This window comes from Bizionia paragorgiae (assembly GCF_900107625.1).
GTDB classification, from domain to species: domain Bacteria; phylum Bacteroidota; class Bacteroidia; order Flavobacteriales; family Flavobacteriaceae; genus Bizionia; species Bizionia paragorgiae.
In genome coordinates this window covers 1-115,343 of the sequence record NZ_FNQK01000002.1, presented here as the reverse complement: position 1 = coordinate 115,343, position 115,343 = coordinate 1, and the positions used below count along the sequence as shown (strand labels likewise).

The window sequence follows — 115,343 nt, the reverse complement described above, 5'->3', positions numbered from 1 at the left end:
CTCCGCATCTGCTTTTTTGTAACTTAAGCCAATGGCGTAGAAGTATGTGTTTTTTTGTTGCATGTTTTCGTGTAAACAGACTTCGGGGTTTGTTAACGGCAAATGTAGTAGGACATTTTTGAAAAAAGTAACGCTAAAAGAACTTTAAGTATCGTTTGTGGTTTTTTAGCCTTCTTTTTTCATAAAATATGATAAATGTCATACTTTTGTACTAAATTCAAGTACTAAGGAGGTCTTTGTTTAGAATGAATCTAAATAAAATAATAAAATTTAATAAATGAATAATCAAAAAAATGTCGCTACAAGGTCATACAACGAAACAAAAGTAGACGATGATGTTTTTGTGTTAACATTTCACAATGAGACTACCGATTCTCAGCAGGTAACACGAGAAATAGGTAGTAATTTTATACAGTTTCATTTTAGTATTAAAGGCTCAAGTACTTTTAATTTTAATGAGGGGCGCTACAGTTTAGAGGTTTTAGAAGAAAATTCCTTATTACTCTATAATCCGCAGCGCGAATTACCAATTGATTTAGAGGTTAAGCCCAATTCGTGGTTGATTACCGTGCTTATTTCTATTAAAAAATTTCACGGTTTGTTTTCTCAAGAAGCCGATTATATTACTTTTTTAAGTGATGATAACCGCGATAAGAAATATTATAAAGACGGAAAGATATCGCCGTCTATGGCTATTGTCTTAAATCAGTTAATTCACTTTAACCTCAATCAATCTATAAAGCACATTTATTTTAAAGGTAAAACTCTAGAATTGCTAAGCTTGTATTTTAATAGAAATGAAGAAGCCGATATTGAGCAATGTCCGTTTTTAGTCGATGAGACTAATGTTATTAAAATACGTAAGGCAAAAGATATTATAATAAGCCGAATGGCAGAGCCACCAAGTTTACAGGAATTGAGTGACGAAATAGGATTGAGTTTAAAAAAATTAAAGGAAGGGTTTAAACAAATTTATGGAGACACCGTTTTTAGCTTTTTATTAGATTATAAGATGGAAGTGGCGCGTAAACTCTTAGAGTCTGGAGACCATAATGTTAATGAGGTAGGGTTAAAAGTTGGCTATAGTACATCCAGTCATTTTATTGCCGCTTTTAAAAAGAAATATGGTACAACACCAAAAAAATACTTGCAGTCTTTAGGCTAGCGGGTAGTTAATAGTATAACGCAAAACAATTTCCAGAAGTTGTTAAATAACCATTGGGAATCTGTCTCACGATAAGAATAATAGTAATTAGAATTGTATTTTTGCAATTCGAAAAAACACAGTAAAACCAGAACAGCGTTTGGCGTGTTGGGGTTTTTATTAAGATATAAGAATGAAGAAAAAAGGAGTCTTACTCGTAAATCTAGGATCACCAGAAAGTCCGGAGCCTAAACATGTAAAAAAGTATTTAGGAGAGTTTTTAATGGACGAGCGTGTTATTGATGTCCCGCTATGGGCAAGAACACTGCTGGTTAAAGGTATTATTTTAAATACCAGGCCTAAAGCCTCGGCAGCCGCCTATAAAAAAATATGGTGGGAAAACGGGTCGCCACTAATTGTACTTTCAGAACAGTTACAAGAAAAAGTACAAGAGCAAACCGAGTATCCTATTGCCTTAGCTATGCGTTATGGGAGTATGACTATTAAAAAAGGGTTGCAAGAGCTAGTCGATAAAGGTGTGGACGAGGTGTTTTTAATTCCTCTTTATCCGCAATTTGCTATGGCAACTACCGAAACTATTTTGGTTTTAGCCGAATCCTTAAGAAAAGAACATTTTCCAAATTTAAAAATCGATTCGCTACCGGCATTTTATAATAACCCCGATTATATTACGGTGCTCGCTAATTCGATACAAGACGATTTAAAAGATAAAAATTACGACCACCTATTATTTTCTTACCACGGTGTCCCAGAGCGACATATTCGCAAGAGTGATATTACAAAATCACATTGTACTATCGACGGGTCGTGTTGTAAAACACCTTCTCCGGCACACGAATTTTGCTACAGACACCAGTGTTTTGAAGTTACCCGTTTAATAGCAGAGAAATTAAACTTACCAGACGATTCGTATTCTACATCGTTTCAATCGCGATTAGGTTTCGATCCTTGGTTGTTGCCTTATACCGATAGAACAATAGAGCGCCTAGGAAAAAGTGGCGTTAAAAATATGGCCATTGTTACCCCAGCATTTGTTAGTGATTGTTTAGAGACTCTAGAAGAAATTGCTATGGAAGGCGAAGAGCTTTTTCATGAAGTAGGCGGTAAGGAGTTTAGTACTGTACCTTGTTTAAATACTAATGAAGATTGGGTAGCACTTTTAGCACAGTGGATTAACGCGTGGGCTTTAGAGCCAACAGAAGCTTAAATGCAAAAAGAAAGTCATTCGACATATTTAGGAACAGAAACAATAAGTAAATTATTAGTTAAGCAGGCCGTACCAGCGTCTATAGGGATTCTGGTAATGTCTCTTAATATTCTAGTCGATACTATTTTTGTTGGACAATGGATTGGTTCTACCGCTATTGCTGCGATAAATGTGGTTTTACCGGTGTCTTTCTTTATTGCCGCTTTAGGAATGTCTATTGGTGTTGGTGGATCCTCGATAATTTCTCGTGCTTTAGGAGCTAATAATCACCCAAAAGCACTTAAGGTTTTTGGAAATCAAATCACCCTAACCCTTATTCTTACTATCGCTTTTGTAACTGCGGGATTGTGGTATATAGATGCAATCATTCCCGCCTTTGGGGGTAAAGGGGCTATTTTTGAGCCCGCCAAAACATATTATACTATCGTGTTGTATGGTGTGCCCTTTTTGGCTTTATGTATGATGGGGAATACCGTAATTCGTGCCGAAGGGAAACCAAAATTCGCCATGTATGCCATGCTATTCCCGTCGGTAGGGAATTTAATTTTAGACTACCTTTTTATTAATGTTATGGATTTTGGTATGGCCGGTGCAGCGTGGGCTACGACCGGATCGTATCTGTTGTGTTTCCTTTTTATTCTGTGGTATTTTATATCTAAAAACTCGGAGCTAAAAATTAATATGTCGCACTTCGGACTCGATAAAACCATTGTTTCCGAGATTTCTAGTTTAGGATTTGTAACACTAGCCCGCCAAGCGGTAGTGAGCATCACCTATTTGTTAATGAATAACATTTTGTATAACCTCGGTGGCGAAACCTCGGTGACGGCCTATGCTATCGTTGGCCGTATGCTAATGTTTGCCTTGTTTCCTGTATATGGTATTACCCAAGGGTTTTTACCAATTGCCGGTTATAATTACGGAGCACACCACTATGGTCGGGTTAAAGAGAGCATCGCAACGGCCTTAAAGTATGCTATAGGTTTAGCTATTATCGTTTTTATTATTTTAATGGTGTTTCCAGAAGCTATTACCCGATTGTTTACCTCTAACCCCGAAGTAATTAAAGAAACGCCAAGCGCCATGCGATGGGTGTTTGCAGTGACGCCTATTGTGGCCATTCAGCTTATCGGAGCGGCCTATTTTCAGGCTATAGGTAAAGCCGTGCCCGCCTTACTACTCACCTTAACACGACAAGGGTTTATATTTATTCCCCTTATCTTTATACTGCCTCAGTTTTTTGGCGAACTAGGCGTATGGATGTCATTCCCGATTTCCGATGTGTTGGCAACCCTAATCACCGCTTATTTTTTAAACCGCGAAGTAAAAACGAATTTAACACCTTCAAAAACAGTCTAATGGAATATTATAACTACATCAAAGCGCTGCATCTTATTTTTGTTATTACTTGGTTTGCCGGTTTGTTTTATATTCCGCGCTTGTTTGTGTATCAAATAGAAGCTTTTCATAGACCATCACCAGATAAGGAAATTTTAGGTGAGCAGCTTAAGTTAATGGCGAAGCGCTTATGGTATATTATCACCTGGCCATCGGCAATATTAGCGACTATTTTCGCCCTTTGGTTGTTGGTTTTAATGCCTTCTTGGTTGGAGCAACCGTGGATGCATGTTAAACTAACCTTTGTGATTTTACTTTTTCTCTACCACCTAAAAACGCATATCTATTTTATACAATTGCAAAATGACGTGGTGAAAAAAACATCAAATTTTATGCGTTTATGGAACGAAGGCGCGACCTTTATACTGTTTGCTGTGGTGTTTTTAGTAATTTTAAAAAGTGCTATCAATTGGGTCTTTGGTGTGGTAGGCATCCTTGTTCTCGGTATATTACTCATGCTCGGTTTTAAAGTCTATAAGCGTATTCGAGAAAAAAACGGCGATACATTTTAATTGTTTTGGCGGTTTAGGGCGTCGCAAAAAAAAAGCTTTGCCCTACCGCGCTATCCACTATATCTTTTGCCTAAAAAGCAAAAGGATGCCGTTTCTATCGCTAACGCGGTAAATTGGTTCGATTATTGCTATATTTAAAGCTTTAAAATAAGTAATGAAAATAAACAAGCTCTCCCTACGTGTACGCATATTTTTAGCCATGATTTTATTGGTTATCGTGTCTTCATTACTAATTGCAACCGTATATATCTATCAGTATAACGAGGAAACTCAAGACTACCATAAGCAACGATTAGAGCGTAAAGAAAGCGCTATTATTAATAGCTTGAAATTTGTAATTCGCGAGACTTCGTACCCTGTAACAACCGAAAATATTCCTCTTATTTTTAAAACGAAAATTTTCGAGGTTGCCGATGTGCACAACCTGCAAATCAACTTATACAATTTTGAAGGCGAACTGCTTATTTCGTCTAAAGCCGACCTGGTGCCAGAGCGTTCCAGTCAGTGTATCGATACAGAGATTCTAAACCAACTTCTAAATACTGCCGAGCACCGTTTTGAGAAAAAGGAGGTTAAAGCACAAGAAAATTTCAGGTCGAGTTACCAGTATATTTACGATCAAAAATTTAAACCCTTAGCTATTATTAATCTGCCGTATTTGGAAAATGATGATTTCTTAGCCAAGGAACTTAATGAGTTTTTAACCCGGTTAAGTTATACCACTTTATTAATTCTTGCTATAGCGGTAATGTTTGCTTTTTTCTTGTCTAAGTACATCACCAAATCACTAAAAAAGATTAGTGATAAGATGCGAACTACCCGATTAGAAAAGCGAAATGAGAAAATAGACATCGCACATACGAGTGAGGAAATTTCAGAACTTATAAAATCGTATAATAATATGATCGATGAGTTGGAGGAAAGTGTTGTTATATTAGCAACAAACGAGAGGGAGCGCGCATGGCGAGAGATGGCAAAGCAGGTGGCGCATGAAATTAAAAATCCCTTAACCCCCATGCGTTTGAGTGTGCAGAATTTTCAAAGAAAATTCGATCCTAACGATCCTGAAATATTTACTAAGGTAAATGAATATACTGATACTTTAATTCAGCAAATAGATACGATGAGTTCTATTGCGAGTGCGTTTTCAAATTTCGCAAAAATGCCTGTGCAGCAAAACGAACAGCTAAATGTGGTAAAAATTGTACACTTAGCATTGGATATTTTTGTAGAAAGCGACATTGAATTTCATTCTGAAAAAGAAGAAATAATCGCTAAATTTGATCGCTCACAGCTTATTCGGATTGTAACTAATCTAATTAAAAACAGTATTCAAGCCGTTCCAGAAGGGCGCGAACCAAAAATTAACGTGAGTGTTTTAGACGACGCCAAAAGCGTCACTATTCAAGTAACCGATAATGGTATCGGGATTTCTGAAGAAAATAGAATCAGAGTTTTTGAACCTAAATTTACGACCAAATCCAGTGGTATGGGATTAGGTTTAGGAATGATTAAAAATATGTTAGAAGCCTATAACGGAAGCATTACCTTTGTAACACAGAAAAACATAGGAACCACCTTTACGGTAAGCTTTCCTAAGGAATAATTAGAAATTTAAAATTTATAGATATGGATTATCAAAACATACTTACCGCATTTAATAACGGTATAACAACAATTACAATTAACAGGCCAACTAAATTAAATGCGTTAAACAAGGCAACTATCGAAGAGCTGCATAAGGCATTCGACGCAGCAGATAAAGATGCCGATACCAAAGTTATTTTTATAACGGGTAGTGGAGAAAAGGCGTTTGTGGCTGGTGCTGATATAAGTGAGTTTGCTAATTTTGATGTGTCTAATGGCGGTCAGTTAGCAGCAAAAGGACAAGAATTATTGTTCGATTTTGTCGAGAATTTAAGTACGCCAGTAATTGCAGTAGTTAATGGTTTTGCATTGGGTGGCGGATTAGAATTAGCTATGGCTTCGCACTTTAGAATAGCGAGTACTAATGCTAAAATGGGACTGCCGGAAGTGTCCCTGGGTGTGATTCCTGGTTACGGTGGTACACAGCGTTTGCCTCAATTAGTAGGTAAAGGTCGTGCTATGGAAATGGTGATGACTGCGGGTATGATAGATGCCAATACAGCAAAAGATTACGGTTTAGTAAACCACGTGGTAGAACTTGAAGAACTCATGCCATTGGCCGAAAAAATAGCAGGGAAAATAATGCGTAACTCATCAGTAGCGATTAGTAAAGCAATTACTGCTGTAAATGCTAATTTTAAAGATGGTGTAAATGGTTATGAAACTGAAATTAAAGAGTTTGGAAACTGTTTTGGTACTGAAGATTTTAAAGAAGGAACAACAGCGTTTTTAGAAAAAAGAAAAGCTAATTTCCCAGGGAAATAGGAGCTTAATGTGGGTAATTAGGAAGTAGCTTTTATTACTAGGTCGCAATAAATACTAGCCTTATGGTAATAGGGTAATCCTAGGATGCGGTAGCTAGAAAATTCGCTTTCTAAGTCCTGTTCTTAGTTAAAGTACCTGATATATAATACAAAAAAAGACGACTGCTATAGTCGTCTTTTTTTTTGGTGTTATTGTGTTATTTTATACCATCCCATTCATCGTAAAATTGATCTAAAAAGAGCAGCATAAAATCGTGTCTTTTTTCGGCAATTTGTTTACCTGTTTTGGTGTTCATTCTATCTTTTAAAAGTAACAACTTTTCATAGAAGTGATTAATTGTTGGTGCTTTCGAGTTTTTATAGTCTTCTTTAGACATGTTAAGCTGAGGTTTAATTGCGGGATTAAATAGCGGTCTATTTTTAAATCCGCCGTAATTAAAACAACGCGCAATTCCAATAGCCCCAATGGCATCTAATCTGTCCGCATCCTGCACCACGTCCAATTCTAAAGACTTAAACTGCTGTGAGGTATTGCCGCCTTTAAAACTAATATTTTCAATTATTTTTATAACGTGCTCAATTATATGGGAATCCACATTTTGTGCAAACAAAAACTCACGGGCTACTTTAGGACCTACGGTTTCATCACCATTGTGAAATTTGCTGTCCGCTATATCATGTAATAGCGCACCAAGGGCAACAACAAGTGAGTCTACAGCTTCGTTTTTAGCAATAAGTAGAGCGTTTTTGTAAACCCGTTCAATATGAAACCAATCGTGGCCTCCTTCGGCGTCTTTAAGCTCTTGCTTAACGAATGCAATGGTGTTGTTAATTAAAAGATCTTGGGACATGGTTATAATTTAGCAGGTTCTACCCATTTAAATTGGTATGAGTTTTCAGGTATTTTAATACGGTCTGCTAAACGTAACATGCGTCCTGGGAGTTTCATTAAATAGTCTCTTGCTTTTTCAGCTTCATCATTAAGATCGGTAATCTTATCAATTTCCCAACGTTTAATCAGTTTTTCTAAGATTTCTACGTAATCTAAAGAGGTGTATACCCCAATGCGTTGCGCTGTATTCGAAAACTCTTCGAAAGCTGTACTAACTTTTCCTCCAGACTCTCTTAAAAAATGTGCTGGCATTGTAATCTTTTGCTTCATCATGTATTGAAAAGCAAGCATCATTTGGCTAGGGTCTACAGCAAAAATACGCTCTACAAATTCGCTGTATGCGTGGTGATGTCTCATTTCGTCTCCAGAAATAATCTTACACATTTTAGACAGCTGTTTGTTGCCTTTTTCTTTTGCTAATTTCGCGACGCGGTTATGAGAGACATACGTTGCTAGCTCTTGAAAACTAGTATAGATAAAGTTTTTATACGGATCTCTATCGGTACCAATATCAAAACCATCGGCAATAAGATGCTGTGTTGTTTTTTCTATTTCGCGCATGTTAACACGTCCAGAGAGGTAGAGGTATTTGTTTAATACATCGCCATGTCTGTTTTCTTCGGCCGTCCAATGTCTAACCCATTTAGACCAACCGTTGCGTTCTACTTGATCGACGCCTTCTACTTCCATTAACCATGACTCGTAGGTGGGTAGAGCTTCTTCGGTAATCATATCTCCAACAAGAACAACCCAAAAGTCGTAAGGTAATTCTTTAGAGAGTTCTCTAATTTCTTTAACCTCTTCAAAAAAAGTGTCACTTTCAGAGTTAGGTAGGAAATCTGAGGGTTGCCAAATGGTGTCGATTGGAATTAAGTATTTTTGGATTAATGCATCAACATCTTTTTCCAAAAATTGCATCACTTCTAATCTTACGTTTTTTAATGACATAACATATCGTGTTTAATTAATTATGTGTTCTTTTATAACAGATTCTACCTGTTCTAAAAGATCGTGTATTTCAAATTCGCTAGCTTTTAGCGGCTTGTGTACTTCAAATGTAATATGAGCTCCTATGCCCATAGGGAAATTCCCATAACGCATAGTTTTCCATGAATTGTTAATACTAATAGGAACAATTATCGCGCTTGGTACGTATTTAATTAAGGTTTCTAAGCCTTTAGTTCGAAAAGGTTTAGGCGTTCCGTTTTTACTTCGTGTGCCTTCAGGGAATATAACCGCAGCTCTATTAGTCTCTTCAATATAAGTTGCAAAACGCCTGATTTCTAAAATGGCTTGCCTTGGGTTTTTTCTGTCTATTAGGGCCGAACCACCATGTCGTAAATTGTAAGAAACTGAAGGGATGCCTTTTCCAAGTTCCTTTTTGCTAACAAATTTAACGTGGTGTTTTCTTAAATGCCACATGATAGGAGAAATGTCGTACATGCTTTGATGATTCGACACGATTATTATGGGTAAATCGGTTGGGAGTTCGTAGTCGTTTTTAAATAAAAAGGTGGTGCCTAAAATATTTAGACATCGCATGAGTAAAAACTGTAAAATATCTACCGATTTTTTGTGTGCTTGGTAGCCAAAAACGTTAAGACACACCCACTGTATCGGATGAAATACCACTAAGGTCAATCCGAAAAAAAGGTAGTAAATCACGGTTAAAGGATAGGCTAATAACTTTTGCATCACTTGAATATTGTTTTTATTAAACAAAGTAACTATAAAAACAACAGTAAGCATAAAAAAACCACGACTAAATCGTGGTTTTTTTTTGTTAAAATATAAGCTGTTAATTTAAAATTAACTTAGCATTTCTCGTTGTAAGCATCAATAAGATTTGCTGCAATTATTTCTGCTGGGCGACCTTCAATATGGTGACGCTCTAACATGTGTACTAATTCACCGTCTTTAAACAAAGCGATACATGGCGAACTTGGAGGAAAAGGAATCATATGTTCTCTTGCCTTATCCGTTGCTTCTTTATCTACTCCTGCGAAAACAGTGACTAATTGATCTGGACGTTTGTCATTTTGTAAACTCATACTAGCACCTGGTCTAGCATTTGCAGCTGCACAACCACAAACCGAGTTAACAACCACTAAAGTTGTTCCTTGTTTTGCTAGAGCAGCATCAACATCGTTTGCTGTGTGTAATTCTTGAAAACCAACCTTAGTTAAGTCCTCGCGCATTGGTTTTACTAATTCTGCTGGATACATATCTTTTAAATTTTATCTATTAATATTCTATAAGTACAAAGTTAATCAAAAACTATGCAAAAAAAGATATTCCCTGCTCAGATAACAGTTATGGTGTCATAAGGTCAGCCTATCGCTTTATAAAGGCCTTTTTAGAAATAAAAATGAAGTTACAGTACCAAAAATGCGTGGGTTTTTGAGTCCGCCAATAAAAATAAGCCTGTATTCAAGTGATTTTGCCTTGGTGGTATGGGGGATTTATTTGTGAATCTACTGAGTTGTCAAACTGTGGTTAGAGCCAGTAGTTTAGTGGTAAAAAGAGTAAACCAATTGAGTGTTAATTGATTAATGTTTATTTTAATTGTCTATAATCTTTTAAAAAGGGATTATTTATTAATTTTTTACTGTAACTTAGGGTAACACGAAATAGTAACAATTACCAAATTGATTTGTATGCCTAGGATTTTTAAGCCCATAGTATTTTTTATTACAAAATAGAGTACAGGTCCTAAGTGTAAGTCAATACCTAGCGGCTTTGCCAAGATAGTATTGTAAACTAAAAATATGACGAACACACCAATATATGCTGTTAAAACGGATAGGATGGATATTACGGTAGACCTAGGGAGCAGTGTTGTGTTTATTCAGCAAAAGTGGAAATATAATTGGAAAACTTCTCCAAAAGTGACTGCATGGAGTTATGTGGAAAAAAAAGAATTTCATAATAAAGCAGATAAGCTTTTATGGAGCGGCTGGAGTAATCGCTATACCCTAAAAGTATCAGGGAGTTCTAATATAGCTAAAAAATATAACCGGAAGGAACTACAAGTGAATTTTGATATAAAATGGGTGCTTAACTCAGAACATTGGACAGTTCAGGTTAAAAAAATAGAAACGGGAAAGTTTAATACGAGCTCGGTAAATTGGACTTCTAGGCTAATCAATTTAGATACCGAAGACCTAAAAGTTGTAACGCGAACTAAGAATAAAAAGGCGTATAAGCAGTATCCTATTTCTCACGAATTTGGCCACGCCATTGGTAACACCTCGCATATAAAAGGAATGCATAGTGACGAGTATAAGACTACAAGTAGTTTTAATATTGATTTACAAAGTAGAATGAATATTGGCGATACATTAAGACGGCGACATATTGATTATATAATTACAGAACTAAATAAGATGATTCCTAATACTGTTTTTAGTATACATCAGCTTTTATAAAACAATAATAATTATGAAATGTAATTTTAAATATGTTTTAATTTTCTTTTTAGCATTCGGTTGTAAACCTAATACTGAGGGTGCGTTAAATGTTTTAGACCCTGCCGAAAAAACAATGAATCAACCACTTCAAACCAAGAAAATGAATGTAAAGGGATTAACACTAAAAGAGGCTGTTACTAAATATGGTAAGCCAGATTACGCTACCGAATTTAAATTAGAGGGCGTTAATTTAAACGAATTTAGAATAGAACTCAGGAATTTTTTTGATGCTAATCAGATAGCATCAGAAATTGAAATTAAAGAAATAACCTGGGAAAACAAATCAGATTCTTTGCTAACAGCATGGTATAAAGAATTAGATAAAGAATGGGTTTATATTCATTCCTTAGAATATCACAAAAACGATGAATTTTAAAACCTAAAACTATGGCGCTTCAGAGTGAAACAACTATTTATATTGACGGTACAGAAATTTCTTCCTATAAACACCTGGAGTTGCAGCAGTCTATAGACAATCACCATTGTTTAGAGCTCATATGCCGAATGGATGTGTTAGACGATATTTCTGGAGCCTTAGGAGAATCCAGTAAAAACTTTTTAGGACAAACAATTACAGTGCAAACAACGGCAGTAGATACTCTTAGCGGGTATCAGAATCTAGAGTTTAAAGGGATTGTAACCCAGGTAAAAACAATAAAAGGTCACGAGGCCAGTTCTGGAGATAAAATTGTTATAAAAGCACAAAGTCCAACTTACCTTGCAGACGATGGTCCGCACTACGCCTCCTATAACGACGTTACTCTATCCGATATTATAACACAGACTTTTAAGGATTATGACGCGTCTAAATTAGAGGTGTTAATTCAGCCTAATAACAAGTCTACCCTGCATTACTCGGTACAACACAACGAGAGCGCTTATAATTATGCAAGCCGTTTGGCAGCGCAATATGGTGAGTGGTTTTATTACAATGGGGCCCAGCTTATTTTCGGACATCCAGAAACTAATGAAATAGAGCTTAGCTATGGTTTTGATCTTAAAGAATACCATTTGGATTTAATCCCGCAGTCTCATAATTACAAATATTATGCAAACGATTACCTATTAAACGAAACCCATGAAAAAGATGCTGCCGACATAAGTTCTAGTGTTAATGGTTACAGTGGTTTTGTGTCTAATAAATCTCAAACTATTTATAATAAGCAAAGCCAAGTATGGCATAGTTTATACAACGATTCAACGGCTAAAAAACGTTTGGATAACAGTATAGAGTTGCAAAAAAAGGCGGTCGAAATACGACAGGTTATTTTTAGTGGTGTAAGTGATAATCCCGGAGTTAAATTAGGGAATGTTGTCGTTGTAGATGGAGCGCGTTACCGGGTAACCAGTATTATCCATAGCAATAGTGAGAATGGTGATTATGAAAATAATTTTGAGGCAGTTACGGCGGATTTTGATGCTTATCCAAACACTAATATTAATGCTTTTCCTAGGAGTGAAAGTCAAACAGCAGTGGTCATGGAAAATGCCGACCCCGAGGGCTTAGGTAGGATTCGCGTGCAATTCCCTTGGCAAAAAATAATGGGTGAAATGACGCCGTGGATTCGTATAGTAACCCCTCATGCTGGTAGTGAAAAAGGCTTCCATTTTATACCAGAAATTAACGAAGAAGTCTTAATTGGTTTTGAAGGCGGTAATGCAGAGCATCCTTATATGTTAGGGAGTTTGTATAATGGATCTGGTAAAGCAGGCGCTTTTAAAAGTGATGCAAATGCTATAAAGGCTATAAGAACTAGGAGCGGACATACTATTGCGTTAAATGATACTGATGGCGAAGAGAAGATAGAGATTTATGATAATGATGGAAGCATTATAATCTTCGATACTCAGAAAAAGTCATTAACTATCAATGCTTCTGAAACTATAAATATTGGTGCTAAAAATATCCATTTGGTTGCTGAAAAAAATATCACATTAAAAGCTAAAGGTAATATTGAAACAGCTTCTGAAGTTGATACCAACATTTTGTCTACAGGCAACACGGTTATACAATCTTCTAGAGATATAGAGGTTAATAGTGATGGCGCTGTGGCTATCGAAGCGACTTCTGATGCAGAATTGAAAGGTCAACGGGTATCAGTTGAAGGGAAAACGGAAGCTAAACTTAAAGGTGTACAAACCAGTGTAGAAGGACAAATCACAGCGGTACAAGGCGCTTCTGGGAAAATAGATGTCATGTAGTTAGTATGATATATAAAAATAGAACATTTAAAATAGTAAGGCGAGTCTTTTATTTAAGTTGCTTTTATATCTGTATGTCATGTGATTTTTCATCAAATATAAGCACTACAGGCACTATAAAAGAACAAGACGGCTACATTTGCTAAATAAGAATACCGTTTTGAAATAGACCGCTGTGAGTTTAAATACAATGGAAAATCTTTTTTTATAGGATTCTTATGATAAAATAATAGAAATTTTTGGAGAACTCGATAAGGAACCTGTTTTAACTTTAGATCAATTATCTTCAAGCATTAGATATAAAGAAATGGGTATTACATTTTGGCTAATCGAACCAGGGAAAAAAATAGATGGAATAAATTTAGATTTTTCTCATCCTACCAAAGGTTTATTAGTGCCATATAAAATAATTAAATTCAGAAAAGCCCCTTATTCTTTAGATTCAGATTTAAATGAATTTATAAAATTTTGCGATTTGCGACATGGAGATAATTTAATTCATGATTTATCTTTTTTTTATATCAAAGATGAAAAAAAATGTAAAATCTTAATAAAAACATTAATTGGGTCTAGACCTAGTTATTATACTACAGATCTTGGAGGGCATATCACTACGAGAGGTTCATTTAATTCAAAATCGACAGGTTCTATAGAAGTACTTGATGTATCCCTTTTAAACAATTAAATTATGGCAGGAAAACCAATAGGAACCATCGGGAGTATACATGTATGCCCAATGGGCTAAGGTGCTTCATAACGTAACCACGGCTTCAAGAAGAGTTGAGGTAACCCCAAAAAACTAAAAAGTACCTTACCAGTATTAAAACATAGAATGATTACTAGTTTATCTTTTAATTTCGAAGCTCTTAAACGAGATAAAACAAGCGAAGTCTTACCGAGGTTGACTATAATTACTATATTTGGCGTTCAACTTTTAAGATTAAAAAATGAGTGGATTTAAGTGGATAGGTGCAACCATAGGCTGGGCTTTAGGAGGCCCAATTGGAGCTATAATAGGCTTGGCATTAGGGAGTGCTGGTGATGCGTTTTCTTCAGGAAAATTAGGATCGTTTTTAAATGAAGGAGAGTCTACAGGACGAAGAACAAGATACGGAACGGGAGGATATAACCAACAACAGCGTCCGCAAACGCACTCGGGGGATTTTGAAGTGAGCTTGCTTATTTTAGCTTCAGTAGTGATTAAAGCCGATGGCGTAACCGATCCTAAGGAACTAGAGTATGTGCGTTCACAATTTGTAAGTATGTATGGAAAAGAGCGTGCTAATAAAGCGTTTAGATTGTTTAAGGAAATTAATAAACAAACTATAAACACCAGACAAGTTTCTTTGCAAATCCAACGTATGATGGATCACCCATCGCGTTTACAGTTATTACACTTTTTATTTAATATCGCCAAGTCCGATGGCATGGTTGTGGACGAGGAAGAGCGTCAAATTGCAAGTATTGCTGGGTATTTAAATATTAATTCTAGAGATTATAATAGTATTAAAGCCATGTTTTATAACAGTAGCGATAATGCCTATAAAATTCTGGAAATTACCAAAGCGGCTTCCAATGATGAGGTAAAACGCGCCTATAGAAAAATGGTGAAAAAATACCATCCGGATAAGGTGGAGCATTTGGGAGAGGAGCATAAAAAAGGTGCTGAAACTAAATTTAAAGAGGTGCAAAAAGCATACGAATACATTCAAAAAGAACGCGGAATGTAACTGTTTTTATGTCTTATAAAGTAAGCTCTTACCTATTATAAAGACCTTATTTTAAATCCTGTTTGGGCCATTAAAATTAATTATTTTAAATTTAGTGGGAGACCTTTTCATAAAATGACCATTAATAAGTAAAATACTTTTATGAGCGATCAAAAAATAGTTCAGCTTTTTAAAAATGGTCAGCGTAGCAAAGCGTTTAAAGAGTTGTATAAACTCTATCCTCGGATTGAAAAATTAATCCTATCCAAAGGTGGGACCAAGGCCGATGCTAGCGATGTGTTTCAGGAATCTCTAATTATTCTCAATCGAAATCTTGAAAAATCAGATTTTAAATTAACATCTTCATTTTATACGTACCTCTATTCAGTCTCTAGATTTGTGTGGAAGGACAGTCAGAAACAATTTTCAAAACAAGAGCTTCATGATTTTAATACAGATCAAGTGTCTGTGTTTCATAGTGTTTTAGAAGAACAGAAATACCTTTTTGCGGAAAACGCTTTTCGGAAATTAGGAGAACGGTGTCAAGACTTACTACAACGGTTTTACCTTCAAAAAATGTCGTTTAAAGACATTGCCGAGGTGATGCAATTTAAAAGTGAAAAAATCGCAAAAAACCAGAAGTATAAGTGCTTAAAAAAAGCAAAAGACATTTACAGAACTACTTTTAATACCGTTCAATCTTAATTTATAACTCTTATGGAAAATCATACAGATCTAATAGACGCCTATATTAATAACTCATTGTCAGAATCTGAGCGCTTAGCTTTTGAAAACAAACTAAAACGCGATCCTGAATTCTACCAACAGTATCAAGAGCAACTAATACTATTAGAAGGCATAAAAAGAGTAGGTCTAAAAACTGAAATTAATTCAGCAAAAAAAAGTTATTTACTCAGAAAATGGTTGAGGTATTTTGGTGTTTCACTTGGACTTTTACTCAGTGTGTTAGCCTTGTTTTATGTTGTATATAAAACCGCCATCCCAACACAGATACCTGATAATAGTAAGATGCAATCTTTAGAAAAGGAACACCTTTCGACTCGCGATTCTGTTCTAAAAAAATATACTGTGGTGGTTAAAAAAGATACGGCCATTCGCAATCAAGAAAAAACCAAGCTTTTTAAGGTGCCTTATTATGAGGAACGGCTTGTTATAACCTATTCTGCTAAACTAACATTAAGAGAATTTAAACAGAAATATCCTGCTTATAAACAAGTGGAGCCTAGAAATGACTCCATCATTATACATGAGCCGATTTTAAATAATTCAATAGAGATAGAGTCGTATCCAACGGTTACTACGGCTCGAAATCGAGTTGAGAATAAAGATAGCCTAACCGTTAAAAATGATGTAGAGGCTAATAATGTCCAAAAGCATTCTAGTGAAAATGGTTTAAAAGCGTTCTATAAGGTCGTTAAAAAACTGCCGGAAACTATAGAATTCAATACCGAAAAGGACTTTTCAATTACCCTTAAAGAAGGAACCTCTTTAAACATCCCAGCAAAATCGTTTATAGGGGCGAAAACCGGCCGATTAGCACGGGGAGTGGTGAGCTTAGAAGTGACAGAGTTTTATAAACTGTCGGATATGCTTTTGGCTAATTTGTCGACAACCTCTAATGGGGAGCTTTTAGAAACGGGAGGTATGCTATATATTGATGCTAACAAAAAGGGGGAGCAACTTACTTTAAAGCCGGGAAAAACTATGGAAGTGGTGTTTAATAAATCGGGGAAGAAAAACATGCAGTTGTTTTCCGGAACGATGCATACTACCGGAATAAACTGGAATCTACAAAATACAGAAGGGGATTCCGTAAATAGAACTATTGTGAACTCTCAAATGGAAATAATAGAAGAACATGTAGTTGTAGACTTTAGAGTTATGGATGAGCCACCTCGTTTTTCTGGATGTGAAAATCAACCTATAAAGGAGAGTCGCGATTGTACAATTAGAGCTATCGAAGCGCAGTTTCAAAGGGAGTATAATCTTTCTGTTGCCGACGGTCTAGGGCTAACAGGGAAACAAAAGATGAGATGTTTTTTTAAAATTGATAGTCAAGGGCGTATTGGAGAACTATCGGTAAGGGCTTCCAATAGAGTATTGGGCTTAGAGGCCATTCGAGTCTTAGAAGCACTGCCTAAATTTATTCCTGGAAAACAACGCGGAAAACTAGTAAGTACGCATCTCTATTTGCCTCTTGAAATTGTTTTTCCGGGTAAAACGGTGCCTGCAGACAGTAGCGTGGTGGTTAAAAGTGATAGTAAATTTGTCGCAACCCTAGAAGCCCGTATAGATTCCATGGCAGTTGTTAAAGGGGCGCTTTCAGAAGTCAGCCATCGCGATATAGAGCGTTATGCCTTTGCAACGTCAACCTTGGGCTGGTTAAACAGTGATAAATTTGTTAGCTCTAAAAAACCTCGGGTGAAATTTAAATTTAAATTAAATGATGCTGAAGGGACGCAAATGAAAATGGTTTTTAAAAGTATGAGTTCTATTTTATCAGGGAAAAAGCAAGGAGAAATATTTGATTTTGGACAGGTTCCAGAAGATGAGGCTATTATATTAATTGCAATTAAAAAGACTAAGGATAAGCTTTACCTGGCGATAAAGGAAACCAAAACACGTGCTAATCCGAATGTGAATTTAGAGTTTGTCGAGTTTAGTATGCACGAGTTAAAAGAGGCTTTGAAAGCGTTAGATGCGGACTTCCATTAAAGTAAAAAATTAAATGGTGATTTTCGTTTTAAGGTGTTGAATAAAAAAATAATAGGTGGTGAACGTGAATTCGCTAACCTCTAAACAAAAAGAAATCATCCTTCATATCTTCAATTTGAGCATCCTCGTTGGTTATAATATAATCGATAGCCTGGGTGGTAAAGGCATCTCCTTTATCGGTTAAAGAAACAATGTTATTATCGATGATTATCATATTGTTTTGCTGGGCTAAATCTAATACGGTTTTGGCACGAACTTTTTGCCAATTAATATGTTCGCATAAATGGTTTACGTGGCGCTCACTCTTTTCAGAATGGTTTTTTAAGTGCAATAAAAAGGTGATTAAAGAGACTTCTGTGCGTTGTTGTTTTTCTCTGTAAATTACAGCAATAACACCTTTGCTAGGAGCAAATAGGTAAGCCATTAAGAATATAAATCCTAACATTGTCGTAATGGAGCCTGCAATAGAGGCGTCGAGAATATGAGCCATCCAATAGCCTGAAATGGCACTAAGCACACCAAAAAAGACAGCTAATAGTAACATCTTTTTTAAATCGGTGGTAAGCAGGTATGCTGTTGCTGCCGGTGCAATCATTAAAGCAACGACCAATATAGCACCTACGGCATCGAATGCTCCTACCGTGGTTATCGAGGCCACCGACATCAATCCGTAATGAATAATCACTGGAGAAAAGCCTAGTGATGCCGATAATCCCGCATCAAAAGTGCTTACTTTTAGCTCTTTGAAAAATGCGAATAGCAATCCCAAGGTCACCGTTAGTATGCTTCCAATTACCCATAGGGATTTTGGCCCCACATCGGTTCCAGAAATAATAAGTCGGTCGAAAGGTGCAAAAGCCAATTCACCGAGTAAAACGGCATCGACATCCAAATGAACATCGTTGGCATTTTTTGCAATTAATATCACTCCAATACTAAACAGTGCGGGAAATACTAAGCCTATTGCCGTGTCTTCCTTGACCAAGCCCGTTTGTTGAATCTGCTCCACCAAAACAACTGTAATTAATCCGCTAAGCGCAGCAAGTAAAATGAGTAAGGGTGAGTTAAGATCTTGAGTAATAAAAAATCCTATAACTAGTCCCGGTAGTATGGCGTGACTAATCGCGTCGCTAATCATTGCCATTTTTCTAAGTACCAAAAATGTTCCTGGAATAGCACAGGCGATAGCTACCAAGCTAGCGATAAGTTGTATTTCTATCTGTGCGCTATTCATTGTTTTGTTGATTGTATAAGTTAGAAGCGGTTTTGAATCCCTCTTCAGTTAAGCTCCACATGTTTCCATCGAGTTCTACATAATTTTTTTTGACTAACTTTTGAAGTGTTCCTCGGGTAAAACCTTGAAAGTTGTTCAGTATTTTAATGGTGTGAGGGTGAGAAATCGTATCGTGAGTTTTAGCAATATGATACATAAAAGCTAGGGTTTTGTGCTGTTCTAAATCGCGTCTGTTTTTTATAAATCTGATGTGTCTAAAAAGTAACCCGCGACTTGGAGAAAAAATAAAGGAAAATAGTACAAAAACTGAAGCGACGAGCACGATAACTGGTCCTGTAGATAAGTTATTCTGACTCGCACTAATTGCGGTGCCAAAAACGCCTGAGAACGCACTAAAAAAAGCAGCTAAAATAACCATAGTCCCTAAGCTGTTCGTCCATTGCCTTGCAGCAGCAGCCGGTGCTAAAAGCATAGCGCTCATTAAAACAACCCCTACGGTTTGTAAGCCTAAAACTATGGCTAACACAATAAAGGAAGTGATTAAAATATCGATTATTCGGGTGTTAAAACCTAGGGTTTTCGTGTAGTCGGGGTCAAAGAGAAGCATTTTAAACTCTTTCCAAAACAGTAAGATCACAACTAAACACAGGCCAGTTACTATAGCCATTAGCCAAACATCGCTTTCCACTAATGTTGCAGCTTGACCAAACAAATACTTATCTAGACCTGCCTGATTGGCGTTGGGTTGCTTTTGAATAAAAGTAAGTAATAACATACCGAAACCAAAAAACAGGGATAAGATAAGACCTAAGGCGGTATCCGATTTTAAATGTGTTTTTGTAGTAATCCCTTTAATCCAAAAAGTGCCTATGAGTCCGCTAACCAAAGCGCCAATTAATAAGGTGTTACTGTCTTTAGCACCCGTAATTAAGAAGGCAATGGCAATTCCTGGTAATGCGGCATGAGATATGGCATCGCCTAAAAGGCTTTGTTTTCTAAGGACTGCAAAACTTCCGAGCATACCACAAACAGCGCCTAAAATAGCGGTTCCTAAAGTTATGGTTCTTAGTGTGTAATCTGAAAACACTAAAGAAAAGTACTCGTTTAAATTCATCGTGCTTTACTAGTTGTTATTAAATGCCGTTTAAAATAGCTTATTCTTGAATACTAACTTTGTAGTTAATTCCGTAGGTTTTTGTTAGGTTATCATCATTAAAAATATCTTTTACGGGGCCGGTAGCTATTTTCTTTACGTTTAAAAAAGTAACCCAATCAAAATACTCCGGAACCGTTTGTAAATCGTGATGTACTACAATTACGGTTTTTCCTGCTTTTCGCAACTCTTTTAAAATGTTAATAATAGCAATCTCTGTGGTGGCATCTACGCCTTGAAAAGGTTCATCCATAAAATAAATGGAAGCATTTTGTACCAAAGCGCGGGCTAAAAAAATGCGCTGCTGTTGTCCGCCAGAAAGCTGACTTATTTGTCGGTTTTTAAAGGCAAGCATGCCTACTTTTTCTAAGGCTTCTAAAGCGGCTTTTTTCTCTTTTTGTCGCGGACGCTTTATCCAACCTAAGCTACCGTAAGTACCCATCATCACCACATCTAAAGCGGTGGTAGGGAAGTCCCAGTCTACACTTCCTTTTTGTGGTACATAAGCGACTAATGCGCGTTGTTTTTTATAGGGCTTACCGTAAATAGTAACACTGCCGGCAATGGGAGGTAAGATTCCAAGAATCGCTTTTATAAGTGTCGATTTTCCAGCGCCGTTTGGTCCCACTATGGCCATTAAAACACCTTCCGGAATTTCTAAATCGATATCCCATAATACCGGTTTGTAGTTATACGCAACCGTTAAATCGTCGACTTTTACTGCAATATTTTGTGCCATTATTAAAGTGCGTTTTACGGGTTATTTTAAAGCGTTGACTATGGTGTTTACATTGTATTCAAACATACCTATATAAGTGCCTTCCATGCTGCCCTTGTTTCCTAATGCATCAGAATATAGGGTGCCTCCAATTGTAATGGCGTGCCCTTTAGAATTTACGGCTGCTTGTAAAGCTTCAATGGTTCGCTTGGGTACCGAACTTTCAATAAAAACAGCTTTAACTTCTTTTTCAATTATAAATGCCGATAGTTTTTGAACATCTTGAACACCAGCCTCGGTAGCTGTAGACAGCCCTTGAAGCCCCACAACATCAAAATCGTAATTTTTTCCAAAGTAATTAAAAGCATCATGTGCCGTAACTAAAATGCGTTTTTCTCTAGGCAAGGTAGCAATGGTAGTTTTAATTTTAGTTTCTAATTGGTCTAATTGCTCTAGGTATTTTGTTTCGTTAGCTTTGTAACTCTCGGCATTTTTCGGATCTTTTTCTGATAGGATGCTAGTCACTTTTTGAGCAAATAATTTGAAATAAGCGATATTAAACCAAACGTGAGGATCATAATTTGAAGCAAAATAATCCGAGCCTATAAGCGTGCTTTTATCAAGCGCATCAGAAAGAGCTATTGGTGTTTTATGGGCGCTTTCCATTTTCTCGAAAACCTCTACTAGTTTCCCCTCTAAATGCAATCCGTTATAAAAAATTATATCGGCATGAACTAGTTTGTTGACATCCCCTTCACTGGCTTTATACAAATGCGGGTCGACACCACTTCCCATTAAACCTTCAACATTAATATGGTCACCGCCTATGTTTTGCACTAGGTCGGTAATCATGGTGGTGGTGGTAACAATATTCAATTTTCCGTTATCCGGTTTGTTGGTGCAACCAAAGACCATGATAATGGAGAGTATAATTATATTTTTTTTCATTCGTCTAAATTATTATTGCGAAGGTACTAAATATTGAAAGATATTTCTATACGTCTTAGCGTGTTTACATTACAGGTTGGATATTACTTTTAAAAACTGTCTCGTATTTAAATACTGAAAATAGCGTGCTCTGGCTTTAAAGTTTTCATCTAAAAAAACCATTGCGGGTACAGAGAATGGTTTATTCTTTTGCTGTGCCATTAATAAAGGGATTTGATGAATGGGATTTCTACGATTAGTACGTTCGTTTATAAATAGGCGATTGCCAAAATAAATAGAGTCTGTGGTTTCCACATTCATTTTAACCGCATAATAATTTTTATTAAGTTCTTGAATTACCGCTTTATTAGTAAATACTTCCTTTTGCATTAATAAACAAGGACTGCACCAGTCGGCATAAAAGGCGATAAATACTTTTTTAGGTTCTTCTAGAAGTGCTGCGTTAAGCTGCTCAAAACTCAACCAATTAACGGCCTCTTCCTGTTGTGAAAACGCAAAATTTGTAAATGCTAATAGTGAAATACACATCGTAAATGGTCTTGTATATTTCATGCTACAGTGATTTAATTTTTAATCCAGCAAAAACAGATCGTGGTGCTCCGGGACCATAGATATAATTACTGTCTCGGTTTTTTCCAAAATCAAAATCGTTTTGATAACTATTAGTGATGTTTTTTATACCGCCAAAGAGTTCTAAACTCGTGTTTATTTTATTTAGGTTAAAGGTGTAGCTAGAGCGTAAACTCAGCTCGATGAAAGCAGGTGTTTTAAAATAGGTGTTTGACTCCTGACCTGTAGATTCCCCGGCAAAATGTGCGATATCCATGGGGCCTGTGTACACTAAATTGGCACTCGTGTTAAACGTTTTAGTTGGGGTGTAAGAAAAAGTCGCGTAGCCATAATGGTTAGGAGTTCTTAAAAACTCTTTCTTAGCTTCTAAACCTTCAATAGTTTCTACAGCATCGCTAAAGGCGCTAGATTGTACTGTAAACCCCGCCTCGATTTCAAAAAGATAATCCATATTCGCACGTCCTTCTAAAGTGATACCTTTTACGGTTGCACCGCTACCATTCCTTTTTTCAAAACGGTCGCCAAAGGTATCCGTCCCAATTGGAGCTAGATAGAAGGCGTCGTGGAGACGTGTGTAAAAGCCTTCAAGGGTAAATCCGGCGATAAAGTGAGTGGTTGCTTTGTCATAATTTACTGAAGCGGTATAACTATTTGAACGTTCTTCGGTTAAGTTTTTGTCTAAACTAATTCTTGAAATTCCTCCGCCGGCGAAAGCAATATGTAAATCCGTATCAAAGGCTTGTGGTGCACGAAACCCTGTTCCCCAGCCGATACGAAATTGCGTCGTTTCTTGTAATTTGTAAAGTAGAGAGACTCGCGGACTAAATACAGTGTGGTCTACTAGATTGTGCTTGTCAAGTCTGAAGCCAGATAAAACATTTAGGTTTTTGGTAACATTCCAATCATTTTGTAAAAATAGCCCTGTGTTTCTAGTGGTTTGGTCTATTAAATAATTATAAGTTGCAATCTCGTCGTAAACACCATCATAAACAAATTCAAGACCTCCTGTTAACACAGTACTCCCTCCTAGAAATTCGTTGAACCGATGATTGTACTGTGTGCCTCCTTGATGTGTTAATACCTCTGAAATTCCATAGGGTGGGTTGGCAAAAAAGGCTTGCTTATCATTCGCTTCATCAGGAATAATCCCCGTGTAATGATCACGGTCGGTTTTTTGTCCGCCATAATAGACTATTAAAGCGCTTTTGTCATTGTTAAAATTAATTTGATAGTCTAAACTAGCCATTAAAATGTGGTGGTCGCGTTCTTCTGATTGTTGGGCCAAAAACGCAGGTTGGTCTACTATTTCTCCGCCATAACGGTATTCGTAAAGGCTGCTCAGACTTAGTTCCAATTTTGAATTTGCTGTAGGTAAATAAAAACCATTCATACCAAAAGAATTCCCCTTTAACTCTGGTAATTCAGAAAAATTATCTCCGTTAGCATCATAGGCTGTGCGATTTCTATGGCTTACAAAAAAGTTTACTCCTGCATTAAAATCATCATTTACAACGGTAGCATTCCCAGTAATAACATTTTGGGTGGCTTTAGCGTTTATACTTTCGTAGTTGTAGTTTACACTGTAGTTATTAGATTTGGGTATTTTGGTGATAATGTTAATGGTGCCGCCAATAGCACTCGAGCCGTATAACGCAGAAACCCCGCCGCGGACTACCTCTATGCGCTCAATCATATTCACGGGGATTTGCTCTAAGCCGTAAAGACCTGTTAACGGACTAAATATTGGACGCCCGTTGATTAAAATTTGCGAATAGCCACCTTGTAGTCCATTCATTCTAATTTGGGTGTAATTACATGTTTGGCAATCGGTTTCAACGCGCAAGCCCGGTTGGAAACGAAGCCCTTGAGACAAATCGGTTGCTGTAACTTGCTCAAGCGTTTTACTATTAATTAAATTTACAATGACTGGGGAGTTGGTTTTGCGTTTTGGGGTACGCGTTCCTGTTACAACCACTTCGTCCAATTCATTATCTTCTAATAAATCAAAGCTGATGTCAATAGATTTATCAGTGATTTTAATTTGTTTTTTCTCCGTCTTATAGCCTAAAAAGGATGCTGTTAAGGTATAGGTGCCAGGGAGTATTCCGTGTAAACTAAACTCACCTTTGTGGTTTGTGGTACTCCCTTTATTGCTGTCTTCTAAAAATACGTTCGCATACTCTAAGGGACGCGCGTTAGAAGAAATACTACCGGTAATAGAATAGCGGTCTTGCGCACCTAATGTAAATGAAGTACATACTAGTAGTAAGTAAAAAATTAGTTTCATGGTAAAATTATTTTGTGTAAAGGTAAAATATTATTTAGACTAGTCTAAAATTAAATAAAGATTTATATATGTGTATATTTGTAATACAGACCTGATATATGATTACACTTACAGAAGAAAACTACATTAAAGCTATTTATCACTTAGGTAAATATGGTAAGGAGATGGTAAATACCAATGCTATTGCTGAAGCGTTAGATACGAAAGCATCTTCGGTGACGGATATGGTTAAGAAATTATCTGAGAAAGGCTATCTCAACTATAAAAAGTACCAAGGTGTAATTTTAACCGAAAAAGGTAAAGATGTAGCAGTAAATATTGTGAGAAAACATCGCTTGTGGGAGGTGTTTTTAGTGGAGAAACTAAATTTTACCTGGGATGAGGTTCATGAAGTTGCCGAGCATTTAGAGCATATCCGATCCGAAAAATTGATAAATGAGTTAGAAGCCTTTTTAGAATTCCCGATGTATGATCCTCATGGTGATCCTATCCCGGACAGACATGGAAATTTTAAAAATATTGATAAAGTCGCATTGGCTCAATCTGAAGTTGGAAAAGTCTATACCTGTGTAGGGGTAAAGGATACCTCGTCTAAATTTTTAAAGTATCTAGACAGTAATAACATTGGGTTAGGCACTATTATTGAAGTGTTATATAAAGAACCTTTTGATAATTCGGTAAAAATTAAGTTGAATGCTGCTGAAATGGTGGTGTCACAAAATGTTGCTAAGAATTTATTTTTAAAAGAGGTTTAAAAACATACCGCTTATGAAACCACTATATTTAATTGTCGCACTTTTATTTTCTATAGGTAGTTTTGCTCAGGACTCTAGTAATACCTCTGTGAAAGCGCCAAAAATAATTACGAAATTACCCATTCATAAAACGGCATTCGTTAATGATGTTGAGTTCACTTTTCTTAAGCTTGTGTCCGATTCGCGCTGTCCCAAAGGTGTAAATTGTATTTGGGCGGGAGAAGTTGAGCTTTTGGTTAAGGTGAAACACGGGGACCGTGAAGCCGAAGAGAAACTGATAACTATAGGTTTTAAAAGACAACCTACAGGGGATGAAACCTCTATTATTTTTAAAAATGATGCCTTTACTATTAAAGCGCTAACCGTATCGCCCTATCCGGAACATGGAGTTGCAATAGAGCCGTCGGCTTATAAATTACATTTTGACGTTATAAAACTATAGATATTTAGGGAAGTGAAACACATTTTTCTACAACTGTATACGCGTTAAGGCGTATTGAATGTTAATGGCATCCACAGTCGTTTGTTCCACAGGCTTTTTTTGTTTTCTTTTTCCAGAAAAATTTTCTAATTAGAAAGGCTAGAGCACATGCTAATACAGTAAAAGCGAGAATGTTTTGAATAAGTGTGTTCATAATACGATGCTGTTTACACGTTAATTAATTAGTCGTATTGCAGGCCATATCATTTCAAAATTTGAAAGGCAATTAATGCGACTACATACGCAAATCCGGTCATGGTTACCAATTGTAATATAGGCCATTTCCAACTGTTGGTTTCACGTTTTACGATGGCTAAAGTCCCCATACACTGCATTGCAAAGGCATAAAACAATAATAATGATATCCCAGAGGCAAAATTAAATAAAGGGCCTCCAAGAATCGGGTTTACTTCTCCTGCCATTCTGTTTTTAATGGTGTCCTCATCATCGTTACCTACACTATAAATAGTAGCTAGAGTACCAACAAACACTTCGCGAGCAGCAAAAGAACTTATTAAGGCAATCCCTATTTTCCAATCGTATCCCAAGGGTCTTATCGCTGGCTCTATAGCGCGACCAGTAATACCAATAAAAGAATGTTCTAATTTATGTGATCCAATTTTATGATCTAATTCGTCGGCCGTTAAATTTTGAGAGGCATAGGCTTTACTAACGATTTCTTCGGCGTTATTAAAGTTTTCTCCAGGGCCATAAGAGGCTAAAAACCATAAGACAATTGAAATCGCTAAGATGATTTTTCCAGCTCCAAAAACGAAAGATTTTGTTTTTTCGATAACCGTTAAAGCTACGTTTTTAAACAGTGGTAATTTGTAGTTAGGCATTTCGACTACAAAATAAGTTTTGCTTTTTATTTTTAGAATTTTATCTAATATATATGCCGAAACAATAGCTGCCCCAAAGCCTAAAAGGTATAATAACATTAAGGTTAATGCTTGATAGCTTAAGCCAAAAAAGCGATCTTCAGGAATAACTAACGATATGATAATAAGATACACCGGTAAGCGTGCAGAGCAGGTGGTAAACGGTGTGACTAAAATAGTTATTAATCGTTCCTTCCAACTTTCAATATTCCGTGTCGCCATAATAGCGGGGATAGCACAGGCAGTACCCGAAATTAACGGAACAACACTTTTACCACTAAGGCCAAATCGGCGCATTATTCTATCCATTAAAAAGACCACACGGCTCATATAACCACTTTCTTCAAGGATGGCAATAAAAAGAAATAGAAATGCAATTTGTGGAATAAATATGACAATACCACCTAGTCCAGGGATAATACCTTCGGCTAGTAAATCGGTGAATGCGCCTTCGGGCATCGCGTCTTTTACCCATTCGCTTAAAGCGGCAAACGAGCTGTCTATAAAATCCATTGGCACACTCGACCAATCGTAAATGGCTTGAAAAATAAGTAAAAGAATACACAGAAAAATGGCGTAACCCCAAACCTTATGCGTTAATATACGGTCGAATCGCGAACGCAAATCTTTGGCTTGCAAAACATCAATTGTTTGTCCCTTTTTTAAGGCGTTATTTATAAACTGGTAACGTTTAATTGTTTCTTTTTGCTGCAGGCGTTTAAGATCGCTATCAGATTTGGTTTTAAAACTGTTAATAGCATCAATTTCTTGACGGTTTGTTTTCCCGAAATTAACATCTTGAGTTATAACCAACCACAACTTGTAGAGTAATTGATTGGGAAAAGCTTGTCGTAATTTATTAAAATAATCGATGTCTATTTCCGAAGCGTTTAAACAAGGATCTGTAGATAAGTCTTTATAATTAGTAATTAATTGCTTTAAATTCTCAATACCTTCTTTTTTACGAGTGCTAATTAAAGCGATTTTAGTATTTAGTTGCTCTTCTAAATAATCGATATCTAACGAAATACCTTTGTATTTCATCCTGTCGGCCATATTTATAACCAACAGTGTAGGGATTTCTAAATCTTTTATCTGTGTAAACAGTAGTAAATTGCGTTTTAGATTTTCAACATCACTAACAACAACAGCAACATCGGGGAAATCTTTATCGTTTTTATTTAAAAGCAGTTCGATGACCACATTTTCATCTAAAGACGAAGCGTTTAAACTATAGGTTCCCGGAAGGTCTATAATATGAGCTTTAACACCGCGAGGCAACTTGCAAATGCCTTCTTTTTTTTCTACCGTAATACCAGGGTAATTACCGACTTTTTGGTTTAATCCTGTTAAAGCATTAAATACGGAGGTTTTACCAGTGTTAGGGTTTCCTATTAAAGCAACATTAATCTGCTTACTCATTACTCTATTTTTTCAATTAATATGTGCATTGCAGTTTCTTTCCGAATGGCTACATAACTACCATTTATATTTAAATACATGGGGTCTGCAAAAGGAGCAAGCTGTACTAGCATGACATCATTACCAGGAAGACAGCCCATTTCTAATAATTTTAACGGAATGTGTACCGATGAAACATCAGTTATAATGGCTTTTTCTCCGCGCTTAAGATGTGCTAGTGTTAATTGCAAGCTTATTTAGATTGATTTTAAAGAATCAAAAGTAAGTGAAAAAATAGTGTTACAAAAAAATGTAGCTTAAAAAGTGTTATTTATATTCTCTTTTAAGTTTTTTAATGTCCTCTATAAGATTAGCGATAGCTTCCGGATCGGTACCGTCATAAAAACCGCGAATTTGACGTTTTTTATCGATTAGCATAAAATTCTCTGTGTGGATCATGTCGTATTCATCACCATCGCCAACAGTTTGAACGGCCAAATAGCTTTTTCTAGCCAATTCATAGATGTGTTTTTTATCTCCTGTAACGAGGTTCCATTTGTTATCATTAACCCCTTTGCTAATGGCGTATTTTTTTAACTGTGCGACGTCATCAATTTCAGGAGTTACTGTATGCGATAATAACATCACCTCGTCGTCGTTACTAATTTCCTTTTGAATCTCACGCATGTGGTCTGTCATAATCGGACAAATCGTCTGACAGGTAGTGAAGAAGAAATCGGCAACGTAAATTTTATCTTTATAATCCTCTTGAGTGATGGTTTTACCGTTTTGGTTTGTTAGGCTGAAATCGGCAATCTTATGGTATTTCCTAACGTATTGAATGGTACTATCAACAAGGGTGGTATCTACTTGACTCGGCTGATAAATAGGAAGGGGTTTTTCGACATTTAATACGGAATAAATAATACCGATAATAACGGCACATAAAATTCCGAAACCGATAGCGAAATTTTTATAGCCTTTAAAAAAATCTAACATTTTAAAATATTCTGTAGGTGAAGTACAAAAATACGATGAAAAAGGTACTCCTCATATTTTTTGGCTTATAAATTGCTTTAGTTTAAAGCAAAGTAATAATCGCTTTTTAAACTAAGTCTAAATACTTACTTTTGGGCGTTATAAAAATGAATATATAAGAATACATGGAATTTGTAATAAAAATAAGTCAGTTTTTACTAAGTCTTTCGCTTCTAATCGTACTCCACGAATTAGGACATTTTATCCCAGCAAAATTATTTAAGACTAGAGTTGAAAAATTCTATCTGTTTTTTGATGTAAAATTTTCTCTTTTCAAGAAAAAAATAGGGGATACTGTTTACGGTATTGGTTGGTTACCATTAGGAGGTTATGTTAAAATCTCTGGTATGATAGACGAGAGTATGGACAAAGAACAAATGGAAAAGCCACCACAACCATGGGAGTTTCGTTCAAAGCCAGCTTGGCAACGATTAATTATTATGCTTGGGGGTGTTTTTGTAAACTTTGTACTGGCACTAATCATCTACATTTTTGCGTCTTTCGCATATGGCGATACCGATATTTCTGTAGAAAGTATAAAGGATGGGTATTTAATCGACAACCCTTTATTAACCGATTTAGGGTTTAAAACAGGAGATGCTATCGTTAAGGTTGGTGATGCTCAGGTAATTAATGACTCTGATATCAGAACAAATATAATAGGTGCAGAAACAGTAACTATTAAACGTGATGGCGTAGAGCAAACCATTGTCTTACCAGAAGACTTTTTAGGTCAGTTGTCTTCTAGTAAAGACAGACGTCTTTTTGAATTGAGAGAGCCTTTTATAGTCGGTATGGTTCCAGACTCTTCACACAACAGTAAAGCAGGCTTAAAGCCTAAAGATGTGCTTTTATCTATTAATGGAGAGCACGTGCGTTATTTTGATCAAGTAAAATCGAAATTAGAACAGTATAAAAATACGCAGGTTACCGTTGAAATTTTACGAGATACAGATACCATTACCAAAACATTAGAAGTTAATGAGAATGCACAATTTGGTATTGTAGCAGCAACGTCTTATAAAAAATCATCAGATCTAGGGTATTTCGATATTGTAAGAAAGGAATATACTTTAGGGGAAAGCTTTGGTGTAGGTTATGAGAAATTTAGCAATCAAATTACAGGATATTTTGGTCAGTTAAAATTAATATTTAGTCCGAGTACTGGTGCCTATAAAGGTGTTGGTGGTTTTAAAGCTATTTTTGATGTGTTTCCTAATACGTGGAGCTGGGAAGCCTTTTGGAGTATTACCGCATTCTTATCGATTATGCTAGGTGTTCTTAACCTGTTGCCAATTCCTGCTTTGGATGGTGGACATGTTATGTTTTTACTGTATGAAATGATCTCTGGGAAGAAGCCAAGTGATAAATTTATGGAGTATGCACAGACGGTTGGATTCTTTATTTTAATAGCATTGGTGCTGTTTGCGAACGGTAATGATGTCTTTAAAGCAATTTTTAATTAAAATTTTTTTAAAAAAGTTTTGCAGAAGTTAAAAAACGTATTATATTTGCACTCGCAACAGCGAAAAACACTCCTCCTTAGCTCAGTTGGTTAGAGCATCTGACTGTTAATCAGAGGGTCCTTAGTTCGAGCCTAAGAGGAGGAGCAAGTTTAGAGAAGCCACTAGAAATAGTGGCTTTTTTTATGGATTAAATTCAAGGGTTTCTTTGTGGAAGTGTGCTCTCAATCTATTGTAATCTATGCTATTCGCAAACGCAAGTAGTTGTTGCTATCATCGCGTTTTATTGCGCTGTTGTTTATAGTGCCCTATTAAAAAAGTGTTATGAGTGTTATGTCTTTCTTCTATAAAATCAAGTTTACGACTTTAGTGCTCGTAATGGTGGTCGTAACTGTGTTAAGTACCTTCGCGTTGAGTTATTTGATTACAGACGAAATAAATGTGGTTAGTGAAGATATTGCAAAGCGTAATTTTAGAGAGAAATACGATGGTATTAATTCGGAGCTAAAACAGTTAGAAAGCTTTTTAGATCAAATTGAAACTATTTCAGAGCGTGCCGGATCGATAAACGAACTTCAAAAAGATTTCGAAAGGTATATTTCGTTCCTTCCAGAAGCCTACAAGGGACTTATAACTTGGGAGTACCCTCATCTTGTTTCCTCTTCTGAAATCGCACAAGCTGGAATCCATTTCAAAAATGACACAATGCCGGAGAAAACTACGCCTCGTTTTTTTACAGTCCTTAAAAAACAAAGCGAAATTTCGCCATCGGCAATCGGTCATGTATGGCGTAATAAATTAATTCTAGGTACACCAGATAACAAAACCCTAGCTTTAGGATACGGTATTACGTTGTCTAACCTTCAAAAATACTTTGCCAATGTAGATTCTAAATCAGTAAACTATGCTTACGTTTTTAATAAAGACGGACTTTGTATTCTTCATCCAGATGAAACACTATTAGGCGAAAATGTGTTTTCATTTAAATCCATTACCCCAAAAGATACAATTGGTATTTCAAAATTTTCAGAAAAGGCTACTGTGGTACAATCCGAATATTTACAGTTGGATGTTATTCGGTATTTAAAACCTTTAACACTAAAAAATGCACCGTGGTACATCTCTGTGAGTACGCCGAAAAGTATAAGTGAAGAGAATGTGACTAGGATTAGAGAGTACACTTTTATTATTTATGGCATTTCTACAGTGCTATTAATTTTTGTGGTTTACTTTTTTAATCAGCGTATGAAAAAGCAATTTATTGAAAAAGAACGCTTGTTAAAAGAGAAAAACAGTCTTATACTTCAGAATGAGATTTCAGAAAAAGAAAGTTCTTTTCTGCAATTGCAACAGTTAAAGGAGCAAATTAATCCCCATTTTTTATTCAATGCCCTTAATTCTTTATATATGCTCATCGATGTCAATCAGGAGAAGTCTAAGGTTTTTGCTTTAAAACTGTCTAAGCTATATCGCTATTTTATTACGCCTCCTAAAAACAATATAACTATAGTTGAAAAAGAATTGGCCTTATTAAACGAATATATTTACCTGCAAGACACTCGTTTTAATGGCAGTTTACTTGTTTCTATTATTGGGGATAAGGAAAAAGTAAAGAACCAATACATTCCGTTTTTGGCGCTGCAGACCTTGGTTGAAAATGCCATTAAGCACAATACAGCAACCAAAAGTAAGCCGTTAAGTATTACGGTAAGCTTAACAGAAAAGGGTATAGAGGTAAAAAACAGTTATCAGCCTATTACAACAGCGCCTGAGAGTCACTATTTTGGTATAGATTATTTAAAACACACCTATGCCTTTTATAATGTCGATAATTTTGAAAACTATCAAAAAGATGGCGAATACTTCTGCTTTTTGCCCTTTATAGTTGTTGTATAATCCATTCACTCTGTAATAGCATCCATTCACTCCTGTTTTGTTGTGAGTAAATGCTAAAATCTAGATTTTTAGCAAAATTAAATTCTCATTATGTTAATAAATCAGGTTGGTTCTATTTTAAAAATAGGATTGTTTGTTATTTTTTTTGGAAGCGCTCTAAATGCTTCTGCTCAAAAAAAAGGTGATAGTGGTAAGGATGATGAATCTGCCAAAGAGACGTCTAAAGATAGTGTGTCTAAAGACTATAAAGACTACGATAAATTACTAGAGAAAGGCACGATTTCTAAAGGTGTTTTTTCGCTTATAAAATCTGAAAATGATTATTATTTTGAGATAGCAGACAGCCTTTTTCAACGCGAATTTTTATTAGTTAATAAAATTTCTCAGGTTCCTCTTGCTTTAAACGAGTCCGGATTAAATAAAGGGATGAATTATGAGAATAAGTTAATTACTTTTCACTTAGACAGTTTGGCAAAAATCATTTGGGTAAAAACCCATAAACCTATGGTTTCATCACCGGAAGGAGATGCTATAACATTGTCTGTTAAAGATAATTTTGGGGAATCTATAATTGAGAAATTTGACATTGAAAGCTATAATCCAAAAACACACGCTCCGCTTATAAAAGTTAATAAGGTGTTTAATGGAAAGGAAAAAAGCTTTAATGATGTGCTTAATAATATCGGTTTAGGCGGAAGCGTAAAGAGCGATTTGTCGTATATAGAAGCGATTAAGACGTTTCCCGAAAACATTGTCGTTAAATCTCAGCTTACTACTACAGTTAGTGAGGGCGGACCTAATATGTATATAACATTGGGTGTTACAAGTAATATTGTGTTACTGCCAAAAGTCCCAATGCAACCGCGATATTTAGATAAGAGAGTTGGTTTTTTTACCGAAAAGCATTGGTTTTTTAACGACCAACAGCAAGCGATGAAAGAGCAGGAACTTATTACCAGATGGCGTATGGAACCTAAGCCCGAAGATGTAGAGCGTTATTTAAACGGGGAATTGGTAGAGCCAAAAGACCCTATCGTTTATTATATCGATCCGGCAACGCCAAAACAATGGAGAAGCTATATTATAGCAGGTGTAAAAGACTGGCAGGTTGCGTTCGAACAAGCTGGGTTTAAAAACGCTATTACTGCAAAAGAACCAGATGCGAATGATAAAGATTTTGATGTAGACGATGTTAGATACTCGGTAATTACCTATGCTGCATCACCAAAATCGAATGCTATGGGGCCTTCGGTAGTCGATCCTAGAAGTGGTGAAATTATTGAAGCTGATATTATATGGTGGCATAACGTAATGACGTCCTTACAAAGTTGGATGCGCATTCAAACAGGTCCTATAGATGAGAAGTCTAGAGCTAATGTTTTTGATGATAACCATATGGGGGAAGCGATTAGATTTGTGTCTTCCCATGAGGTCGGTCATACCTTCGGATTAAAGCATAACATGGGGTCGTCTTATAGTTTTCCAGTAGACTCTCTACGTTCTAAGACATTCACAGATAAAATGGGAGGGACATCACCTTCTATAATGGATTATGCGCGTTACAACTATGTTGCACAACCCGAAGATAATGTCACGACTATTACTCCTAAAATAGGAGTGTATGATAAATATGCCATTCAATGGGGATATCAATGGTTTAAAAATAGAGATCAAGAAGAGCTAGCATTAAAAGCTCTAGTCGATAGTCATAACAACGATCCTCTGTACTTTTATGGAGAGCAACAGCCCTATAAAAACACTATAGATCCGAGATCTCAATCTGAAGATTTAGGAGATAATGCTATGTTGGCAGGTACCTACGGATTAATGAATCTGAAGCGCGTATCGGACAACTTAGAAAAATGGACGTACAAAGAGGGGGAAGATTATTATAACACCGGTAAGTTGTATATGGGGGTTATTGGTCAGTGGCAAATGTATAATACACATGTTATGAATAATGTTGGTGGTGTGTATTTAAATATCACGAATCATGGTGACGGTAAAGAAAGTTATGCTCCGGTGCCTTACGAGCTACAAAAAGAAGCGATTTCTTACTTAAATAAAAACGTATTCACTATTCCTGAATGGTTGCTTTTTAACCCTGTATTAAAGCGGACTTATGCTATAAAAGATTCACCATTAGGGCCATTTGAGTACACGCCGTATACCTTATCTCGAGAAGTGCAGTATAGTGTGCTTTACGAACTATTAGGTGATGAACGCTTATTGCGTTTGGTGGAAGCTGAATTGTTTAACCCTCAAGAAGAGCCTCGTTATACGGTTCAAAATCTATTTTCAGATTTACGTGAGCATATCTTTAATAAAACTATACGCAGTAAGTCCCTAACAATTTTAGAGCGTATGACTCAGAAAAACTATGTCGATGTTTTACTTATCGATTTGCAAAAGATGATGGAAAAAACAACCACGAATACACTGGTAGGTTTAGACCGTATTGCCGAAACCAATTTTTGCATGGTGGCTATAAATGAAGAGAAACAAGCTAGAAATATTAATTATAGGTCGTTAAGGCGGGTTTCGGAAGTCGCGACTTACAAACGTCAGGAGCTGCAAAATGTGTTGGATCTTTTAGAGAAGAAAAAAAATAAAGGCGATAAAAACACCAAGGCCCATTACAATGATTTGATTAATCGAATTAAAAACACACTTAAATATTAACTTTAACGCAAATTACTATTATGAATAAATTCCTATATGTAGTATTCTTACTAGCTTTTACTACAGGCTGGTCTCAGGATATGAGAACAATTTCTGGTGAAGTAACAGGTGCCGAGGATGGTTTCCCACTACCTGGAGCTTCAGTTTATGTCGCTAAAAATATGGTGCCTAGTGAAACTGGTGTTGATGGCGTTTTAGAAAATATATCTATTGGTGTAGTTACGGGGTTTGATGGAGAGTTTACTTTAAAGATACCTGTTGATGTAACACAGATTGTAGTCTCATACTTAGGTTATGAAACCAAAACCATTAACATAACAAGAGCAACAACGTATGCTATAGCTTTAAAGGAAGATGTAGCAAGTTTAAATGAAGTGATTTTAACAGGATACCAAAAGGTAGAAAAAAGAAAGCTAACTTCATCTGTCTCTAAAGTTGATATGGAGGATATCGGTCAAATAGGTGTGGCTAGTGTAGATCAAATGCTACAAGGTCAACTTGCTGGTGTGGTAGCGACTACAGAAACTGGGGCGCCAGGAACGCCAACAAAAATTAGAATTAGAGGTACGGCTTCTTTGTCAGGACCTCAAGATCCGTTGTGGGTTGTAGATGGTTTACCATTAGAAGGTAATGATGTGCCAGACTTTAGTGATAAAGATAATATCGATCAGTTACGAAACTATGCTATCGCCGGACTAAATCCAGACGATATTAAAGATATTACCATATTAAAAGATGCTGCCGCTACCGCTATTTATGGGGCTAGAGCTGCAAATGGAGTTATTGTAGTGACTACCAAAAAAGGTAAAAGCGGACGTATGAGAGTGAGTTTTTCGGCGAATACTTTCTTTTCATCACAGCCAAATTTTGATAAATTAAACCTGATGAATGCACAGCAGAAAGTGGATTTTGAATTGGGCTTGGCATCGCGTACAGATTTAGACTTTAGAACAGGAAAAGGAGAAATAGCTCGTATTTTAGAATCGTCAGGGGAATTAGCTGCGTATCAAATGAACGGCTTCTCTTCATTAAGTACCGAAACGCAATTAGCTATAAACGCGTTAAGAAATAGTACTGTAGATTGGGGTGATTTATTATACCAGTCGAGTGCAAATAAGCAATACAGTTTAGGACTTTCTGGTGGAACAGATACCTCAGATTATTACTTCTCATTAGGGTATTATGATGAAGAAGGAACTACTATTGGTACCGGATTAGAGCGTTATAATATCACATTAAAAAATAATTTTGAAATTAATGATCGTATTAAAGTTGGGGCTTCTATCTTTCTTTCGCAATCTAAAAAAGAATCGTATTTAACAGGAACAGATGCCTTTACAAATCCTGCTAATTACAGTAGAAATGTAAATCCTTATTTTAATCCTTATCAGGCCGACGGATCTTTTAATTACGACCAGGATATTGAGGGTACCGATGGGAGATATGTGCCGTTTAACTTTTTAGAAGAACGTCAAAACACATCTTACGACCTGAAAAATCAGGCTATAAAAGCTATTTTTGATGGGGCGTATGAGATAACAAACGATCTTACTTTTTCTACTCAATTAGGGTTGCAGTTTGATCAAACAAGCACGGAAAAATACGCTGCTCAAGAGACGTATTTCTCTAGAAAAGAACGAGAAAAAAGTAGACGCTACGATTCTAGTATTGGGGACTATTATTACTTCCTTCCGGAAGGGGGAATTATCCAAAATTGGAATGACGATTTCTTTCAATACAACTGGAAATCCTTGCTAACTTACACGACCCGATTAGGCGATAAACACGAAATAGAAGGTTTACTCGGAGCAGAGTTGAGACGCTCGAAGTTTACGAGTATTATGAGTCGCGGATTTGGATATAATAGTAATACCTTAACTACAACGCCAGTAATTTTTCCTAATGAAAGTACGGCTAATGAGAGTACCTATGAAATGTATAATAAAATGTCTGCGGAAAATGCATACGCTTCTTTTTATGCTACAGGTTCGTATACTTACGATCGTAAATACACCTTTTTTGGTAGTGTAAGATATGATGGGTCTAACTTATTTGGTGTCGACCCTAAATATAAATACTTGCCTTTATGGTCCGTTTCAGGATCGTGGTTAGCTAGTGAAGAAGAGTTTTTAAGCGAAAGTCAGGTGATTTCTAATTTGCGATTAAGAGCCTCTTATGGGTTACAAGGTAATATTGATAGAAACACCTCTCCTTTTGTTGTAGGAGAGTATGATACGACAAGTATTTTACCGGGAACCTCAGAAGAAGTTGTTGTTGTCACATCGCCACCTAATTCGAAATTGCGATGGGAAAAAACAACCAATACAAACGTGGGGATGGATTTAGGCTTGTTTAATGGTAGAATTAATCTTGCTGCCGATGTGTACCATAGAAATAGTACGGATTTAATAGGTCTGCGTTCCGTGCCTTTAGAAAACGGATTTGAATTTACAAATCTTAACTGGGCTGAGGTAACCAATAAAGGATATGAAATTAGCCTATCGACTAGAAATATTCAGACAGAGTCTTTTTCATGGACAACTACTATTAATATGTCTCATAATAAAAGTACTGTCGATAATATTCAAGTGCGAGAAAATAGCTTTTTACCGTCAAGAGAAGGCTTGCCTGTAAATGCTGTTTTTGCATTAAAAACAGCGGGAATTGATGACAATGGATACCCGTTATTTCAGCGTGGCGATGAGGTGGTTTCCGCAGTAGAATTTTTCAAACTAAAAGATCCTTGGGAAACCTTTTTTCCTGGTCAATTGGTAGAGTCAGAGTTATCAAATGAAGAGTTTAGGGATTTATTTAGCTACGTTGGCGATAGAGATCCTAAATTTAGTGGAGGTGTAATCAATACATTTAAATACAAGAATATTGATTTTACAATTGCGGCTAATTTTAACATTAAGCAAACGGTAGTAGAACGTCCGCCATATAATGGTACCGAAATGGACCGTGGTCAAAATTATTCGACGTCTATTCTAAATGCATGGTCTCCGTCAAATAGCTCTAGTAACATGCCAGGAATCGTGGGGCAAAATTCTGGGACTGGAGACTCTTGGATGGCTTACAAATGGTTTAGTGGTGTTAACCCTATAGAAACAATGCCGCTACTAGATATTTGGGTGAAAGAAATGAGTTATGTGAGAATTAATAGTATGCGTTTAGGGTATAGCTTTCCGGAAGCTGTTACCTCAAAGTTGAATATTAATAGTTTCCGTCTAAGTATCGAAGGAAGAAATTTATTCGTGTTTGGAACGGATTACGACGGTTATTTTGATCCCGAAACTTATGGGAATATCTATGCTCAACCAATTACTAAGTCTGTTGCCTTAGGTTTAAATGTTACTTTTTAAAAACAAGAAATTATGAAATACACACACAGATATATAGTAGCTATACTTACCTTGTTTATGGTAGGTTGTGATGATTATTTAGACATTCAACCGGAAGGAAAGGTTATTCCGGAAACTCTTGAAGAGTTTAGAGCCGTATTAACTAAAGGCTATGATGTTTTTCCTAAACAAAAATCTCGAGTGACCTATAGAGCAGACGAGTTGATTTTAGATGAAAATAGTTTTGATTTTCCTGTTTATAAAGATATTTATACCTGGGAAGATGCTAATCCAGACCCACAAACGGGTAGGTATCCATATATTCAAATGTATAATTCTATTTTTTATGCGAATCATGTTATAGAAGATGGAGCGGCAAAAATTGCGGATTCTCAAGAAAAAAACCAGTTGCTTGGTGAAGCTTATGCATTACGTGCTTACGCGCATTTCGATTTGGTAAACCTTTATGGTAAGCCTTATAATGCAGCGACTTCAAGTGGTGATCGCGGCGTGCCTTTAGCTTTAGAAATAGATTTAGAACAGGCTTTTGTTCCTGTCTCGGTAGAGGAAGTCTATAGTCAGGTGATAGCAGATTTAGAAATGGCACAATCACTTTTAAATGTATCACATTACGAAAGTGGTCTAAATTACCGTTTTACTAAAACAGCAGTTTTGGCGCTCCAAGCGCGTGTGTTTACTTATATGAATAACAGTGAGGCTGCCTTGCAAGCTATTAACGGTGCATTAGGGCTTAATAATTCGGTAGTGAATTTAAATGAAACCCTTACATTTCCTAACCTCTACACTTCTGTAGAGTCTATTTTAGCTTTGGAAGATGTGTTTTCATCTAATTTAAAAAATAGCGCTACAATTTCTTCGGATCTATTAGGTATTTACGATCAAGTAAACGATTTACGATTTGGTCTCTATTTTACAGAAGACGATGGTGAGTATATAGCAGCAAAAGGAGGAGAGCAAGAGTTTAAATGCTCGTTTAGAGTGTCTGAACTCCTATTGTTAAAGGCAGAGGCGGAAGCTAAATTAGGGAGTTTAGACGCTGCAAAATCGACGCTGTTAAACTTTATGCAAAACCGTTATGAAAGTGATTATATGGCTACTTTAGAGACTACTATTAATGGTCTGACGGCATCAGAGTTTTTATTAGAATTATATACCGAGCGTAGAAGAGAGTTGGCACTGGAAGGTCACCGTTGGTTCGATTTAAGACGTACGGATCAAATTGCTATTACGCATACGGTTAATGGAGAAGATTTTTATCTGATTGAAAATGATCCGAGATATACATTGCGTTTTCCAGAGGACGCTATCCTAAATAATCCCGAGTTATAAAAGTTAAGAGTTAGTCTACAGGTAATATTTACTTAATTAAACCCGATAGTTTTATCGGGTTTTTTTATTTTTATAAAAAAACACAATGCATATAGTTGTTGTAGAGGATGAAGATTTAGCTGCCGATTATTTAATGAGTATGCTTAGAGACCAGGATGTAATCGCTATTACAAATATTACGCGCCTAGCATCGGTTCATGAGATGGTTTCCTTTTTTAGCAAGGAACAGCCGGATTTAATATTTATGGATATTCATTTAGGTGATGGTAAAAGTTTAGAAGCCTTTACCCAAACGGATATTTCTGTGCCCATTATTTTTACTACGGCGTATGATGATTATGCCATTCAAGTGTTTAAGCATTTTACTATCGATTATTTACTAAAGCCGTTTGAGGCTAAAAATGTGATGGAAGCCTTGCATAAATACACGCAGATAAAAACTAATTTTTCATTTTATAATACGGCAAAATCTATTGAGGCTTTAGAAAGTAAAACACAACAAGATCGCTTTCTAGTAAACTCAGGACATCATTTAAAATCTATAGATAGTACCGAGGTAGCTTTCTTTTATAGTGAAGGGAAGAACTTATTTCTATTTACAAACCATTCTGAAAATTATTTGTATAATGATACCTTAAGGGATATCTCCGAGAAACTAAATCCGGAGGTCTTTTTTAAGGTAAGCAGAAATTACATCGTCCATATCAATGCTATTAAGGAAATTATAAAACATAATTCACAAAAGATTGAGTTGCGTTTAAAAGTGGCTCATGCTAGCGAGAAGCCAATAGTGGTGAGTAAGTTTGCTTTAAAAAGGTTTAAAACCTGGCTGAATTGGTGAGACTCATCGTCGGTATTAATAATTTTAAAAGTATAGCCTTTAAACAAACGATTTAAGCTCAAAAAAAAAGATAATTCGAGAGAATTATCTTTTTTATAGCGTTTAGTGTATAACTAAGCTTTTGCCGTTTTAAGAGCTTCAAGCTGTGTTAACATTTCTTTTGTTGTAGCTTCTAGATCATAGCTGTGATTCCAGTTCCAATCTTCGCGAGCCGATGAATCATCAATACTTTTTGGCCAAGAATCTGCAATCTCTTGTCTAAAATCTGGCGAGTAACTTATGGTAAACTCAGGAATGTGCTTTTTAATCGATTCAGCAATCTCTACTGGTGTAAAAGACATCGCTGCCAAGTTGTAAGACGAGCGAATTTTTATCTTTTCAGGAGCAGCATCCATGATGTCTACGGTCGCTTTAATAGCATCTTCCATATACATCATTGGTAACATAGACGCGTCGTTTAGGAAACAGTCATACGACTTGTTTTCTAGTGCTTTATGATAAATTTCAACCGCATAGTCTGTTGTACCTCCGCCAGGAAGTGTTTTCCAGCTTATAATACCAGGGTAACGTATACTACGCACATCGACACCATATTTTTGATGGTAATACTCACACCAACGTTCTCCAACTTGCTTGGTGATACCGTAAACCGTTGTAGGCTCCATAGAGGTGTATTGAGGTGTGTCTATTTTTGGTGTCGACGGACCAAAAACAGCAATGCTCGATGGCCAAAATACTTTTTTAATATAGTTGGCTTTAGCTAAGTCGAGTACGTTAAAAAGAGAAGTCATATTTAAGTCCCATGCTTTATTTGGGTATTTCTCTCCCGTAGCACTTAGCATAGCGGCCATTAAATAAACGGTATCTATATTGTGCTTTTCAACACATACATTTAGAGACGCATAATCCATAGCATCTACAATTTCAAAAATTCCTGAATTAACTAATTCAACATTGCCATAGTTAATATCGCTGGCAATAACATTTTCATCACCGTGAATGGCTCTTAGTTTATAGGTTAACTCAGATCCTATTTGGCCACAGGCACCAATAATTAATATTTTTGAAGACATACTTTAAACCTTATGTTTTAGGAGAGCAAAAATACTAAGATTTTATTCATTTTAAATGAGATTTATCACAAAAGATGCTCTTAAACTTTTAGTAAAAAAAGAATCTTTAACTTACGAATACAATATATTTGTATCTCAAATACGATTTAATATGAAGTTTATATATTCCTTTTTTGTTTTGATAACGCTCATGTCTTGCAACTCTAAATCTGAAACAGGAACTCAGGTCGAGACTCAGGTATCCGATAGGTCGTCAATAACCAAAGAGGATATCGCTAAGCTCAAGTATGTAGACTACAGCGTAGATGCGAAAGCTAAAACAACCTTGGATTCTTGGCAAGCATATAGCGATATCTCGCGTGCTATTAGCCAGGTTAAAATTGCCGATTTGTCTTTCTTTACTTCCGATGAAGAGATTTTTATGTCTACTGTAAAAGAATTAGGGACCACCATACCTATTAAAATAAATTCAGATCCTATTCAGGCAAGGGTTTTGGCTTTAACTACAAAAATGTATAAACTCGAGGAGACAATCAACTTGAAAACTAGCGATAAAAAAGAGAAATTAAGTAGTATAAAAGATGTGCTTCAAGCATTTTCTTATTTAACCCTTCAGGTGAATAAAAAGTATGAAAAAGAAGCTCAAAACATTATAAAACCAGTATTCGATGAAATTGAAATGGAATAATTTATTTACTCTACTTGTAGTTGTAATATTAAGTGCTTCTTGTCAGGAAGACCTAAGCTCTACTGCTAAAAAGCAACCTGCAGAAGAAAAGCAACAGTCTAAAGTGGAAATAATAGAATCGGTAAATACGACTATAGACTTATGGCATAAAGCAGCAGCCGAAGCTAATTTTGATGCTTATTTTAATTTAATGACGGCAAATGCGGTTTTTATTGGAACAGATGCTTCTGAAAATTGGCAACTAAGCGATTTTAAATCCTATTCTAAACCCTATTTCGATAAGGGTAAAGCTTGGAGTTTTACAGCTATAGATCGCAATGTTTATGTGTCTGAGGACTTACAAAGCGTTTGGTTTGATGAGCTATTAGATACGCAAATGAAAATTTGCCGCGGTTCGGGAGTTTTAAAACGTGAAAATAAACAATGGAAAATCGCACATTATGTGCTGTCGGCAACAATTCCTAATGACAAAATGAAAGCGGTTATAGATTTAAAAAGTGAATCGGATAGTTTGTGGGTAAAACAATTTGTTATAAATAAGTTGAATGCAAGGTGATTAGAAGCTGAAATCAATCGCCAATTGGTGGTTTAATAATATAATTAGCGTATTCTTTATTAGGATGCGCTTTTTTTGTTAAAAATAATTTCTTTACTGTTAATTGATTTAACATTTACAAAATTACTAAGTAAATTAGGAGCTTCAAAAATCAATACGGAAACTACAATTAATTATGAAAAAACTAACTTTATTAGGTGCGGTCGCGATGTTTAGTGTCGTGGCATGTAAAAATGAGCCGAAAAAAGAGGAGACTAAGGAACTAGCAAAAGTCGAACATGTACCAGGAATTAATCTAGATTACATGGATAATTCTGTTAAACCAAACGACGATTTCTTTACCTATGTAAATGGGAAATGGATTGAAAACAATGAGATTCCAGACGATCGAACAACGTGGGGAAGCTTTATGGAACTCCGTCAAAAAACTGATGAAGACGCTTTAAGTATTTTGAAATCTGCTATGGCCGACGATAGCGATCCTAATAAAATAGCAGTAACACCAGGTTCAGATCAAGAAAAAGCTGTGTTTCTGTTTCAAACTATTATGGATACCGAAACTAGAGATAAGCAAGGTATTGAGCCGGTAAAACCATATTTAGAACGTATTGAAAAAATTAACTCAATTAAAGATTTAGAAGCCTATCTAATAGAAATGGAGCCTCAAGGTGGAGGTGGGTTTTTCGGATTCTATGTGTATGCCGATGCTAAGGATAGTAACAAAAACGTAGCGTATTTAAGTCCAGGGGGCTTAGGACTACCGGATCGTGATTACTACCTAAAGGATGATCCAGATTCTAAAGAAAAAAGAGAAGCTTATGTTGCTCATATCACAAGAATGTTACAATTTTTAGGGGATACAGAGGAAGAAGCTAAGCAGCAAGCAGAACAAATTTTAGCTTTCGAAACACGTCTTGCTGAACCTAAACTTGATAAAGTGGAGTTACGCGATAGTCGTAAAACATACAACCCAACTGCGGTTTCTGATTTACAAAAAATGGTACCAGCAATTAACTGGAAAGCGTATTTTGCGGGTATCGGAGCTAAAGATCTAGATACGGTAATCCTTAGAGAGCCTAAGTATATGAAAGCCTTACAGAACGTGCTTGCAGAAGGACAGGTGAATCAGTGGAAAACGTATTTACGATGGAGTGCTTTTAATGATGCTGCAGGACAGTTAAGTACAGAATTAGAAAAAGCAAATTGGGATTTCTATAGTAAAACTCTTAATGGAGCTAAAGCGCAACGTCCTTTAGAAGAGCGTGCACTCGGAACCTTAAATTGGACTATTGGTGAGGCTTTAGGGAAATTATATGTAGAAGAAAAATTTCCTGCTGAAGCGAAAGTGAAAGCCGAGAAAATGATCGATAATGTAATTCTAGCTTTCGAAGAACGTATTAAGAAATTAGAGTGGATGAGCGAGGAAACTAAAACCAAAGCCATCGAAAAATTACAAGCGACAACAGTTAAAATAGCGTATCCAGATAAGTGGAAAGACTATTCTGAATTAGATGTAAAAAGTGTAGAGGACGGAGGAACTTACCTTTCTAATATGCACAATGCATCAGTATGGAGCTTTAAAGAGAATATTGCTAAACTAGGCAAGCCAGTAGATAAAACCGAATGGGGTATGGCACCGCAAATAGTGAATGCGTATTTTAACCCGAGTTATAACGAAATTGTTTTTCCTGCAGCGATCTTACAACCTCCATTTTATAACTATACGGCAGACGATGCTGTAAATTATGGTGGAATTGGTGCCGTAATCGGACATGAGATTTCTCATAGTTTTGATGACTCTGGTTCGCGTTACGATAAAAATGGAAACCTAAACAATTGGTGGACAGATAGCGATTTAGAGCAATTTGAAGGTTTAGGAAAAAGTTTAGCCGATCAATACAGTGCTATCGAAGTGTTGCCAGAAACATTTATTAATGGCGAGTTTACTTTAGGAGAAAATATTGGTGATTTAGGAGGTGTTTTAGCCGCTTATGATGCGCTTCAAATGAGTTTCGAAGACGGTGGAAGACCAGAAAATATCGACGGCTTTACTCCGGAGAAACGTTTCTTTTTAAGTTGGGCAACCGTTTGGAGAACAAAAATGAGAGATGATGCCTTAAAAACAAAAATTAAAACCGATCCGCATTCTCCAGGAATGACAAGAGCGGTTCAGCCTTTATTAAACATCGATGCGTTTTATGAAGCGTTTAATATTAAGGAAGGTGATTCTATGTACATTGCGCCAGAACAACGTGTAAGAATTTGGTAGTAGGTATTAAAACCTAAAATTATTTAAAAGCAGCTCGTCGAGCTGCTTTTTTTATTTTATACTTTTGTGGACTCTAGCGGTATAGTTAGCGTAATTTAAAATTGAATATGACTATAAATTATAAGGAGGCTTCCATTTACTTTAGTGTCGAAGGGCAAGGGTCCGCCGTTGTATTATTACATGGTTTTTTGGAAGATAGTACGATGTGGGATGACTTAACTCCTCGATTATCGCAAACACATACTGTTGTAGCTATAGACTTGTTGGGGCACGGAAAGTCAGACGCTTTAGGTTATATCCATTCCATGGAAGCCATGGCAGAAGCGGTTGAAGCTGTTTTAAGTCACCTAAATATTGTTAATACAACGTTTATAGGGCATTCTATGGGCGGTTATGTGGCCTTGGCATTTGCTAAATTATATACCAATCGCATTCAAGGCCTTTGTCTGCTGAATTCAACTTTTCAACCAGATAGTGAGGAGAGGAAGGCTTTGCGGACACGTGCAAATAAAATGGCACAACAGAATTTTGAGGCGATTATAAAAATGAGTTTTGCTAACTTATTTAGTGCAGAGACTAAAATACAATATGAAAAAGCCTATAAAAAGGCTTTAAGTACGGCGTTAAAAACATCGCTACAGGGGTATATGGCAGCCAATGAGGGAATGAAACAACGTGAAGATTTTTCTGCGTTTTTTGCCTTAGCGGATTTTAAAAAATTAATTCTGTTAGGAAAAAAAGATACACTTTTAGATCTTGATTATATTCTATATTACGCAAAAAACCACGGTATTTCAACGTCTGTTTTTTCTGAAGGACACATGAGTCATATCGAAAATAAAAGGGAGTTTTTAGCTTCCATAGTGGCTTTTGTCGAAAACACTTAGTATAATTTCGGTTATTAATTTAAATTTCTTAGATTTAAGACCCCAAAACTAAGAATATGAGCAATTTAAACCGAAAACAAGCGTTGGTGCCTAAAATGTACTGCCGTTTTTTTGGACATCAATACCAGGTGTCTAAGCAAGTTACAGAATTTGTTTATGAGTACAAATGTTGTAAATGCAAAAAAGAAGTAACGACCAACTCCAAAGGTGGTTTAACTGAACTAACCACACAATCTAGAGAAATTAATGCTGTTCTAGAACACATCCATTATAGAAGGCAGTTAAAAATTAAAGGTGCTCCTATCGCCGAATAGTTATAAAAAACTATAGTCTTTTTTAAAGCGGTACTCTATTCATTAAAATTCTTCCAGCCTTGGGCTTGAAGCTGTATTTTTGTGTTTGCACGAGTGACTAAATGCGCACCCGAACTTTCTTCAGTCATATAGCCAATAACTGTCAAGTGAGGGTTAGCTTTTATTTTAGGATAATCTTCTTGAGAGATGGTCATTAATAACTCATAATCCTCTCCTCCGTTAAGAGCTATTGTCGTACTGTCTATATCAAATTCCTCGCAGGTAGAAATTACCTGAGGGTCTAAGGGAATTTTGTCTTCAAATAAATCACAACCCACTTTGCTAGCTTTACAAAGATGTAGAACTTCAGATGATAATCCGTCACTAACATCAATCATAGAAGTAGGTTTAACATCTAACTCTTTTAATAAGGAAATAATGTCTTTTCGAGCTTCAGGTTTTAATTGACGCTCCATAATATAAGTGTAAAGATCCAAATCAGGTTGGTTATTAGGGTTTACCTTAAAGACTTCTTTTTCGCGTTCTAAAACCTGTAATCCCATATAAGCCCCACCAACATCTCCGGTAAGTACTAATAAATCGTTAGGCTTTGCGCCACTGCGGTATACCTCTTGCCCTTTTTCGACTTCGCCAATAGCGGTTATGGAAATTAGTAGTCCAGAAGTAGAAGAAGTGGTGTCACCACCAATAACATCAATATTATATATTTTTGCCGCAGTTTCTATCCCTGCATAGAGTTCTTCTAAAGCTTCTAAAGGAAAACGATTAGATACCGCAATAGAAACGGTAATCTGGGTTGCGTTTGCATTCATAGCGCAGACATCAGATACATTCACAACAACCGCCTTATAACCTAAATGCTTTAATGGCGCGTAGCTTAAATCAAAATGAACACCCTCAACCAACATATCTGTAGTGACTACTATATTTTTGCCTTCCGGGTTAATTACAGCAGCATCATCACCAACACCTTTAATAGTAGATTGATGTTTAATGTCAAAATTCTTGGTTAAATGGTCTATTAAAGCGAATTCTCCGAGTTCACTTAATGGGGTACGTTGTGGGTTTTTATCTTCTATCATAAAGACAAAAATAATAAGCCTTTCTTAAAGAAGCATCTATTCTAGGCTTTTTTGTGAATTATTTAATGTTATTGTTCTTCAAGTGGTAATGATTTTAACATAAAATCTGTTACAGTAACGTTTTAAAAATATTAATTTCGCAATATGTACGCTATAAAACAGTTAAAATAGTAGCTATTTAGCGTTTAAACAAAATAAATATGAAATACATGAGTAAATCTTTAAGCTATCTAGCACTTTGTGCATTGTTTCTTGCTGTTCTAAACTGTTCAGATGAAACAACAGATGTCGTGACTCCACCACAAACAACCGATGTAGATCCGATAAGTGATAGTGATGGAGATGGCGTTGCTGACGCCGAAGATAATTGTCCTACAGTAGCAAATCCTGGGCAAGAAGATAGCGATGGAAATGGTGTTGGAGATGCTTGCGAAACGAATTTAGAAAATATAACGCCTTGCGAAAATGGTTTCGCTGGTATTTATCCGTGTAACGATTATGATTTGTTAGGACATATTGGTACCGAAGTCTTAAGTGGTGAGCCTGGAATTGATGGTAGTGATATATGGGGTTGGACCGATGCGACAACAGGTAAAGAATATGCTTTAGTAGGACTGGAAAACAGTACGGCGTTTGTGGATATATCAAACCCTACAGAGCCACTTTTTTTAGGACGGTTAAATTCTAATGCAGGAACAAATTACTGGAGAGATGTAAAAGTGTATAACGATTTTGCTTTTATAGTGGCCGACGGTGTTGGAAATCACGGGATGCAAGTCTTCGATTTATCGCGTTTAAGAACAGTTACAAATGCGCCAGAGGTATTTACTGCTGATGCTGTGTATACAGGAGTAGGAAGTTGTCATAATATTGTAATAAACGATAGTGAAGGCGTGGCTTATTTAGTGGGTTGTAATTCTGCTAATGGCGGTGGCCCCATTTTTGTAGATGTTACAAATCCTTTAAATCCAACATTTTTAGGGGAGTATACGGCTTCAGGATACACCCATGATGCACAAGTGGTGACCTATAACGGTCCCGATAATGATTATGCAGGGAAGGAAATTTTAATTGCCAGTAATGGTGCTACAGGGAGTGGAACTAATAAAGTTGTTGTTGTCGATGTGAGCGATAAAACCAATCCGGTACTTATTTCCGAAATGACCTATCCGCAAGCAGCCTATACGCATCAAGGTTGGTTTACAGACGATCAACGTTACTTTATTTTAGGAGACGAGTTAGATGAACAGAATTTTGGTGTGAATACCTCTACCTTCATTTTTGATCTTTCCGATTTGGACAATCCTGTTTTATCGTCGACTTACACATCACAATTTGATGCTATCGATCATAATGGGTATGTAAAGGGGAATACGTTTTATCTAGCTAATTACCGTGCGGGATTACGCGTTTTTGATATTTCGAATATAGGTTCAGCAACAAATCCTATGACAGAAACAGGGTATTTTGATACGTATCCGGACAATAATAACACCGGGTTTAATGGGGTATGGAGTATCTATCCTTATTTTGCTAGTCAGAATATTATTATTGGTGATATTGAAGGTGGGTTGTTTATTGTTAGAAAAAGTAATCTGTAATGTCTTTTTATAAAACCGTCTGGTTGTGTTTTGCCGTAAGTGTGTTGTGGAGTTGCTCTAAAAAAGAAGACGCTAGCGATGAAATGGGATCTATAGTACCCGAAATTCTAGCTGAGGTGACTACTTATGGAGGTTCTAAAAATGAAAGCGGACAACGAGTGATTGCAACAACCGATGGCGGCTATGCTGTTTTAGGTTTTACACAAAGTTGGGATGGTGATGTCACGGATAAACAAGATGAAAGTTTTGATTATTGGATGTTGAAATTCAATGCACAGAGTGCGCTAGAATGGCAAAAAACCTATGGGGGAAGCCTTGTGGATAAAGGCTTTGATTTAATACAAACCCTCGATGGGGGGTATGCCCTTTTAGGTTCTAGTTTTAGTAATGATCAAGATGTGTCTGTAAATAACGGCGCTGAGGATTTTTGGCTTGTAAAACTGGATGCTTCGGGCTCAATATCTTGGGAGAAATCTTATGGGTATTCGGGAGTAGACACCGGACTTTCGGTGATTCAAACGAATGATGGTGGTTATTTTATTACTGGTGTTCTAGATGTAACGGCATCTGGTGGATTGGGAAATACAAAGGGTATTCAGCATGCTGGAGGTGATTACTGGGGGTTAAAGCTGAATGCCTCCGGTGGTATAGAATGGAGTAAGTATTACGGTGGGTTTTTTACCGATACACCTTATGGCGTTGTACAGGCAGATGATAACGGATACATAATTGTAGGGTCTAGCGATAGTGTAGATACCGATATCTCCGGTAATATTGGAGATTATGATTTTTGGGTTGTAAAAATTTCTGAAACGGGTACCTTAGAATGGGAAAAGTCTTATGGTGGTACAGAAATAGATGAAGCTAGAGCGATTGTAAAATCGGCAGATGGAAATTATGTGATTGCTGGCGATACGCGTAGTTTTAATACGAATGTGGCTCATAATAATGGTTTAGCCGATATGTGGATTATTAAAATAACACCTAACGGCCAGTTGCTTTGGGAGAATACGATTGGAGGGAGTAGCTTTGATGTAGCTCGCGATATTAGTGCCACACAAGATGGTGGGTTTTTATTGGCTGGAAGTTCACGGAGTTCAGATGGTGATATTTCCAAAAATAACGGACAAAATGATGCCTTGGTTGTTAAGGTAGATAGTCAAGGGCAATTAGAGTGGCAAAAGACCGTTGGGGGAAATAATATTGATTTTGCTTATGGGGTAGCCGAGCTTAACGACCAATCGGTTGTCGTTGTTGGAGAGACTTCTAGTAACGATCAAGATATTAATGAAAACAAGGGGTTTACAGACCTTTTACATATAAAAATAGATTAAAGAAATGAAAAAGATTTATCCGTTAATACTGCTAGTTATGTTGTCGCTTTCCTCATGTGCCGAGGATTTGGATGACAATTTAAAAGCAGCAGTAACCACTCAGTTTAACTTTACGCACAATTGGAACGGACTTCCAGTAACGGCTGCCGATTTTAATACTGTAAAATTTGCCAATGAGAATAGTGACTCTTTAAGCATCGAGCGGTTGCGGTATGTGATATCCGATTTGACCTTTACTAGAGAGCATGGTGAGCAACTTATAATCGAGGGTCATCATTTAATTGATGTTAGCGAAGACATAGGGTTAGTTTATTCTCCAGAATTAGAAATTCCTACTGGGTTGTATACAAACGTGTCATTTACTTTTGGTTTAAATAATGAATACAATGCACAAAACCATCTTGATTTGAATTCGGTGTCATTCAATGTGCCAGAAATGCTTGGTGGTGGTTATCATTATATGCAAATGGATGGAAAGTTTATTGCTGCTTCGGGAGAGGAAGTGGGCTATAACTATCACAGCATTCGCGCCGTAGATAATCCAGGGTCTAACCCTACATTTCCTCAAGACACTTTTTTTACCGTTGACTTAGGAGCGATAAATCTTGAAAACAATGCTACTTTCGAGGTGAAAATGGATATCTCAGAATGGTATAAAAATCCTAATCTTTGGGATTTAAATGAATTGCATACAGTACTAATGCCAAATTCTGAAGCGCAAATTTTAATGCGTGAAAACGGGCAGTCTGTATTCTCATTAGGAACTGTTACACAGTAAAAGATATGAAATATTGGAGTGTATTTGTGGTGTTTGTAATGGTGTTGAGCTCGTGTTCCACGGACGATTCTAAAGGGTCTGTTTCTTACGAAGCTATGCCAACCCCGCTGCCTTTAAATATACCTCCTGTTTTTCAAGAAAACGTACTCGGTCCGATAATTCCCAATAACAATCCGCAAACCGTAGAAGGTGTGGCCTTAGGGAAAAAACTGTTTTTTGATACGATTTTATCAGGAGATGAAACGCAATCCTGTGCAACTTGCCATTCGCCACAACACGCATTTTCTGATGTGACACCTACAAGTGCCGGTATAGATGGTGATTTTGGCACCCGGAACACAATGCCTTTATTTAACTTAGCCTGGAATTATGGGGAGCGTTTTAATTGGGACGGCAGCGATCTTAGTATCGAGCGCCAAGCTATAACTCCAGTCGAAAACCCAATAGAAATGCACAGTAATTGGGAGGGTGTTATTGCTAAACTAAAAGATCACCCGGAGTATCCAGAGTTGTTTAAAAAAGCCTTTGGGGAGCTTCCTATTTCAAAAACGCTTACTACAAAGGCTATCGCTCAATTTGAAAGAACTCTTATCTCTGGAAATTCAAAATTCGATAACTACCTTATGGGGGAGGTGGACTTGTCCCCACAGGAGCAAAACGGACTAAATGTGTTTATGGATGAAGCGCGTGGTGATTGTTTTCACTGTCACGGAAGTCCTAGTAATCCTTTGTGGACAGATAATATGTTTCACAATAATGGATTGGACGCGGTATTTACCGATTTAGGTTTAGGGACCGTTACTGGTGATCCTAGCGATAATGGTAAATTTAAATCACCTTCCCTACGTAATTTAGCCTATACAGCACCTTATATGCACGACGGTCGTTTTGAAACCCTCGATGAGGTAATAAATCACTATAGTGAAGGTTTACAAAATTCGTCAACAATCGACCCTTTAATGAAGAAAGTGAGTCAGGGTGGTGTGCAATTATCTGCACAGGATAAAGCAGACCTAAAAGCTTTTCTTCTCTCTCTTTCAGACCCTTCTTTTATTAATAACCCGGACTTTATTAACTAATAAATTTTAGCTATCAAACCATATGCTAATATAATGTTAGTAAGTATGGTAAAAAGGGACTTAAATCGTATATTTGCACTCTATTTAGATTAATTCTAATATTAATTATGATTAAAGTTTCTGAAACAGCTAAGAAGAAAGTCGTAGAACTCATGGCGGAAGAGGGGTTAGACTATACAAAACACTACATACGTGTAAGCGTTAAAAGTGGTGGGTGCTCTGGTTTATCGTACGATTTAAAGTTTGATAAAGAGCAAATTGAAGATGATAAAGTATTTGAGGATAACGGCGTAAGAATTATTGTCGACAAAAAAAGTTTTCTGTACTTAATCGGGACTACATTAGAGTATTCTGGAGGTTTAAACGGGGCGGGCTTCGTTTTTAATAATCCTAATGCGAATAGAACTTGTGGTTGCGGAGAATCATTTTCATTATAATATTTTAAAAAGAAAGATTGAATTATGTCGAAGTATACTGAAGACGATTTAAGAGAAGAATTAAAAACCAAAGAATACGAGTATGGTTTTTATACTGATATAGAATCCGACACGTTTCCTATTGGATTAAACGAGGATGTTGTTCGTGCTATTTCTTTGAAAAAAGAAGAGCCAGAATGGATGACCGAATGGAGATTGGAAGCGTTTAGAGCGTGGGAAAAGATGGTGGAGCCGGAATGGGCTAACGTACATTACGAAAAACCAGATTTCCAAGCGATCTCTTACTACTCTGCACCAAATAGCAAGCCTAAATACGATAGTATCGATGAGGTTGATCCTGAGCTATTAGCAACATTTGCTAAATTAGGAATCTCTTTAGATGAGCAGAAAAAATTAGCCGGTGTTGCTATGGATGTTGTGGTGGACTCTGTGTCTGTAGCCACAACCTTCAAGAAAACCTTAGGTGAAAAAGGAATTATTTTCTGTTCTATTTCCGAAGCGATTAGAGAGCATCCAGAATTAGTGAAAAAATACTTAGGGACTATTGTTCCTCAAAAAGATAACTTTTATGCTGCTTTAAACTCTGCAGTATTTAGCGATGGGTCTTTTTGTTATATTCCAAAAGGGGTACGATGCCCTATGGAGTTATCCACTTACTTTAGAATTAATCAAGCAGGAACAGGTCAGTTTGAAAGAACCTTGGTTATTGCAGACGAAGGAAGTTACGTGAGTTACCTTGAAGGATGTACCGCTCCTAGTAGAGACGAAAATCAATTACACGCAGCCGTTGTAGAGCTTATCGCTTTAGACGATGCAGAAATAAAATACAGTACGGTTCAAAACTGGTTCCCAGGAAGTGCCGAAGGTAAAGGTGGTGTTTACAATTTTGTAACCAAAAGAGGATTGTGTGAGAAAAACGCAAAAATCTCATGGACACAAGTAGAAACAGGAAGTGCCGTAACCTGGAAATACCCAAGTTGTGTATTAAAAGGTGATAACTCGGTAGGAGAGTTTTACTCGATTGCAGTAACTAATAACTACCAGCAAGCCGATACCGGAACAAAAATGATTCACCTAGGTAAAAATACGAAGTCGACTATTATCTCTAAAGGGATTTCGGCAGGTAAATCTCAAAACTCATACCGTGGGTTAGTTCAAATAAGTCCGCGAGCAGAAAATGCACGTAACTTTTCACAATGTGATAGTTTGCTAATGGGTAATGAATGTGGAGCGCATACCTTCCCTTATATTGAGGTTAAAAACAAATCTGCACAAATCGAGCATGAGGCGACAACGAGTAAAATTGGTGAGGACCAAATTTTTTACTGTAACCAACGTGGAATCGATACCGAAAAAGCAATTGCTTTAATTGTTAACGGATTTAGTAAAGAAGTTCTTAATAAATTACCAATGGAATTTGCCGTTGAAGCGCAAAAACTATTAGAAATTAGTTTAGAGGGGTCTGTAGGATAATAGCAGTAAATCAAGCAAAGCTTAAAATAGAAATACAATGAAAAAAATACTTCTTTTATGTATGGGTCTTGCTTTACTAGGCTGTAAAGACACTAAAAATGAAACGGGAGTTGAGGAAACAACCACAGGCGTTTCTGCTAACGACGGATTAACATTGTTTGCTGGAGAGTATATTTATTATGCAGATGCAGCAGTGTTACAAATAGGGAGTAGTTCAATTTACGGTGTGATCTTAAATGAGAAAACCAAAGAGTTGAATGCCTTAGCCCAAACGTACAAAGAAGAGCCTACCGATGGTGTTTTAGTCCAGGTAAGAGGTCTTATTGTACCGAAGCCGGAAGGTGAAGAAGGTTGGCCAAATAGTATAGAAATTAAAGAAATAATTAGCGTTAAGAAACAAAATTCAGATCTTAACAAAGCAGTAATTTTAGAACAAAAAGGATATGTTGAAGATTAAAGACTTACACGCAAGTGTTGAAAATAAATCTATTTTAAACGGTATTAACCTTGAGGTTAAAGCTGGAGAAGTACACGCTATTATGGGACCTAACGGTTCTGGTAAAAGTACACTGGCTTCAGTGATTTCTGGAAAGGAAGAATACGAGGTTACTAAAGGAGAAATTATTTTAGAAAATGAAGATATCGAAGAGCTTTCAGCAGAAGAAAGAGCACACAAAGGTATTTTCTTATCCTTTCAATATCCTGTAGAGATACCTGGTGTTTCTGTAACGAACTTCATCAAAACAGCGATTAACGAAACTCGCAAGTCTAAAGGTTTAGAGGATATGCCTGCAAAAGATATGCTAAAATTGATTCGTGAGAAATCAGAACTTTTAGAAATGGATAGAAAGTTTTTATCGCGTTCATTAAATGAAGGATTTTCTGGAGGAGAGAAAAAACGTAATGAAATATTCCAAATGGCGATGTTAGAGCCAAAATTAGCCATCTTAGATGAAACGGATTCTGGTTTAGATATCGATGCGCTTCGTATCGTTGCTAATGGAGTAAATAAATTAAAGTCTAAAGATAATGCGGTAATCGTTATTACACACTACCAAAGATTATTAGACTATATCGTTCCTGATTTTGTACATGTATTATATGAAGGGCGTATTGTAAAGTCTGGTGGTAAAGAACTAGCTCACGAGTTAGAAGAAAAAGGTTACGATTGGATTAAAGAAGAAGTAAACGCGTAAAACTTAGTGCGTAGTTTTAAAGTAAGAGGTCTGTATAGACTTAATAAAAACAACCACTAAAGACTTAACAACAATGGATTTAAAAGAAAAATTGGTATCATCCTTTTTAGCATTCGAAGAGGATATCGATGTACATTCACCTGTTCACGATATTAGAAGCGAAGCTATAAAAACATTTGAAACCGAAGGCTTTCCTACCAAAAAGCAGGAAGCATGGAAATATACCTCGTTAAATACGGTTTTAAAACACGATTATAGCGTGTTTCCTAAACAAGAGAATTCTATAGAGTATAAGGACATTAAAAAGTACTTTTTACACGATATCGATACCTATAAAATTATTTTTATAGATGGGAAATACTCGTCGCATTTATCACAAACAACTCACGACGGAATTGATGTTTGCTTAATGTCGTCGGCTTTAAATAAGCCTAAATACAAACAGGTTATCGAAACCTACTTTAATAAAGTAGCAACTAAAGACAGTTTAACGGCTTTAAATACAGCGTTTTCTAGCGAAGGTGCTTATATTCATATCCCAAAAAATAAATTGGTAGATAAGCCTATTCAAATACTACACTTTTCTACGGGCAACGAAGCGGCTTTAATGTTGCAACCTCGTAACTTAATTGTTGCCGATGAGAATTCTGAAGTGCAGATTTTTGAGCGTCACCAAAGTTTAACGGATAATCCAGTCCTTACAAACAGTGTTACCGAAATTTATACCGCTAAACGCGCAATTGTAGATTATTATAAACTGCAAAATGATAATAGTAATGCCTCTTTAATCGATAATACTTTTGTCGACCAAAAGGAGCAGAGTCACTGTTTGGTACACACCTTTTCGTTTGGAGGAAAATTAACACGTAATAATCTTAATTTCTATCAAAATGGTGAGCGTATAGAATCGACCATGAAAGGGATTACTATTATTGGAGATAAACAACACGTAGATCACAACACTTTAGTGCATCATATCGAGCCTAATTGCGAAAGTCACCAAGATTATAAAGGTATTTTTGGCGATAGTGCAACGGGTGTTTTTAACGGAAAGATTGTCGTTGAAAAATTAGCTCAGAAAACCAACGCTTTTCAATCTAACAACAATATTTTGTTAAGTGATAAAGCGTCGATAAACACCAAGCCACAGCTTGAAATATTTGCAGATGATGTAAAATGTTCTCACGGTTGTACTATTGGGCAATTGGATGAAAGTGCCATGTTCTATATGCGCTCTCGTGGTATTCCAAAAAAAGAAGCTAAAGCTTTATTGATGTATGCTTTTAGTAATAACGTTTTAAGTTCGGTAAGAATTCCAGAAATTAAAACTAGAATCACTAAAATTATAGCAAATAAATTAGGAGTGAATATAGGTTTCGACTTATAGATTTACGCTCGTAAATAATACAAAAAAGCCGTTTCTATCCCAATAGAAATGGCTTTTTTTATACCGAATAATGATTTTTTAAACCCCGCGTTCGATATTGCTCAAATGAGTTGAGCAAGATGAAAAACGTTTCGTATTTTTGTCAGTAGTTAAGGAACCCCCTTCTTTAATGGCAATTTTACACTTTAATAGACCTTAAAACTATGCTAAACGCAGATCACATAAGAAAAGATTTTCCAATACTTTCACGTCAAGTCAATGGTAAACCTTTAGTGTATTTTGATAATGCTGCAACATCTCAAACTCCACAACAGGTGATTGATGTAATTGTTGATTATTACAGTAATTATAATGCTAATATTCATAGAGGTGTACATACGTTAAGCCAAGAAGCTACCGATAAATATGAGGCGGCTCGAAATACCATACAAAAGCATTTTAATGCAAAACACAATTACGAAATTATACTCACCGCAGGAACAACCGAAAGTATTAATCTTGTGGCACAAGGGTTTACGTCCTTATTAAAAGAGGGTGATGAAATTATAGTGTCTGCTTTAGAGCATCATAGTAATATTGTACCATGGCAAATGTTATGTGAGCGTACAGGAGCGGTTTTAAAAGTCATTCCTATGAATTTGGAGGGCGAGCTGATTATGGAAGCATACAATGCGTTGTTGAGTGATCGTACCAAATTAGTATTTGTAAATCATATTTCTAATGCTTTAGGGACGATTAATCCCATAGAGTATATTATTGAAAAAGCACATGCTGTAGGCGCTGCTGTTTTAATCGATGGCGCACAATCTTGTCCGCATATTAAACCCGATGTGCAGGCCTTGGATGTCGACTTTTATGTGGCTTCGGCACATAAAATGTGCGGTCCAACAGGTGTAGGACTATTATATGGTAAAGAAGAATGGCTTAATAAATTACCACCGTACCAAGGAGGAGGTGAAATGATAGATCAAGTGAGTTTCGAAAAAACGACCTATGCAGGCTTGCCTCATAAGTTTGAAGCTGGAACTCCAAATATTTGTGGTGGTATCGCTTTTGGAGCGGCTGTAGACTATATGAACGCTATAGGTTTTGAGGCTATTGCAACCTATGAAAATGAGTTGTTAGCCTATGGAACACAACGTCTTTTAGAAATTGAAGGCTTGAAAATCTACGGAACTAGTGCTAATAAAACCTCGGTAATATCGTTTAACTTAGAAGGCATTCACCCTTACGATGTGGGAACTTTATTAGATAAAATGGGAATTGCTGTAAGAACAGGGCACCACTGCACACAACCGATAATGGACTTCTTTAAGATTCCAGGCACGGTAAGAGCTTCTTTTTCTTTCTATAATACAAAAGCAGAAATCGACGCTTTGGTTGAAGGTGTAAAGAAGGCTAAAATGATGTTATCATAACGGATTTTAAAGGTAGTAATCTTAGGGTTTTTGGCTTCTTTATAATTAACCGAACGATTTTCTGTATTTGCATTTTATCGAAAAATTAGTATTTTAAGTAAAGAATTAGTTAGTTTTTTTTGTATTAGTTATATATTTAGGAATTCCTTAACAAAAATATAGTAGATATGAAAAAATTAATTTTTAGTGCTTTGGCACTAACGCTATTCTTTACCGCTTGTAATGAAGACAAATCTGATGAACTACAACAAGAGGCAAACATCGACATGTCGGATTTTTATTTGTATACTGATGCAGATGTCGACGAGTCTCTAAGAATGGCAGAAGGCAAACCTGTTTGTCATACCATGGTGAACTTAAATCGTTTATTAAACGAAGATAAGGGGCTAGAGAAAACAATGTATGATATAGAGTACCAATCAAGAAGTTTTATTGCTGCAAAAGGTAAGCCAGGAGGAAATGGTGGCGGACCAGGAGGTGGCGGATCAGGAGGCGATGATATCTTGCCTATAGATGATGGTTTAGGGGTTTTAAATATCCCGGTTTATGTACATGTGGTGTATAGTAATAGCGCTCAAAATATTAGTGATAATCAAATAGCGTCACAAATCACAGTGTTAAATGAAGATTTTAGATTAGCAAATAGTGATGCTAGTCAATTACCAGCAGAATTCAGTAATGATATTACAGATACAGAAATAGAATTTACTTTGGCAGGGACGTTTAGACATGCCAATTCTACAGGGTCATGGGGAACTAATGATGCTGTAAAATATGCGTACCCACCTGTAACTCCAGAGACCCACTTGAATATTTGGGTATGTAATATTGGGGGAGGAATTTTAGGATATGCTCAATTCCCAGGAGGTCCGGCAAATACGGACGGTGTTGTAGTAGGTGCTCAGTATTTTGGGACTACAGGTTATGTTTCTGCTCCTTTTGATGGTGGTAGAACGACAACTCATGAAGTGGGACATTATTTAAACCTACGTCATATTTGGGGCGATGGTAGATGTAATAGAGATGACTTTGTTGCTGATACACCAAAATCAGATGCTCCAAATTACGGCTGCCCTTCGTATCCAACTTATAATTGTAAGTCTAATGACATGACCATGAACTATATGGATTATGTAGATGATGCTTGTATGTATATGTTTTCTGACGGACAACGAAATAGAATGCGTGCTTTGTTTGCACCAGGAGGTGTAAGAGAAGGCTTAGCAAACTAATACTTTTTTAATATTAAATTAAAAAGACGTCATTTTTGGCGTCTTTTTTGTATTATAATAGATATAAAACTAAAACCATATAGAAATGAAAACAATAACGATACTATTATTTACTATTATTTTAAATGCATGTGGTGCTTCTACAGAGGCTTCAAAGGCAGCTGCATTAACAGATACACAAGCAAAAATGGAACAAAGTGAAGATCTTAGTTTAGAGTATGAAGCGGTAACGCGTGGGACTTATAAAAATATCACTATTAAAAATAGAATGGTGTCATGGGTAAATGAGCGCAATGCTAAACCTCAGGTTGTAAGTTTAGACGATAAACAATGGGAATCGTTAGTGACCCTTGTAAATGCTGTTGACTTGACTTCAATTCCTAAGTTAGAAGCACCAAGTAAAGCACATCAATACGATGGGGCGCCTATAGGTTCGCTAACCGTTAGCAAAAATGGTGAGACCTATAAAACACAAGCTTTTGATGCCGGAAATCCGCATGCTGATCTTGTAGAAGTTATTGAGCAAATGATGGCATTAACTAACGGTAAAAAATAAGGGTATTACAATTGTAATGCTTAATTTTGTAATCTGTAATGACGAATATTTAATCGATAGAAATGCAAACTATTAAAGAAATACAAGAGGAGATTATTGATGAGTTTTCAATGTTTGAAGATTGGGAAGAGCGCTATCAATATATGATTGATTTGGGTAAAGATTTACCTTTAATTGATGAGCAATACAAAACAGAAGATCATATTATTAAAGGCTGTCAGAGTAAAGTTTGGGTTCATGCTGAGTTACAAGATGACAAAATTGCATTTACTGCAGATAGTGATGCTATTATTACTAAAGGAATCATCGCGATATTAATCCGCGTATTTTCTAATCAGCAACCCAGCGAGATTATTGAAGCTAATACCGATTTTATAGACGAAATCGGACTAAAAGAACACTTGTCTCCAACGCGTGCGAATGGATTAGTGAGTATGATTAAGCAATTAAAAATGTATGCCATAGCATACCAAACACAATTAAAATAGTACCTTTTAATTGTTGCCAGAAATAAAAAAAAACAGCTTTCAAAAAAGAGAAGGTTTAAATAGAATATAATGAGCGATACAACAATAGATACACAAGCCTTAGGCGAAAAAATCGTAAAGGTTATTAAAACCATTTATGATCCAGAGATTCCTGTAGATATTTACGAATTGGGATTAATTTACGATGTATTCGTAAATGAAGATTACGATGTGAAAATATTAATGACATTAACCACTCCTAACTGCCCAGTGGCTGAAACACTACCTATGGAAGTAGAAGAGAAAGTAAAGTCCTTAAATGAAGTGAAAAGTGCCGAGGTTGAAATAACTTTCGATCCGCCATGGTCTCAAGAATTAATGAGTGAGGAAGCAAAATTAGAACTCGGGATGCTTTAGTAGACCGTTGTTATGCGAAGACGTAAGCCAACTTCTATAAAAGACAAAAATAAAACAAGCCTTAAATCTTCATTTAATGCTTTGGTTTACCTTCCTCGTTTTTTTAAAGAAATTTGGAAGGTTAATAAAGGTCTTTTCTTATTAGCCGCTTTTTGTCGTGGTATTGGTGCCTTGTTGCCCGTTGTTATTTTATGGCTAGGGAAGCTTATTATTGATGAAATTATCTTACAAATTTCATTAGAACTCCCAGATTACACAGTGCTATGGACTTATGTCGGGGTAGAGTTTGCACTTATTATTGTATCCGATTTAATGAGTAGGGCTATTTCGTTAACCGACGGTTTGTTGGGAGACGAGTATAATATTGCGACCTCCATTACGATTATAAAAAAAACGAATCAGATTAATATTAGTCTATTAGAAGATTCGGAATTTTATGACAAGTTAGAGCGTGCGAGAACCCAGACTACAAGTCGCGTGGGATTGATGTCTAATGTTTTAGGGCAGGCTCAAAGCGCCATTTCTATAGCGACACTCGTTGCTGGTTTAATTTATTTTGAACCCTATTTAATTATACTTCTAGTTTTAAGTATTATTCCTTCGTTTATTAATGAAGTACGCTTCAGTCAGCAGCAATACTCTTTAGCAAGAAGTTGGACCTCGGAGCGTCGTGAGTTGGATTATTTACGGTTTATAGGAGCCAATGATAAAACCGCTAAAGAGATTAAGCTATTTGGTTTAACCGATTTTGTTGTAGACCGCTTTAAAAATCTGTCAGAAGAATATTATCAGCTCAACAAAACACTAGCGATAAAGCGCTCGGCATTAGGTTTTTTGTTTAATGTCTTGGGGACTTTAAGTTATTATGGGGCTTATGTTTTTATTATCTATCGCGTACTTTCCGGTGTAATTACCTTGGGTGAATTAACTTTTTTATCTGCTTCTTTCAACCGTCTTACACGAAATCTACAGGATTTCTTTTCGAAATTCACTCGGATTTCTGAGAGTGCATTATACCTAAAAGATTATTTCGATTTTATAGACATTTCTATTAGCTCTAAAGTTAAAGAAGACTGTCCGCTACCCAAGCACATCAAAACGGGTTTTGAGTTTAAAGACGTGCATTTTGCTTACCCTAATTCGGAACAGGACATTTTAAAAGGGGTGAGTTTTACGCTAAAGGCAGGCGAGAAGCTAGCCTTTGTAGGGCAAAATGGGGCTGGTAAAACTACCTTAATAAAATTACTATTGCGTTTTTATGAGCCTACATCTGGTGAAATTCTTTTGGACGGTGTAAATATTAACCGTTATGCTATTGCTGAGTATCAGGAATTTTTTGGGGTTATTTTTCAGGATTTCTTTAGGTATGAGTTTACGGTGCGCGAAAACATCGCGATTGGTGATATTGATGAATTGGAGAACCAGGATAAAATAGAAGAGGCCGCTGCGTTAAGTTTGGCTAAGGAGGTGGTGGACGATTTAAAATATGGTTATAACCAACAGTTAGGAAAACGTTTTACTAACGGACAAGAGTTGTCTGGTGGGCAGTGGCAAAAGGTGGCTTTAGCACGTGCCTATATGAAGGATGCTGAAGTAATGATTCTTGACGAACCCACATCGGCGTTGGATGCTAGGGCTGAAAGTGAAGTTTTTGATCGCTTTATTGGTTTAACCGAAGGTAAGACGAGTATAATTATATCCCACAGATTTAGTACGGTACGTCAAGCCGATAGGATTTTAGTATTAGAGCACGGTCGTGTGGTTGAAATTGGAACCCATGAGGAACTCATGTTAAACAAGGCCTTATATTCTGAATTGTTTACACTTCAGGCCGAGGGCTATCAGTAAAAATAATTATCTTTGTACTATGGCAGAAGAGATTGTAAATAGAGTCGCAAATAGCAAATTAGTAGTATTCGATTTAGAAGATTACTACCCGAAAGGAAAACGTACCCTTTTTGATATAAAAGAGTGGTTATACGAAGGGTTTGTACTTCGTGAAAAGGACTTTCGTGATCAGGTAAAGAATTACGATTGGTCGGAACATCAAGATGAATATGTGGCACTAACGTGTTCTTCTGATGCTATTGTGCCAGCATGGGCCTATATGTTATTAACTATGGCTTTAGAGCCTTATGTAAAACGTACTGTTCTGGGTGATTTAAACGCATTAGAAACCGAGTTGTATCAAGATATTATAAATCAGTTGGAGCTTAGTGACTATGCAGATAAGCCTATAATTATAAAAGGCTGTTCTAAAAAGCCTGTACCTACTGCGGCTTATATTATGCTTTCACAAGCTTTAAAACCAGTGGCTAAGTCCATATTATTTGGTGAAGCTTGCTCGTCGGTGCCTTTATATAAGAGGAAATAGTAGTTCGCTGCTTTTTTTATTATCTTTAAAATAGTGATTAAACCTTATCAATTTAATTTATCCATTAAAAACAAATAACATGAAGAAACTTATTTTATGTGCTGCATTAGTATTTGGAATAACTGCTATGCAGGCGCAAACGAAAGAAGAGTTAAAAGCTCAGAAAACTGAAAAACAAGCGGCAGCAAATGCACTTCAAGCAGAAGCAGATGCTTTACAAGCACAAATAGATGCCCTTCCAGGGTGGCGAAAAGGGGCTTTTGGTACTATTGGAGGAAGTATTTCAGAATTTAATAACTGGTATTCTCAAGGGTCACCAAATAACAGTTCGGCAAATTTAGGGTTTACAGTAAATGCATTCGCTAACTTAAAACAAGATAAGTTTTTCTGGAGAAATGCCTTAAATGTAAATTTGGCGTGGGTTAAGTTTGATGATAAAGATAACCCATCAGATAATAGTGAGTTTAGAGAAACCACCGATGTGTTTAATATTTCTTCATTATACGGAAGAAAATTAAGTGAGAAATTTGCTATTTCTGCTTTGGGCGAATACCGTACAACATTACTTAATAATTTTAATGATCCTGGGTATTTAGATGCGGGTATTGGTGCGACTTGGACACCAACAGAAAATTTATTTGTAGTGATACACCCTTTAAACTATAACTTCGTTTTTAGTTCTGGCGATACCGTATTCGAATCGTCTTTAGGAGCTAAAATTGTTGCGGACTATACAAGACAGATAGGTAAAATAAACTTTAAATCTAACCTGTCTTTATTTTATAGCTATGAAGATGCTGATTATTCAAATTACACATGGATTAACTCTTTTTCTTATAAATTATGGAAAAAGATTGGTGTTGGTTTCGACTTTGGTTTAAGACAAAACAAGCAAGAGGCTTTAAATTATGCCTTAGCTAATGCGGTGCCACCGGCGAGTCCGACTTTTGATACTATAGACAACGAATTACAAACATATTGGTTATTAGGTTTAAGCTATGCTTTCTAGTGTATTCATGACCTACAATTAATAAAAAACGCGATACTTTAATAAGTATCGCGTTTTTTATTTGCGTTAAGGATGGAGGCTGTGTTGGAGCTCTACCGATTTTGTTTTCGGGAAGCGACTGCCGAGAGCCTGACCTGTAAGGTAACGCCCTTATCCTTTTATTCTTCCTCGTCCAATTTTTCGTAATCGTAATCGGGATAAAGAAAATGGTTGTATGGAAAACGGGTGACATGAATATCGCGGACCTCGTCGTAGATACGTTTTTTAAAGTCTTCGAGATTGTCTTTGTTTAAGGCCGATATAAATAACGCGTTATTTTCTCCTACACGATTCATCCACGTGCGCTTCCATTCGGCTAGAGAATAGTGTTCTTCTCCGCGTTCTGCAATAAGATCGGTCGCGTCAAAAGGTTCGGCTTTATACGCGTCAATTTTATTAAAAACCATAATTGTAGGCTTGTCACTACTATCAATTTCCCCTAAAATTTTATTTACAGACGCAATGTGTTCCTCAAAATTAGGATGAGAAATATCTACAACGTGCAATAATAAATCGGCTTCCCGCACCTCGTCTAAAGTACTTTTAAAGCTCTCTACTAATTGTGTGGGTAGCTTTCTAATAAATCCTACGGTATCGGTTAATAAAAAGGGTAGGTTTTGTATTACCACTTTACGAACGGTGGTGTCTAAGGTGGCAAAAAGTTTGTTCTCGGCAAAGACCTCACTTTTACTAACGGTATTCATCAGTGTGGATTTTCCAACGTTGGTATAACCAACAAGTGCTACACGTACCATTTTTCCGCGGTTACCGCGTTGCACCGACATTTGCTTATCGATGACCTTGATCTTGTCTTTTAACAAGGAAATACGGTCTCTAACGATACGTCTATCGGTTTCGATTTCTGTTTCTCCAGGTCCACGCATTCCAATACCCCCTTTTTGTCTTTCAAGGTGAGTCCACATTCCTTTTAATCGTGGTAATAAATATTCGCATTGTGCCAATTCTACTTGCGTTCTTGCATAGCTGGTTTGTGCGCGTTGTGCAAAAATATCTAAGATTAAATTGGTGCGGTCTAGGACTTTACAATTTAATATTTTACTTATATTTCGTTCTTGTGCCGCCGAAAGCTCATCATCAAAAATAGCGGTTCCAACATTGTTTTCTTCGATATACTGCCTTACGGTTTCCATTTTTCCTGTCCCGATAAAGGTTTTAGGGTTGGGCATATCCATTTTCTGTGTGAAGCGTTTTAATACTTCACCACCAGCAGTGTAAGTCAAGAATTCTAACTCGTCTAAATATTCTTCAGACTTCTCTTCATCTTGGGTTTTGGTAATAACTCCTATTAAAATTGCTTTTTCTAAAGCGGTATCTTTTTTTTCTAACATATATTAATTTAAAGTGCAAAGTTACGTAAATGAAATCAGAAATATTTCTCTATTTTGTAAACGCAATAAATACAGTTCTAAAGAATTTAAACGTTTTGAAATCCGAATTAAAGAAATACACAGTCGCCTTTTATAATATTGAAAATCTATTCGATATTTATGATGATAAGGTGACACGCGATAATGATTTACTCCCAACGGCATCGCGACGATGGACCGTTAAAAGATACCATAATAAAATTAGAAACCTGTCTTTTACCATACCTAATATTGGTAAAGAGCAAACCGATAACCCTCCAGCAATTGTTGGTCTGGCCGAAGTAGAAAATGGCGCTGTATTAAACGATTTGATAGGGTCTAAACATTTAGAGGACTATAATTATAAGTACATTCATTACAATTCTCCTGATGAGCGCGGTATTGATGTCGCGTTACTTTATAATGCAGATGTTTTTGATGTAGCCTATTCTAGGCCCTATCGCTTAGAATTGCTCGATGAGCGCGGCGTGCAAGATTATACTAGAGATATTCTTCTAGTTAGCGGCTTACTTGATGGTTTGGAATTGCATGTTATTGTAAACCATTGGCCCTCGCGTCGTTTGGGTGAGGATAGCAGTGAGTATAAACGTCTTATGGCGGCGAGCAAGGTTGAAGAGATTATTACCGAGCTTAAAGAAAAGGATGCTAATGCAAAAATTATGGTTATGGGTGATTTTAACGACGATCCTTTCTCTAAAAGTATCACCCGGTTAGTAGAAAGTCATAACTTATACAACCCGATGGATACCTTGTTCGATATTGATCGCGGAACCACTGTGCATAATGATAATTGGAACTTGTTTGATCAAATTTTAATTACCCCTAATTTATTTGAACGCAAAAAGGAAGCTTTACGTTTTTATAAAGCTGATATTTTTGATGCCGATTTCTTAAAGCAAAAACGAGGTAGGTATGAAGGGACACCCTTTAGAACTTATGCGGGAAGTAGATATATTGGAGGGTTTAGCGATCATTTTCCGGTGTATGTTACTTTAACAAAAAAATAAATCGGGAGCGGTCTTTTGTGTAGTTGTAGATTTATAGTGGCTTATTATAATCTTTTTTAAAGTGCTTAAAATAAAAAAAAGGGAAGCTGTGATTTATCACGAGCTTCCCTTAGTGAGTGGTTATTGTAGCGAATCTTATTTGCCAAGCATTAACAGCTCGTTACAAACCACCTCTGTAGTGTAGCGTTTTACGCCCTCCTTATCTTCCCATGATCGGGTGGTGAGTTTGCCTTCTATAGCAATTTCTTTACCTTTTTGTAAATACTTCTCTGCTAGAGTTGCTAAGCTTCCCCAAGCTACGATATTGTGCCATTGGGTGTCGGTTACTTTTTCGCCTTGGGCGTTTTTGTAATTCTCGTTGGTTGCAATCGAAAATTTTGCAAGCATTTTTCCTGATTCAAGATTAATAATTTCTGGATCGTTTCCTAAGTTACCAATCAACTGTACTTTGTTTCTAAGTGCGTTCATAATTTTAAAGTTTAAGGTTTAACAGTTAATACTATCGAGGACTTAACCGTCGACAAGGCAAAGATGCAACACCATCACAATGTTAGTCGGTTATTACTTATTTAATGTCGTATGTAAATGTTTGTAGTCGTTTGCAAACGAATAAGTTGTATATTTAATAGGTAGAGACAGGTGGTCTTGTAGTTACTTAATGCATGCGCCCTGTCTTTAGTGGTATATTATTTTAAGGCTATTGCTTAAAGTGTAATCGTGGTAGAGCTGTGAATGTCGATTTTTTTATGGCATGCTAGGGGATACCTGAAGGCTTAAAAATTAATTTATAAAACAGGAGTTATGACCAAATTATGTCCAGAGTGTGGCGATAAGATCGTGGGTAGAATAGATAAAAAATTCTGTAGTGACGGCTGCCGGAATGCCTATAATAATAAAATGAATAAGGATGCGAAGAACTTAATTCGCAATATAAACAACCGACTACGAAAAAATTGGCGCATTTTAGAAGCGCTTAATCCTGATCAAAAAACAAAAACCTCCAAGACTAAATTAATAGAAAAGGGGTTTGATTTTAATTACTTTACTAGTATTTACACCACGAAAGTGGGTACCGTGTACTATTTTGTTTATGATCAAGGTTATCTGCCTTTGGAGAACGATTATTATGCACTGGTAAAACGAAAATAAAGCGATTTAGAAATGCGCTTATTTCCAATTTTGACCTTTTAATTTTAGTGCTGCTTTGAGAATGTCTTTCTGACTAATTTGACCAATTAATTTTCCGTCTTCGACAATTGGGAAACGTCTTCTTTTAGAATCTAAAAACTGTTTGGCGGCATCCAACACATTTAAATTACCGTCTATAGTTTCGATATCTTTTGCCATATAGCGTTCAATACTGTCATCGCTAACAGGCATATTGTGATAACGGCTTTCACTAATTTGCTTGATGCAATCCCCTTCAGAAATAATTCCGATGAGCTCATTTTTGTCATTTACTACTGGTCCTCCAGAAATTTTATGTTTTATCAAGGTGTTTATTACCTCTTCAACAGTTTGGTTGGCTTTAAACGTAATGAGATCTTTAGTCATAAAATCACTCACTTTAAACAAGTCTTGTTCTAACTCTTGATTCTGCTCTTTACGTGCGCCTTGGAAACTTTTTATACCCATAATATTTTGTTTTTTTAGTTACCTAAAGTTACTGAATTTTACAGAGCTATCCAAAGACATTAACAGTTGTGAGTTGATAATGAGTGTGTTGTGTGCTGTGCGTGGGAGGGCTGTGTTAAAATTTAAATTTTAGCCTCTAGAAGTGTGGGGTATTAAAAGTAAAGCCATAAAAAAGGCGAGCATTGAGCTCGCCTTTTAAAAGTATAGGTAATGATTTATTTATTCATTAACTCTTCAATTTCTTCTGCTTCAATTGGAATATTACCCATTAAATTAAATGGCTCTCCTGTTTTTTGTACAACAAGATCATCTTCTAATCGAATACCAAAACCTTCTTCTGGTATATAAATACCAGGCTCTACGGTAAACACCATATTTTCTTGAATAGGTTCGGTTAAAATACCATAATCGTGTGTGTCTAATCCAATGTGGTGAGACGTTCCGTGCATAAAGTATTTTTTGTATGCTGGCCAATCTGGGTTTTCATTTTTCACATCCGCTTTATCAAGTAATCCTAAACCTAATAATTCACTAGTCATTAAATGACCAACTTCTACGTGGTATTCTGCCCATAATGTTCCTGGTACTAATAATTTAGAGGCGTCCTTTTTTACTCTGTTTACCGCGTCGTAAACTTCACGTTGGCGTTTAGTAAAACGACCATTCACAGGAATTGTTCTACTTAAATCACTAGAGTAGTTAGCGTATTCTGCAGCCGTATCAAAAAGGATTAAATCACCATCTTTACATTGTTGGTTGTTTTCAACATAATGTAAAACATTTGCGTTGTTTCCAGCTGCGATAATTGGGGTGTAAGCAAATCCTTTAGAGCGGTTTCTTAAAAACTCGTGCATGAATTCTGCCTCGATTTCATATTCCCAAACTCCAGGTTTTACAAAGTCTAAAACACGACGGAATCCTTTTTCGGTAATATCACAAGCGTGTTGCATCAAATCGATTTCTATTTGATCCTTTACCGAACGTAAACGTTGTAGTATCGGGTTGCTTTTAGCAACACGGTGTGCAGGGTATTTGTCTTTTAACCACTTTGTAAAACGGTCTTCACGAGTTTCTGTTTCTACATTAGCTCTATAGTGTTCGTTAGTGTTAATGTAAACCGTATCGCACTGTGTCATCATTTCAAACATGATTTTTTCCATGTCTTGTAACCAGTACACTGTTTTTATTCCACTAGTTTCTAATGCCGCTTCTTTGGTTAGTTTTTCACCTTCCCATACAGCGATATGTTCGTTTGTTTCTTTAAGAAATAAAACTTCACGGTGTTTAGGATTCGGACAATCAGGGAAAATAACAAGGATGCTTTCTTCTTGGTCAACACCACTTAGATAAAAAATATCTCGGTGTTGCTGAAAAGGCATGGTGCTATCGGCACTAATTGGATAAATATCGTTAGAGTTGAAAACCGCTAAACTGCTAGGTTGCATTTTTGCCGCAAAGTTTTTACGGTTTTTAATAAAAAGAGCGTTGTCTATTTTATGGTATTTCATAGTAAATCTGTGTTTTTTCTGTTTGCACTCCAAAATTAAAGAATCGAACACCAATAAACGAGGCCATTTGGCGCTATTTTGTGTTTTTTCTTATGCGACTCATATGGCGATTGGAGATTCCTAAAAAGGAAGCGAGGTAATGTAATGGGACTTCTTGTAGTAAATTGGGTTCGTTTTCTAGTAGTTTATGGTAGCGTTCCTCGGGACTAAGTGTTAGTAAATCAATGCGATAATCGTCGATTCTGTAAATCTGTTTTTCTATAAGTTTATAGTAAAACGCTTTAAAAGCCCGGTTGTTTTTTAATAAGGTCGAAAAGTCTTCTGACTTTATAATCCATAAATCACAATCGCTAATGGCTTTAATGTTTTTTCGTGACGGCACGCTTTGCATAAAACTATTTAAGGCTGAGGTTGACGAATTTTTAAGTCCTAAATATGTGGTTTTTTCTTCCCCTTGAACCGTAATAGCATGTTGTAAAACACCAGAGTTGATGTAGCAAAAGTATTTACAGACGTTCCCTTCCTCAACGAAAAAGTCATTCTTTTGAAGTCTTAAATGCGTGAAACATTGTAAAATAGCTGGTAGTTGATGCTCTAATTCTGAATCATCAATCAAGCTTTTTAAATACTGTTCTAAATTGTGTTGTGAAGCCTTCATGGTTTTAAGGGTGTGTTGCGACTGCTACTAACAAAAATAGGATTATATAATTAATCTCTTTGAGGATTTTAGCGCTGTTTTTTAAATATTAAGTAGTTTTGGTACTTAATCTTTAGTGTTATGTTATTTAGACTGTGTATTGCATTCCTGCTGGCTGTTAGTTTTCGTGTTTCGGCACAACAACCGTCAACAGCACCCGAAGCTGTTCAAGAGGCTTTAATTCAAAAAGAAAAAGGTCAACAATCCTCATTGGTAAAAAATCTGCCTTTTGAGAGTATAGGCCCAAAAGTGATGAGTGGTCGGGTTGTAGATATTGAAGTTAACCCAGAAAATACCAGTGAGTTTTATGTGGGTTATGCGTCTGGAGGTGTGTGGTATACCAAAAACAATGGGGCTTCTTTTAATCCTATTTTAGATTCGGCACCAACACAAAATGTGGGGGATATAGCTGTTGATTGGCCTACGAAAACCATTTGGGTGGGAACTGGAGAGAATAATAGTTCGCGGTCTTCGTATGCGGGAATTGGAATATTGAAGTCTACAGACCAAGGGCAAACGTGGCAAAATATGGGGTTGAAAGACTCGCATCATATCGGGCGCATTATTATCGACCCTAAAAACCCTGAAACTGTAATTGTGGGGGTAGCAGGGCATTTGTACTCTACTAATACCGAACGTGGGATTTATAAAACAACCGATGGAGGGGGTACTTGGGAACAAAAATTATTTATAAACGACTCTACGGGGATTATAGATATCGATCATGCGCCAAATAATCCTGATGTCTTATACGCTTCTTCATGGACGCGAGATCGTAAAGCATGGAATTTTAATGGTAGTGGATTAGGCTCTGCAATTTATAAAAGTAGCGATGCGGGTGAGCATTGGACTAAAATTAGTACTGAAACTAGTGGTTTTCCAACTCATGATGGCGTGGGTAGAATTGGTTTAGCTGTGTTTAGTGAGTCTGTAATTTACGCCTTGTTAGACAATCAGCACCGCCGACCGGCAGAAGATGCTAGTATTGGAAACAATAGTTTTAATACCATGGGGCCGCAGGCGATGCCGGGAGAAGATTTTTTAAAATTAAGTGATAAAAAAATCAATGCCTTCTTAAAAACGAATGGTTTTCATGAGAAATATAGAGCCGAAAACGTCAAGCAAATTATTAGAAGCGGATTGGCGGAACCTTCAGAGTTAGCAGATTTTTTAAAGTCTACAAATGCCATGCTTTTTGAAACTCCAGTAATTGGTGCTGAGGTGTATAAAAGTAGTGATGGCGGACAAACTTGGAAAAAGACACATGATCACTATATCGACGACCTATATTATAGTTATGGGTATTATTTTGGTGAAATTAGAGTCGATTTACAAAATGAAAATGGTATTTATATTTTAGGAGTTCCTATTTTAAAGTCTAAAGACGGAGGAAAAACCTTTACAAGTATCAGTAAAGAGAATGTGCATGCCGATCATCAGGCGTTGTGGGTAAACCCTAATAAAGAAGGTCATCTAATCGATGGGAATGACGGGGGATTAAATATGAGTTATGACGACGGCGAGACTTGGGAAAAGTTAAATGTAAATGCTGTGGGGCAATTTTATGCGATAAATGTCGATAACCAATCGCCTTACAATGTGTATGGTGGTTTACAAGATAATGGCGTTTGGTTTGGTCCGCATAATGCCAAGCATGATCGCAGTTGGAATCAAAGTGGTCGCTACCCGTGGGAAAGTATTATGGGGGGTGATGGTATGAAAATCGAAATCGATAATCGAAACGCTAATATTATTTATACCGGCTATCAGTTTGGAAATTATTTCCGATTAGATCGTGATGCTAAATCACAGACTTATATTCAGCCAAAACCAAAACCAAAACCGGAAGCTGATGCCGCGCCGTACCGTTTTAATTGGCAAACACCAATTTTATTATCTAAACACAATCAGGATATTCTATATTTTGGAGCAAACAAGCTCTTGCGCTCTTTAAATCAGGGTAGCGATTGGGAAGTAATAAGTCCCGATTTAACCCAAGGCGGAAAAACGGGTAATGTGGCTTATGGCACATTAACCACTTTAAGCGAGTCGCCTTTTCAGTTTGGATTGTTGTATGCGGGGAGTGATGATGGTCTAATTCATGTCTCTAAAAATGGAGGTGCTACCTGGGAGCGTATTAGCGATGCGTTACCTAGAAATCTGTGGGTGAGTCGCGTTGTCGCTTCAAAGCATAAAAAAGAGCGTGTGTATGTTACTTTAAATGGTTACCGATGGGATGACTTTAATAGTTACGTGTATGTTTCTGAGAATTATGGCGAGACATGGAAGTCTATAGAAAGTAGCCTTCCTAATGCGGCAGTAAACGTTATTGTAGAAGATGAAAATAGTGATGCGATTCTGTATTTAGGTACCGATAATGGGGCTTATATGAGTTTTAGTAACGGAGCGTCTTGGGAGGCCTTTGTTCAAGGCCTGCCGGCTGTTGCTGTTCACGATATGGTAATTCATAAGGAATCTAACGATTTGCTTTTGGCGACCCACGGACGCAGTATTTATAAAACCAATGTGCAACACCTTTATAAAATGGCTGCTGATAGTCTCGAGGGAGAGGTTAAAATTTTTCCGCTAAAAACGATAAAACACTCCTCACGATGGGGAGATTCCTACAGTCAGTGGTCTAATACTTTAGAGCCTGAATTAGAAATAGAGCTGTATGCCAAGGAAGGCGGAGTTAAAACGATTCGTATAGCATCAGAAGATGGTAAAACATTAAAAACCCTCTCGAAGACGGTTGATAAAGGCTATAATAAACTGACTTACGATCTAACGATTTCAGAAAAAATCAGAAATAAATTAGTTAAAAAAGACAAGAGCTTGTCTATAGAAAAAGCTAAAAATAATAGCTATTACTTACCTAAGGGCGTGTATAGTGTAATAATAGGTGATTATAAATCAAGTTTTATAATCGAGTAGCATACTATCTTATTGGTTTTTATGTTATTATATATCTAGCCCAGTAACACCCTGAAGTAAAATGAATGTATTTAAATTACTAGTATGTAGCTGTTTAATCGTGTTAATTTCTTGTAGTGAGGACAATGATGATAGTAGTAGTGGCGCTGTTGAAAAGAACTTAATTATTAAATTAAAATTCGATCCCACGCAAGAACGGTTAGGGAATTTGGGAGAACCTGTAAGTGTTGAGGTTGGTAACGCAGCGCAATCACCTAATGTTTCGAAAATGAGTGCGAACTATATTGAATTCGCTCCAAGTGCTTTAACGGCTCTGGGAACGGGAGAGATTATTTTTGAAGGAGCAGAAACTACCGAAGGAGGTGCGCGCGCAATACATTTCCAGAATGCGATATTTGCAGGTCATAATGAAACTTTTTTAAGCATACCCTTAAGTCAGGTGCGTGCGGGTCATTATGAATGGGTTCGTGTTTCTTTAGCTTACCAAGAAGGGGATATTCAGTTTTTACATACCGACGGGAATGAGTATACCGGAACCTTAGCAAGTTTTGTGGGGTACAATACTTATATTTCAGAGTTTAGCTTAAACGGAAGTGTGCTGCCTGTAAATTCGAATAAGTTACAAGGGTTTTGGGCTTTTGAGTCTTCTGGTTTTGTAGTGGAAGGTCAAGCGCCGGAAGGAGCGACAACAGTCCCTAATCCCTTATTTAATTCTTCTCCTATTCCGCAAGGATCTTGTGTTGTAACCGGTGAATTTGAAAACGGACTAACAATTTCAGGAGAGGAAACTGAAGATGTGGTTGTTACTTTATCTTTTTCCACCAATACTAGTTTTGAATGGACCGAAGTTAATAACGATGGTAAATACGAGCCTAGTGCTGGTGAACAGGTAGTCGATATGGGGCTTCGCGGATTAATTCCTAGCGTAGACTAAGAAAATATACGTTTTTATTGAGGCCTGTACGATTTTTTTAAAATTTTGCAGGCCTTTATTAATTATACCCATTCTAAATAAATTTTAAAAAACGTATAAAATTTGTATACTTCTTACGGTACCTTATCTTTGTATAACAAATAAAATAACTTCAAAATAATGAGCGGGATTTTAAATTCTTCAATAGGAAGAAAGTTTGCCATGGCACTTTCGGCACTCTTTCTAATGATCTTTTTATTACAACATTTTACAATTAATTTACTATCTGTTTTTAGTGAAGACACTTTTAATAGCGTTTCTCATTTTATGGGAACCTTTTGGTTGGTACAATATGTATTTCAACCAATTTTAATTTTTGGTGTCATTTTTCACTTCGTAATGGGTTTTGTTTTAGAAGTAAAAAACCGTAATGCAAGACAAATTAGCTATGCTAAAAACAATGGAAGTGCAAACTCATCTTGGATGAGTAGAAATATGATTTGGAGCGGGTTGGCTATTTTAGCTTTTATTGGTCTTCACTTCTACGATTTTTGGTTTCCAGAAATAAACACCAAGTTTATTCAAGGGGATATGTCTGGATTACTTCCTAACGGAGAGTACAGATATTTCGAAGAGCTTCAGCACAAGTTTGTTGATGTTTGGAGAGTTGTTTTATACTGTATAGCGTTTGTGTTTTTAGCACTTCACTTACTACACGGATTTAGTTCTGCGTTTCAGTCTACAGGAGCAAATAACAAATACACAAAAGGATTACAAGGTTTTGGAAAGGCCTATGCTATCATAATTCCGTTAGGTTTTGTATTCATAGCATTATTCCACTATTTTAATCACTAAAAACACATCTAAAAATGGCTTTAGATTCAAAAATACCTCAAGGTCCAATTGCAGATAAATGGACAAATTATAAAAACAACATAGACCTGGTTAACCCAGCCAACAAGCGTAATATTGACGTGATTGTTGTTGGAACAGGATTAGCTGGAGGTTCTGCTGCTGCAACTTTAGCAGAGCTAGGTTATAACGTAAAAGCATTTTGCTTCCAAGATTCACCACGTCGTGCACACTCGATTGCAGCACAAGGGGGAATTAATGCAGCAAAAAATTACCAAGGAGATGGGGATTCTACCTACCGATTATTTTACGATACTGTAAAAGGTGGTGATTACCGTTCTCGTGAAGCTAACGTATATCGTTTAGCTGAGGTTTCAGCAAATATTATCGACCAATGTGTGGCGCAAGGAGTTCCTTTTGCTCGTGAGTATGGTGGATTACTAGACAACCGTTCGTTTGGTGGTGTTCTTGTATCAAGAACATTTTATGCTGCCGGACAAACAGGACAACAATTATTATTAGGTGCGTATTCTGCTATGAACCGTCAAATCGGTCGTGGTAAAATTAAAATGTACAACCGTCACGAAATGTTAGACGTTGTAGTCGTTAATGGAAAAGCACGAGGCATTATAACACGTAACTTAGTTACCGGAGAAATCGAACGTCACTCAGCTCACGCTGTGGTGTTAGGAACTGGTGGTTACGGTAACGTATTCTTCTTATCTACAAATGCGATGGGAAGTAACGTAACGGCAGCATGGAAAGCGCACAAACGTGGGTCTTACTTTGCTAACCCATGTTATACACAAATTCACCCAACCTGTATCCCTGTTTCTGGAGATCACCAGTCTAAACTAACGTTGATGTCTGAGTCGTTAAGAAATGACGGACGTATTTGGGTGCCAAAAAATATTGAAGATGTTAAAGCAATTCGTGAAGGCCGATTAAAGCCAACAGAAATTGCTGAAGAAAATAGAGATTACTACTTAGAGCGTCGTTACCCTGCATTCGGTAACTTAGTTCCTCGTGATGTTGCCTCTCGTGCCGCTAAAGAGCGTTGTGATGCTGGTTACGGTGTTAATGCTACTGGTGAAGCGGTGTACTTAGATTTCGCATCTGCTATCGAGCGTTACGGAAAAGAACAAGCGACAATCAAACACTTAGATGTTAACGATAAAGCACTAGTTAAAAAACTAGGACAAGAAGTGGTGAAAAACAAATACGGAAACTTATTCCAGATGTACGAAAAAATCGTAGATCAAGATCCGTATAACACACCAATGATGATTTACCCAGCGGTTCACTATACTATGGGAGGTCTTTGGGTAGATTATAACTTAATGACTACCGTCCCTGGACTGTACGCTATTGGTGAAGCTAACTTCTCTGATCATGGTGCTAACAGACTTGGAGCTTCGGCATTAATGCAAGGATTAGCCGATGGTTACTTTGTATTACCTTATACAATAGGAGACTATTTATCTGATGATATTCGTACAGGAGCTATTCCTACCGATACACCAGAGTTTGAGCAAGCTGAAAAAGAAGTTAGAGAACGTATCAATTTCTTTATTTCTAATAAAGGTAGTCACTCTGTAGATTATTTCCACAAGAAATTAGGAAAGATCATGTGGAATAAAGTAGGGATGTCTAGAAATGTTCAAGGATTAACGGAAGCTATTTCTGAAATTAAAGCCCTTCGTGAAGAATTCTGGAAAGAAGTAAGAGTTCCTGGTACTAATGATGAGTTTAACGAAGAATTAGCAAAAGCTGGTCGTGTAGCAGATTACCTAGAATTAGGTGAGTTGTTTGCAAAAGATGCTTTAGCACGTGAGGAATCTTGTGGAGGTCACTTTAGAGAAGACTCTGTAGAATTAGACGGCGAGCAAAAAGGAGAAGCAAAAAGAGATGATGAGAATTTTGCTTACGTTGCTGCGTGGGAATATAAAGGAGAGCCAAGTGCTGCCGTATTACACAAAGAACAATTAGAGTTCAAGGATATCGAATTAAAACAAAGAAGTTATAAATAAGGAAAGCTATGAATTTAACGTTAAAAATATGGCGTCAAAAAAACGCTAACGATAAAGGGAAAATGGTTGATTATAAAGTCAATGATATTTCTCCTGATATGTCTTTCCTTGAAATGTTAGACGTATTAAACGAACAACTAGTAAATAAAGGAGAAGAGCCTGTAGCATTCGATCACGACTGTCGTGAAGGAATTTGTGGTATGTGTTCTCTTTATATTAATGGTGAAGCGCACGGGCCAGATAGAGGGGTAACAACCTGTCAACTGCACATGCGTATGTTTAAAGATGGTGACACGATCTATATCGAGCCATTTAGAGCAAAAGCATTCCCGGTAATTAAGGATTTAATTGTAGATAGAAGTTCTTTCGATCGTATTCAACATGCAGGAGGGTTTATTTCGGTAAACACGTCTGGAAATACTATCGATGCCAATGCTATCCCTGTTAACAAACACGATGCAGACGATGCCTTTAGTGCAGCAACTTGTATTGGTTGTGGTGCTTGTGTAGCAAGCTGTAAAAACTCTTCAGCAATGTTATATGTTGGAGCTAAAGTTTCTCAGTTCGCATTATTACCTCAAGGTAAAATTGAAGCAACAGACCGTGTTTTAAATATGGTTAAGCAAATGGACGAAGAAGGTTTTGGTAACTGTACCAATACTGGAGCCTGTGAGGTGGAATGTCCTAAAGGTATTTCTTTAGAAAATATAGCACGTATGAACCGTGAGTATTTATCTGCAGCCTTAAAAGGCTAGATATTTTATTGTTGGATTATATTTTTCATTTAAATTATATGAATTCCTTATATTGTACAGGAAATTTATATTTAAATGAAAAATATACCAGCATTAAAGTTAATTATTCTTTGTTTTTTAACTGTTTTATTGTCATGTTCTGATGATGAAACTAATGAGTATTATACGCCTTCCGTATCTCCAGTAAACTACAATTTAGAGGCGTTTCCATATAATACATTATCTGATTATAATTTATTTGAGGGTGATTTACAGAATCAAAAGCCCGTATTAGGTGTTATACCCTACAAACCTATTTCTTCTCTTTTTACCGATTATGCTAAAAAGAAAAGGTTTCTTTGGATGCCCGAGAATACATCGGCAAACTTTGTTTCAGATTATGAAATTTTAGATTTTCCAGTTGGAACCATTCTTGTAAAAACATTCTACTATAACAATGTCTTACCGTCTAATACCACAAAGTTAATTGAAACTAGACTTTTAATTAAAAAAGCATCAGGATGGATATTTGCGGACTATGTATGGAATGAAGATCAAACTGAAGCGGTTTTAGATAATGAAGGTAGTACAGTTCAAGTCGAGTGGCTTGAAGCTGGTGTAAGTAAATCTACAAATTATAGAATTCCTTCCGAATCCGAATGTCGAACATGCCATAAAATAGGTAATGTACCCTTTCCTATAGGTGTAAAGCCTCAAAATTTAAATGCTGCTTTCCCTTACCCGCAAGAGGGGTCGGTCAATCAATTACAAAAGTTAATAAATGTAGGGTATTTAAACCCTGTCGATTATTCCAATGTAAATACTGTTGTAGATTGGAAAGATATTTCTCAACCACTTCAATTAAGAGCGCGGTCCTATTTGGATATTAATTGTGCGCATTGTCATTCCGACGATTCTCATTGTTCTTATAGACCCATTAGACTTTCATTTAACGATACAGAAAACTCTGATACTAATTTAGGGATATGTGTTGTGCCAGATGAAGATGTAAATAGCTCACTAACCCACGTTGTTTCACCGGGAAGATCTGTAAGGTCTGTACTCTCATACAGAATGAATTCCACAGAGGAAAGTACCAAAATGCCTCTTATCGGTAGGAATTTAGTCGATGAGCAAGCCGTTAGTTTAATTAACGACTGGATAGAGGGATTAACCCAAGTTTGTGAATAACCACTAACCATTTTATCAATATGAAAAAAATTACTTTACTAGTAGCGCTAATTTTTAGTGTTACAATTTATTCGCAAGACAGTTGCAGTAATCCGCAAGCAATTACTGCTGGGGTGCATACGGTAGCGACAATTGATGGCACTGAGGGTGTAACCTTAGTGTGTGTAGGTGGTCAAAACGCTTCAAATGCAGAGTGGTTTACCTATACACCTAGTAGTAACTACACGGTGACAGTAACAACAGATCTTGCTGTTAACGCAGGAGGTGACACAAGGTTTCATGTGTATACGGGAACTTGTGGTGCACTCGTTTGCCATTCTGGTGACGATGATGGAGGTTCAGGCTTTTTGTCTGTAGCTTCATTTAATGTGCTTGCAGGAACAACTTATTATATTGTTTTTGATAACCGTTGGGAGTCTAATGGTTTTGATTTTCAATTAACCGAAGCGCCTTACGAAGTACCCTTAGTGTCTTTTGTAACCACCCCTATAGGAAGCACAGGCACCTATAAAAATTGTGTTGTTGATATGAATGGTGATTTTCTTGACGATGTCGTTGCAGTGAGTGAGACCAACATAAATATTAATTTTCAGCAGCCCTCAGGAGCATTCACAGTTCAAAATTTTACAACGACGAATGCAAATTTTTTACCGAGTTGGAGCATTGCAGCAGGAGACATAGACGATAATGGTTATAATGATTTAATGTATGGCGCTGGAAGTGGAGTGACTTTTATGAAAGCCAATAATGATGGTACGGGGTACACAGAAACTTCGGGTCCAGAATATGTGTTTTCTCAGAGAACAAATTTTGTAGACATTAATAACGACGGGCATTTAGATGCTTTTGTTTGCCACGATGTTGGTCCAAATCAATTCTATTTAAACGATGGAAATGGGAATTTATCTCATAATCAAGGGGGTTTGGGAGATGCTCCTAGTGGAGGAAACTATGCCTCGCTATGGACCGATTATGATAATGATGGTGATATAGATTTGTTTATTTCTAAATGTAATGGGGGAGGGGCGTCGGCTTCGGCACGATACAACGAACTTCATCAAAATGACGGATTTGGTAACTTTACTGATGTAAGTGTTGCCTCTGGATTATACGATCCCATTCAAACGTGGTCTTCTGCCTGGGGAGATTTTGATAATGATGGCTGGATGGATGTTTTTGTTGGTGCCAGTACTTTTGTAGATGGTGCACACAAATTGATGCATAATAACCAAGATGGAACCTTTACCGATATTACTAGCGGTTCTGGAATAGGTACTTTTACCGATACCGGAATAGAGCACATTACTCACGATTTTAATAATGACGGGTATTTGGATATCTTCACGGCAGGAAATAAAATATTGATTAATAATCAAGATTTAACTTTTACAGAAACCAATGTTTATTTTTCTGTTGGCGCTGTTGGCGATTTAAATAACGATGGATTTCTAGATGTTTTTAACAGTAATGGAAATTGGTATAGAAACGAAGGGAATACTAATAATTGGATTAAAATCAACACACAGGGCGATGTTAATAATCCAGTAGGAAGTAATTTAAATGGTATAGGGGCAAGAGTAGAAATTCAAAGCGCATTGGGTACACAAATTAGAGAAGTGAGATCGGGAGATGGTTTTAGACACATGAGTTCGCTAACAACGCATTTTGGTTTAGGAACAGATACAGCAATTACACAAATTAAAGTAACATGGCCTTCTGGCTTGGTAGATGTTATAAGTAATCCTGCAATAAACACGACTTTAAACATTATGGAAGGCTCCACGTTAAGTGTAGATGAGTTTTCAAGTGAAGATTTAGTTGTTTATCCAAACCCTTCAAAAGGAACGGTTTTTATAAAGAATCATAAGTTAAATACTACTAATGTTATGATTCATACTATTAATGGGCAACGCGTTTTTAACTTTAAAAAAGCAGAGAATAGTATTGATATAAGCAATCTACAAACAGGAACTTATATTTTAACCTTACAACAAGGTCATAAAATTTACCAACACAAGATTATTAAAGAATAGAGTATAAGAAATTACTTTCAATTTAATATTCAGTTTACTGTAAATATAAATGGCATTTTGAAATAAAAAGACCTTTGCTTTTTGCTTGGGTTTTTTTATTTAATTTAGCCAGTTCTAATAATTTACGATGAAGACTATAAATTTTTTTCTTGCCTTATCTATTTGTGTTTCGGTATTATCATGTCAATCACAAAAACAGGCGCCTAACACAAATGTAAAACAGCAATATCAACCTATAGAAACGTATACGTTTACTAAGGAAGCGCTTTTAAAACATGTTAAAACCTTATCTTCTGATGCTTTCGAGGGTAGAAGAACAGGAACAGCAGGAGCCTTAAAGGCTAAAAATTATATTATCGAGACTTTTAAAGAGTTAGGGGTTTCGCCTTTAGTTGAAAACTACGAGCAGCCATTTCGTTTTAAATCAGCAGTAAAAACCTATGATGCCGTAAATGTTTTAGGACTTGTAAAAGGGACAGATCACAGCGATAAATATATTGTTATAACTGCTCATTATGATCACGAGGGAATAAAAAATGGAATGATTTATAATGGGGCCGATGACAACGCTTCGGGAGTGGGGGCCTTATTCGCATTCGCTGAGTATTTTAAAACCAATCCACCAAAACACAATGTTATTTTAGCGGCTTTAGATGGTGAAGAATTGGGTTTAAAGGGGGCGTATTACTTTGTTGATAGTTCGGTGGTTGCCCTAGAAAATATGGTCTTAAACCTTAATTTCGATATGATTTCAAGAAGTGAGAGTCAGCAGTTATATGCTGTAGGCACACGCTATTCGGAAGTGTTAAAAGAAACGGTGTCGGCTTTCGAAAATAGAGGTCAAGTTAATTTGGTAATGGGACATGACGGATTAGACGGATTGGACGATTGGACCAATGCTAGTGATCAAGCAGCCTTTTATAATAAAAACATTCCTTTTATCTATTTCGGAGTTCCGGATCATAAAGATTATCATAAACCTACAGATGTTTATGAAAACATAGATCAGGAGTTTTTAATAGATGTGGTTCAAACATTAATTACGGTCTTTACACAAATAGATTCTAAACAGTTGTAATTATAATATAACCATGTCAGAACAAAATAGCTTTTACACCACGAATTTAAAGACCTACCAATACGAGGTTAAGTCCTTATATAAAAAATTGACGGCTTTAAGTACAGCGAGGCTCTTTGTGTTTTTAGCAACTGGTACAGCGGTATATTTTACCTTTAGTACTTGGCAATTGGCGGTTGGAATTGCCGTTTTAGGAATCGTTATATTTTTAGTATTACTTAATCGGTATACTAACCTAAAATCAAAGCACCAGTTAAAAAAAGCTTTACTTGCTATTAATGAGCAGGAGTTAAAAATTGCTTCTGGAGATTTTTTTGATAAAAATGACGGTAGTGCATTTCAGGACCCTTTACACCAATACAGTTTGGATATTGATTTGTTTGGGCGGGGTTCATTTTTTCAGTTTATAGATCGTACTTCTACTGCTGATGGCGCTTTAACATTAGCCAATGCATTAAAAGCTAACGAGGTAGCGGGTATTACTAAACGACAGGAAGCTGTTAAAGAATTAAGTACTAAAGCACATTGGAGACAGCATTTTCAAGCGACTGCCCAGCTCATAAAAACAGAATCTGATATTAAGGATATAAAACACTGGCTTCACTCGCAACACCCCTTTTTACCGAAAGTGATGGGTTGGCTACCTAAAGTATTTGCCGTGTCGAGTCTGTTAATATTAGCCTTAGGGTTTACCGGTATAATCGGTATCGAATTTGTTGGTTATTGGCTATTTGCGGGCTTAATTGTTACCGGGGTGTATTTTAAACAAATCAATAATTTGTCTAGTAAAGTGGATAAGTTAAGAGATACCTTTAGGCAGTATTCTGAGCTGTTAAAAGCTATCGAGACAGAATCCTTTACGTCCGAGTTGCTCCAAGAGAAACAGCAACAAATTCAATTAAAAGATAAAAAGGCATCGGCTATTTTACGAACCTTTTCCAAGTCGTTAGATGCCTTAGACAATAGGAACAATATTATTTCGGCACTTTTTGGTAATGGGTATTTTATCACCGATGTTAAAAACGCTTATGCCATTGAAAAGTGGTTAGGAGATTATAAGAATTTGGTCGACGATTGGTTTGAAGTTGTTTCTTTTTTCGATGCGTACAACAGTTTTGGTAATTATGCTTTTAATCATCAGGAATTTGTTTATCCTGAAATTGTAGGCGCTTCTAAAACAACCAAGGTAACAAGCTTAGGACATCCTATGTTAGATTCTAAAAAGCGTGTGGATAATACTTTTGAGATTTCTAATGAGCAGTTTTTTATTATTACCGGTGCTAATATGGCGGGAAAGAGTACCTTTTTACGTACTGTTTCTTTACATATTGTTATGGCCAATGTTGGTCTCCCTGTGTGTGCAATTTCTAGTCACTATCATCCTGTAAAACTAATTACAAGCATGCGTACCAGCGATTCGCTAACCGATGATAGTAGTTATTTCTTTTCGGAATTAACGCGTTTAAAATACATTGTAGACGCTATTGAAACGGATCAGTACTTTATTATATTAGATGAAATACTTAAAGGAACCAATTCTACAGATAAAGCGATAGGCTCGCGAAAGTTTGTAGAGAAGTTAGTGGCGAGTAAAGCTACTGGGATTATTGCGACTCATGATTTGAGCTTGTGCGAAATCGAAAAAACATTGCCCGAAGTTAAAAACTACTATTTCGATGCGCAGATTATAAACGATGAGCTCTATTTTGATTATACGTTTAAAAAAGGAATCTGTCAAAATATGAACGCGAGTTTCTTATTAAAGAAAATGGAGATTATATAAATAACTAATTATTTAATACCTATTATATAGTATGAAAAGACATAGCATTTTAAAGTTAGCAAGCGTTTTTACTTTTGTATTCTGTTTGTCTTGTGGTAGTACAGAAAAAGTTATTACCCCAGAAGGTGAGGTCTATGAATTAAAGGGAAGTAAATTCTATTCAAACGGAGAAGAGGTCACGGCGACTTTATCTCGAGAAGAGAAATCTAAAATCAATCAGATTCTAGAGGACCGACTTAAATTGGAGAAAGAGGCTGCAAAAAGGAAAGCCGAACTAGAAGAAGCTCAGAAAAAAGCGGAAGCAGCAAGAAAGAAGGCCGAGAAAAAACAGAAAGCCTTAGAAAAAGAAATTAAAGCCAAAGAAAAGGCAAGAGAAGATTTTTTTAAAGCACAAGAAAAATTAAAAAAGAAAACTGAAAAATATCAGAAGCGCTTAGATAGAGGGGATTTGTCTCAAGACGATATTGAAGACTGGAAAAAGAGGTTAAAGGATTTAGAAGACGATGTTAAAAAGGCGGAGGAAAAATTAAGCCGCTCTTAGTGTATTGAATTTTAAATAAAATAGTGTCAAATAAAAAAGGCTAGAGTTAAACACTCTAGCCTTTTTAGTTGCTTTTTTACTCTTTATTTTTCTTCGGGTGTACCAAAGTCATTTCTTCAATTAAGTGTTTTGCACCGGCATATTTGTCAATAATAAACAAGATATAACGCGCATCCACCATAATATTACGACAAATTTCAGGATCGTAATTCATATCACTCATAGTTCCTTCCCAAACACGGTCGAAGTTTAATCCTACAAGATTTCCGTGAGCATCAATGGCAGGGCTTCCAGAGTTTCCTCCTGTTGTATGATTGGTTCCCAAAAAGCAAACAGGAACTTTCCCGTTGCTATCAGCGTATTGTCCGTAATCCTTAGATTCATAAAGGTCTAATAATTTTTTAGGCACATCAAACTCGTAATCTCCAGGAACGAATTTTTCAATCACACCATCTAAATAACTTACCGGTTCGTAATAAACAGCATCTCTAGGAGAGTACCCTTTTACTTGTCCGTAAGTCACACGTAATGTACTGTTCGCATCTGGGAAATAACGCTCTTCTGGTAAAGCCTCCATTAAGGCAGTCATATATTGTGTTTGAAGCGTAGAAATTGCTAAATTTTTCTCTTGGAACTCAGGGTCTATCGTATTGTAAAAGCCTTCAATAAGAGGTTTTGCGTATTTGTAAGCCGCATCTTTATTCAGCTTTTTAATCACGTCCTTTTGCTTTCCGTTTAATAATTTTAAAGCACCCTCTAAATCGGTTAGAGCTGTTTTGTCATAAATAGAAGCATCTACTTTTGCAGTGTATAAAGGCATCACGTTTTCGAAAACTCCACGATCTACAGCGACATCATAGTTTTGATGTATCCCTTTAAAAGTTTCCTCTAAAGACGCTTTAGCGCGATCAAAAAGTTCTGGCTTTTCTAAGATAGCGCGTTCAAATTGATACGTTCTAAAAGTCATTTGCATCAATTCGTTAGTCACAATAAAAACTTCAATAAAGTTTCTTCTTTTAATGTTAACCGCAGCGAAATCTTTATAAAGCTTTTCAAATTCAGGTAAAATAGTACCGTATTTAGACTCTAAGGCTTTTTGTTTTAAAGCCTCAGTAAATTGAGCTTCAAATTCACGTCTGTTTGCAATGGCATTACTTTTTTCAATACCTAAGTTTTCACCAATCCACTTTTTCCAAGCATTTGCAATACGAGCTTGTTTAGAAGCATATTTAATTCTAACATCATCACTAGACTTCATTTTCGCATCGATCACCTTTAAGGCAGCTTCGCGAATTTCAATATTACTAGGGTTAAATTCTTTTGTGATATGTTCGATAGCTACCGATGGTAAATATTCGTTAGTACGACCAGGGAATCCAAAAACAAGGGTAAAATCCCCTTCTTCAACACCATCTAAAGAGACAGGTAAAAAGTGTTTTGGAGTGTAAGGCTTGTTGTCTTTGCTGTATTTAGCAGGACGGTTGTTCTCATCGGCATAAATACGGAATAATGCGAAATCTCCAGTATGTCTTGGAAATACCCAGTTATCGGTATCACTACCAAATTTTCCAATGCTTGATGGTGGAGCACCTACCAAACGGATATCGTCAAAACGCTCTGTTACAAATAAAAAGTACTGATTGCCTTCGTAAAACGATTTGATTTTAGTGTCTTGCCAAGCTTCTTTAGTTACTGTTGCTTCGTAAGCATTACTATTTTTTGAGATTTGTGACTGCTTCTCTTTACTCGTCATAGTATCTGTTACACCTGCAAGGACCTGATCGGTAACATCCTCGATTCTTACTATAAATTCGATAAATAAATCTTCATTGGGAAGCTCTTCATCTAAATTCATAGCCCAAAAACCATCTTTTAAATAATCGTTTTCAAGAGAAGAGTGAGATTGGATTTGCCCAAACCCACAGTGGTGATTGGTTAATATTAACCCTTGGTCAGAAATAATTTCACTGGTACACCCGCCATTAAAATGCCCGATGGCATCTTTTAAGCTGGAATTATTGACATCGTAAATGTCTTGTGCAGAAAGTTTACTACCAAGATTTGTCATTTCAGTTTCGTTCATCCCTTCTAAAAGCGAAGGAATCCACATGCCACCTTGTTGGGCAGACACTTGAACTGTAATAAAAAGTAAAAGGAATTTTAAGAATTTCATTATATATAGTTTTAAAGAACCAAATATAATTAATGACGTGATAATTAGCATCATTTTTGATGTGTTAAAAGGTGTAAAAGTGATCTTTTTAACGTATCTTTTTGATAATAATTCGGTATTCGAATAGTAATGAGGAGAATTTAATTAATAGATTTGAAAGGGATTAAAATTTTAAAATTATGAAACAGGTAAAAATTATAGTTGTGATGCTTTTTTTGGCCGTTTTCAACTTTGGCTTTGCTCAAGAGGTATGGCATAAAAATGACGTGTATTTGGTATCCAAGGGTGCTATTTTTAAAGGGGGAGTGGATGTGACTGAAACATTGTCGGAAGCTGATAAGAAAGCTGTTTTTTCTCAGTTTAAAGCTGACGAGAAGCTAAGAAAAAAGAATGAACGGGCATTGGCAAAATCTCAAAAGGAAGCTAAAGCAGCCAAAAAAAGCCTGAGACAAAGTGAAAAGGCTTTAAAAAAACAAGAGAAATTAGTGCGGGCTAAAGAAAAAGCACAAGCTAATTTACAGCGTGCCGAGTCTAAATTAGCCAAGGAGCAAAAGAAATTTGACAGACTAAAGCGTAAGGATAAATTAACACCAGAGTCGACCATCAAGTACGAAAAGAATCTTCTAAATCTAAAGCATAAGGTTCAGCGCGCTCAAATGAAACTGAAAGATATTTAAAATGCCTGATAGTTTAAAAGTAGTAACTATTCAATCGGATTTAGTTTGGGAGAACCCAGAACAGAACCGGTTGTTGTTTGATAAAAAAATAAAAGCACTTTCAGAACCCGTAGATCTTATTGTGTTGACAGAAATGTTTACTTCTGGTTTTACCATGCACCCAGAGCGCGTGGCAGAGACTATGAGTGGTAAAACCATACAGTGGTTAAAGTCATGGGCTAAGGAAAAGGAAGCAGCTATTACGGGGAGTGTAGTGATAAAAGAAAATGACACCTTTTACAATCGGTTAGTCTTTGTGCATCCTAATGGAACGGTGGACAGCTATAATAAACGACATGCCTTTACATTGGCGGGTGAACACAAAGCCTATTCTAAGGGTAGTAAACAGTTGATTGTATCTTATAAAGATTGGCGTATTTGCCCATTGGTATGTTATGATTTGCGGTTTCCGGTGTGGTCTAGAAATACTCAAGAGTATGATTTGTTAATTTATGTTGCCAATTGGCCGGAAGTCAGAATCAAAGCATGGGATACCTTATTACAAGCACGAGCCATAGAAAATATGAGTTATTGTGTGGGGGTAAACCGTATTGGCTTAGACGAGAAAAATATTAAATACTCTGGTAACACGGCGGTTTATAATGTGCTAGGTGAGAAAATATCCCAATCATTACCGCATGAAGCGTCCACTAAGATTGTGACTTTAAGCAAGTCGCATATCGAAAAAAACAGGCGTCATCTAGGGTTTTTAAATGATAAAGATAGGTTTAGTCTAATAACGTAAAGTTGACAATTTCATCCCATCCCGATCGGCCTTCAACCACTTTGTCGGCATAGCTTACACGTTCTGGTTGAATGCCTTTTAAGTAATTTCCAGTATCGTATTTACCATTTTTATTCGTGTCAAAAATAGCGCGTAAATAATACGTATTCGCCTCTAAAAATTCAAAATCTACAGGTTTAGGCTCGGTAACATAAGCTTCAGCTTTTACTTCCCCTTTGTTATTTGTTAATTGAAGAATAATAGGGTAAACCGCATTCGACAAATTGACACGAATATTCGCGTATTTATTGGCAGCAAGCGTGCGTAAACTGTATTTTATAGTATCGTTTTTATTCTCAAAGAAATCCGTAATGGCTTCTGGTAAGAGTTCAATAGTGTATTTGTTTTCTTCTGTTTTGTCAAAGTTAAATCGATAGGTGTTCTGTAAGCTATCGTAAGCAACTTTGTACGGAACAACAACCGAATCTTTATCGCGAATCGTCATTTTCTGTTCATCAAAACGGCTAAACGGAATATTCGCCGATAAGGTAAAATCCTCATTGGGTTTTATTGCGTTTTTGGGAAAAGGAGTCACTACTAAAGAATCGCGTTTATTGTCTTTAATACGAACCGTAAAGGTGTCGACAACCATTTTATTCGCTACTTTAAAAATTAAAGAATCAACTTCTAATTTCGGACTGTAGAAATAGTTAATAGTGTCCTTACCTTCTTCTTTCATAGTGCGTGCCTTAAAGCTGTTTGGGGCTTGCGAGAGTAAAGTAATATTAGCGTGCTTGTAATCACCATCAAAACCAAAAGCTATTTTTTCTCCAGAAACTAATTTGGGTTTACTGGCTTTGTAGTGCGAAACCTCAGAAAATAAATTCAATTTATAAAACGCGGAGTCGTTAGGGACTGTGATTGGCGTTTCGTAAAAGGCGATTTTATCGGTTTTTTGTTGAAATTTATTGTCGCTATTTTTATCTTTTAATGCACGAAGCATGTAGGTTCCAGCTTTTACGTTTTCAATCGTGAAATTAGTTGTGCTATCTAAAGTATTGGTGACGTAATCGGGTGTTCTTTTGTAAATAAGCGAATCGGAATACGTGTCATTATATTCATATAATGCCACAGAAACATAGGTGTCAGATTCAAAATCCAATGCGTTTTTAATGCTTCCTTTTACTGTTAACGAATCGATATAGTCTCCCGTAGACAAAACATATCGGTAATAGGTAAACGGGTTTTCTTCGTTATTATCAACAATACTATTTCCAAAATTAAACGCGTAGGTTGTGTTTGGTTTTAAGGTATCGTGAATTTTTATGGTGATGTATTTGCTTGCAGTACCTAAAGGAGTGATTTCTGGAGCGTTCTCCATAGGAGGAGATACAATTAGTTGTTTTGATAAGTTCTTTATCTTAATGTACTCATTAAAATAAATTTTTATCTCTTTACTCTTGAAGTTTGTAGAAAAATTCTCTGGAATTGATTTTACTATTTTAGGGGGAGTGATGTCCATTTCACCACCACTTGGCGAACCACGATTGGCGCAACTAACAATGATTAAGCCTATAACGGCAATAAAAAGAAAGTTATATAAACGAGTTTGCATACTAGAATTTTAATGTTTAGCAAAGTAACAACTTATTTATTTACTAACGAAAAAGCAGGTCGATTTCTCGATGTGGTTAATATGCGGTTTTACAGTGTTAGGCAATGGCCATCGTTGCGATGCTTATCTTTACATTTTTTGCTTTATTGAGCTCTACAATACAGGCTTCTAACGTTGCCCCAGTAGTAATTATGTCGTCAACCAATAGCACGTGTTTATTATGGAGTTTATCTCTGTTTTCTAATGTGAATAGTTCTGTTTTGTCATTCCATCGTGCAAAGCGATTTTTAGTCACTTGAGAACTCGTATGGGTTGTTTTTAATAAGACATCGTCACAGTAAGTTGTATTCAAGGCTAGAGCTAAATGTTGCCCAAAACGCTCTACTTGATTGTAACCACGTTGTCGTTTCTTACGTTTGTGCAAAGGAACAGGGATTATAAGGTCTACGGTATTATAATGGTCTATGTGTTTTAATTCTTCTCCCAACCATTCCCCTAAGAAAACACCTATGTCTTCTTGACCTTTGTATTTTAATTGGTGTAATAACTTTTGAACCATACCTTTCTTAGTAAAGCGCAGTAAAGCCGTGGCGCGTTCCACTTTTGCACGGCCATAAAATACTTTCTCTACAGTGGGGTCGTCTGTTTTATGGAAATTGGTGACAGGTAATTTATGTCGACATAGTGTACAGAGGTGTTCTTCATTGTCTTTTAATATGATAGTGCAAGTATAGCATACCTTGGGGAAAATTAAATTTATTAAAGACGAGAGCATAGATACAATTTTGAAAGGGATGAAGGATTATTTTACAATTTAATCAATTTTCATACTCATTTAACAAGTTTTTAACCGTTTCATCGATTATAAAGTGAGTTGTCAAGGTGAATATTTAAATTTGTTGGTATTAATAGCAATTTTTTATGGTAGTAAATCCGCAATTTTTTAATTACAAATTAATTGTGAGCTCACTAGTTCTAGCTTTAATAGCGCTAAGTGGTTTTGCTTATGTTAATTATAGTAGTCAAAAACAAGTGCAATCATTTCTAATACAAGAACATAAGCTTGTAGAAAATGAATTATCGGAAATGCTTAGACGGTATGATGATTTAGAAACCAAAAACGGGACTTTAAACTCGCAATTGGAAGCCTCTAAGGAGCGGTTACGTAGTATTTTAGACTCGGTGAAAACCTTGGAGCCTAGTATCGCATTAGTTTCTAGATATAAAGCACAACTCATTAAGCTTAAGGCTGAGAATGAAAGCATTCGAGCTTTGGTAAAAAGCTTAGAGAAAAAAAATGATTCGTTAATAAACACGAATCAAAAAGTAGAGACGAGTTTAGCGCTTACACAAACGCAATTACAAGAAACGAGTACAACAGCAAAAGTTTTAAAAACAGAAAATAACACATTAGAAAAAACTAATGTTACGCTTAAAAGCCAGTTGGAAGAAGCTAAGCGAATCGCTATTGTAAATATGAATGCTGAAAGTTTAAAGCGGGTAACTAGAAAAAGGAAAGTAGGTACCAATCGTGCAGCAAAAACTAAAAAGTTGCATATTAGTTTTACTATGGTGGCTAATAAATTTGCAGAGCCTGGAGATAAGGTTATTTATATACAAGTGCTTGATCCACAAAATAATATTGTGTCGAATAAAGCAGAGGTAAGCTTTAAAGAGAAATCATTAATTTATTCTCAGAAAGAAGTTGTAAATTATCGCAATAATAACTTAGATGTTTCAACGTTTATTGACATCGATGAAGATAAAGATTTAGTTAAAGGCACTTATTTTGTTAGTGTTTTTCACGACGTCGAACTTATAGGAAGCACAAGCATAGAATTAAAATAAAAATAACCCTTATAATTTTATCAAAACCGTTCCATTAGTTTGGAGCGGTTTTATATTTTTGTACTTATGGCAAATCAAGACGATAAATTTAAAAAAGTAATCTCTCACGCTAAAGAATACGGTTACGTATTTCAGAGTAGTGAAATTTATGACGGCCTGAGCGCTGTTTATGATTACGCACAAAACGGAGTAGAGTTAAAGAAAAACATTCGTGACTACTGGTGGCGAGCAATGGTTCAAATGCACGATAATATTGTAGGTTTAGACGCCTCTATATTTATGCATCCTACCACTTGGAAAGCTTCTGGGCATGTCGATGCGTTTAACGACCCTTTAATAGATAACAAAGATTCTAAGAAGCGTTATAGAGCCGATGTTTTAATTGAAGACTATTGCGCAAAAATTGAAAATAAAATTGATAAAGAAGTTGCTAAGGCTGCCAAGCGCTTTGGTGAGGCTTTTGATAAAGCAGAATTTGTTTCTACAAATCCAAGAGTAGTAGGATATCAAGAAAAAATCGATTCTATTTTGCAGCGTATGGGGAAATCTCTTGAAAAAGAAGATTTAGCCGATGTAAAAGCATTAATCGAAGAATTAGAAATCGCCGATCCGTTAACGGGAAGTAAAAATTGGACCGAGGTAAAGCAATTTAACTTGATGTTCGGAACCAAACTTGGTGCTTCTGCCGAGCATGCAATGGATTTGTATTTACGACCAGAAACAGCTCAAGGTATTTTTGTGAACTTTTTAAATGTTCAGAAAAGTGGACGTATGAAAATTCCTTTTGGAATCGCTCAAACAGGAAAAGCCTTTAGAAATGAGATTGTTGCACGACAGTTTATTTTTAGAATGCGTGAGTTTGAACAAATGGAAATGCAATTCTTTATTAAACCAGGAACTCAAAAGACATGGTTTGAGTACTGGAAAGACGCACGTATGAAATGGCATAAATCACTTGGTTTAGGTGAAGAGAATTACCGTTTTCACGATCATGAGAAATTAGCTCATTATGCCGATGCTGCTACCGATATAGAATTTAAGTTCCCATTCGGATTTAAAGAATTAGAAGGTATTCACTCGCGTACTGATTTCGATTTAAAACAACATGAAGAATTCTCAGGAAAGAAATTACAGTATTTCGATCATGAAGAGAATACAAGTTATACACCTTACGTTTTAGAAACATCAATTGGTTTAGACCGTATGTTTTTAGCTGTTTTTTCTAATGCCTTACAAGAAGAGGAATTAGAGAATAATACGACGCGTACAGTTTTAAAACTACCTGCTGTTTTAGCGCCTTTTAAAGCTGCCGTATTACCACTAGTTAAAAAAGACGGTTTACCAGAAGTTGCTCAGCAGATTGTAGACGAGTTAAAATGGGATTTTAATATCGCATACGACGAAAAGGATGCTGTAGGAAGACGTTACCGTCGCCAGGATGCCAACGGTACACCATTGTGTATTACTGTAGATCACGACACGCTAAATGATAATAGTGTAACGATTCGTTATAGAGACACTATGGAGCAAAAACGTGTTAAAATTGAAGATCTTCGTGATATCATTAAACAAGAAGTGGATGTTAAAACATGGCTTAAAAAAATGTAATTAAAAGAATAATTATTAATAAAAAAACACCCAAACTATTTGTTTAGTTTGGGTGTTTTTTTTGTTTGAAATGCTACAGGAAGCTTGTCATTTGTACTTCTAATGTAAGTTTTAATCTAAAGTGAAAGCAGTTCTTAGAAACTAAATTCCTCTAGTATGAAACCTATAAATTACCCTTGTAAGCCAACAAGCGCAGCGCATTTATTACCACAACAACGGTTGATCCTTCATGAAATAAAACAGCTAGTCCGATATTGGTAAGACCTAAAATAGTAACAGGAACAAGGATGATTACCACCCCTAAGCTGATAAATAGGTTTTGTTTAATTATACGTTTCGAGGCTCTACTTAATCCGATTACAAAGGGAAGTCTTTCAATCTTATCAGACATTAGAGCGACGTCCGCTGTTTCAAGTGCTACATCACTTCCTGCAGCTCCCATAGCAACACTTACCGTGCTTAATGCCATAGCGGGAGCGTCGTTAACACCATCTCCCACCATTGCTATTTTTCCGTCAGTCGCTAATAACTTTTCAATTTCAGTTACTTTATCTTCTGGTAAGAGACCGCCTTTCGCTTCTGTTAATCCAATTTGTTTTGCAATCGAATCTCCAACATTCTGATGGTCTCCGGTAAGCATAATCATGCGTTTAATACCAATAGAAGTTAGCTTTTTAAGTGTGCTAGCAGCCGATTCTCTAGGTACATCCATAACACTAATAATGCCTATAACTTCATTTTTAAAGGCTACAAGCATTGCTGTATGTCCGTTTTGTAAAAGACTATCCATTTGCGCTAGGACTGTGTCTTCGACGGTAATACCATCATCTTGCATTAGTTTTAAGTTTCCAATACTTACTTTAGCTTTGTCATATAAAGCAACTATCCCTTTTCCTTGAATGGCCTCAATATTTTCTGCGCGGCCTTTAAAATTTATATGATGGAGATCTTCAATATCTTTGGCGATAGCCTTCGCCAAAGAGTGGTTACTTAAGCTTTCAACTTCTAAAACGATTTGTAAAAATTCTTTTTCGTCAAAATTGTTTAAAGGTATAACATGGGTAAGTTTTGGCTTACCTTCGGTTAATGTACCTGTTTTATCAAAGGCAATGGTTGTAATACTACCTAAATCTTCTAGAGCTTTTCCGCCTTTTATTAAAACGCCTTTTTGTGCTGCTCTTGCTACGCCACTAAGCACCGCACTTGGTGTGGAAATCGCTAGTGCACACGGACTTGCAGCTACCAGTACTGTTATGGCTCGGTATAGGCTGTCGTTAAACGATTCGTCTATTATAAAATAAGCAAAACACAACAAGGTCACGACAATAATTACAATGGGTACATACCATTTTTCAAACTTTTTTGTTAAGCGTTGTGTTGGTGATTTGTGAGTTTCGACGGCACTCACCATATTAATTAATCGTGCAACAGTAGAGTCTTTACTGAGTTTTAAAACTTGAATTTCGATAGAGTTATCGCCATTAATAGTTCCTGTAAACGCTATGTGTTTTTTATCTATGTTTTTAAATTCTGGTACGTGTTCTGTTGAGGCAATAGCTGTTTTATCTACAGGCATGCTTTCTCCGGTAATTGGAGCTTGGTTTATACTGCTGTTTCCGGTTACTATTACGCCATCGGCAGCAATTTTTGTATGCGGTCTAACAACAATAATATCATTGATTTTAAGGTCTTCAATCGGGATTTCCTTTAAGGTGTTACCTTGTTTTAACAGCGCTGTTTTTGGCGATAAATCGCTTAAAGCTTCAATGGATTTTTTAGCTTTATTCATGGCGTAATGTTCTAAAGCATGGCCTAAACTAAACAAAAACAAAAGTAACGCGCCTTCTGCCCAGCTGTCAATATATGCAGCGCCTGCCGCAGCAGCAATCATTAAAAAATCAATATCAAAACCGCCTTTAGTAATTTTTTTATACGCTTCGATGGTAATAAAATAACCGCCAAAGAAATAAGCTGTTATATAGCTTATAAACGGTATCCAATTGGATAAGGCGGTAAGTTTGCTAATTAAAAAACCAGCGATTAAAAATACCCCACAGAGTATCGAGAAATAGAGTTCTGTGTTTTTTCCGAAAATTAAATTATGACTATGACTATGTGGGTCGTTATTGTGATTACTCATTTTAATGTGTTCGTTAGTTATTAATGACTGTGGCCGCCTTCACTTTCATTAAGAAGCATGGAGGTGCCTTGTGTAATAAACTGTTTATTAACCAGGTTTGTGGTGTCTAATAGTTCAATGAAGTTCTCGGTTTGTTTGCCAACCTTAACCTCCTTTTTCTTAAAAACATATCCTTCTGCCGTATTTTCTTCTAAAAGCAATACATAGTGGTCATCGTCTAAGGTGATAACGGCCTCTTGAGGTAAAGCCATACTTTTAACCTCGGAAATATGAATTTGTGCTTCTGCAAACATACCGACTATAAACTGCGTCTCCTCTTCTTCAATATGGGCGTGAACCTGAACACGTCTGGTTGTAGGGTCTATTGTGGTTCCTACTAAATGCACAGTGGCATTAAAGGTCTCATCTGAAGCTTCAGGAATGGTGAACGCAATGGTTTGTCCTTTTTTTAATTTCATTATATCTTTCTCAAAAACAGAAAGCTCCAAGTGAATGTGGTCAATGTCTATAAGCTCTAATATCACATCGCTACCAGATACAAATTCGCCATTACTTACGTTTACTTTTGAAACGTAGCCCGTAATCGGGGCATAAATATTTATTGTTGAAGACATGTTACCTGCCAAAACTGATTTCGGGTTTAGGTTTAACATACGCAGTTTTTTCTCTAATCCGTTGTGAAAAGCAAGATTACTCTTATAGGTGCTTTCGGCCTTTAAATAGTTTTTTTCAGATGTTATTTTTTCATCGAATAATGTTTTCTGACGCGTGAATTCGTTTTTTAAATAGCTCAGCTGTTCAGCAACTTCCAAATACTCTTGTTGCAACTCTATGTACTCTGTGTTCTCAAGGGTTACTAGAAGTTGTCCTTTTTTTACTTTGTCACCAACCAATAAAGGCGTCTTGGTAATATAGCCAGACATTAGCGTGGTAACGCGCGACTTGTTTTGTGGTGGCACATCAATAACCCCATTAACCGTTACCGTTTCATAAAAAGTGTGTTCGGTAAGCTGGCCTAACACCATGCTCTCACTTTTAAATTGTGCTTTCGACAGGCTAATTTCATCGTTGTGCGTTGTTGGTTCTGCTTTATCTATGGTCTTATTATCACTGTTTCCGCATGCCGTAAACAAAGTTAATAGAACAAGTATATATAGTGATTTCATAATATGTGTTGTTATAAAGTTAAATGATTTAATGTAATTACAGTTTGATTATAACTATTTAAATTGTTTAAATACTCCAATTCCATATCCTTAGCTGTTTCTAAACTTTGGATATATTGAAAGAAGTCAATTTCACCTTCTTGGAAAGAACGGTTTGCGGTTTTAATAATCTGTTCTTGTAATTGTTGGCCTTGCGATTCATAGTAGTCTATGGCTTCTTGATGTTGCTCTAATAGTCCTAATAAGCGCTGGTATTCTCCGTTGAGTTTATATTTATAATCGTTTTTTTGCATGCTAACGATATCTTCAGCAATTTTAGATGCTTTTATCCGAGAGGCATTACCTGAGAAAAATAACGGGATTTTTAACCCAATCTGGTAGCCTTTTACATTCGTATCAAGAGTGCTATTTGTACCTACAAAATAGTCGACCGTAATATCAGGTAAAAGCGCTTGCTTTTCTTTGTTTTTTAGGGCTTTATAATAGCGCTTAGAAGCGTCGAAATACAATAATCCCGGATTGCCTTCAGAGGCTGTTATAGCTGTTAATGAGAGCTTTTTTAAAGGAGCGTCGCTGGTTTTTATGCTATCCACCTGTACCATTTTCTTTAATTGCTCGGTTTTAATAAAAACGTCCTGTTTGGCTTGGTTGTACTGGGTTTGTATTTGTTTTTCTTTAGATTTCGCCGTTAGCATTTCTAAATAATTACTTTCTCCTAATTCAAAACGCCGTTTGGCGTTGTGAGCAAATTTAGAATACAGGCTATCGAGATATTGGTAAGTTTTTGCTTTGCTTTTTGCATAGCTTAGTTCATAATAATTCGCATAGATTTCGCGTTTAAAACGTAATAATAGAACGGTATTTTCTGAAGCTTTCAGATCGCGAGCGGCTTGGTGAGCTCGTTTTTGTGCAAAATAACGCGTTGGAAATAAAAAGTCTTGAGATATCCCATATATTTTTAATGGCTCATTATTAATAGCAAGATTATTCTCGTCGTAAGTATAGTAAATATGAGTCTTGTCAAAATCGAAAGCGCTAGAAATACGTGCATCGGCTTCATCAACTTGTAGGCGTGATGTTTTTAATTGCGCATTATTGTTCAAAGCTAGTTCATAGGTTTCGACAACGCTTAGCGGCGGTTGTTGTTGAGAAAATCCTGAAACTGAAATTAGAAAGACGATAAGTGTTGCAAAAGAAGTCTTATTCATGGTCTTTGATTTTTTTTCTTCCATCCACGCGTATAATACCGGGAGCACTATTAAAGTTAAAATAGTTGCTGTAATTAACCCGCCAATAACAACCGTTGCTAAAGGACGTTGCACTTCGGCACCAGCATTTGTAGAGATGGCCATAGGTAAAAACCCAAGGGCAGCAGCAGAAGCCGTTAGTAAAACAGGTCGTAAACGCTCGATCGTACCGCGTTTAATTCGGGTTTCAATATCTGTAATGCCTTGAGATTTTAGTTCCTTAAAATGTTCTATAAGAACGATACCGTTTAATACGGCAATACCAAATAGGGCAATAAAGCCAACACCTGCCGATATACTAAACGGTAAATCACGTGTCCATAATAATAGGATACCACCAACAGCCGATAATGGAATGGCGGAGTAAACTAAGAGCGCATCTTTTACAGAATTGAAAGCGAAATAAAGCATAACGAAGATAAGTATAAGGGCTACTGGTACAGCTATAAGTAAGCGGTCTTTTGCGCTTTGTAAATTTTCAAACTGACCGCCATAAGTGATACTGTAGCCTACAGGGATTTCAATTTTAGTATTAATAATATCTTGTACTTCGGTAACTACCGATTGTAAATCGCGGTTTCTAACATTAACACCAACTACAATACGTCGTTTGGTGTCATCTCTAGAAATTTGAGCAGGACCGGAGGTGTATGTTATGGTGGCTAACTCACTTAATGGTATTTTACCTCCCGAAGGAAGGTCGACATAAAGGTTCTCTAAATCCGTTATATTTTTTCGGTTATTTTCATCGAGACGAATGGCTAAATCGAAGCGTTTTTCACCTTCAAAAACCTGACCGACAACATCACCAGCGAATCCCATAGAAATGACACGGTTTATATCGGCAATATTAAGTCCGTAACGTGCAATTTTTAAGCGGTTAAAAGAAACGCTCATTTGCGGTAAGCCTTCCACTTTTTCAACGATGATATCTGATGCCCCTTCCACATTAGAAATGGCGTTTTTTATAGCCTCTGCCTTCGATGCGAGAATACTGAGATCATCACCAAATATTTTAATTGCCACATCCGCACGAACTCCGGTGATAAGTTCATTAAATCGCATTTCGATAGGTTGAGTGAATTCAACTTCCATATTAGGAATAATGGCTAAGGCTTCTTTAAACTTTTCTGCCAATTCATCTTTGCTTTCGGCAGAAACCCAGGTTTTTCTTGGATTTAGTTTAATAATCACGTCGCTCTCTTCCATAGACATCGGGTCGGTAGGAACTTCAGCAGCACCAATACGCGTGACAACTTGATCCACTTCCGGGAAGTTTTCGAGGAGTATGCGTTCGATTTTAGTGGTGATTTCTATAGTTTTACTTAAGGAGGTCCCTGTTTTTAAAACAGGTTGGATAACAAAATCGCCTTCGTCTAAGGTGGGTACAAATTCACCGCCCATTTTACTAAATATACCAATGCTTAATACTAATAGTCCTGCGGCTACCCCTATTACCAAACGTTTGTGATGTAGGGCCCATGTAATTACAGGTTCATACCATTTGGTAAGACGACTCATTATTTTAACCGACACGTTTTTTGGAGATTGACTAGAAGGTTTTAGAAAAAGTGCAGAAACTACTGGGACGTAGGTTAAGCATAAAATCATAGCACCTATTAAAGCAAAACTGAAGGTCATAGCCATGGGCTTAAACATTTTACCTTCTATGCCGCTTAGTGAGAGAATAGGTATGAAAACAATGAGAATAATAAGCTGTCCGAAAATAGCTGAATTCATCATTTTGGAAGCGCTTTTCAAAGTAATACTATCTATAGCTTCTTTGGTGATTGTCTTTATTTTGGCACTTTGAGTGGTAATCTGAAATGCAATATATTCTACGATTATTACTGCACCATCAATAATAATCCCGAAATCGATAGCGCCCATACTCATTAAATTGGCATCCACACCAAAAATATTCATTAGGGAAATAGCGAAGAGCAAACTTAATGGGATTACTGAGGCAACGACTAAACCGGAACGCCAATTACCAAGGAGTAAAACCACGACAAAAATCACAATTAGAGAGCCTAGAATAAGGTTTTCGGCAACGGTATAAGTTGTTTTTCCTATCAGTTCACTACGTTCTAAAAAGCCGTTAATATAAACGCCTTCTGGTAGTGTTTTTTCAATGCTGGCAACACGCTCTTTAACAGCTTCAATAATTTGCTTAGAGTTTCCACCTTTTAGCATCATCACTTGGCCCAGGACTTTTTCACCTTCACCATTTCCTGTAATAGCCCCAAAGCGTGTGGCGTGTCCGTAGCCTACAGTTGCCACATCCTTAATATAAATAGGAGCTCCGTCGTTTTTAACGACAATATTTTCAATGTCTTGTAATGAATTTACGAGGCCTTCTCCACGAATAAAATAGGCTTTATTATTTTTTTCTATATAGCCACCCCCTGCAATACTATTATTTTTTTCTAGGGCGTCGTAAATAGAGGAGACGGTAATATTCATAGCGTTTAATTTTTGAGAATTAATCGCTACTTCATATTGTTTTAAAAAACCACCCCAAGTATTGACTTCGACCACGCCTGGGATTCCCGATAATTGTCGTTTTACTATCCAATCTTGAATAGTTCGTAGTTCGGTAATGGAATACTGGTCTTTATATTCGGGTTCTACATCTAAAATATATTGATATATTTCTCCTAGCCCAGTGGTTATGGGGCCCATTTCTGGGGATCCGAAACCTGCAGGTATTTTTTCGGATGCCGATTTGATTTTTTCGGCTATCAGCTGTCTCGGTAAGTAGGTGCCTATATCGTCGTTAAATACAATAGTAACTACCGAAAGGCCAAATTTTGAAACGGATCGGATTTCTTGAACTCCCGGTAAATTGGCCATTTCTAACTCTACAGGGTAGGTAATAAACTGTTCTACATCTTGAGTCGCTAAATTTCGAGATGTCGTGATGACTTGTACTTGGTTATTGGTAATATCCGGTACGGCACCGATAGATATTTGGGTTAGTGATACTACGCCAAAACCAATAATAGCACAGGCACCTAACAGAATAATCAGCTTGTTTTTCAAGCTGAATTTAATGATGTTTTCTAACATAATTCAATGTAATTAAAGTGACTAGCCAATCAGAAACTGAGAAGCTATGGAATAATAAACGCGTGTAGAATTATGCGTGTTTTGGTGGTTGAAAAAACGTTGGTTTTTCAAAAAGGGAAACAGAATCTTTGTAGTAAAAATTAACCGATATGTCTATAAAGGGGACTTTATCAATACTATACTCCTGTGTTGTATAAGTAAACAAGGTTAAACCATGCGTGCACGTTTGATGGTGTTCTTTAAAAGGAAGCTCGTTGTGTTCTGAATGTTCGCTAGCAGGATGGAATGTGGAGTCTCCATAATGTTCAGCTAAAAACTCAAAAAACGAATCACCATACTGTTCTTGGTGGTATTCTGCATGCTCTAAAAGTACACCAAAGCGAGAGAAGTCTTCAAAGCTAATATTGAAACTTTGAAAAAGAATTAAAAAAGAAAACGCTATAGAGGTTACTTGTGTCATACTTAACAAAAATACGAAATTTATTAAGTTATAGTGTAACAAGAGTTGCTGAGTTTAAAAATAAGCCTTTAACTGCACGTTACCCGTGTGGATCGTTTTGCTAGTCTCGCTTTTTCGACCAAAATACGTCAGATTTAAATCGAGGTATTTAGTAATTTTCTTTTGCGCCAATACACTCCAAGTTAGGTTTCTTCCGGGTTGTAATCCCTCGAGCATTTGATAGCCTACTGGGGTGTTCTGATTGCCTTCAAAAGCGTTAGAGAATACGTTGAATTCTCCTGAAATAGCCGCTTTTTGATTACTATTCACAGCAAACGATACCCCATATTTTTGTTGGTTTAAGCGTTCTAAATCCCCAATCGTATTTTCTTTTTCAGTGTATTGGTAAAACACATCAAAACGCATAGTGTCGTTTAGCAAATAGGAGAGTTTAGGGTTTAGGCGCTGTTCGTCTAGTTTGTAATTTTTACTAATAAAATTCTCGCTTTCACTGGTGTTTGTATCGAGGCTAGTTTGAAAGTTAACCAACCAGCTTGTTGCGAACTTATGATTAAATTGTAGTTGATGACTTGTAAGTGAATTTGCAATAAACCCAACGGTTAGTTGGTTTCTAGAGTTGTTTGTTAAAAAAGTATAGGAGGTGGTGTATTGTTGTTTACCACGGTTAAAAAATAATACATTTCTAAAATTAGACTGTAAGCCCAAGGCCGTTTCACTGTTATTTTTAAACGGATTTAAATTAAAAGACTGTCCGTCTCGTTTTATTTTTCTATCGATTAAATACGAGCTTTGGTTGTAAAAATGGGATAAGAATTTAGCGGTTTTAGAATCGGAATTAATCCATGAGCTCGGATTTAAGGTTAGCGTTTGACTTAGTCTGTTCTGATGTGTTTTTATAAATATTTGATTGGGTAATAACACGCGAATATAGCTGCCTTGATCTTGAAACTGAGCGATTTCGAACTCTTCAATTTCTTGTATGCTATTGCCATTGTAGTCTATCCATGTATAGGCACCTTGGCCGGGTTCGACTTCAACGTAAGTGAAGTCCTGCTGAGGGAGAGTTCCTGAATTGGTTTCAAAAACGGTATTCCACTGTATTAAATTACTTAAAAATTGCTGATTGTACTGTAATCTGGAGTTTAGAGACTGCTCTTTGGTTTTTGTAGAATCTTCATTTTTTAAAGTTCTATAATTTACATACAAGGCTAGATTAGTGCGTTCATTTTTAATTAATCGGGAATCTAAATAGTAGGTATTAGAGGTGTTCACTTTTTTTAAGCTATTATCTCTAATACTATCATTAACGCGATATTTATAACCAATTTCCGTGAATACGCCAGTACTGTCTCCAATTCCTGTAAAGACTTCGTAAGACTTATATTTTTGTGATATATCAGTCAGTAGCTTTGTGATCTTATTTTCTTGTTGGTTGTTTTCTGCGGCTAGTTTTGTGCCTATCCACGATTTTTCTTGATCGTAACGGATTGTATTATAGGTCCTGAAAAATGTGGAGTTATTTTCAAAAGAGTTCGCCGACAAGAAACTGGTTTGGGTAGCGAGGGTAAAGCGGTTTATAAACACGCGAGCTGAAGCGATATGTCGGTTTCCATTAAAGCCCTCCGAATAATTAAGGTGCTCAAACCGATAGCTTGCTAATCCTTTTTTTTGATGAAAAGCCTTGAGTCCTCCGGTAAGCAATGCTTGATTACCTAATCCGTTAATAATTTGATTAGCACTTGTTGAAGGAGCTAAATTCCAATCCCTGTTAAACTCCGGATTATAAAGCCCTTCAATATTTCTAAAGTTTTCATTAATATAATCGGTATCAAAAACGGCGTTTATATTCCATAAACTATCATTTTTAATTAAGGCTTGCTCTACGGTTACTTTTGCAGCGTAGCCATCATTGTCATTATCGTCTATATCCGAAAATAAGTTTAAATCGTTTTTACTTCCGGCAACTTCAAAATTTACAGTGGTTTTGTCGGTAGGGGTGTAGCTTCCGTTTACCACAGCGATTTGTAATTTCGTCGGGGAAACGAGCTGCACTACAGGTTCGAAATTTCCTTGAGGTACGCCTAATACGGGTGCAATATATTCGTAGATCACTGTAATAGCATTTGTATTACTTATTATATAATGCCCTTGTTGTTCGCCAACATTGGTGAATTTTACGTTGTATAAGGTGTCCTCGGGGTTGTTAGAAAACACAAAAGCTTCAACGCCATTAATCAGTTCTTTTTTATATAAAATCCGATTTTCATTATAGGCCTCCTCTACACTTGAAGGAGCTACCATTTGCGAGCGGTCGTCTCCCGCAGCACTAAGAACAGCGGCTTGCTCTGGGGAGAGGTTTAGCTGTAAAGGATTGTTTTTAGAATCGTTTTCTGAATAGACAGAGACACCAAGACTTAGTGTGTTGCTCTTGTAATTACCGCCGCCATAAGCGACTAAGCGTGAATAGTTGCGTTCGCTATATTGGTAGTCAACGCGAATTCGCATTTCGGAAGTGATAGGGAAAGTAGCGTTAAAAATAATTTCTCCGGCGTTGTAATCTATAATATAATCGGCGCTCTCACCCCGCTCTAAAGCAATACCGTTAACATATACGGTTTCACTACCAGATACAATGAGAACAAAAAGCTCCCCGTTTTTACCCTGTAATTTATAGGGTCCTTGATTACCTTCTTGTGCTGTGAATTGGCTGGATGTAAATTGTCCGCGGACTAGCGCTCCTGCGGCAAATAGGTTTGTTTGCGAATCGTCGTCACCTAATTGAGCCTGTAGAGATAAGCCCTGAACGCGTTTTGAAAAGTTAGAAAAATAAGAGTTGTTGTTTTCTAGGTCTATATCTCCTGCTCGAATGGACCACTGGTCACTAAAGAGTTCTATAAACACCTGATCAAACTCGTCTAGTTTTTGAGAATACCCACTTTCTTGTAAGGGAATGTTAGCATCTTGAATCGAAGCACGTAGAGAGACCTTATCATTTAGCTTACCGGTAATTTGTAAATCGAGCTCGCTGTCTAAAACCGAGTTTTGGTTGTTTCCAATAGTTACCCCTCGCGATATGCTTCCCGACGTGGTGAGTCCGTCGAACGGCATAAACGTGTTTTCGGTGTTGGGCTGCTTTATTTGGTAAATGGTATTAATATTATCGTTGTTTTCAACAATCACAGATTGGTCAAATAACTGGTAGGTTCTAGTTAAAAACTCGGGGTACTTGGTGTAGTTGATTACAAGGGAATCGCTACTAATAGGTTTGTGAAATCGCAGTATCGCTTTCTCAAAATCTACGGTGTACAAGGTAGAGTCTATAGGCGTGTTGTCTTTTAGCAGAAGATTAAAAAAACTAGGGTTTATGCTAACGCTATCAATTTTCATCTCTGTTTTAAAAGCTACGGTTTTACTCTTATGGATTGGGTTCTGCTCTTGCGCAGTGGCAAAAACACCCAAAATAAAAAAGGAAAGAGTAATAATTAGTTTCATATACTAGTATAAACTAAAAACAAGTCAATATATTTTGTTAATAGTTTTTGGTTAAAACATACTTAAATAGATAGCGTAAAAGTAACTCATTATTTATTTTAGCCGAAATAACTTCAACTTTACAATGAAAATAATCTCATATAACGTCAACGGAATACGTGCAGCAATAAATAAAGGTTTTATAGAGTGGTTAAAAAGTGCTAATCCCGATGTCATTTGTCTTCAGGAAATAAAGGCTATGAAAGAGCAGTTAGATCTACCGCTTTTTGAAGAGGCTGGATATAAATACAACTACTGGTTTAGCGCACAGAAAAAAGGCTATAGCGGTGTTGCTATTTTAAGTAAGACGGAGCCTAATCATGTTGAATATGGAACAGGAATAGAGTCTATGGATTTTGAAGGGCGTAACATTCGTGCCGATTTTGATGGGGTTTCTGTAATGAGTATGTATTTGCCGTCGGGAACTAATGATTTACGTCTGTCTCATAAATTCGAGTATATGGATCGCATTCAAGACTACCTTAGCGAATTGCGAAAAACCGTACCCAGCTTAGTTGTTTGTGGGGATTATAATATTTGTCATGAGGAAATAGATATTCATAACCCTAAAATGAAAAACGTCTCAGGATTTTTACCTGAAGAACGTCAGTGGTTAGGTGAGTTTATCGATTCTGGATTTACCGATTCCTTCAGGTATTTACACCCCGAATTACAGCAATACAGTTGGTGGAGTTACCGTGCAAATGCACGTGCTAATAATAAAGGATGGCGCTTAGATTATGCTATGGTTAGCGAACCGCTACAAGAAAACATTAAAAGAGCCGTTATACTTAGTGAAGCCAAACATAGTGACCATTGTCCAATACTGCTAGAATTAAATCTATAACCTTATATCACAGAATCAATGAAAAAAATCCTTGTTTTATCATTAGTCATTGCCTCTTTAACGGCGTGTGTTTCCCCTAAAGTCTATAAAGATTTGGAGGACAAATATGCTGCATTAAAAAAAGAGAATCAGTCTTTAAAAGATGAAAATAATAATTTGTTAAAAGCAAAAAATCAAGCGGCTAACGCCTTAGATGCGCTTCAAAAACAGTATGATGCTGCTGTGGTTAAACGCGATCAGTTGCAAAGTGATTACGATGCCACAAAATCTAGTTATACTAATTTAAAAGCGTCTTACGATGCTTTAGATGCCAATAGTTCATCGGCAATTGCAGCTAATTCTAAGAGAAATAGAGAGTTGTTAGCACAATTAGAGGCTAAAGAGCAGGCCCTTCAAGCCGAAAACCAACGCTTAGAAACTTTAAAACAACAGCTAGAAGCACGTTCTCAACGTGTGGCTGAGTTAGAAAGCGTTATTGCGGCTAAGGAAGCTGAAATGACTGCGCTAAAAGATGCGGTTTCTCGTGCTTTAACCGATTTTGAAGGTAAAGGTTTAACGGTAGAGCAACGCAATGGTAAGGTGTATGTATCTATGGAAAATAAATTACTTTTTCATTCAGGAAGCTGGTCTGTAGGTGTCGAAGGGCGTAAAGCAGTTAAACAATTAGGAGGTGTTTTGGCAGACAACCCTGAGATTGCCGTCTTGATAGAAGGCCATACCGATAACGCGCCATATAGAGGGTCCTCTCAAATTAGTGGTAACTGGGATTTATCGACTAAAAGAGCTACAGCGATAGTCCAAATTTTACAAGAAAATAGTGCTATTAAACCAGATAATTTAACGGCTGCTGGTCGCGGTGAGTATGCCCCCGTTGCTAGTAATGAAACTGTAGAAGGTAAATCAAAAAATAGAAGAATAGAGATTATTTTAACGCCTAAGTTAGACGAACTTTCTAAATTGTTAAACGATATTTAAGTTTAGGGCGTTACCCTGTCGGGTCAGGCTCTCGCAAGTCGCTTCCCGTGAAAAAACGGGAGAGCTCCAACAGGTGCTCCATCCTTAACGCAATACAGAAAACAGATTTAGACCTTTCGTAACCAATATAACGAAAGGTCTTTTTATATTTAAATAAAAATTAAGCATGTTATATACGACACTACCAAATACCACTATTAAAGTAAGTAAATTTTGCTTGGGTTCTATGACTTGGGGCAATCAAAATACCGAGGCCGAAGGACATAAGCAACTAGACTATGCTTTAGATCACGGTATAAATTTTATTGATACCGCCGAAATGTACCCTGTTCCGGCATCGGCAGATACTCAAGGACGAACAAGTGAAATTATTGGAACTTGGTTAAAGCAATCTGGACATCGCAATAAAGTGGTGCTCGCATCAAAAATTACGGGGCCCGGAGACTATACCGCACATATAAGAACCACAGGCTTTAGTAAACAAAGTCTGCATGATGCTGTAAACAATGAGTTAAAACGATTACAAACAGATTATATCGATTTGTTTCAATTGCATTGGCCTGAGCGACATACCAATACTTTTGGTGTTCGGGATTATGTTCCAGATGAGACCGATGAGTGGAAAGATAATTTTGCCGAAGTTTTAGAATCGATAAACGGTATTATTAAAGAAGGGAAAATTGGTAATTTCGGACTGTCTAATGAAAAAGCATGGGGCACCATGCGCTTTCTACAAGAGGCTGAAAAAAGCAATTTTAAAAAACCAATCACCATTCAAAATCCTTACTCCTTATTAAACCGTCTTTTTGAAGGCGATTTAGCCGAGGTTTCTCATCGTGAGCAAATAGGCTTGTTGGCCTATTCCCCTATGGCGTTTGGGGTGTTGTCGGGAAAGTACCTTAAAAAAACTGATGCCGCAAACTCACGTTTAAATTTGTTTTCACGCTATACAAGGTACAGTAGTGAGCAGTCTACAAAGGCTGTGAAAATGTATTTAGATTTAGCAGAAAAACACCAAATGTCTTTGGCACAAATGGCCTTAGCTTTTGTGACTCAGAGGCCTTTTGTGACGAGCACTATTATTGGAGCGACAAATTTGGAACAATTAAAGGAGAATTTAGGGTCTATAACGCTTAATTTAAGCCCAGAAATTATTAGTGATATTAATGCGATACATGCTGTGATTCCTAATCCTGCGCCTTAAAATTTAATCTTTATTTATGCTTTTGTTAAGAAAACAATAACATTAAAGGGTGATTCTTAAAGAAAACGGTATTTCGTCGATGAAATGCGCTTTTCGTCTATAAAATAAAGTAATGTATTTAGGTCATAATTATTTTTTATAGTTTAGGTGATTAATAAACTAAGAAAAATAGCTATAATGAAAAAAATTACTCATTTATTAGCGATGTTAACCATTTTATTAGGGTTGCAAGCTAATGCACAAATTGCCACTTTTCCTTATAATGAGGACTTTGAAGCGGGAGCTGGTGGTTGGACTGCCAATGGAGGTTCTTGGGCTCTAGGAGCACCGGCAAACACAGTTATTAATAGTGCCGACTCAGGTGCTAATGCTTGGGTTACGAATTTAACAGGTACCTATAGCTCTAACGAGGACTCGTCTGTAGTTAGTCCTGTATTTGATTTCACTACTCTTGCGGCACCAGCAGTACAATTAAGTGTATGGTGGAATTCAGAATTTAGTTGGGATGGAGCGGTCTTACAATCTTCCATAGACGGCGGAGCAACATGGCAAAATGTAGGTGCATTTGGCGATGCTAATAATTGGTTTAATGATGATACTATTAATAGTAATCCTGGAGGACAACAAGAAGGTTGGACAGGAAGACAAGGTACCGGTAACGGATCTGGTGGATGGGTTGTTGCAAGACATGCATTAATTGGATTAGCAGGAGAATCGGCAGTAAGTTTACGTATAGCGTTTTCTGCAGATGGTTCGGTTAACGATGAAGGTTTTGCTTTCGATACAGTATCTGTATATGAAGTAACATGTCCAGAACCATTAAATCTTTCAGCGTCGAATATTACTGCAACATCAGCAAATATAGCATGGGGTTTAGGAGGAACGGAAACAGCTTGGGAAGTAGTAACTCAACCGGCGGGAACAGGTGTTCCAACAGGAAATGGAGATGCAGCAACTTCAAATACAGCTTATGTAGCATCTGGATTAACACCGGCTTCTAACTATGAGGTTTATGTAAGATCTAGTTGTGGAACGGAATATAGCCCATGGGTTGGTCCGTTTAATTTTGCAACAGAATGTGTGACGTTTGTTGCCCCATATTCAGAAGGTTTCGAAAATGGAGGAGCTATTCCTTTATGTTGGACAATGAGTGGTGGTGAAGATTGGAGCTTTAGTAATACAGGAGCTGGAAACCATATCGGAAATAATGGTACGATTACAGGTAATACAGTAACTAACGGTTATTTTGCTTGGGTGGATTCGACTGGTGACGACGGGGAATCAACATTAACAACACCTCTTGTAGATGTGTCAGCTTTAATAACACCTTCAATTTCATTTTACGAACTTAGTGATAACGAAGGTAATGCGAACTCTCAATTAGTTGTAGAGGTTTGGGATGGTGCTGCATGGAACTTAATGGGTACTTATAATACCAATACTAGTGGTTGGGAAAAGAAAGTCATAAATATTAGTACCTTAACTATAACAGGAGACGTGCAAGCACGTTTTATTTTCTCTGAACCGGTAGGTGGAGATTTCTATGATGATATTGCTATTGATGATGTAACTTTCGATGAGTTACCATCATGTGTAAACCCTTCAAACGTGGGTATAGTTAATACAACCGATACTACAGCAACTATTTCTTGGGTTTCTAATGGTTTAGAGACAGCTTGGGAAGTTGCAGTGCAAGTACCAGGAACAGGAGTGCCTGCAGGAAACGGAGACGCGACTACGGTAAATCCTTATGTTGCTACTGGTTTAACGGCTGCTACAACTTATGAAGCTTATGTAAGAGCAGATTGTACTGGTGAATTTAGCGACTGGATGGGTCCAATTTCTTTCACTACAGAATGTGTAACATTTATAGCGCCGTACACCGAAGGCTTTGAAAACGGAGGAACTATTCCTGTATGTTGGTCAATGAGTGGTGGTGAAGATTGGAACTTTGATAACGATCCAGGATTTAACCATATAGGTAATAATGGTGTTATCGATGGGGTTACTGCTACCAATGGTTATTTTGCATGGGTTGATGCGTCAGGAACAGATGCACCAGCGGTTTTATTATCTCCTCTAGTAGATGTTTCAGGATTAGTAAATCCGGCATTATCATTTTATGAATTAAGTCATAACGAAGGTGATGCAAACTCTCAATTAGATGTAGAGGTTTGGGATGGTGCTGCATGGAATTTAATGGGTACTTATAACACAAACACCGCAGGGTGGGAATTAAAATATTTAGACTTAGGAGGGTTAACAATCACAGGCCCAGTTCAGGCGCGTTTTACATTTTCTGAGATTATTTCACCTGGTGATTTTTATGACGATATCGCTATCGATGATGTCACTTTCGGTGAGTTACCTTCTTGTGTGCAACCAGGAGGAATTCAAGTAACAAATATAACAGGCGTTTCAGCTGATGTGTCATGGATGGCAGGTGCAGGAGAGACGGCTTGGGAGTATGTAGTGCAACCAGCAGGAACAGGAGAGCCTACTTCTGGGACAGCTGTGACTACAACAACAATTAACGAAACAGGATTAGCTTTCCAAACAGATTACGAAGTTTATGTAAGATCTGACTGTGGAACTGATGGTTTTAGTGCATGGTCTGGTCCAGTGACCTTTACAACGACGGTTCAAGTAAACTATACTGTAGATTGTTCTGTAGGTCCTGTAAACTTCACATACTGTTATGAAAATAACGATACTAATGTGTTTACTTTTACAAGTACCGATGGTACGCCACTTAATTTTGCTATAAACGCAGGTACAGTAGAATCTAACTGGGATGAATTCTTAGTGTTTGATACTGACGGTACAAATATGAATGTCGCTACACCTTACGGTAATAACGGAAATTTAGCAGGATTAACATTTGTTTCTACAGGTGATACGATTTCGTTTACGATTGATTCAGATGGTTCTACAGGATGTTCTACGGTGTCAGCTTTTGATACTTTAGATATTACAGTGTCTTGTGCAACTTGTGTTAACCCAGAAGCTACCTTTATGGTAATAGATGACTGTGATAATGGCGATCAATTTTTAGTAGACGTTAATGTAACGTCTCTTGGAGATGCCACTTCTGTTTTAATTTCGGATAACCAAGGAAGTACACCAGTTTCAGTTTCTGAGGCAGGTACTACGCAATTTGGACCTTTCCCTTTTGCAACAGATGTTATCTTTACAGTTGCTAATGAGCAAGATGTTAACTGTGTCATTACGAGTGCAGCTATTCAGTTATTAGCATGTCCTCCAGCTAACGATAATTGTCTTGGAGCTACAGTGGCTCAAGTAAATACCGATGGTAGTTGTACAGTAACAACGCCAGGGACAATTTTAGAAGCTACACCATCAGGTGTTCCAACAGGAACTTGTGGCGGTGATCCAAACGACGATGTGTGGTTTGAGTTTACAGCATTACATGAACTTGAAATAATTTCAATATTAAATATTCAAGGAGGAACAACGAACTTAGATTTCGGAATTTACGAAGGTGCTTGTGATGCCCTTGTGGAAATGGATTGTTTTACTACCGATTCAGGTATAACACCGCCATTAACTATTGGTGACACGTATTATATTAGAGTATTTTCTGGAGGTTCTTCTTCTGAGTCTAGTTCATTCGATTTATGTATTACAGAGGCGCCAAGTGGAACATCTTGTGACAATGCGGGAACATTCTGTAATAATAATGGGGTTCAAACATCACCAAACCTGACTAACTTCCCAAGTGGAGGGCAAATAGCTTGTTTATATACAACTCCAAATCCATCTTGGAATATTATCCAAATTGGAGAATCTGGAACTATTGAAATTCAAATTACCCAAACTTCAGATACAGGAAATGGATTAGATGTCGATTTCGTATTATGGGGACCTTTTGATACGGCAACCGATTTTTGTGAAGCTAACGTGTTAGATGAAGGGTGTCCTACACCTGGAGATTGTCCTAACAATACTTCAAACTCGAATTTCTATCCATCAGGAAATATTATGGATTGTAGTTATAGTATCAATTCAGTAGAAAATATGACTATTGATAATGCCATTTCAGGAGAGGTTTATGTACTGTTAGTTACTAACTACGCAAACCAACCTGGAGATATTCAAATACAACAAACCAATTCTGGTGGAACAGGTGCAGGATCTACTGTTGCTGAATTAGATGTGGAAATAACTTCTAATGATACGGTATTCGTAGACGAAGATAACGATGAAACTACACCTGCAGTAGCTAATTTATGTGGGTTCAGTTCGACAACTTTAACTGCTGAATCTCCATTTGCAGATACTTACGAGTGGTTTCAAAATGGGATTATCTTAGATAATGAGACTTCAGGGTCGTTAGTGGTAACAGAATCTGATTTTTATAGTGTTATTGCATATGATAGTGATTGTGAGGTATACTCACAGTATGATGTCCTTCTTAATTTTTATGACTCAGCAGTAGCAAATGCGGCACCAGATATGGTGACGTGTGATATTTCTGGTGATGGTACTGAGGATTTTAACTTGGAAGCTCAAACACCTGTTATTTTAGGTGCTCAAAGTGAGACAGAATTTGTGGTAACATATCATGAAACTTTAGGTGATGCACAAGCAGGAACAAATGCTTTAGCTTCTCCTTATAATGCTGTAGATGGAACTACAATTTACGTTAGAGTTGAAGATTTCGATGCTGTTGGTTCAGGTTCAGGTTGTGCAAGTACAAACACGTCATTCGACTTATTAATAACAGGAGCTATTCCTGTGGCGACAAGTGTAGACTTTGAGCTTTGTGCTGAAGATGCGGAAGATGAAACGGAGTTGTTTGACTTAGACTCGCATTCGGCGGCAGTTTTAGATGGTCAAAACCCAGCGACTTATAACGTGTCTTACTATTTATCACAAGTTGATGCTGATGCAGGAGCAAATGCTCTAGTATCTCCTTATACGAACATTTCTAATCCACAAACAGTTTATGTGCGCGTAGAAAATAATGCGTCTGCAGATTGTTATGCAACGACTGCTTTAGACTTAGTGGTTAATCCGTTACCAAATACAACTATAGATACAAGTAATGTTTACGAGGTGTGCCCTAATGCAACATCGCCAATAGCGATTACAGCTATTGGAAACAATTACTCGGAGTCTGAAGTTACTATTTCATGGACTAAAGACGGTGTTGTTATTCCTGGAGCTACAAGTTTAGTTTTAAACTCTGTTTATACTGCTGGTACTTATGAAATTACAGTGAGCTTTAATAACAGTTCATGTCCATCAACTACAGAAGAAGTAGAAGTTTATGAGCTAGAATCTTGTGTTATCCCTCAAGGTATTTCACCGAACGGCGATAACTTAAACGACAACTTCGATTTAAGTAGTTTTGATGTACAGAGTTTAGAGATCTTTAATAGATATGGAACTAAAGTATATTCTAAGACAAACTATACAAACGAATGGTTTGGACAATCTAACGATGGTGATGAGTTACCAGTAGGAACCTACTACTATGTAATGAAATACCAAGGCGGAAAAGTAAAAACAGCTTGGGTTTACATTAACAGATAATAGCATTACAAACATCAACTAAAATAAAAGAATGAAAAAAATATATATCCTTTTCGCCGTTTTGTTTGCTTTAAACAGTTATGCACAACAAGACCCACAGTACACACAGTACATGTATAATATGAATATTATTAACCCGGCCTATGCTGGTTCTAGCGAGAGTGTTTCTATTGGAGCACTCTACAGGAGCCAATGGGTTGGAATAGAAGGTGCTCCTACTACAGGAACACTTTCTATTCACTCTCCGGTAGGGAATCGTGTAGGATTAGGTTTCTCACTTATTAGTGACGAAGTTGGTCCTGTAAGTGAAACTAATGCTTACATCGATTTCTCATACACCTTGCCAATGGGAACAGAGACTAAATTAGCTTTAGGTTTAAAAGCGGGAGCTACATTTCATGATATCGGAACCGGTTCGGTAGTGACTTTAGATCCAGGAGATCCATTTTACAGTCAAGATATTAACGAAACCACACCAAATGTTGGTGCTGGAGCGTATTTCTACAAGCCAAACAAATACTACATTTCTGCCTCTATGCCAAACATTTTAAATGCAACACATTTAGATGTTGATGGTCGTAAAATAGGATCAGAATCAGAGCATTTATTTGCAGCTGCAGGTTACGTATTCGATTTATCACCAAACTTTAAATTAAAGCCACACGTGCTTGCTAAGTTTGCTTTCGATGCACCCGTATCTTATGATGCTAACCTAAACTTATTTATGTACGACTTAGTAGAAGTAGGTGCAGGTTACCGTTTAGACGATTCGTTTAGTGGTATGATAAACTTTATGGTATCTCCAAATTTAAGAATAGGATATGCTTACGATAGCATTCAATCTGACTTAAATATCGATACCAGTTCATCACACGAAATATTTATAAACTTCGACATTTTCTTACCAAAGAAAGTATCGCGTTCACCTCGTTATTTCTAATCAGTTAAGCTAAATCAACTATGAAAAATATAAAATTATTATTAACACTAATTATCCTGAGTAGCTTTAGTGTGACTGCTCAAAATAAATCGACTGAAAAAGCCGACAAACATTTTGCGAAGTTGCAGTTTGTAGAAGCTGCCGAAGCTTATGCTAAACTTGTAGACAAAGGAGAAGCCGATGCTTATGTGTACGGTCAATTAGCCGAAGCGAACTACAATATTTTTAATACTGTAGACGCCGAAAAATGGTATGCTAAAGCTTTAGAATCTAGTACAGATCCTGAAATGAGATTTAAGTACTCTGAAATGCTAAAAGCTAACGGAAAGTATGACGCTTCAAACCAACAAATGCAAAAGTTTGCTGCCGCTAACCCTAGCGATGAGCGCGCGAAAGCTTTTTTAGCAAACCCTAATTATCTAAATGATATTTTAGCTAAAGAAGAAAAGTATACAGCCAAAAACTTAGAGTTTAACTCTGAAGCTTCAGATTTTGGAGGGACTTTAAAAGATGGTAAATTATACTTTACTTCTGCAAGAAACGATTCAAGACGTACTTACGGCTGGAATGACCAACCGTTTTTAGACATCTACGAGTTAACTTTAGCTGAAGATGGAACTTACTCTGAGCCTAATTTAATAAAAGGAAAAATCAATACGAAATACCACGAAGGTATCGTATCCTTCTCTCCAGATGGAAACACTATGTATTTCTCTCGTGAGAGCTTCTTTGACAATATGTACGAGAAGAACGAAGATACTAACACTAAATTAAGTGTGATTCAATT

Annotated in this window: 94 protein-coding genes, 1 tRNA gene and 1 pseudogene (1 of these 96 running past the window's edge); 66 read left to right on the top strand and 30 right to left on the bottom strand. The window is 36.7% G+C overall.

Features of this window, described 5'->3' with window-relative positions; genetic code table 11:
- Positions 1 to 63, bottom strand: partial view of a glutamyl-tRNA reductase gene (gene hemA, locus BLV64_RS01725; protein ID WP_092131595.1) — the beginning only. 1,185 nt of this gene lie to the left of the window's left edge; only the first 63 of its 1,248 coding nucleotides appear in the window; the start codon lies at positions 61 to 63; the stop codon falls past the left edge of the window.
- A 214-nt stretch (positions 64 to 277) separates the two neighbouring features.
- Here hemA and BLV64_RS01720 point away from each other — a divergent pair, with 214 nt between their 5' ends.
- The 6 genes from BLV64_RS01720 (at position 278) to BLV64_RS01695 (ending at position 6,694) form a co-directional block, all read left to right on the top strand.
- A complete protein-coding gene (locus BLV64_RS01720; protein WP_092131593.1) occupies positions 278 to 1,165 on the top strand; it encodes an AraC family transcriptional regulator in 888 nt (295 codons plus the stop codon).
- Positions 1,166 to 1,337: 172 nt separating this feature from the next.
- Positions 1,338 to 2,372 carry a ferrochelatase gene (gene hemH / locus BLV64_RS01715; RefSeq protein ID WP_092131591.1) on the top strand — a complete coding sequence of 345 codons (1,035 nt, stop codon included), beginning with the start codon at positions 1,338 to 1,340 and terminating at the stop codon, positions 2,370 to 2,372.
- The gene (locus BLV64_RS01710) at positions 2,373 to 3,731 is read left to right on the top strand and encodes an MATE family efflux transporter (RefSeq protein ID WP_092131589.1); all 1,359 of its coding nucleotides are present in this window, start codon (positions 2,373 to 2,375) and stop codon (positions 3,729 to 3,731) included.
- On the top strand, positions 3,731 to 4,282 hold the full coding sequence (locus BLV64_RS01705) for a CopD family protein (protein ID WP_092131587.1): 552 nt from the start codon (positions 3,731 to 3,733) through the stop codon (positions 4,280 to 4,282). The genes BLV64_RS01710 and BLV64_RS01705 overlap by 1 nt, the downstream gene beginning before the upstream one ends.
- A 154-nt stretch (positions 4,283 to 4,436) precedes the next feature.
- Complete coding sequence (locus BLV64_RS01700) at positions 4,437 to 5,888, top strand: sensor histidine kinase (RefSeq protein ID WP_092131585.1); 1,452 nt, start codon at positions 4,437 to 4,439, stop codon at positions 5,886 to 5,888.
- Positions 5,889 to 5,911: 23 nt separating this feature from the next.
- A complete protein-coding gene (locus BLV64_RS01695) occupies positions 5,912 to 6,694 on the top strand; it encodes an enoyl-CoA hydratase/isomerase family protein (protein ID WP_092131583.1) in 783 nt (260 codons plus the stop codon).
- Positions 6,695 to 6,890: 196 nt separating this feature from the next.
- On the opposite strand, the gene BLV64_RS01690 is transcribed toward BLV64_RS01695, so the two are convergent.
- From BLV64_RS01690 to BLV64_RS01675, 4 genes are all read right to left on the bottom strand, one after another.
- On the bottom strand, positions 6,891 to 7,544 hold the full coding sequence (locus tag BLV64_RS01690; protein WP_092131580.1) for an HD domain-containing protein: 654 nt from the start codon (positions 7,542 to 7,544) through the stop codon (positions 6,891 to 6,893).
- Between the two features lie 2 nt (positions 7,545 to 7,546).
- Positions 7,547 to 8,533, bottom strand: a complete 987-nt coding sequence (locus tag BLV64_RS01685) for an acyl-ACP desaturase (protein WP_092131578.1) — start codon at positions 8,531 to 8,533, stop codon at positions 7,547 to 7,549.
- A 12-nt stretch (positions 8,534 to 8,545) separates the two neighbouring features.
- On the bottom strand, positions 8,546 to 9,280 hold the full coding sequence (locus BLV64_RS01680) for a lysophospholipid acyltransferase family protein (RefSeq protein WP_092131979.1): 735 nt from the start codon (positions 9,278 to 9,280) through the stop codon (positions 8,546 to 8,548).
- Between the two features lie 119 nt (positions 9,281 to 9,399).
- The gene (locus BLV64_RS01675) at positions 9,400 to 9,810 is read right to left on the bottom strand and encodes a BrxA/BrxB family bacilliredoxin (protein WP_092131576.1); all 411 of its coding nucleotides are present in this window, start codon (positions 9,808 to 9,810) and stop codon (positions 9,400 to 9,402) included.
- Positions 9,811 to 10,353: 543 nt separating this feature from the next.
- Between BLV64_RS01675 and BLV64_RS01670 the strand changes: the two genes are divergently transcribed.
- From BLV64_RS01670 to BLV64_RS01640, 7 genes are all read left to right on the top strand, one after another.
- Positions 10,354 to 11,013: a hypothetical protein gene (locus BLV64_RS01670; protein ID WP_092131573.1), complete on the top strand. Its 660-nt coding sequence runs from the start codon at positions 10,354 to 10,356 to the stop codon at positions 11,011 to 11,013.
- A gap of 13 nt (positions 11,014 to 11,026) precedes the next feature.
- On the top strand, positions 11,027 to 11,431 hold the full coding sequence (locus tag BLV64_RS01665) for a hypothetical protein (protein WP_092131570.1): 405 nt from the start codon (positions 11,027 to 11,029) through the stop codon (positions 11,429 to 11,431).
- Positions 11,432 to 11,442: 11 nt separating this feature from the next.
- The gene (locus BLV64_RS01660) at positions 11,443 to 13,257 is read left to right on the top strand and encodes a type VI secretion system Vgr family protein (protein WP_092131567.1); all 1,815 of its coding nucleotides are present in this window, start codon (positions 11,443 to 11,445) and stop codon (positions 13,255 to 13,257) included.
- Between the two features lie 307 nt (positions 13,258 to 13,564).
- Positions 13,565 to 13,942, top strand: a complete 378-nt coding sequence (locus BLV64_RS01655) for a hypothetical protein (RefSeq protein ID WP_092131564.1) — start codon at positions 13,565 to 13,567, stop codon at positions 13,940 to 13,942.
- 262 nt (positions 13,943 to 14,204) lie between these two features.
- Positions 14,205 to 14,987 (top strand): TerB family tellurite resistance protein, encoded by a 783-nt coding sequence (locus BLV64_RS01650; RefSeq protein ID WP_092131561.1) that lies wholly within the window; start codon positions 14,205 to 14,207, stop codon positions 14,985 to 14,987.
- A gap of 141 nt (positions 14,988 to 15,128) precedes the next feature.
- Positions 15,129 to 15,671 carry an RNA polymerase sigma factor gene (locus BLV64_RS01645; protein WP_092131558.1) on the top strand — a complete coding sequence of 181 codons (543 nt, stop codon included), beginning with the start codon at positions 15,129 to 15,131 and terminating at the stop codon, positions 15,669 to 15,671.
- Between the two features lie 12 nt (positions 15,672 to 15,683).
- Positions 15,684 to 17,702: an energy transducer TonB gene (locus BLV64_RS01640; protein ID WP_092131556.1), complete on the top strand. Its 2,019-nt coding sequence runs from the start codon at positions 15,684 to 15,686 to the stop codon at positions 17,700 to 17,702.
- A gap of 73 nt (positions 17,703 to 17,775) precedes the next feature.
- Here BLV64_RS01640 and BLV64_RS01635 read toward each other — a convergent pair whose 3' ends face one another.
- The 6 genes from BLV64_RS01635 to BLV64_RS01610 all read right to left on the bottom strand — a co-directional run bounded on the left by BLV64_RS01635 (position 17,776) and on the right by BLV64_RS01610 (position 24,612).
- On the bottom strand, positions 17,776 to 18,936 hold the full coding sequence (locus BLV64_RS01635; RefSeq protein ID WP_092131553.1) for a metal ABC transporter permease: 1,161 nt from the start codon (positions 18,934 to 18,936) through the stop codon (positions 17,776 to 17,778).
- Positions 18,929 to 20,050, bottom strand: coding sequence for a metal ABC transporter permease (locus BLV64_RS01630; protein WP_092131550.1), 1,122 nt, complete (start codon positions 20,048 to 20,050; stop codon positions 18,929 to 18,931). Before BLV64_RS01630 ends, BLV64_RS01635 begins: the two co-directional genes overlap by 8 nt.
- Before the next feature lie 40 nt (positions 20,051 to 20,090).
- Positions 20,091 to 20,828, bottom strand: coding sequence for a metal ABC transporter ATP-binding protein (locus BLV64_RS01625; protein ID WP_092131547.1), 738 nt, complete (start codon positions 20,826 to 20,828; stop codon positions 20,091 to 20,093).
- A 21-nt stretch (positions 20,829 to 20,849) separates the two neighbouring features.
- Entirely contained in the window at positions 20,850 to 21,755 is a 906-nt protein-coding gene (locus BLV64_RS01620) for a metal ABC transporter solute-binding protein, Zn/Mn family (protein WP_092131545.1), read from the bottom strand.
- A 69-nt stretch (positions 21,756 to 21,824) separates the two neighbouring features.
- The gene (locus tag BLV64_RS01615; RefSeq protein ID WP_245705847.1) at positions 21,825 to 22,307 is read right to left on the bottom strand and encodes a thioredoxin family protein; all 483 of its coding nucleotides are present in this window, start codon (positions 22,305 to 22,307) and stop codon (positions 21,825 to 21,827) included.
- 1 nt (position 22,308) lies between these two features.
- Positions 22,309 to 24,612 (bottom strand): TonB-dependent receptor, encoded by a 2,304-nt coding sequence (locus BLV64_RS01610; protein WP_092131542.1) that lies wholly within the window; start codon positions 24,610 to 24,612, stop codon positions 22,309 to 22,311.
- A gap of 101 nt (positions 24,613 to 24,713) precedes the next feature.
- Between BLV64_RS01610 and BLV64_RS01605 the strand changes: the two genes are divergently transcribed.
- Both BLV64_RS01605 and BLV64_RS01600 read left to right on the top strand, forming a co-directional pair.
- Entirely contained in the window at positions 24,714 to 25,367 is a 654-nt protein-coding gene (locus BLV64_RS01605) for a metal-dependent transcriptional regulator (protein WP_092131974.1), read from the top strand.
- Between the two features lie 13 nt (positions 25,368 to 25,380).
- The gene (locus BLV64_RS01600; RefSeq protein ID WP_092131540.1) at positions 25,381 to 25,809 is read left to right on the top strand and encodes a hypothetical protein; all 429 of its coding nucleotides are present in this window, start codon (positions 25,381 to 25,383) and stop codon (positions 25,807 to 25,809) included.
- Positions 25,810 to 25,870: 61 nt separating this feature from the next.
- On the opposite strand, the gene BLV64_RS01595 is transcribed toward BLV64_RS01600, so the two are convergent.
- The 4 genes from BLV64_RS01595 to BLV64_RS01580 form a co-directional block, all read right to left on the bottom strand.
- Positions 25,871 to 26,002 carry a FeoB-associated Cys-rich membrane protein gene (locus BLV64_RS01595; protein WP_092131538.1) on the bottom strand — a complete coding sequence of 44 codons (132 nt, stop codon included), beginning with the start codon at positions 26,000 to 26,002 and terminating at the stop codon, positions 25,871 to 25,873.
- Between the two features lie 49 nt (positions 26,003 to 26,051).
- Positions 26,052 to 28,151, bottom strand: coding sequence for a ferrous iron transport protein B (gene feoB / locus BLV64_RS01590; protein WP_092131535.1), 2,100 nt, complete (start codon positions 28,149 to 28,151; stop codon positions 26,052 to 26,054).
- Positions 28,151 to 28,381, bottom strand: coding sequence for a FeoA family protein (locus BLV64_RS01585; RefSeq protein ID WP_092131533.1), 231 nt, complete (start codon positions 28,379 to 28,381; stop codon positions 28,151 to 28,153). The genes feoB and BLV64_RS01585 overlap by 1 nt, the downstream gene beginning before the upstream one ends.
- Positions 28,382 to 28,457: 76 nt before the next feature.
- Positions 28,458 to 29,129: an SCO family protein gene (locus BLV64_RS01580; RefSeq protein ID WP_092131531.1), complete on the bottom strand. Its 672-nt coding sequence runs from the start codon at positions 29,127 to 29,129 to the stop codon at positions 28,458 to 28,460.
- 164 nt (positions 29,130 to 29,293) lie between these two features.
- On the opposite strand from BLV64_RS01580, the gene rseP reads away from it, so the two are divergent.
- The 7 genes from rseP to BLV64_RS01545 all read left to right on the top strand — a co-directional run bounded on the left by rseP (position 29,294) and on the right by BLV64_RS01545 (position 40,741).
- Positions 29,294 to 30,634, top strand: coding sequence for an RIP metalloprotease RseP (rseP, locus tag BLV64_RS01575; RefSeq protein ID WP_092131528.1), 1,341 nt, complete (start codon positions 29,294 to 29,296; stop codon positions 30,632 to 30,634).
- 70 nt (positions 30,635 to 30,704) lie between these two features.
- Positions 30,705 to 30,778 (top strand) — tRNA-Asn (locus BLV64_RS01570).
- Positions 30,779 to 30,955: 177 nt separating this feature from the next.
- On the top strand, positions 30,956 to 32,527 hold the full coding sequence (locus tag BLV64_RS01565) for a histidine kinase (protein ID WP_092131526.1): 1,572 nt from the start codon (positions 30,956 to 30,958) through the stop codon (positions 32,525 to 32,527).
- Positions 32,528 to 32,617: 90 nt separating this feature from the next.
- A complete protein-coding gene (locus tag BLV64_RS01560; RefSeq protein WP_092131524.1) occupies positions 32,618 to 35,209 on the top strand; it encodes a zinc-dependent metalloprotease in 2,592 nt (863 codons plus the stop codon).
- Between the two features lie 20 nt (positions 35,210 to 35,229).
- Positions 35,230 to 38,571, top strand: coding sequence for a SusC/RagA family TonB-linked outer membrane protein (locus BLV64_RS01555; RefSeq protein WP_092131521.1), 3,342 nt, complete (start codon positions 35,230 to 35,232; stop codon positions 38,569 to 38,571).
- Positions 38,572 to 38,583: 12 nt separating this feature from the next.
- Positions 38,584 to 39,900 (top strand): RagB/SusD family nutrient uptake outer membrane protein, encoded by a 1,317-nt coding sequence (locus tag BLV64_RS01550; protein WP_092131518.1) that lies wholly within the window; start codon positions 38,584 to 38,586, stop codon positions 39,898 to 39,900.
- Positions 39,901 to 39,985: 85 nt separating this feature from the next.
- Positions 39,986 to 40,741 carry a LytR/AlgR family response regulator transcription factor gene (locus BLV64_RS01545; protein ID WP_092131515.1) on the top strand — a complete coding sequence of 252 codons (756 nt, stop codon included), beginning with the start codon at positions 39,986 to 39,988 and terminating at the stop codon, positions 40,739 to 40,741.
- A gap of 113 nt (positions 40,742 to 40,854) precedes the next feature.
- Here BLV64_RS01545 and BLV64_RS01540 read toward each other — a convergent pair whose 3' ends face one another.
- The gene (locus BLV64_RS01540) at positions 40,855 to 41,814 is read right to left on the bottom strand and encodes an NAD-dependent epimerase/dehydratase family protein (RefSeq protein ID WP_092131512.1); all 960 of its coding nucleotides are present in this window, start codon (positions 41,812 to 41,814) and stop codon (positions 40,855 to 40,857) included.
- 55 nt (positions 41,815 to 41,869) lie between these two features.
- Between BLV64_RS01540 and BLV64_RS01535 the strand changes: the two genes are divergently transcribed.
- The 5 genes from BLV64_RS01535 to BLV64_RS01515 all read left to right on the top strand — a co-directional run bounded on the left by BLV64_RS01535 (position 41,870) and on the right by BLV64_RS01515 (position 46,528).
- A complete protein-coding gene (locus BLV64_RS01535) occupies positions 41,870 to 42,502 on the top strand; it encodes a hypothetical protein (RefSeq protein WP_092131509.1) in 633 nt (210 codons plus the stop codon).
- On the top strand, positions 42,483 to 43,058 hold the full coding sequence (locus tag BLV64_RS01530; RefSeq protein ID WP_092131506.1) for a nuclear transport factor 2 family protein: 576 nt from the start codon (positions 42,483 to 42,485) through the stop codon (positions 43,056 to 43,058). Before BLV64_RS01535 ends, BLV64_RS01530 begins: the two co-directional genes overlap by 20 nt.
- 175 nt (positions 43,059 to 43,233) lie before the next feature.
- Complete coding sequence (locus BLV64_RS01525; protein ID WP_092131504.1) at positions 43,234 to 45,327, top strand: M13 family metallopeptidase; 2,094 nt, start codon at positions 43,234 to 43,236, stop codon at positions 45,325 to 45,327.
- Positions 45,328 to 45,434: 107 nt separating this feature from the next.
- Complete coding sequence (locus tag BLV64_RS01520) at positions 45,435 to 46,214, top strand: alpha/beta fold hydrolase (RefSeq protein WP_177165283.1); 780 nt, start codon at positions 45,435 to 45,437, stop codon at positions 46,212 to 46,214.
- A 56-nt stretch (positions 46,215 to 46,270) separates the two neighbouring features.
- On the top strand, positions 46,271 to 46,528 hold the full coding sequence (locus BLV64_RS01515) for a hypothetical protein (protein ID WP_092131498.1): 258 nt from the start codon (positions 46,271 to 46,273) through the stop codon (positions 46,526 to 46,528).
- 35 nt (positions 46,529 to 46,563) lie between these two features.
- Here the strand turns inward: BLV64_RS01515 and thiL are convergent, their stop codons facing one another.
- Complete coding sequence (gene thiL, locus BLV64_RS01510; RefSeq protein WP_092131495.1) at positions 46,564 to 47,610, bottom strand: thiamine-phosphate kinase; 1,047 nt, start codon at positions 47,608 to 47,610, stop codon at positions 46,564 to 46,566.
- Positions 47,611 to 47,810: 200 nt separating this feature from the next.
- Between thiL and BLV64_RS01505 the strand changes: the two genes are divergently transcribed.
- The 17 genes from BLV64_RS01505 (at position 47,811) to BLV64_RS01425 (ending at position 64,368) form a co-directional block, all read left to right on the top strand.
- Entirely contained in the window at positions 47,811 to 49,211 is a 1,401-nt protein-coding gene (locus BLV64_RS01505) for a choice-of-anchor B family protein (RefSeq protein WP_092131493.1), read from the top strand.
- Entirely contained in the window at positions 49,211 to 50,545 is a 1,335-nt protein-coding gene (locus BLV64_RS01500) for a hypothetical protein (protein WP_092131492.1), read from the top strand. Before BLV64_RS01505 ends, BLV64_RS01500 begins: the two co-directional genes overlap by 1 nt.
- Positions 50,546 to 50,549: 4 nt before the next feature.
- Positions 50,550 to 51,323 carry an MbnP family protein gene (locus tag BLV64_RS01495; protein ID WP_092131489.1) on the top strand — a complete coding sequence of 258 codons (774 nt, stop codon included), beginning with the start codon at positions 50,550 to 50,552 and terminating at the stop codon, positions 51,321 to 51,323.
- 5 nt (positions 51,324 to 51,328) lie between these two features.
- Positions 51,329 to 52,402 carry a cytochrome-c peroxidase gene (locus tag BLV64_RS01490; RefSeq protein ID WP_092131486.1) on the top strand — a complete coding sequence of 358 codons (1,074 nt, stop codon included), beginning with the start codon at positions 51,329 to 51,331 and terminating at the stop codon, positions 52,400 to 52,402.
- A gap of 107 nt (positions 52,403 to 52,509) precedes the next feature.
- On the top strand, positions 52,510 to 52,839 hold the full coding sequence (locus tag BLV64_RS01485) for a HesB/IscA family protein (protein WP_092131483.1): 330 nt from the start codon (positions 52,510 to 52,512) through the stop codon (positions 52,837 to 52,839).
- A gap of 24 nt (positions 52,840 to 52,863) precedes the next feature.
- Positions 52,864 to 54,312 carry a Fe-S cluster assembly protein SufB gene (gene sufB, locus BLV64_RS01480; RefSeq protein ID WP_092131480.1) on the top strand — a complete coding sequence of 483 codons (1,449 nt, stop codon included), beginning with the start codon at positions 52,864 to 52,866 and terminating at the stop codon, positions 54,310 to 54,312.
- A 37-nt stretch (positions 54,313 to 54,349) separates the two neighbouring features.
- Positions 54,350 to 54,769, top strand: a complete 420-nt coding sequence (locus BLV64_RS01475) for a hypothetical protein (RefSeq protein ID WP_143034117.1) — start codon at positions 54,350 to 54,352, stop codon at positions 54,767 to 54,769.
- The gene (sufC, locus tag BLV64_RS01470) at positions 54,756 to 55,508 is read left to right on the top strand and encodes a Fe-S cluster assembly ATPase SufC (protein ID WP_092131477.1); all 753 of its coding nucleotides are present in this window, start codon (positions 54,756 to 54,758) and stop codon (positions 55,506 to 55,508) included. The genes BLV64_RS01475 and sufC overlap by 14 nt, the downstream gene beginning before the upstream one ends.
- A 73-nt stretch (positions 55,509 to 55,581) precedes the next feature.
- Positions 55,582 to 56,895: a Fe-S cluster assembly protein SufD gene (sufD, locus tag BLV64_RS01465; RefSeq protein WP_092131474.1), complete on the top strand. Its 1,314-nt coding sequence runs from the start codon at positions 55,582 to 55,584 to the stop codon at positions 56,893 to 56,895.
- 203 nt (positions 56,896 to 57,098) lie between these two features.
- Positions 57,099 to 58,313, top strand: a complete 1,215-nt coding sequence (locus BLV64_RS01460; protein ID WP_092131471.1) for an aminotransferase class V-fold PLP-dependent enzyme — start codon at positions 57,099 to 57,101, stop codon at positions 58,311 to 58,313.
- A gap of 167 nt (positions 58,314 to 58,480) precedes the next feature.
- Positions 58,481 to 59,545: a zinc metalloprotease gene (locus BLV64_RS01455; protein ID WP_092131468.1), complete on the top strand. Its 1,065-nt coding sequence runs from the start codon at positions 58,481 to 58,483 to the stop codon at positions 59,543 to 59,545.
- An 85-nt stretch (positions 59,546 to 59,630) separates the two neighbouring features.
- Positions 59,631 to 60,101 carry a hypothetical protein gene (locus tag BLV64_RS01450; RefSeq protein ID WP_092131465.1) on the top strand — a complete coding sequence of 157 codons (471 nt, stop codon included), beginning with the start codon at positions 59,631 to 59,633 and terminating at the stop codon, positions 60,099 to 60,101.
- Between the two features lie 62 nt (positions 60,102 to 60,163).
- Complete coding sequence (locus BLV64_RS01445) at positions 60,164 to 60,589, top strand: SufE family protein (RefSeq protein ID WP_092131462.1); 426 nt, start codon at positions 60,164 to 60,166, stop codon at positions 60,587 to 60,589.
- 69 nt (positions 60,590 to 60,658) lie between these two features.
- Positions 60,659 to 60,985, top strand: coding sequence for a DUF59 domain-containing protein (locus tag BLV64_RS01440; protein ID WP_092131459.1), 327 nt, complete (start codon positions 60,659 to 60,661; stop codon positions 60,983 to 60,985).
- Between the two features lie 12 nt (positions 60,986 to 60,997).
- Positions 60,998 to 62,833, top strand: a complete 1,836-nt coding sequence (locus BLV64_RS01435; RefSeq protein WP_092131456.1) for an ABC transporter ATP-binding protein — start codon at positions 60,998 to 61,000, stop codon at positions 62,831 to 62,833.
- A gap of 19 nt (positions 62,834 to 62,852) precedes the next feature.
- Positions 62,853 to 63,359, top strand: a complete 507-nt coding sequence (locus BLV64_RS01430) for a DUF2480 family protein (protein WP_092131454.1) — start codon at positions 62,853 to 62,855, stop codon at positions 63,357 to 63,359.
- A gap of 79 nt (positions 63,360 to 63,438) precedes the next feature.
- A complete protein-coding gene (locus BLV64_RS01425) occupies positions 63,439 to 64,368 on the top strand; it encodes a DUF3078 domain-containing protein (RefSeq protein WP_092131451.1) in 930 nt (309 codons plus the stop codon).
- Positions 64,369 to 64,526: 158 nt separating this feature from the next.
- Here BLV64_RS01425 and hflX read toward each other — a convergent pair whose 3' ends face one another.
- Entirely contained in the window at positions 64,527 to 65,756 is a 1,230-nt protein-coding gene (gene hflX / locus BLV64_RS01420) for a GTPase HflX (RefSeq protein ID WP_092131448.1), read from the bottom strand.
- Positions 65,757 to 65,785: 29 nt separating this feature from the next.
- Here hflX and BLV64_RS01415 point away from each other — a divergent pair, with 29 nt between their 5' ends.
- Positions 65,786 to 66,802: an endonuclease/exonuclease/phosphatase family protein gene (locus BLV64_RS01415; RefSeq protein ID WP_177165282.1), complete on the top strand. Its 1,017-nt coding sequence runs from the start codon at positions 65,786 to 65,788 to the stop codon at positions 66,800 to 66,802.
- 135 nt (positions 66,803 to 66,937) lie between these two features.
- Here BLV64_RS01415 and BLV64_RS01410 read toward each other — a convergent pair whose 3' ends face one another.
- Positions 66,938 to 67,270, bottom strand: coding sequence for a single-stranded DNA-binding protein (locus tag BLV64_RS01410; RefSeq protein ID WP_092131445.1), 333 nt, complete (start codon positions 67,268 to 67,270; stop codon positions 66,938 to 66,940).
- Between the two features lie 333 nt (positions 67,271 to 67,603).
- Here BLV64_RS01410 and BLV64_RS01405 point away from each other — a divergent pair, with 333 nt between their 5' ends.
- Entirely contained in the window at positions 67,604 to 67,951 is a 348-nt protein-coding gene (locus BLV64_RS01405; protein WP_092131442.1) for a hypothetical protein, read from the top strand.
- An 18-nt stretch (positions 67,952 to 67,969) separates the two neighbouring features.
- On the opposite strand, the gene BLV64_RS01400 is transcribed toward BLV64_RS01405, so the two are convergent.
- The 3 genes from BLV64_RS01400 to BLV64_RS01390 all read right to left on the bottom strand — a co-directional run bounded on the left by BLV64_RS01400 (position 67,970) and on the right by BLV64_RS01390 (position 70,603).
- On the bottom strand, positions 67,970 to 68,437 hold the full coding sequence (locus tag BLV64_RS01400) for a CBS domain-containing protein (protein ID WP_092131439.1): 468 nt from the start codon (positions 68,435 to 68,437) through the stop codon (positions 67,970 to 67,972).
- 215 nt (positions 68,438 to 68,652) lie between these two features.
- Positions 68,653 to 69,945 (bottom strand): aminopeptidase P family protein, encoded by a 1,293-nt coding sequence (locus BLV64_RS01395; RefSeq protein WP_092131436.1) that lies wholly within the window; start codon positions 69,943 to 69,945, stop codon positions 68,653 to 68,655.
- A gap of 73 nt (positions 69,946 to 70,018) precedes the next feature.
- Positions 70,019 to 70,603: a Crp/Fnr family transcriptional regulator gene (locus BLV64_RS01390; protein WP_092131433.1), complete on the bottom strand. Its 585-nt coding sequence runs from the start codon at positions 70,601 to 70,603 to the stop codon at positions 70,019 to 70,021.
- Positions 70,604 to 70,723: 120 nt separating this feature from the next.
- Here BLV64_RS01390 and BLV64_RS01385 point away from each other — a divergent pair, with 120 nt between their 5' ends.
- From BLV64_RS01385 to BLV64_RS01340, 10 genes are all read left to right on the top strand, one after another.
- On the top strand, positions 70,724 to 73,576 hold the full coding sequence (locus BLV64_RS01385) for a WD40/YVTN/BNR-like repeat-containing protein (RefSeq protein ID WP_092131430.1): 2,853 nt from the start codon (positions 70,724 to 70,726) through the stop codon (positions 73,574 to 73,576).
- A gap of 61 nt (positions 73,577 to 73,637) precedes the next feature.
- The gene (locus BLV64_RS01380; protein WP_092131427.1) at positions 73,638 to 74,510 is read left to right on the top strand and encodes a hypothetical protein; all 873 of its coding nucleotides are present in this window, start codon (positions 73,638 to 73,640) and stop codon (positions 74,508 to 74,510) included.
- A gap of 159 nt (positions 74,511 to 74,669) precedes the next feature.
- Positions 74,670 to 75,344, top strand: a complete 675-nt coding sequence (locus BLV64_RS01375; protein WP_092131425.1) for a succinate dehydrogenase cytochrome b subunit — start codon at positions 74,670 to 74,672, stop codon at positions 75,342 to 75,344.
- Between the two features lie 14 nt (positions 75,345 to 75,358).
- A complete protein-coding gene (locus BLV64_RS01370) occupies positions 75,359 to 77,371 on the top strand; it encodes a fumarate reductase/succinate dehydrogenase flavoprotein subunit (protein ID WP_092131424.1) in 2,013 nt (670 codons plus the stop codon).
- An 8-nt stretch (positions 77,372 to 77,379) separates the two neighbouring features.
- Entirely contained in the window at positions 77,380 to 78,126 is a 747-nt protein-coding gene (locus tag BLV64_RS01365; protein WP_092131422.1) for a succinate dehydrogenase/fumarate reductase iron-sulfur subunit, read from the top strand.
- 75 nt (positions 78,127 to 78,201) lie between these two features.
- The gene (locus BLV64_RS01360) at positions 78,202 to 79,296 is read left to right on the top strand and encodes a hypothetical protein (protein WP_092131420.1); all 1,095 of its coding nucleotides are present in this window, start codon (positions 78,202 to 78,204) and stop codon (positions 79,294 to 79,296) included.
- A 20-nt stretch (positions 79,297 to 79,316) separates the two neighbouring features.
- Complete coding sequence (locus tag BLV64_RS01355; RefSeq protein ID WP_092131417.1) at positions 79,317 to 81,329, top strand: CRTAC1 family protein; 2,013 nt, start codon at positions 79,317 to 79,319, stop codon at positions 81,327 to 81,329.
- A 127-nt stretch (positions 81,330 to 81,456) separates the two neighbouring features.
- The gene (locus tag BLV64_RS01350) at positions 81,457 to 82,407 is read left to right on the top strand and encodes a M28 family peptidase (protein WP_092131414.1); all 951 of its coding nucleotides are present in this window, start codon (positions 81,457 to 81,459) and stop codon (positions 82,405 to 82,407) included.
- Between the two features lie 13 nt (positions 82,408 to 82,420).
- A complete protein-coding gene (locus BLV64_RS01345; protein ID WP_092131411.1) occupies positions 82,421 to 84,190 on the top strand; it encodes a MutS-related protein in 1,770 nt (589 codons plus the stop codon).
- A 31-nt stretch (positions 84,191 to 84,221) separates the two neighbouring features.
- On the top strand, positions 84,222 to 84,731 hold the full coding sequence (locus BLV64_RS01340) for a hypothetical protein (protein ID WP_092131409.1): 510 nt from the start codon (positions 84,222 to 84,224) through the stop codon (positions 84,729 to 84,731).
- Between the two features lie 76 nt (positions 84,732 to 84,807).
- On the opposite strand, the gene BLV64_RS01335 is transcribed toward BLV64_RS01340, so the two are convergent.
- Positions 84,808 to 86,904, bottom strand: coding sequence for a S46 family peptidase (locus tag BLV64_RS01335; RefSeq protein WP_092131406.1), 2,097 nt, complete (start codon positions 86,902 to 86,904; stop codon positions 84,808 to 84,810).
- 179 nt (positions 86,905 to 87,083) lie between these two features.
- On the opposite strand from BLV64_RS01335, the gene BLV64_RS01330 reads away from it, so the two are divergent.
- Positions 87,084 to 87,581, top strand: a complete 498-nt coding sequence (locus BLV64_RS01330) for a hypothetical protein (protein WP_092131404.1) — start codon at positions 87,084 to 87,086, stop codon at positions 87,579 to 87,581.
- 1 nt (position 87,582) lies between these two features.
- Positions 87,583 to 88,365: an amidohydrolase gene (locus BLV64_RS01325; protein ID WP_092131402.1), complete on the top strand. Its 783-nt coding sequence runs from the start codon at positions 87,583 to 87,585 to the stop codon at positions 88,363 to 88,365.
- On the opposite strand, the gene BLV64_RS01320 is transcribed toward BLV64_RS01325, so the two are convergent.
- Both BLV64_RS01320 and BLV64_RS01315 read right to left on the bottom strand, forming a co-directional pair.
- Positions 88,349 to 89,959 carry an Ig-like domain-containing domain gene (locus BLV64_RS01320; RefSeq protein WP_092131400.1) on the bottom strand — a complete coding sequence of 537 codons (1,611 nt, stop codon included), beginning with the start codon at positions 89,957 to 89,959 and terminating at the stop codon, positions 88,349 to 88,351. The genes BLV64_RS01325 and BLV64_RS01320 overlap by 17 nt on opposite strands.
- A 97-nt stretch (positions 89,960 to 90,056) precedes the next feature.
- The gene (locus BLV64_RS01315; protein ID WP_092131397.1) at positions 90,057 to 90,734 is read right to left on the bottom strand and encodes a ComF family protein; all 678 of its coding nucleotides are present in this window, start codon (positions 90,732 to 90,734) and stop codon (positions 90,057 to 90,059) included.
- A gap of 185 nt (positions 90,735 to 90,919) precedes the next feature.
- Between BLV64_RS01315 and BLV64_RS01310 the strand changes: the two genes are divergently transcribed.
- Positions 90,920 to 91,807, top strand: coding sequence for a hypothetical protein (locus tag BLV64_RS01310; protein ID WP_143034116.1), 888 nt, complete (start codon positions 90,920 to 90,922; stop codon positions 91,805 to 91,807).
- 66 nt (positions 91,808 to 91,873) lie between these two features.
- On the top strand, positions 91,874 to 93,415 hold the full coding sequence (locus BLV64_RS01305) for a glycine--tRNA ligase (RefSeq protein WP_092131968.1): 1,542 nt from the start codon (positions 91,874 to 91,876) through the stop codon (positions 93,413 to 93,415).
- 163 nt (positions 93,416 to 93,578) lie between these two features.
- On the opposite strand, the gene BLV64_RS01300 is transcribed toward BLV64_RS01305, so the two are convergent.
- From BLV64_RS01300 to BLV64_RS01280, 5 genes are all read right to left on the bottom strand, one after another.
- Positions 93,579 to 95,555 carry a heavy metal translocating P-type ATPase gene (locus tag BLV64_RS01300; RefSeq protein WP_092131393.1) on the bottom strand — a complete coding sequence of 659 codons (1,977 nt, stop codon included), beginning with the start codon at positions 95,553 to 95,555 and terminating at the stop codon, positions 93,579 to 93,581.
- A 20-nt stretch (positions 95,556 to 95,575) separates the two neighbouring features.
- Positions 95,576 to 96,721, bottom strand: coding sequence for an efflux RND transporter periplasmic adaptor subunit (locus BLV64_RS01295; RefSeq protein WP_092131390.1), 1,146 nt, complete (start codon positions 96,719 to 96,721; stop codon positions 95,576 to 95,578).
- A gap of 11 nt (positions 96,722 to 96,732) precedes the next feature.
- A complete protein-coding gene (locus BLV64_RS01290) occupies positions 96,733 to 101,040 on the bottom strand; it encodes a CusA/CzcA family heavy metal efflux RND transporter (RefSeq protein WP_092131387.1) in 4,308 nt (1,435 codons plus the stop codon).
- Between the two features lie 70 nt (positions 101,041 to 101,110).
- Positions 101,111 to 101,500 (bottom strand): hypothetical protein, encoded by a 390-nt coding sequence (locus BLV64_RS01285; protein WP_092131384.1) that lies wholly within the window; start codon positions 101,498 to 101,500, stop codon positions 101,111 to 101,113.
- Positions 101,501 to 101,554: 54 nt separating this feature from the next.
- A complete protein-coding gene (locus BLV64_RS01280; protein ID WP_092131381.1) occupies positions 101,555 to 104,992 on the bottom strand; it encodes a hypothetical protein in 3,438 nt (1,145 codons plus the stop codon).
- A gap of 124 nt (positions 104,993 to 105,116) precedes the next feature.
- Here BLV64_RS01280 and BLV64_RS01275 point away from each other — a divergent pair, with 124 nt between their 5' ends.
- The 6 genes and pseudogenes from BLV64_RS01275 to BLV64_RS01250 form a co-directional block, all read left to right on the top strand.
- Positions 105,117 to 105,878 carry an exodeoxyribonuclease III gene (locus BLV64_RS01275; RefSeq protein ID WP_092131378.1) on the top strand — a complete coding sequence of 254 codons (762 nt, stop codon included), beginning with the start codon at positions 105,117 to 105,119 and terminating at the stop codon, positions 105,876 to 105,878.
- A gap of 18 nt (positions 105,879 to 105,896) precedes the next feature.
- Entirely contained in the window at positions 105,897 to 106,853 is a 957-nt protein-coding gene (locus BLV64_RS01270; RefSeq protein WP_092131377.1) for an OmpA/MotB family protein, read from the top strand.
- 166 nt (positions 106,854 to 107,019) lie between these two features.
- Positions 107,020 to 108,057: an aldo/keto reductase gene (locus BLV64_RS01265; RefSeq protein ID WP_092131375.1), complete on the top strand. Its 1,038-nt coding sequence runs from the start codon at positions 107,020 to 107,022 to the stop codon at positions 108,055 to 108,057.
- A 177-nt stretch (positions 108,058 to 108,234) separates the two neighbouring features.
- Positions 108,235 to 113,616, top strand: coding sequence for a T9SS type B sorting domain-containing protein (locus tag BLV64_RS01260; RefSeq protein WP_143034115.1), 5,382 nt, complete (start codon positions 108,235 to 108,237; stop codon positions 113,614 to 113,616).
- Between the two features lie 31 nt (positions 113,617 to 113,647).
- Positions 113,648 to 114,556, top strand: coding sequence for a PorP/SprF family type IX secretion system membrane protein (locus BLV64_RS01255; protein ID WP_092131373.1), 909 nt, complete (start codon positions 113,648 to 113,650; stop codon positions 114,554 to 114,556).
- 20 nt (positions 114,557 to 114,576) lie between these two features.
- Positions 114,577 to 115,343: pseudogene (locus tag BLV64_RS01250) on the top strand (PD40 domain-containing protein); the annotation flags it as partial.

Coding starts and splice junctions, on each gene's coding strand:
- BLV64_RS01720 (WP_092131593.1), top strand. CDS start 278: ATGAATAATCAAAAAAATGTCGCTACAAGGTCATACAACGAAACAAAA.
- hemH (WP_092131591.1), top strand. CDS start 1,338: ATGAAGAAAAAAGGAGTCTTACTCGTAAATCTAGGATCACCAGAAAGT.
- BLV64_RS01710 (WP_092131589.1), top strand. CDS start 2,373: ATGCAAAAAGAAAGTCATTCGACATATTTAGGAACAGAAACAATAAGT.
- BLV64_RS01705 (WP_092131587.1), top strand. CDS start 3,731: ATGGAATATTATAACTACATCAAAGCGCTGCATCTTATTTTTGTTATT.
- BLV64_RS01700 (WP_092131585.1), top strand. CDS start 4,437: ATGAAAATAAACAAGCTCTCCCTACGTGTACGCATATTTTTAGCCATG.
- BLV64_RS01695 (WP_092131583.1), top strand. CDS start 5,912: ATGGATTATCAAAACATACTTACCGCATTTAATAACGGTATAACAACA.
- BLV64_RS01690 (WP_092131580.1), bottom strand. CDS start 7,544: ATGTCCCAAGATCTTTTAATTAACAACACCATTGCATTCGTTAAGCAA.
- BLV64_RS01685 (WP_092131578.1), bottom strand. CDS start 8,533: ATGTCATTAAAAAACGTAAGATTAGAAGTGATGCAATTTTTGGAAAAA.
- BLV64_RS01680 (WP_092131979.1), bottom strand. CDS start 9,280: ATGCAAAAGTTATTAGCCTATCCTTTAACCGTGATTTACTACCTTTTT.
- BLV64_RS01675 (WP_092131576.1), bottom strand. CDS start 9,810: ATGTATCCAGCAGAATTAGTAAAACCAATGCGCGAGGACTTAACTAAG.
- BLV64_RS01670 (WP_092131573.1), top strand. CDS start 10,354: ATGACGAACACACCAATATATGCTGTTAAAACGGATAGGATGGATATT.
- BLV64_RS01665 (WP_092131570.1), top strand. CDS start 11,027: ATGAAATGTAATTTTAAATATGTTTTAATTTTCTTTTTAGCATTCGGT.
- BLV64_RS01660 (WP_092131567.1), top strand. CDS start 11,443: ATGGCGCTTCAGAGTGAAACAACTATTTATATTGACGGTACAGAAATT.
- BLV64_RS01655 (WP_092131564.1), top strand. CDS start 13,565: ATGGGTATTACATTTTGGCTAATCGAACCAGGGAAAAAAATAGATGGA.
- BLV64_RS01650 (WP_092131561.1), top strand. CDS start 14,205: ATGAGTGGATTTAAGTGGATAGGTGCAACCATAGGCTGGGCTTTAGGA.
- BLV64_RS01645 (WP_092131558.1), top strand. CDS start 15,129: ATGAGCGATCAAAAAATAGTTCAGCTTTTTAAAAATGGTCAGCGTAGC.
- BLV64_RS01640 (WP_092131556.1), top strand. CDS start 15,684: ATGGAAAATCATACAGATCTAATAGACGCCTATATTAATAACTCATTG.
- BLV64_RS01635 (WP_092131553.1), bottom strand. CDS start 18,936: ATGAATAGCGCACAGATAGAAATACAACTTATCGCTAGCTTGGTAGCT.
- BLV64_RS01630 (WP_092131550.1), bottom strand. CDS start 20,050: ATGAATTTAAACGAGTACTTTTCTTTAGTGTTTTCAGATTACACACTA.
- BLV64_RS01625 (WP_092131547.1), bottom strand. CDS start 20,828: ATGGCACAAAATATTGCAGTAAAAGTCGACGATTTAACGGTTGCGTAT.
- BLV64_RS01620 (WP_092131545.1), bottom strand. CDS start 21,755: ATGAAAAAAAATATAATTATACTCTCCATTATCATGGTCTTTGGTTGC.
- BLV64_RS01615 (WP_245705847.1), bottom strand. CDS start 22,307: ATGAAATATACAAGACCATTTACGATGTGTATTTCACTATTAGCATTT.
- BLV64_RS01610 (WP_092131542.1), bottom strand. CDS start 24,612: ATGAAACTAATTTTTTACTTACTACTAGTATGTACTTCATTTACATTA.
- BLV64_RS01600 (WP_092131540.1), top strand. CDS start 25,381: ATGAAACCACTATATTTAATTGTCGCACTTTTATTTTCTATAGGTAGT.
- BLV64_RS01595 (WP_092131538.1), bottom strand. CDS start 26,002: ATGAACACACTTATTCAAAACATTCTCGCTTTTACTGTATTAGCATGT.
- feoB (WP_092131535.1), bottom strand. CDS start 28,151: ATGAGTAAGCAGATTAATGTTGCTTTAATAGGAAACCCTAACACTGGT.
- BLV64_RS01580 (WP_092131531.1), bottom strand. CDS start 29,129: ATGTTAGATTTTTTTAAAGGCTATAAAAATTTCGCTATCGGTTTCGGA.
- rseP (WP_092131528.1), top strand. CDS start 29,294: ATGGAATTTGTAATAAAAATAAGTCAGTTTTTACTAAGTCTTTCGCTT.
- BLV64_RS01565 (WP_092131526.1), top strand. CDS start 30,956: ATGAGTGTTATGTCTTTCTTCTATAAAATCAAGTTTACGACTTTAGTG.
- BLV64_RS01560 (WP_092131524.1), top strand. CDS start 32,618: ATGTTAATAAATCAGGTTGGTTCTATTTTAAAAATAGGATTGTTTGTT.
- BLV64_RS01555 (WP_092131521.1), top strand. CDS start 35,230: ATGAATAAATTCCTATATGTAGTATTCTTACTAGCTTTTACTACAGGC.
- BLV64_RS01550 (WP_092131518.1), top strand. CDS start 38,584: ATGAAATACACACACAGATATATAGTAGCTATACTTACCTTGTTTATG.
- BLV64_RS01545 (WP_092131515.1), top strand. CDS start 39,986: ATGCATATAGTTGTTGTAGAGGATGAAGATTTAGCTGCCGATTATTTA.
- BLV64_RS01540 (WP_092131512.1), bottom strand. CDS start 41,814: ATGTCTTCAAAAATATTAATTATTGGTGCCTGTGGCCAAATAGGATCT.
- BLV64_RS01535 (WP_092131509.1), top strand. CDS start 41,870: ATGAGATTTATCACAAAAGATGCTCTTAAACTTTTAGTAAAAAAAGAA.
- BLV64_RS01530 (WP_092131506.1), top strand. CDS start 42,483: ATGAAATTGAAATGGAATAATTTATTTACTCTACTTGTAGTTGTAATA.
- BLV64_RS01525 (WP_092131504.1), top strand. CDS start 43,234: ATGAAAAAACTAACTTTATTAGGTGCGGTCGCGATGTTTAGTGTCGTG.
- BLV64_RS01520 (WP_177165283.1), top strand. CDS start 45,435: ATGACTATAAATTATAAGGAGGCTTCCATTTACTTTAGTGTCGAAGGG.
- BLV64_RS01515 (WP_092131498.1), top strand. CDS start 46,271: ATGAGCAATTTAAACCGAAAACAAGCGTTGGTGCCTAAAATGTACTGC.
- thiL (WP_092131495.1), bottom strand. CDS start 47,610: ATGATAGAAGATAAAAACCCACAACGTACCCCATTAAGTGAACTCGGA.
- BLV64_RS01505 (WP_092131493.1), top strand. CDS start 47,811: ATGAAATACATGAGTAAATCTTTAAGCTATCTAGCACTTTGTGCATTG.
- BLV64_RS01500 (WP_092131492.1), top strand. CDS start 49,211: ATGTCTTTTTATAAAACCGTCTGGTTGTGTTTTGCCGTAAGTGTGTTG.
- BLV64_RS01495 (WP_092131489.1), top strand. CDS start 50,550: ATGAAAAAGATTTATCCGTTAATACTGCTAGTTATGTTGTCGCTTTCC.
- BLV64_RS01490 (WP_092131486.1), top strand. CDS start 51,329: ATGAAATATTGGAGTGTATTTGTGGTGTTTGTAATGGTGTTGAGCTCG.
- BLV64_RS01485 (WP_092131483.1), top strand. CDS start 52,510: ATGATTAAAGTTTCTGAAACAGCTAAGAAGAAAGTCGTAGAACTCATG.
- sufB (WP_092131480.1), top strand. CDS start 52,864: ATGTCGAAGTATACTGAAGACGATTTAAGAGAAGAATTAAAAACCAAA.
- BLV64_RS01475 (WP_143034117.1), top strand. CDS start 54,350: ATGAAAAAAATACTTCTTTTATGTATGGGTCTTGCTTTACTAGGCTGT.
- sufC (WP_092131477.1), top strand. CDS start 54,756: ATGTTGAAGATTAAAGACTTACACGCAAGTGTTGAAAATAAATCTATT.
- sufD (WP_092131474.1), top strand. CDS start 55,582: ATGGATTTAAAAGAAAAATTGGTATCATCCTTTTTAGCATTCGAAGAG.
- BLV64_RS01460 (WP_092131471.1), top strand. CDS start 57,099: ATGCTAAACGCAGATCACATAAGAAAAGATTTTCCAATACTTTCACGT.
- BLV64_RS01455 (WP_092131468.1), top strand. CDS start 58,481: ATGAAAAAATTAATTTTTAGTGCTTTGGCACTAACGCTATTCTTTACC.
- BLV64_RS01450 (WP_092131465.1), top strand. CDS start 59,631: ATGAAAACAATAACGATACTATTATTTACTATTATTTTAAATGCATGT.
- BLV64_RS01445 (WP_092131462.1), top strand. CDS start 60,164: ATGCAAACTATTAAAGAAATACAAGAGGAGATTATTGATGAGTTTTCA.
- BLV64_RS01440 (WP_092131459.1), top strand. CDS start 60,659: ATGAGCGATACAACAATAGATACACAAGCCTTAGGCGAAAAAATCGTA.
- BLV64_RS01435 (WP_092131456.1), top strand. CDS start 60,998: ATGCGAAGACGTAAGCCAACTTCTATAAAAGACAAAAATAAAACAAGC.
- BLV64_RS01430 (WP_092131454.1), top strand. CDS start 62,853: ATGGCAGAAGAGATTGTAAATAGAGTCGCAAATAGCAAATTAGTAGTA.
- BLV64_RS01425 (WP_092131451.1), top strand. CDS start 63,439: ATGAAGAAACTTATTTTATGTGCTGCATTAGTATTTGGAATAACTGCT.
- hflX (WP_092131448.1), bottom strand. CDS start 65,756: ATGTTAGAAAAAAAAGATACCGCTTTAGAAAAAGCAATTTTAATAGGA.
- BLV64_RS01415 (WP_177165282.1), top strand. CDS start 65,786: ATGAAATCAGAAATATTTCTCTATTTTGTAAACGCAATAAATACAGTT.
- BLV64_RS01410 (WP_092131445.1), bottom strand. CDS start 67,270: ATGAACGCACTTAGAAACAAAGTACAGTTGATTGGTAACTTAGGAAAC.
- BLV64_RS01405 (WP_092131442.1), top strand. CDS start 67,604: ATGACCAAATTATGTCCAGAGTGTGGCGATAAGATCGTGGGTAGAATA.
- BLV64_RS01400 (WP_092131439.1), bottom strand. CDS start 68,437: ATGGGTATAAAAAGTTTCCAAGGCGCACGTAAAGAGCAGAATCAAGAG.
- BLV64_RS01395 (WP_092131436.1), bottom strand. CDS start 69,945: ATGAAATACCATAAAATAGACAACGCTCTTTTTATTAAAAACCGTAAA.
- BLV64_RS01390 (WP_092131433.1), bottom strand. CDS start 70,603: ATGAAGGCTTCACAACACAATTTAGAACAGTATTTAAAAAGCTTGATT.
- BLV64_RS01385 (WP_092131430.1), top strand. CDS start 70,724: ATGTTATTTAGACTGTGTATTGCATTCCTGCTGGCTGTTAGTTTTCGT.
- BLV64_RS01380 (WP_092131427.1), top strand. CDS start 73,638: ATGAATGTATTTAAATTACTAGTATGTAGCTGTTTAATCGTGTTAATT.
- BLV64_RS01375 (WP_092131425.1), top strand. CDS start 74,670: ATGAGCGGGATTTTAAATTCTTCAATAGGAAGAAAGTTTGCCATGGCA.
- BLV64_RS01370 (WP_092131424.1), top strand. CDS start 75,359: ATGGCTTTAGATTCAAAAATACCTCAAGGTCCAATTGCAGATAAATGG.
- BLV64_RS01365 (WP_092131422.1), top strand. CDS start 77,380: ATGAATTTAACGTTAAAAATATGGCGTCAAAAAAACGCTAACGATAAA.
- BLV64_RS01360 (WP_092131420.1), top strand. CDS start 78,202: ATGAAAAATATACCAGCATTAAAGTTAATTATTCTTTGTTTTTTAACT.
- BLV64_RS01355 (WP_092131417.1), top strand. CDS start 79,317: ATGAAAAAAATTACTTTACTAGTAGCGCTAATTTTTAGTGTTACAATT.
- BLV64_RS01350 (WP_092131414.1), top strand. CDS start 81,457: ATGAAGACTATAAATTTTTTTCTTGCCTTATCTATTTGTGTTTCGGTA.
- BLV64_RS01345 (WP_092131411.1), top strand. CDS start 82,421: ATGTCAGAACAAAATAGCTTTTACACCACGAATTTAAAGACCTACCAA.
- BLV64_RS01340 (WP_092131409.1), top strand. CDS start 84,222: ATGAAAAGACATAGCATTTTAAAGTTAGCAAGCGTTTTTACTTTTGTA.
- BLV64_RS01335 (WP_092131406.1), bottom strand. CDS start 86,904: ATGAAATTCTTAAAATTCCTTTTACTTTTTATTACAGTTCAAGTGTCT.
- BLV64_RS01330 (WP_092131404.1), top strand. CDS start 87,084: ATGAAACAGGTAAAAATTATAGTTGTGATGCTTTTTTTGGCCGTTTTC.
- BLV64_RS01325 (WP_092131402.1), top strand. CDS start 87,583: ATGCCTGATAGTTTAAAAGTAGTAACTATTCAATCGGATTTAGTTTGG.
- BLV64_RS01320 (WP_092131400.1), bottom strand. CDS start 89,959: ATGCAAACTCGTTTATATAACTTTCTTTTTATTGCCGTTATAGGCTTA.
- BLV64_RS01315 (WP_092131397.1), bottom strand. CDS start 90,734: ATGCTCTCGTCTTTAATAAATTTAATTTTCCCCAAGGTATGCTATACT.
- BLV64_RS01305 (WP_092131968.1), top strand. CDS start 91,874: ATGGCAAATCAAGACGATAAATTTAAAAAAGTAATCTCTCACGCTAAA.
- BLV64_RS01300 (WP_092131393.1), bottom strand. CDS start 95,555: ATGAGTAATCACAATAACGACCCACATAGTCATAGTCATAATTTAATT.
- BLV64_RS01295 (WP_092131390.1), bottom strand. CDS start 96,721: ATGAAATCACTATATATACTTGTTCTATTAACTTTGTTTACGGCATGC.
- BLV64_RS01290 (WP_092131387.1), bottom strand. CDS start 101,040: ATGTTAGAAAACATCATTAAATTCAGCTTGAAAAACAAGCTGATTATT.
- BLV64_RS01285 (WP_092131384.1), bottom strand. CDS start 101,500: ATGACACAAGTAACCTCTATAGCGTTTTCTTTTTTAATTCTTTTTCAA.
- BLV64_RS01280 (WP_092131381.1), bottom strand. CDS start 104,992: ATGAAACTAATTATTACTCTTTCCTTTTTTATTTTGGGTGTTTTTGCC.
- BLV64_RS01275 (WP_092131378.1), top strand. CDS start 105,117: ATGAAAATAATCTCATATAACGTCAACGGAATACGTGCAGCAATAAAT.
- BLV64_RS01270 (WP_092131377.1), top strand. CDS start 105,897: ATGAAAAAAATCCTTGTTTTATCATTAGTCATTGCCTCTTTAACGGCG.
- BLV64_RS01265 (WP_092131375.1), top strand. CDS start 107,020: ATGTTATATACGACACTACCAAATACCACTATTAAAGTAAGTAAATTT.
- BLV64_RS01260 (WP_143034115.1), top strand. CDS start 108,235: ATGAAAAAAATTACTCATTTATTAGCGATGTTAACCATTTTATTAGGG.
- BLV64_RS01255 (WP_092131373.1), top strand. CDS start 113,648: ATGAAAAAAATATATATCCTTTTCGCCGTTTTGTTTGCTTTAAACAGT.